This window comes from Streptococcus ilei, assembly GCF_000479335.1.
Classification (GTDB): Bacteria; Bacillota; Bacilli; order Lactobacillales; family Streptococcaceae; genus Streptococcus; species Streptococcus ilei.
This window is the reverse complement of sequence record NC_022584.1, coordinates 1,613,632-1,728,974: the sequence shown is the minus strand read 5'-3', so window position 1 is coordinate 1,728,974 and position 115,343 is coordinate 1,613,632. Positions and strand designations below refer to the sequence as shown.

117 protein-coding genes, 12 tRNA genes, 1 rRNA gene, 3 pseudogenes and 1 other annotated feature (1 of these 134 running past the window's edge) are annotated in these 115,343 nt (G+C 42.4%); of the genes and pseudogenes, 18 read left to right on the top strand and 115 right to left on the bottom strand.

Going from position 1 to position 115,343, the window contains the following annotated elements:
* The 4 genes from N596_RS08210 to N596_RS08195 all read right to left on the bottom strand — a co-directional run.
* Window positions 1-226: the 5' portion of a single-stranded DNA-binding protein gene (locus tag N596_RS08210; RefSeq protein WP_023027578.1), read on the bottom strand. It extends 170 nt beyond the left edge of the window; only the first 226 of its 396 coding nucleotides appear in the window; the start codon lies at window positions 224-226; the stop codon falls past the left edge of the window.
* 236 nt (window positions 227-462) lie between these two features.
* A complete protein-coding gene (gene ytpR / locus N596_RS08205) occupies window positions 463-1,089 on the bottom strand; it encodes a YtpR family tRNA-binding protein (protein ID WP_023027577.1) in 627 nt (208 codons plus the stop codon).
* A 14-nt stretch (window positions 1,090-1,103) separates the two neighbouring features.
* The gene (locus N596_RS08200) at window positions 1,104-1,421 is read right to left on the bottom strand and encodes a thioredoxin family protein (RefSeq protein WP_023027576.1); all 318 of its coding nucleotides are present in this window, start codon (window positions 1,419-1,421) and stop codon (window positions 1,104-1,106) included.
* Window positions 1,418-1,708 (bottom strand): DUF4651 domain-containing protein, encoded by a 291-nt coding sequence (locus N596_RS08195; protein WP_023027575.1) that lies wholly within the window; start codon window positions 1,706-1,708, stop codon window positions 1,418-1,420. Before N596_RS08195 ends, N596_RS08200 begins: the two co-directional genes overlap by 4 nt.
* Window positions 1,709-1,854: 146 nt before the next feature.
* On the opposite strand from N596_RS08195, the gene pepA reads away from it, so the two are divergent.
* Both pepA and N596_RS08185 read left to right on the top strand, forming a co-directional pair.
* Window positions 1,855-2,919 (top strand): glutamyl aminopeptidase, encoded by a 1,065-nt coding sequence (pepA, locus tag N596_RS08190; protein ID WP_023027574.1) that lies wholly within the window; start codon window positions 1,855-1,857, stop codon window positions 2,917-2,919.
* A 158-nt stretch (window positions 2,920-3,077) separates the two neighbouring features.
* Window positions 3,078-4,562: a DUF1846 domain-containing protein gene (locus N596_RS08185; RefSeq protein WP_023027573.1), complete on the top strand. Its 1,485-nt coding sequence runs from the start codon at window positions 3,078-3,080 to the stop codon at window positions 4,560-4,562.
* Window positions 4,563-4,671: 109 nt separating this feature from the next.
* Here N596_RS08185 and N596_RS10275 read toward each other — a convergent pair whose 3' ends face one another.
* The 23 genes from N596_RS10275 to pbp1b all read right to left on the bottom strand — a co-directional run bounded on the left by N596_RS10275 (window position 4,672) and on the right by pbp1b (window position 31,622).
* Entirely contained in the window at window positions 4,672-4,827 is a 156-nt protein-coding gene (locus tag N596_RS10275) for a hypothetical protein (protein ID WP_023027572.1), read from the bottom strand.
* Window positions 4,828-5,169: 342 nt separating this feature from the next.
* Complete coding sequence (gene folK, locus N596_RS08180; protein ID WP_023027571.1) at window positions 5,170-5,994, bottom strand: 2-amino-4-hydroxy-6-hydroxymethyldihydropteridine diphosphokinase; 825 nt, start codon at window positions 5,992-5,994, stop codon at window positions 5,170-5,172.
* Window positions 5,995-6,020: 26 nt separating this feature from the next.
* Window positions 6,021-6,575, bottom strand: coding sequence for a GTP cyclohydrolase I FolE (gene folE, locus N596_RS08175; RefSeq protein ID WP_023027570.1), 555 nt, complete (start codon window positions 6,573-6,575; stop codon window positions 6,021-6,023).
* A 1-nt stretch (window position 6,576) separates the two neighbouring features.
* Complete coding sequence (locus N596_RS08170) at window positions 6,577-7,881, bottom strand: bifunctional folylpolyglutamate synthase/dihydrofolate synthase (protein ID WP_023027569.1); 1,305 nt, start codon at window positions 7,879-7,881, stop codon at window positions 6,577-6,579.
* A 16-nt stretch (window positions 7,882-7,897) separates the two neighbouring features.
* A complete protein-coding gene (gene folP / locus N596_RS08165; RefSeq protein WP_023027568.1) occupies window positions 7,898-8,854 on the bottom strand; it encodes a dihydropteroate synthase in 957 nt (318 codons plus the stop codon).
* 158 nt (window positions 8,855-9,012) lie between these two features.
* Complete coding sequence (locus N596_RS08160; protein ID WP_258025867.1) at window positions 9,013-9,687, bottom strand: CPBP family intramembrane glutamic endopeptidase; 675 nt, start codon at window positions 9,685-9,687, stop codon at window positions 9,013-9,015.
* Between the two features lie 152 nt (window positions 9,688-9,839).
* Complete coding sequence (locus tag N596_RS08155; RefSeq protein WP_023027566.1) at window positions 9,840-11,036, bottom strand: acetate kinase; 1,197 nt, start codon at window positions 11,034-11,036, stop codon at window positions 9,840-9,842.
* A gap of 48 nt (window positions 11,037-11,084) precedes the next feature.
* Window positions 11,085-12,038: a class I SAM-dependent methyltransferase gene (locus tag N596_RS08150; protein WP_042361332.1), complete on the bottom strand. Its 954-nt coding sequence runs from the start codon at window positions 12,036-12,038 to the stop codon at window positions 11,085-11,087.
* A gap of 31 nt (window positions 12,039-12,069) precedes the next feature.
* Window positions 12,070-12,516: a competence type IV pilus minor pilin ComGG gene (comGG, locus tag N596_RS08145; RefSeq protein WP_006595132.1), complete on the bottom strand. Its 447-nt coding sequence runs from the start codon at window positions 12,514-12,516 to the stop codon at window positions 12,070-12,072.
* The gene (gene comGF / locus N596_RS08140) at window positions 12,482-12,934 is read right to left on the bottom strand and encodes a competence type IV pilus minor pilin ComGF (protein ID WP_042361447.1); all 453 of its coding nucleotides are present in this window, start codon (window positions 12,932-12,934) and stop codon (window positions 12,482-12,484) included. Before comGF ends, comGG begins: the two co-directional genes overlap by 35 nt.
* The gene (comGE, locus tag N596_RS08135) at window positions 12,918-13,211 is read right to left on the bottom strand and encodes a competence type IV pilus minor pilin ComGE (RefSeq protein WP_042361331.1); all 294 of its coding nucleotides are present in this window, start codon (window positions 13,209-13,211) and stop codon (window positions 12,918-12,920) included. The genes comGF and comGE overlap by 17 nt, the downstream gene beginning before the upstream one ends.
* On the bottom strand, window positions 13,177-13,581 hold the full coding sequence (comGD, locus tag N596_RS08130) for a competence type IV pilus minor pilin ComGD (RefSeq protein ID WP_243635769.1): 405 nt from the start codon (window positions 13,579-13,581) through the stop codon (window positions 13,177-13,179). The genes comGE and comGD overlap by 35 nt, the downstream gene beginning before the upstream one ends.
* A complete protein-coding gene (gene comGC / locus N596_RS08125) occupies window positions 13,571-13,888 on the bottom strand; it encodes a competence type IV pilus major pilin ComGC (RefSeq protein ID WP_023027561.1) in 318 nt (105 codons plus the stop codon). Before comGC ends, comGD begins: the two co-directional genes overlap by 11 nt.
* Window positions 13,885-14,907, bottom strand: a complete 1,023-nt coding sequence (gene comGB / locus N596_RS08120; protein WP_023027560.1) for a competence type IV pilus assembly protein ComGB — start codon at window positions 14,905-14,907, stop codon at window positions 13,885-13,887. Before comGB ends, comGC begins: the two co-directional genes overlap by 4 nt.
* Entirely contained in the window at window positions 14,831-15,790 is a 960-nt protein-coding gene (gene comGA, locus N596_RS08115) for a competence type IV pilus ATPase ComGA (protein WP_023027559.1), read from the bottom strand. The genes comGB and comGA overlap by 77 nt, the downstream gene beginning before the upstream one ends.
* A 106-nt stretch (window positions 15,791-15,896) precedes the next feature.
* The gene (locus tag N596_RS08110) at window positions 15,897-16,274 is read right to left on the bottom strand and encodes a DUF1033 family protein (RefSeq protein WP_023027558.1); all 378 of its coding nucleotides are present in this window, start codon (window positions 16,272-16,274) and stop codon (window positions 15,897-15,899) included.
* Between the two features lie 206 nt (window positions 16,275-16,480).
* On the bottom strand, window positions 16,481-17,584 hold the full coding sequence (locus N596_RS08105) for a family 8 glycosyl hydrolase (protein WP_006595140.1): 1,104 nt from the start codon (window positions 17,582-17,584) through the stop codon (window positions 16,481-16,483).
* A gap of 8 nt (window positions 17,585-17,592) precedes the next feature.
* A complete protein-coding gene (locus tag N596_RS08100) occupies window positions 17,593-18,903 on the bottom strand; it encodes a glycosyltransferase family 2 protein (protein WP_023027557.1) in 1,311 nt (436 codons plus the stop codon).
* A gap of 142 nt (window positions 18,904-19,045) precedes the next feature.
* The gene (locus tag N596_RS08095; protein WP_023027556.1) at window positions 19,046-19,834 is read right to left on the bottom strand and encodes a hypothetical protein; all 789 of its coding nucleotides are present in this window, start codon (window positions 19,832-19,834) and stop codon (window positions 19,046-19,048) included.
* 2 nt (window positions 19,835-19,836) lie between these two features.
* On the bottom strand, window positions 19,837-20,988 hold the full coding sequence (gene wecB / locus N596_RS08090; protein ID WP_023027555.1) for a non-hydrolyzing UDP-N-acetylglucosamine 2-epimerase: 1,152 nt from the start codon (window positions 20,986-20,988) through the stop codon (window positions 19,837-19,839).
* A gap of 388 nt (window positions 20,989-21,376) precedes the next feature.
* Entirely contained in the window at window positions 21,377-25,030 is a 3,654-nt protein-coding gene (gene rpoC / locus N596_RS08085; RefSeq protein ID WP_023027554.1) for a DNA-directed RNA polymerase subunit beta', read from the bottom strand.
* Between the two features lie 150 nt (window positions 25,031-25,180).
* A complete protein-coding gene (gene rpoB / locus N596_RS08080; protein ID WP_023027553.1) occupies window positions 25,181-28,750 on the bottom strand; it encodes a DNA-directed RNA polymerase subunit beta in 3,570 nt (1,189 codons plus the stop codon).
* Window positions 28,751-29,171: 421 nt separating this feature from the next.
* Window positions 29,172-31,622: a penicillin-binding protein PBP1B gene (gene pbp1b / locus N596_RS08075; RefSeq protein WP_258025877.1), complete on the bottom strand. Its 2,451-nt coding sequence runs from the start codon at window positions 31,620-31,622 to the stop codon at window positions 29,172-29,174.
* A gap of 208 nt (window positions 31,623-31,830) precedes the next feature.
* On the opposite strand from pbp1b, the gene tyrS reads away from it, so the two are divergent.
* Together tyrS and N596_RS08065 are read left to right on the top strand one after the other, a co-directional pair.
* On the top strand, window positions 31,831-33,087 hold the full coding sequence (tyrS, locus tag N596_RS08070) for a tyrosine--tRNA ligase (RefSeq protein WP_023027551.1): 1,257 nt from the start codon (window positions 31,831-31,833) through the stop codon (window positions 33,085-33,087).
* A gap of 56 nt (window positions 33,088-33,143) precedes the next feature.
* Window positions 33,144-33,986, top strand: coding sequence for a methyltransferase domain-containing protein (locus tag N596_RS08065; RefSeq protein ID WP_023027550.1), 843 nt, complete (start codon window positions 33,144-33,146; stop codon window positions 33,984-33,986).
* A gap of 52 nt (window positions 33,987-34,038) precedes the next feature.
* Here the strand turns inward: N596_RS08065 and N596_RS08060 are convergent, their stop codons facing one another.
* From N596_RS08060 to N596_RS08015, 10 genes are all read right to left on the bottom strand, one after another.
* A complete protein-coding gene (locus tag N596_RS08060; protein WP_023027549.1) occupies window positions 34,039-35,337 on the bottom strand; it encodes a response regulator transcription factor in 1,299 nt (432 codons plus the stop codon).
* Between the two features lie 12 nt (window positions 35,338-35,349).
* A complete protein-coding gene (locus tag N596_RS08055) occupies window positions 35,350-36,996 on the bottom strand; it encodes a sensor histidine kinase (RefSeq protein WP_023027548.1) in 1,647 nt (548 codons plus the stop codon).
* Window positions 36,997-36,998: 2 nt separating this feature from the next.
* The gene (locus tag N596_RS08050; RefSeq protein ID WP_023027547.1) at window positions 36,999-37,610 is read right to left on the bottom strand and encodes a YesL family protein; all 612 of its coding nucleotides are present in this window, start codon (window positions 37,608-37,610) and stop codon (window positions 36,999-37,001) included.
* Between the two features lie 197 nt (window positions 37,611-37,807).
* Window positions 37,808-39,289, bottom strand: coding sequence for an ABC transporter substrate-binding protein (locus N596_RS08045; RefSeq protein ID WP_023022065.1), 1,482 nt, complete (start codon window positions 39,287-39,289; stop codon window positions 37,808-37,810).
* Between the two features lie 63 nt (window positions 39,290-39,352).
* Window positions 39,353-40,285: a carbohydrate ABC transporter permease gene (locus N596_RS08040; RefSeq protein ID WP_006597196.1), complete on the bottom strand. Its 933-nt coding sequence runs from the start codon at window positions 40,283-40,285 to the stop codon at window positions 39,353-39,355.
* Between the two features lie 13 nt (window positions 40,286-40,298).
* Window positions 40,299-41,228 carry an ABC transporter permease gene (locus N596_RS08035; protein ID WP_023027545.1) on the bottom strand — a complete coding sequence of 310 codons (930 nt, stop codon included), beginning with the start codon at window positions 41,226-41,228 and terminating at the stop codon, window positions 40,299-40,301.
* Between the two features lie 215 nt (window positions 41,229-41,443).
* Window positions 41,444-43,324: a beta-N-acetylhexosaminidase gene (locus tag N596_RS08030; RefSeq protein ID WP_023027544.1), complete on the bottom strand. Its 1,881-nt coding sequence runs from the start codon at window positions 43,322-43,324 to the stop codon at window positions 41,444-41,446.
* Window positions 43,318-44,187, bottom strand: coding sequence for an ROK family protein (locus N596_RS08025; protein ID WP_023027543.1), 870 nt, complete (start codon window positions 44,185-44,187; stop codon window positions 43,318-43,320). The genes N596_RS08030 and N596_RS08025 overlap by 7 nt, the downstream gene beginning before the upstream one ends.
* A gap of 95 nt (window positions 44,188-44,282) precedes the next feature.
* Window positions 44,283-46,928 (bottom strand): alpha-mannosidase, encoded by a 2,646-nt coding sequence (locus N596_RS08020; protein ID WP_023027542.1) that lies wholly within the window; start codon window positions 46,926-46,928, stop codon window positions 44,283-44,285.
* Window positions 46,929-47,004: 76 nt separating this feature from the next.
* On the bottom strand, window positions 47,005-48,285 hold the full coding sequence (locus tag N596_RS08015) for a glycoside hydrolase family 125 protein (protein ID WP_023027541.1): 1,281 nt from the start codon (window positions 48,283-48,285) through the stop codon (window positions 47,005-47,007).
* 193 nt (window positions 48,286-48,478) lie between these two features.
* On the opposite strand from N596_RS08015, the gene N596_RS08010 reads away from it, so the two are divergent.
* Window positions 48,479-50,557 (top strand): GH92 family glycosyl hydrolase, encoded by a 2,079-nt coding sequence (locus N596_RS08010; protein WP_023027540.1) that lies wholly within the window; start codon window positions 48,479-48,481, stop codon window positions 50,555-50,557.
* Window positions 50,558-50,618: 61 nt separating this feature from the next.
* Here N596_RS08010 and N596_RS08005 read toward each other — a convergent pair whose 3' ends face one another.
* The 9 genes and pseudogenes from N596_RS08005 to N596_RS07970 all read right to left on the bottom strand — a co-directional run bounded on the left by N596_RS08005 (window position 50,619) and on the right by N596_RS07970 (window position 57,515).
* Window positions 50,619-51,164: a DUF6287 domain-containing protein gene (locus N596_RS08005; protein WP_023027539.1), complete on the bottom strand. Its 546-nt coding sequence runs from the start codon at window positions 51,162-51,164 to the stop codon at window positions 50,619-50,621.
* A gap of 272 nt (window positions 51,165-51,436) precedes the next feature.
* On the bottom strand, window positions 51,437-52,936 hold the full coding sequence (locus N596_RS08000) for a zinc ABC transporter substrate-binding protein AdcA (protein WP_023027538.1): 1,500 nt from the start codon (window positions 52,934-52,936) through the stop codon (window positions 51,437-51,439).
* An 8-nt stretch (window positions 52,937-52,944) separates the two neighbouring features.
* Window positions 52,945-53,748 (bottom strand): metal ABC transporter permease, encoded by an 804-nt coding sequence (locus N596_RS07995; protein WP_023022055.1) that lies wholly within the window; start codon window positions 53,746-53,748, stop codon window positions 52,945-52,947.
* Window positions 53,741-54,445, bottom strand: a complete 705-nt coding sequence (locus N596_RS07990) for a metal ABC transporter ATP-binding protein (RefSeq protein ID WP_023027537.1) — start codon at window positions 54,443-54,445, stop codon at window positions 53,741-53,743. Before N596_RS07990 ends, N596_RS07995 begins: the two co-directional genes overlap by 8 nt.
* Entirely contained in the window at window positions 54,445-54,882 is a 438-nt protein-coding gene (locus N596_RS07985) for a zinc-dependent MarR family transcriptional regulator (protein ID WP_023027536.1), read from the bottom strand. Before N596_RS07985 ends, N596_RS07990 begins: the two co-directional genes overlap by 1 nt.
* Window positions 54,883-55,302: 420 nt before the next feature.
* A pseudogene (locus N596_RS10270) lies at window positions 55,303-55,413 on the bottom strand (IS30 family transposase); the annotation flags it as partial.
* A gap of 320 nt (window positions 55,414-55,733) precedes the next feature.
* Window positions 55,734-56,429 (bottom strand): HAD family hydrolase, encoded by a 696-nt coding sequence (locus tag N596_RS07980; protein ID WP_258025866.1) that lies wholly within the window; start codon window positions 56,427-56,429, stop codon window positions 55,734-55,736.
* Window positions 56,430-56,446: 17 nt separating this feature from the next.
* Window positions 56,447-56,710 carry a transposase gene (locus N596_RS07975; protein WP_023027535.1) on the bottom strand — a complete coding sequence of 88 codons (264 nt, stop codon included), beginning with the start codon at window positions 56,708-56,710 and terminating at the stop codon, window positions 56,447-56,449.
* Between the two features lie 358 nt (window positions 56,711-57,068).
* On the bottom strand, window positions 57,069-57,515 hold the full coding sequence (locus N596_RS07970; protein WP_006147801.1) for a helix-turn-helix transcriptional regulator: 447 nt from the start codon (window positions 57,513-57,515) through the stop codon (window positions 57,069-57,071).
* Between the two features lie 320 nt (window positions 57,516-57,835).
* Here N596_RS07970 and N596_RS07965 point away from each other — a divergent pair, with 320 nt between their 5' ends.
* The 5 genes from N596_RS07965 (at window position 57,836) to N596_RS07945 (ending at window position 61,326) form a co-directional block, all read left to right on the top strand.
* A complete protein-coding gene (locus N596_RS07965; protein ID WP_023027534.1) occupies window positions 57,836-58,309 on the top strand; it encodes a hypothetical protein in 474 nt (157 codons plus the stop codon).
* 196 nt (window positions 58,310-58,505) lie between these two features.
* The gene (locus N596_RS07960) at window positions 58,506-59,546 is read left to right on the top strand and encodes a replication initiation factor domain-containing protein (protein ID WP_023027533.1); all 1,041 of its coding nucleotides are present in this window, start codon (window positions 58,506-58,508) and stop codon (window positions 59,544-59,546) included.
* Between the two features lie 2 nt (window positions 59,547-59,548).
* Entirely contained in the window at window positions 59,549-59,935 is a 387-nt protein-coding gene (locus N596_RS07955) for a hypothetical protein (RefSeq protein WP_023027532.1), read from the top strand.
* Window positions 59,936-59,994: 59 nt separating this feature from the next.
* Entirely contained in the window at window positions 59,995-60,189 is a 195-nt protein-coding gene (locus tag N596_RS07950; RefSeq protein WP_000598356.1) for a DUF3173 domain-containing protein, read from the top strand.
* A gap of 3 nt (window positions 60,190-60,192) precedes the next feature.
* Window positions 60,193-61,326, top strand: a complete 1,134-nt coding sequence (locus tag N596_RS07945) for a tyrosine-type recombinase/integrase (protein WP_023027531.1) — start codon at window positions 60,193-60,195, stop codon at window positions 61,324-61,326.
* A gap of 74 nt (window positions 61,327-61,400) precedes the next feature.
* Here N596_RS07945 and N596_RS07940 read toward each other — a convergent pair.
* The 13 genes from N596_RS07940 to rrf all read right to left on the bottom strand — a co-directional run bounded on the left by N596_RS07940 (window position 61,401) and on the right by rrf (window position 62,589).
* A tRNA-Leu gene (locus N596_RS07940) sits at window positions 61,401-61,484 on the bottom strand.
* A 9-nt stretch (window positions 61,485-61,493) separates the two neighbouring features.
* A tRNA-Gln gene (locus tag N596_RS07935) sits at window positions 61,494-61,565 on the bottom strand.
* A gap of 13 nt (window positions 61,566-61,578) precedes the next feature.
* A tRNA-His gene (locus tag N596_RS07930) sits at window positions 61,579-61,651 on the bottom strand.
* A 12-nt stretch (window positions 61,652-61,663) separates the two neighbouring features.
* A tRNA-Trp gene (locus tag N596_RS07925) sits at window positions 61,664-61,734 on the bottom strand.
* A 6-nt stretch (window positions 61,735-61,740) separates the two neighbouring features.
* Window positions 61,741-61,821: transfer RNA gene (locus tag N596_RS07920), tRNA-Tyr, on the bottom strand.
* 16 nt (window positions 61,822-61,837) lie between these two features.
* A tRNA-Phe gene (locus tag N596_RS07915) sits at window positions 61,838-61,910 on the bottom strand.
* A gap of 5 nt (window positions 61,911-61,915) precedes the next feature.
* A tRNA-Met gene (locus N596_RS07910) sits at window positions 61,916-61,989 on the bottom strand.
* 9 nt (window positions 61,990-61,998) lie between these two features.
* Window positions 61,999-62,088 (bottom strand) — tRNA-Ser (locus N596_RS07905).
* Window positions 62,089-62,097: 9 nt separating this feature from the next.
* A tRNA-Glu gene (locus N596_RS07900) sits at window positions 62,098-62,169 on the bottom strand.
* A 13-nt stretch (window positions 62,170-62,182) separates the two neighbouring features.
* Window positions 62,183-62,256 (bottom strand) — tRNA-Ile (locus tag N596_RS07895).
* 33 nt (window positions 62,257-62,289) lie between these two features.
* Window positions 62,290-62,360: transfer RNA gene (locus tag N596_RS07890), tRNA-Gly, on the bottom strand.
* Between the two features lie 8 nt (window positions 62,361-62,368).
* Window positions 62,369-62,441 (bottom strand) — tRNA-Val (locus N596_RS07885).
* Window positions 62,442-62,473: 32 nt separating this feature from the next.
* Window positions 62,474-62,589: ribosomal RNA gene (gene rrf / locus N596_RS07880) — 5S ribosomal RNA — on the bottom strand.
* Window positions 62,590-62,681: 92 nt separating this feature from the next.
* Window positions 62,682-63,446 (bottom strand) — a sequence feature (23S ribosomal RNA rRNA prediction is too short).
* Between rrf and N596_RS07870 the strand changes: the two genes are divergently transcribed.
* Window positions 63,446-64,729 (top strand): M20 family metallopeptidase, encoded by a 1,284-nt coding sequence (locus tag N596_RS07870; RefSeq protein ID WP_444547697.1) that lies wholly within the window; start codon window positions 63,446-63,448, stop codon window positions 64,727-64,729. It overlaps the preceding feature by 1 nt.
* A gap of 63 nt (window positions 64,730-64,792) precedes the next feature.
* Here N596_RS07870 and N596_RS07865 read toward each other — a convergent pair whose 3' ends face one another.
* On the bottom strand, window positions 64,793-65,335 hold the full coding sequence (locus N596_RS07865; protein ID WP_023027530.1) for a hypothetical protein: 543 nt from the start codon (window positions 65,333-65,335) through the stop codon (window positions 64,793-64,795).
* A 175-nt stretch (window positions 65,336-65,510) separates the two neighbouring features.
* Between N596_RS07865 and N596_RS07860 the strand changes: the two genes are divergently transcribed.
* Together N596_RS07860 and N596_RS07855 are read left to right on the top strand one after the other, a co-directional pair.
* Window positions 65,511-66,032 (top strand): DUF2975 domain-containing protein, encoded by a 522-nt coding sequence (locus tag N596_RS07860; protein WP_023022517.1) that lies wholly within the window; start codon window positions 65,511-65,513, stop codon window positions 66,030-66,032.
* A gap of 10 nt (window positions 66,033-66,042) precedes the next feature.
* Window positions 66,043-66,249, top strand: coding sequence for a helix-turn-helix domain-containing protein (locus N596_RS07855; RefSeq protein ID WP_003006064.1), 207 nt, complete (start codon window positions 66,043-66,045; stop codon window positions 66,247-66,249).
* 216 nt (window positions 66,250-66,465) lie between these two features.
* Here the strand turns inward: N596_RS07855 and metG are convergent.
* The 32 genes and pseudogenes from metG to tgt all read right to left on the bottom strand — a co-directional run.
* Window positions 66,466-66,984: pseudogene (gene metG / locus N596_RS07850) on the bottom strand (methionine--tRNA ligase subunit beta); the annotation flags it as partial.
* Window positions 66,985-67,104: 120 nt separating this feature from the next.
* A complete protein-coding gene (locus N596_RS07845) occupies window positions 67,105-68,412 on the bottom strand; it encodes a gamma-glutamylcysteine synthetase (RefSeq protein ID WP_023027528.1) in 1,308 nt (435 codons plus the stop codon).
* A gap of 196 nt (window positions 68,413-68,608) precedes the next feature.
* Window positions 68,609-68,995, bottom strand: coding sequence for a 50S ribosomal protein L17 (gene rplQ / locus N596_RS07840; RefSeq protein WP_006595176.1), 387 nt, complete (start codon window positions 68,993-68,995; stop codon window positions 68,609-68,611).
* 11 nt (window positions 68,996-69,006) lie between these two features.
* The gene (locus N596_RS07835) at window positions 69,007-69,945 is read right to left on the bottom strand and encodes a DNA-directed RNA polymerase subunit alpha (RefSeq protein ID WP_023027527.1); all 939 of its coding nucleotides are present in this window, start codon (window positions 69,943-69,945) and stop codon (window positions 69,007-69,009) included.
* Between the two features lie 45 nt (window positions 69,946-69,990).
* A complete protein-coding gene (gene rpsK, locus N596_RS07830) occupies window positions 69,991-70,374 on the bottom strand; it encodes a 30S ribosomal protein S11 (RefSeq protein WP_001118385.1) in 384 nt (127 codons plus the stop codon).
* 26 nt (window positions 70,375-70,400) lie between these two features.
* Complete coding sequence (gene rpsM / locus N596_RS07825) at window positions 70,401-70,766, bottom strand: 30S ribosomal protein S13 (RefSeq protein WP_003009631.1); 366 nt, start codon at window positions 70,764-70,766, stop codon at window positions 70,401-70,403.
* A 17-nt stretch (window positions 70,767-70,783) separates the two neighbouring features.
* Window positions 70,784-70,900, bottom strand: a complete 117-nt coding sequence (gene rpmJ / locus N596_RS09785; protein WP_001808836.1) for a 50S ribosomal protein L36 — start codon at window positions 70,898-70,900, stop codon at window positions 70,784-70,786.
* Window positions 70,901-70,923: 23 nt separating this feature from the next.
* A complete protein-coding gene (infA, locus tag N596_RS07820; RefSeq protein ID WP_001029883.1) occupies window positions 70,924-71,142 on the bottom strand; it encodes a translation initiation factor IF-1 in 219 nt (72 codons plus the stop codon).
* 116 nt (window positions 71,143-71,258) lie between these two features.
* A complete protein-coding gene (locus tag N596_RS07815) occupies window positions 71,259-71,897 on the bottom strand; it encodes an adenylate kinase (RefSeq protein ID WP_006597039.1) in 639 nt (212 codons plus the stop codon).
* A 96-nt stretch (window positions 71,898-71,993) separates the two neighbouring features.
* Window positions 71,994-73,301: a preprotein translocase subunit SecY gene (secY, locus tag N596_RS07810; RefSeq protein WP_023025007.1), complete on the bottom strand. Its 1,308-nt coding sequence runs from the start codon at window positions 73,299-73,301 to the stop codon at window positions 71,994-71,996.
* A 12-nt stretch (window positions 73,302-73,313) separates the two neighbouring features.
* Window positions 73,314-73,754, bottom strand: coding sequence for a 50S ribosomal protein L15 (gene rplO, locus N596_RS07805; protein WP_006595181.1), 441 nt, complete (start codon window positions 73,752-73,754; stop codon window positions 73,314-73,316).
* A gap of 145 nt (window positions 73,755-73,899) precedes the next feature.
* Entirely contained in the window at window positions 73,900-74,082 is a 183-nt protein-coding gene (gene rpmD / locus N596_RS07800; protein WP_002894509.1) for a 50S ribosomal protein L30, read from the bottom strand.
* Window positions 74,083-74,096: 14 nt separating this feature from the next.
* Window positions 74,097-74,591: a 30S ribosomal protein S5 gene (rpsE, locus tag N596_RS07795; protein ID WP_023025005.1), complete on the bottom strand. Its 495-nt coding sequence runs from the start codon at window positions 74,589-74,591 to the stop codon at window positions 74,097-74,099.
* A 17-nt stretch (window positions 74,592-74,608) separates the two neighbouring features.
* Entirely contained in the window at window positions 74,609-74,965 is a 357-nt protein-coding gene (gene rplR, locus N596_RS07790) for a 50S ribosomal protein L18 (protein WP_003010871.1), read from the bottom strand.
* A gap of 83 nt (window positions 74,966-75,048) precedes the next feature.
* Window positions 75,049-75,585, bottom strand: a complete 537-nt coding sequence (rplF, locus tag N596_RS07785; RefSeq protein WP_009732027.1) for a 50S ribosomal protein L6 — start codon at window positions 75,583-75,585, stop codon at window positions 75,049-75,051.
* Between the two features lie 187 nt (window positions 75,586-75,772).
* Window positions 75,773-76,171: a 30S ribosomal protein S8 gene (rpsH, locus tag N596_RS07780; RefSeq protein WP_006595183.1), complete on the bottom strand. Its 399-nt coding sequence runs from the start codon at window positions 76,169-76,171 to the stop codon at window positions 75,773-75,775.
* Between the two features lie 180 nt (window positions 76,172-76,351).
* Window positions 76,352-76,537, bottom strand: a complete 186-nt coding sequence (locus N596_RS07775; protein ID WP_001085699.1) for a type Z 30S ribosomal protein S14 — start codon at window positions 76,535-76,537, stop codon at window positions 76,352-76,354.
* Between the two features lie 17 nt (window positions 76,538-76,554).
* The gene (gene rplE / locus N596_RS07770; RefSeq protein ID WP_006595184.1) at window positions 76,555-77,097 is read right to left on the bottom strand and encodes a 50S ribosomal protein L5; all 543 of its coding nucleotides are present in this window, start codon (window positions 77,095-77,097) and stop codon (window positions 76,555-76,557) included.
* Window positions 77,098-77,120: 23 nt separating this feature from the next.
* Window positions 77,121-77,426, bottom strand: coding sequence for a 50S ribosomal protein L24 (gene rplX, locus N596_RS07765; protein ID WP_006595185.1), 306 nt, complete (start codon window positions 77,424-77,426; stop codon window positions 77,121-77,123).
* 76 nt (window positions 77,427-77,502) lie between these two features.
* On the bottom strand, window positions 77,503-77,871 hold the full coding sequence (gene rplN / locus N596_RS07760; RefSeq protein ID WP_023025002.1) for a 50S ribosomal protein L14: 369 nt from the start codon (window positions 77,869-77,871) through the stop codon (window positions 77,503-77,505).
* A gap of 25 nt (window positions 77,872-77,896) precedes the next feature.
* Window positions 77,897-78,157: a 30S ribosomal protein S17 gene (rpsQ, locus tag N596_RS07755; RefSeq protein WP_000440801.1), complete on the bottom strand. Its 261-nt coding sequence runs from the start codon at window positions 78,155-78,157 to the stop codon at window positions 77,897-77,899.
* Between the two features lie 23 nt (window positions 78,158-78,180).
* Window positions 78,181-78,387 carry a 50S ribosomal protein L29 gene (gene rpmC / locus N596_RS07750; RefSeq protein WP_003002350.1) on the bottom strand — a complete coding sequence of 69 codons (207 nt, stop codon included), beginning with the start codon at window positions 78,385-78,387 and terminating at the stop codon, window positions 78,181-78,183.
* Window positions 78,388-78,396: 9 nt separating this feature from the next.
* Window positions 78,397-78,810: a 50S ribosomal protein L16 gene (gene rplP / locus N596_RS07745; protein WP_023024998.1), complete on the bottom strand. Its 414-nt coding sequence runs from the start codon at window positions 78,808-78,810 to the stop codon at window positions 78,397-78,399.
* A gap of 3 nt (window positions 78,811-78,813) precedes the next feature.
* A complete protein-coding gene (gene rpsC / locus N596_RS07740; protein ID WP_006595187.1) occupies window positions 78,814-79,467 on the bottom strand; it encodes a 30S ribosomal protein S3 in 654 nt (217 codons plus the stop codon).
* 12 nt (window positions 79,468-79,479) lie between these two features.
* Complete coding sequence (gene rplV / locus N596_RS07735) at window positions 79,480-79,824, bottom strand: 50S ribosomal protein L22 (RefSeq protein WP_006595188.1); 345 nt, start codon at window positions 79,822-79,824, stop codon at window positions 79,480-79,482.
* 11 nt (window positions 79,825-79,835) lie between these two features.
* Window positions 79,836-80,117 carry a 30S ribosomal protein S19 gene (gene rpsS / locus N596_RS07730; protein WP_000533766.1) on the bottom strand — a complete coding sequence of 94 codons (282 nt, stop codon included), beginning with the start codon at window positions 80,115-80,117 and terminating at the stop codon, window positions 79,836-79,838.
* A 103-nt stretch (window positions 80,118-80,220) separates the two neighbouring features.
* Window positions 80,221-81,054: a 50S ribosomal protein L2 gene (rplB, locus tag N596_RS07725; protein WP_023027525.1), complete on the bottom strand. Its 834-nt coding sequence runs from the start codon at window positions 81,052-81,054 to the stop codon at window positions 80,221-80,223.
* Window positions 81,055-81,071: 17 nt separating this feature from the next.
* A complete protein-coding gene (locus tag N596_RS07720; protein ID WP_006595190.1) occupies window positions 81,072-81,368 on the bottom strand; it encodes a 50S ribosomal protein L23 in 297 nt (98 codons plus the stop codon).
* The gene (gene rplD, locus N596_RS07715) at window positions 81,368-81,991 is read right to left on the bottom strand and encodes a 50S ribosomal protein L4 (protein ID WP_003009591.1); all 624 of its coding nucleotides are present in this window, start codon (window positions 81,989-81,991) and stop codon (window positions 81,368-81,370) included. The genes N596_RS07720 and rplD overlap by 1 nt, the downstream gene beginning before the upstream one ends.
* Window positions 81,992-82,015: 24 nt before the next feature.
* Window positions 82,016-82,642 carry a 50S ribosomal protein L3 gene (gene rplC, locus N596_RS07710; protein ID WP_003010846.1) on the bottom strand — a complete coding sequence of 209 codons (627 nt, stop codon included), beginning with the start codon at window positions 82,640-82,642 and terminating at the stop codon, window positions 82,016-82,018.
* Window positions 82,643-82,725: 83 nt separating this feature from the next.
* Window positions 82,726-83,034, bottom strand: a complete 309-nt coding sequence (gene rpsJ, locus N596_RS07705; protein WP_003009585.1) for a 30S ribosomal protein S10 — start codon at window positions 83,032-83,034, stop codon at window positions 82,726-82,728.
* 441 nt (window positions 83,035-83,475) lie between these two features.
* Window positions 83,476-84,618, bottom strand: coding sequence for a tRNA guanosine(34) transglycosylase Tgt (gene tgt / locus N596_RS07700; protein WP_042361317.1), 1,143 nt, complete (start codon window positions 84,616-84,618; stop codon window positions 83,476-83,478).
* Between the two features lie 151 nt (window positions 84,619-84,769).
* On the opposite strand from tgt, the gene N596_RS07695 reads away from it, so the two are divergent.
* A complete protein-coding gene (locus N596_RS07695) occupies window positions 84,770-85,657 on the top strand; it encodes a DUF975 family protein (RefSeq protein WP_042361315.1) in 888 nt (295 codons plus the stop codon).
* Window positions 85,658-85,815: 158 nt separating this feature from the next.
* Here N596_RS07695 and N596_RS07690 read toward each other — a convergent pair whose 3' ends face one another.
* The 14 genes and pseudogenes from N596_RS07690 to asnA form a co-directional block, all read right to left on the bottom strand.
* On the bottom strand, window positions 85,816-86,256 hold the full coding sequence (locus tag N596_RS07690; protein WP_023027522.1) for a CoA-binding protein: 441 nt from the start codon (window positions 86,254-86,256) through the stop codon (window positions 85,816-85,818).
* A gap of 74 nt (window positions 86,257-86,330) precedes the next feature.
* Window positions 86,331-88,976, bottom strand: a complete 2,646-nt coding sequence (gene polA / locus N596_RS07685) for a DNA polymerase I (RefSeq protein WP_023027521.1) — start codon at window positions 88,974-88,976, stop codon at window positions 86,331-86,333.
* Window positions 88,977-89,361: 385 nt separating this feature from the next.
* Window positions 89,362-89,724: a DUF1304 domain-containing protein gene (locus N596_RS07680; RefSeq protein ID WP_042361313.1), complete on the bottom strand. Its 363-nt coding sequence runs from the start codon at window positions 89,722-89,724 to the stop codon at window positions 89,362-89,364.
* A gap of 12 nt (window positions 89,725-89,736) precedes the next feature.
* Window positions 89,737-90,162, bottom strand: a pseudogene (locus N596_RS07675) (MarR family winged helix-turn-helix transcriptional regulator).
* 348 nt (window positions 90,163-90,510) lie between these two features.
* Window positions 90,511-91,134 carry an HAD-IA family hydrolase gene (locus N596_RS07670; RefSeq protein ID WP_042361311.1) on the bottom strand — a complete coding sequence of 208 codons (624 nt, stop codon included), beginning with the start codon at window positions 91,132-91,134 and terminating at the stop codon, window positions 90,511-90,513.
* Window positions 91,135-91,139: 5 nt separating this feature from the next.
* Window positions 91,140-92,423, bottom strand: a complete 1,284-nt coding sequence (locus N596_RS07665) for an MATE family efflux transporter (protein ID WP_023027518.1) — start codon at window positions 92,421-92,423, stop codon at window positions 91,140-91,142.
* A gap of 60 nt (window positions 92,424-92,483) precedes the next feature.
* On the bottom strand, window positions 92,484-93,968 hold the full coding sequence (gene thrC / locus N596_RS07660) for a threonine synthase (RefSeq protein ID WP_023027517.1): 1,485 nt from the start codon (window positions 93,966-93,968) through the stop codon (window positions 92,484-92,486).
* 194 nt (window positions 93,969-94,162) lie between these two features.
* Window positions 94,163-94,759 carry an anaerobic ribonucleoside-triphosphate reductase activating protein gene (gene nrdG / locus N596_RS07655; RefSeq protein WP_023027516.1) on the bottom strand — a complete coding sequence of 199 codons (597 nt, stop codon included), beginning with the start codon at window positions 94,757-94,759 and terminating at the stop codon, window positions 94,163-94,165.
* Between the two features lie 4 nt (window positions 94,760-94,763).
* On the bottom strand, window positions 94,764-95,264 hold the full coding sequence (locus tag N596_RS07650) for a GNAT family N-acetyltransferase (RefSeq protein WP_023027515.1): 501 nt from the start codon (window positions 95,262-95,264) through the stop codon (window positions 94,764-94,766).
* Between the two features lie 43 nt (window positions 95,265-95,307).
* On the bottom strand, window positions 95,308-95,448 hold the full coding sequence (locus N596_RS10160) for a hypothetical protein (protein ID WP_006595204.1): 141 nt from the start codon (window positions 95,446-95,448) through the stop codon (window positions 95,308-95,310).
* Between the two features lie 12 nt (window positions 95,449-95,460).
* Window positions 95,461-97,671, bottom strand: coding sequence for an anaerobic ribonucleoside-triphosphate reductase (gene nrdD / locus N596_RS07645; RefSeq protein WP_023027514.1), 2,211 nt, complete (start codon window positions 97,669-97,671; stop codon window positions 95,461-95,463).
* 125 nt (window positions 97,672-97,796) lie between these two features.
* Window positions 97,797-99,578 (bottom strand): heme transporter CcmD, encoded by a 1,782-nt coding sequence (locus N596_RS07640; RefSeq protein WP_023024968.1) that lies wholly within the window; start codon window positions 99,576-99,578, stop codon window positions 97,797-97,799.
* A gap of 343 nt (window positions 99,579-99,921) precedes the next feature.
* The gene (hisS, locus tag N596_RS07635) at window positions 99,922-101,196 is read right to left on the bottom strand and encodes a histidine--tRNA ligase (RefSeq protein WP_023024966.1); all 1,275 of its coding nucleotides are present in this window, start codon (window positions 101,194-101,196) and stop codon (window positions 99,922-99,924) included.
* A gap of 190 nt (window positions 101,197-101,386) precedes the next feature.
* Entirely contained in the window at window positions 101,387-102,379 is a 993-nt protein-coding gene (gene asnA, locus N596_RS07630; RefSeq protein WP_023024964.1) for an aspartate--ammonia ligase, read from the bottom strand.
* Window positions 102,380-102,772: 393 nt separating this feature from the next.
* On the opposite strand from asnA, the gene N596_RS07625 reads away from it, so the two are divergent.
* Window positions 102,773-104,434 (top strand): LPXTG cell wall anchor domain-containing protein, encoded by a 1,662-nt coding sequence (locus N596_RS07625; protein WP_023024962.1) that lies wholly within the window; start codon window positions 102,773-102,775, stop codon window positions 104,432-104,434.
* 321 nt (window positions 104,435-104,755) lie between these two features.
* Here the strand turns inward: N596_RS07625 and N596_RS07620 are convergent, their stop codons facing one another.
* Window positions 104,756-104,986: a hypothetical protein gene (locus N596_RS07620; RefSeq protein ID WP_023027513.1), complete on the bottom strand. Its 231-nt coding sequence runs from the start codon at window positions 104,984-104,986 to the stop codon at window positions 104,756-104,758.
* Window positions 104,987-105,521: 535 nt separating this feature from the next.
* Between N596_RS07620 and N596_RS07615 the strand changes: the two genes are divergently transcribed.
* Window positions 105,522-106,370, top strand: coding sequence for a helix-turn-helix domain-containing protein (locus tag N596_RS07615; RefSeq protein WP_023027512.1), 849 nt, complete (start codon window positions 105,522-105,524; stop codon window positions 106,368-106,370).
* A gap of 205 nt (window positions 106,371-106,575) precedes the next feature.
* Here N596_RS07615 and N596_RS07610 read toward each other — a convergent pair whose 3' ends face one another.
* The 6 genes from N596_RS07610 to N596_RS07585 all read right to left on the bottom strand — a co-directional run bounded on the left by N596_RS07610 (window position 106,576) and on the right by N596_RS07585 (window position 109,385).
* Entirely contained in the window at window positions 106,576-107,187 is a 612-nt protein-coding gene (locus N596_RS07610; protein WP_013904661.1) for a Fic/DOC family protein, read from the bottom strand.
* Complete coding sequence (locus tag N596_RS07605; protein WP_000171299.1) at window positions 107,180-107,368, bottom strand: hypothetical protein; 189 nt, start codon at window positions 107,366-107,368, stop codon at window positions 107,180-107,182. Before N596_RS07605 ends, N596_RS07610 begins: the two co-directional genes overlap by 8 nt.
* Window positions 107,369-107,661: 293 nt before the next feature.
* Window positions 107,662-107,811 carry a 50S ribosomal protein L33 gene (gene rpmG / locus N596_RS07600; RefSeq protein WP_001265622.1) on the bottom strand — a complete coding sequence of 50 codons (150 nt, stop codon included), beginning with the start codon at window positions 107,809-107,811 and terminating at the stop codon, window positions 107,662-107,664.
* A gap of 15 nt (window positions 107,812-107,826) precedes the next feature.
* Entirely contained in the window at window positions 107,827-108,009 is a 183-nt protein-coding gene (gene rpmF / locus N596_RS07595; RefSeq protein ID WP_003009516.1) for a 50S ribosomal protein L32, read from the bottom strand.
* A gap of 150 nt (window positions 108,010-108,159) precedes the next feature.
* Complete coding sequence (locus tag N596_RS07590; protein WP_023027511.1) at window positions 108,160-108,360, bottom strand: type II toxin-antitoxin system antitoxin; 201 nt, start codon at window positions 108,358-108,360, stop codon at window positions 108,160-108,162.
* A gap of 2 nt (window positions 108,361-108,362) precedes the next feature.
* Entirely contained in the window at window positions 108,363-109,385 is a 1,023-nt protein-coding gene (locus tag N596_RS07585) for an SPFH domain-containing protein (protein WP_042361310.1), read from the bottom strand.
* 188 nt (window positions 109,386-109,573) lie between these two features.
* On the opposite strand from N596_RS07585, the gene ilvD reads away from it, so the two are divergent.
* Window positions 109,574-111,277: a dihydroxy-acid dehydratase gene (gene ilvD, locus N596_RS07580; protein WP_023027509.1), complete on the top strand. Its 1,704-nt coding sequence runs from the start codon at window positions 109,574-109,576 to the stop codon at window positions 111,275-111,277.
* 48 nt (window positions 111,278-111,325) lie between these two features.
* Here ilvD and N596_RS07575 read toward each other — a convergent pair whose 3' ends face one another.
* On the bottom strand, window positions 111,326-111,667 hold the full coding sequence (locus N596_RS07575; RefSeq protein ID WP_023027508.1) for a metal-sulfur cluster assembly factor: 342 nt from the start codon (window positions 111,665-111,667) through the stop codon (window positions 111,326-111,328).
* An 844-nt stretch (window positions 111,668-112,511) separates the two neighbouring features.
* Here N596_RS07575 and N596_RS07570 point away from each other — a divergent pair.
* Window positions 112,512-113,684, top strand: coding sequence for a CynX/NimT family MFS transporter (locus N596_RS07570; protein ID WP_023027507.1), 1,173 nt, complete (start codon window positions 112,512-112,514; stop codon window positions 113,682-113,684).
* A gap of 239 nt (window positions 113,685-113,923) precedes the next feature.
* On the opposite strand, the gene N596_RS07565 is transcribed toward N596_RS07570, so the two are convergent.
* Window positions 113,924-115,072 (bottom strand): LysM peptidoglycan-binding domain-containing protein, encoded by a 1,149-nt coding sequence (locus N596_RS07565; protein ID WP_023027506.1) that lies wholly within the window; start codon window positions 115,070-115,072, stop codon window positions 113,924-113,926.
* Window positions 115,073-115,343: the final 271 nt, after the last annotated feature.

The window sequence follows — 115,343 nt, the reverse complement described above, 5'->3', positions numbered from 1 at the left end:
CACCGTCCACAGAGATCAAGCTCCCTTTATTGGCATAGGAGACAAGGGTCTCTGCTAATTTCCCCCAGACCACTAGGGTGATAAAGTCCGCCTCCCGCTCGCCATTTTGATCCTTATAACGACGATTGACAGCCAGGGTCGCACGCGCAACGGACTTGTCCGTACTGGTCTTATGAAGCTCTGGGTCAGCCACAAGGCGCCCGATTAAAATTACTTTATTGTACATATTTCTTCCTCCTACTTATATAATTCGTAGTTTTTTAGCCATTTGAGGAAAAAATAAAAAAGAAACTGGGACAAAAGTCCTAGCCTCTCAATTGTCTTTGGATTATCGAGCGAGACGCAGTGGTTGAGTGGGCTCTACTACGCTGAATTCATCAGCTTTTACAGCCCTACTCAACTGTGCGGAGGTGGGACAACGAAATCGAATTCTAACGAATTATCGATTTCTGTCCCACTCTCTTATCCTTGCCAGTGACGGGCAGGGTCAAAGGGAGTTCCCACCTCTTCTGTATCTTGCAATTCGATAATCCCACGTTTTTGTGGAGCATTTGGCAAGTGCAATTCGCGTGGACTACACATCATGCCAAAGCTCTTTTCTCCACGAAGGGCTCCTGGGAAAATCAAGCTGCCATCTGGCATCATAGCACCTGGAAGAGCCACAATCGTCTTGAGACCTTCACGGGCATTTGGCGCACCTGCTACGATTTGAACTGTCTTGTCTGGTCCAACAGCCACTTGGCAGATGTTGAGGTGGTCACTATCTGGATGAGCCACCATTTCCACGATTTGCCCCACGACAAACTTAGGTTCCTTGTCATTGACCAAGACCTCTGCAAATCCTTCAGCCTGCAATTCTTGATTGAGGCGTGCAACCTGCTCATCACTCAAGAAAATTTGCCCCTTGCCTTCAAGGTCAAAGAAAGTCGAAGCCTCAAAAATATTCCAGGCTACGGTTTCTTGCTTGTCTTCACGGTAGACACGGGCTACTTTGCCTTTACGCTCTACTGCTAACTTGGCATCCCCACTGTTTTTCAAGGTAATCATTAAGACATCGCCGACTTGTTCTTTATTATAGGTTACAATCATTCTTTCTCTTTCTCCTACTTCAATCCTGCTAAAAATTCTGAAATCTGAGCCTTGGTTTTGCGATCACGATTGACGAAACGCCCCAGTTCCCGATCCCCGTCTAGTACCACTAAACTCGGAATGCCGTAGATATTCCAAAGTTTAGCCAGGTCTAGATACTGGTCTCGGTCGATCAAAATGAAGGTAAATTCAGGGTTTTCCGCTTCAATCTCTGGCAAAAAGGGCTGGATATACCGACAATCGCCACACCAATCCGCTGAAAAGAAGAAAACCTTCTTTCCTTCTTGCTCGACGTAGCTAGCTAACTCCTCTAAAGACTGCGGAATGATCATAGTTTTTCCTCTTCATAGTGAAGGAGACCCTCTTCATAGACAAAGCGATAGTGGCGCTCATCTTCAAAAATGAGCCCTCCTACCAGACGCTCTTCGCTTGATTCATAGAGTTCCACATAAAGGGTCGCAATCTTCCCCATATTCTCCATTTGCTCACGGACTTCTGCGACTAACTCTTCTTGCGTCCGTAGACGTTTTTGATCTTTGGCAATTTTATAGGCCCCAAGGGCAAGAGCACTTGCACTAGCTACTGCAAGGCTGGATAAAATGATTTTTTTAGCTTTCATACCTCATATTGTAACACAAAATACAAGCTGGGACAACGAAGGAAAATAGATCTCCCCATCATGACGATCTGCTTTCATTCCCGTCAACTGCCACTACCATCTCGACTAAAAAAGTGATAAAATAACAATCAGAAAGAAGGTAACTTATGACTGATTTATTTTCTAAAATCAAAGAAGTAACAGAACTTCCTGCCATCTCTGGCCACGAAGCGCCTGTTCGCGATTATCTACGCAAACAGATCACTCCACATGTGGATGAAGTGGTCACAGACGGCTTGGGAAGCATTTTTGGGGTACGCCACTCAGAAGCGGCTGATGCTCCTCGCATCATGGTCGCAGGCCATATGGATGAAGTTGGCTTTATGATCAGTGAGATCAAGGCAGACGGCACCTTCCGCGTGGTGGAAATCGGTGGTTGGAACCCTATGGTGGTTAGTAGCCAACGTTTCACCCTTTTGACCCGCGATGGCCATTCCTACCCTGTCATTTCTGGATCTGTTCCTCCGCATTTGACACGTGGCGCAAACGGTCCTGCCCTTCCAGCAATCGGGGATATTGTCTTTGATGGTGGCTTTGCCAACAAAGAAGAAGCCGAGAGCTTTGGAATCCGTCCAGGCGACACCTTGGTCCCTGAAAGCACTGCAATCTTAACAGCCAATCAGAAAAACATCATCTCCAAAGCTTGGGACAACCGTTATGGGGTCTTGATGGTCAGCGAATTGGCACAAGCCCTCTCTGGACAAGCCCTAGCAAACGAACTCTATGTCGGAGCGACTGTCCAAGAAGAAGTCGGACTGCGCGGTGCAGGGACTTCTGTGACCAAGTTTGATCCAGAAATCTTCCTGGCTGTTGACTGTTCTCCAGCAGCAGATGTCTACGGAGGCCAAGGAGCTATCGGAGAAGGAACCCTCCTTCGTTTCTTTGATCCAGGTCATCTCATGTTGCCAAATATGAAAGACTTCCTCCTCACCACCGCTGAAGAAGCCGGCATCAAGTACCAATACTACTGTGGAAAAGGCGGAACAGATGCTGGAGTAGCCCACTTACGAAGCGGTGGAGTGCCATCTACTACCATCGGAGTCTGCGCGCGCTACATCCACTCCCACCAGACTCTTTACGCTATGGATGACTTCCTTCAAGCCCAAGCCTTCCTTCAAGCCTTGGTCAAAAAATTGGATCGTTCAACCGTTGATTTAATTAAGAATTATTAATATTTTTCCAAAATAATTGTTTAAAATCCCCATCTTGGGGTTTTTTTGATATAATACAGATTGAATATTGCAACGGGTGTTCTTTTGCACTCCCCTTTCCTTATGTGAAAGGCGGAGCACCGCTAAAGATCACCCTCGCTTCTTTATTGGAGGTTTAAATGAAGAAACAAGCTTTTAGTTCCGAAAAGTATTTGAATTTGCAACGCGATCACATCCTCGAGCGCATCAACCAATTTGATGGCAAGCTCTACCTAGAGTTTGGGGGAAAAATGTTGGAAGATTTCCACGCTGCTCGTGTCCTTCCTGGTTATGAACCAGATAACAAAATTAAGCTTCTCCAAGAACTTCGTGACCAAGTGGAGATTGTGATTGCTATTAATGCCAATAACATTGAGCATTCAAAAGCCCGTGGCGACCTAGGAATCTCTTATGACCAAGAGGTCTTTCGCTTGATCGATAAATTCAACGAATTGGGCATCTATGTTGGCTCTGTCGTCATCACTCAGTATGCTGGTCAACCAGCCGCAGACCTTTTCCGTAAACAGTTGGAAAAAAATGGCATTGCTTCTTATCTTCACTACCCAATTAAGGGCTACCCAACGGATATGGACCACATCATTTCTCCTGAGGGAATGGGGAAAAACGACTACATTCAAACTAGCCGCAATCTCGTTGTCGTGACAGCTCCTGGTCCTGGTTCTGGTAAATTGGCTACTTGTATGTCCAACATGTACCATGACCAATTGAATGGCATCAAGTCTGGTTATGCTAAATTTGAAACCTTCCCAGTTTGGAACTTACCTTTGCATCACCCAGTCAATTTGGCCTATGAAGCTGCTACTGCAGACCTTGACGATGTCAATATGATTGACCCCTTCCACCTCCAAACCTATGGCGAAACAACGGTCAACTACAACCGAGATATCGAAATCTTCCCTGTCTTGAAGCGGATGTTGGAACGCATCTTAGGAAGATCTCCTTACGCTTCCCCAACGGATATGGGAGTGAACATGGTCGGCTTTGCCATCGTGGACAATGACGCAGCGATTGAAGCCTCTAAGCAAGAAATTATCCGCCGTTACTACCAAACCATTCTGGATGTGAAAGCGGAGCGTGTTGGCAGTGGGGCTATTAAGAAAATTGAACTCTTGATGAACGACTTAGGTATTTCACCAAAAGATCGCCAAGTCACCATCCTTGCCCGCCAAAAAGAAGAAGAGACTGGTGATCCTGCCTTGGCCCTCGAATTACCAAATGGAGAAATCGTGACAGGTAAGACCTCTGACTTATTTGGTCCAACGGCAGCTGTTCTCATCAACGCCATCAAGAAATTGGCCAATATTGATAAAGAAACTAAGTTGATTGAGCCAGAATATGTGAAACCAATCCAAGGCTTGAAGATCAACCACTTGGGCAGCCGCAACCCTCGCCTCCATTCAAATGAAATCCTCATCGCCCTAGCCATTACCGCCATGAACCATCCAGAGGCTAATCTTGCCATGCAAGAATTAGGTCGATTGAAAGGGAGCGAAGCTCATTCAACAGTGATGTTGACAGACGAAGATAAGAACGTTCTTCGCAAACTGGGTATCCATGTAACCATGGATCCAGTTTACCAATACGATCGCTTGTACCGCAAATAAAGAAAACCAAGGCTAGACCGTTGCTCTTAGCTCCATATACAAAAAATCCCTTGAGTACCCGAAACAGTTGGCACCCAAGGGATTTTTCGTATGTTAGTTGGATGGGGAATTACTTTTCCTTAAAAAGATAGAGCCCCACAACCAGCATCAGGACAAGGAGGATTGGATACACTTCTTTTGGAAGTAAGTCCGTTTCCAAACTCACCCAAAGAAAAAGAACAGCCAAGACAATCGCGATCAACCATCTTACAAGATAAGATTTCATCAGCCCCTCCACTCCTAGTCTAGTTAAGCTCAGTATAGTCCTGCTCAAACAACTTGTCAAGGTGAAAAAAGGTAGTTGACCCTTGGATCAGCTACCTCTGATTGAATACAAAGTAATATTAGAAACTTTCCTTAGGTGAGTACGGACGTCAGCGAACTTCGAAGAAGTTCCATGACTTAGTTTTGGATCTAAGGTTCCAAAACTCCCGAGTGCTAGAAACACTATTGTTTCTAGCACTTTTTTCACCGCTGAAAGTTCCTGTACATGTTTGAATAAACCTAATAATATGGAGCATTTGCTTCTTTTCAACATCACTTAGGTTGTTTTATATCAAGAAACAGTTTATGTATCTTTTGTTTCTTTCACAGTCTCCCACAGTTGTCGGATCTGTTTTCTTTGGACAGGATCCACAAAGTAAGGAGCAATTTCATTTAAGGATTCTAGGACAAATGCTCGTTCTGCCACATAAGGATGTGGGAGAATCAAATCTGTACTATAGAGTATCAGATCCTCCATATAAAGGAGATCTAAATCGATGACACGTGGTCCCCATTTCACCTCACGGACCCGGCCCATTTCTCGTTCGATTCCGAGTAGCGTATCGATGAGATCTTGGGGCGTAAACCAGCTTTCGACCTCTACGACTTGGTTAAGGAAGCTATCTTGCTCGACCCCTCCCCAAGGCGCTGTCTCAATCTGAGAAGAGGTTTGGAGAATAGTGAGCCCCTTTTCTTCTAATTTGGATACAGCTGTTGCCAACTGGTGTCCCTTATCGCCCATATTGGTTCCCAAACCAATAAAGGCCCGTCTTTTTTCTCGTTCAATCGTGACCGAACAAGTATCCAAAGGCAGAGGGACTGGAGCCCAAGGTTTTTTCAACTCGAGTCGAACCTTTCTGACAAATTCATAGGTCGCAAAAATTTTCTCCACTAGCTGAAAAGCCACTGTCTCAATCAAATCGATCTTCTCAGCTTGAAGCCAGTCTGTCAGTTGCTCAGCTAAGATTCCATAATGGATCGAAGCCGTCAAATCACCCGTCCGCGCCGATTTTGTCATCTCATAATCGACACAAACATCCAGGACAAAACGCTGCCCCAATTCCTTTTCAGCGGAAAAAACACCATGATAGGCATAAATTTCCAAATCTTTGATCCGTAATTGATCCACGATAGTCACCTCAGTTCATCTAGGGGTTAGTGTCCCATCAGTTTATAAGCTTCGTTTTTCAGGTCTTTATCTGTCTCTAACAAGCCACGCGCCGCTGTCGTCACAGTAGCCGTTCCTGGTTTCCGCACTCCACGCATGTTCATACACATATGCTCTGCCTCCACCCAAACAAGAGCTCCCTGTGCTCCCAGATACTCCATCAAGGCATCCGCGATTTCCACTGTCAAGCGCTCCTGGATTTGAGGTTTTTTGGCGTACACTTCCACCGTCCGAGCCAACTTAGATAGACCTGCTACGCGCCCATTGGGGATATAGGCAACGTGGACCTTACCATAGAAGGGCAAGAAATGGTGTTCACACATAGAGTGGAAGAAGATATCCTTTTCCACCACCATATTGTTGTCCACAATCTCAAAAGATTTTGATAGGTGGACTTCCGCAGTTTGGTTAAGCCCTGCAAAAATCTCTTGGTACATCTTGGCAATGCGTTCTGGGGTTTCTTGCAAGCCCTCACGGTTTCCGTCTTCACCGACTGCGTCAATAATCATCTTCACGGCTTCTTGAATTTTCTTTGTATTCATGTCATCTCCTACTGATTTCTTCGATTAGAAAGGCTCTCACTTGAGCCAAAAAGTACAAGGATCCCGTCACTAAGAGGAGATCAGTTTGTTGCGATTCTTTTTCTATATAATTCGTTAAAAATAGCTTCCACTCATGATAAGGCAGGCCTTTTTGATGGGCTATTTCCTGCATTTCTTTTGTGGAATAGGCCCGTGGGTCTTCAAAGGTCGTCAAGGTCAACGAACTCTTTTCTAGTCCACTCCATAGATCCAGCATCTCCTCGATCGCCTTGGTCTGGATACAGGTAAACAAGACTTGCTTGTCCAGTTGTCCATAACGTTCTTTCATGGTGGTTACAAGAGGGGCTACTGCATGCGGATTATGGGCGCCATCTAGAATGATGAGAGGCTGGCTAGAAATGACCTCTAAGCGTCCCGGCCACTGGACACCCTCCCAAGCTTGGAGGATTTCTTCTTGGTTCAAGAGGGAGAGCCCCTTTTCTTGACAGAAGGTATCGCAGAGAGCTAATGCCAGACCTGCATTGTCTACTTGATGAAGTCCCAATAACCCTGTCTTCAGTTGCAGTTCTTCCCGATACTGGCTCCGATAATGAAAAACTTCTCCATCAGCCAAAGATTCTTGGTAGCCAACTAAAAAGTCCTGTCCTAGCAACTCTACTGGTGCAGATAGGTGGCGGGCCTGCTGCACAATGACTTCTTGGGCTTCTAGTTCCATCCGGCCTAGCAAGACCGGAATCTTTTCCTTGATGATCCCTGCCTTCTCCCGTGCAATCGAGGCTAAATCAGGTCCTAAGAGTGCCACATGATCGAGACCAATCGTCGTGATGGCTGTCAAAATAGGCTGACAAACATTGGTACTATCGAGACGACCACCCATGCCCACTTCCAAAATGACCACATCCGGCTTTTCTGCTGCAAAATAATCAAAAGCCAGGACGGTCAGCAACTCGAACTCGGTCAAGCCACGTAAGGTCTGATCAGAACTGTTTTTTGCAAGTAAGTCCTGATAGAGGGACAGATAAGTTTCTAAATCCTGATCTGAGATGGGAAGCCCATTAATACTGATTTGCTCATTAAAGGAAACTAGATAGGGGGAAGTGAAAACACCAACCCGCAACTCTTTAGCTTCTAGTAAAGACCGCAAATGAGCTAGGGTTGATCCTTTCCCATTGGTCCCAGCTAGATGGATTACAGGACAGGCGAGGTGAGGATTCCCCCTCAAGGCTAGCAGGGCTTCCATTCGTTCCAAGCCGAAATGGGGCTCGGAAGAACGATACCTAGCTAACCAACTGAGATCTACTGTCATATCTCTTCTCTTTTCTTTAGCGATATTGTTTTAAATGAAGGTCCGGCGCTTGATCAGCTTGGTAGATGGCACTACCAATAGCTACTGCCATCTTATGAAGAGGTATATCATGCACGCGAACGATTTCTACCCCTTGGCTGGCAGCCATACTCGTTAAATGGCTTGAGGCCAAATCCCGATTGTAAAATCCTTCTTTCGTTTCAGGGTCGGTCTCAAATCCCTCTTCTTCTAGAATATTGACCACAAAGCGCTTACGAGAGACTCCTAAAAAGATCGGATAGCCCTTGGCATGAATGGTTTTTAGGTTCTGCAAGAGTTGGAGGTTTTCCCGCTTGGTCAAGCCAAAACCGATCCCAGGATCTAAGAAGAGTTGATCCTGACTCAATCCTGCTTCCTCTGCCCTCTCAAGACTCTTGTCAAAGAAGGCCCACATACAGTCTTGGATAGGAAGACCTTCAAACTGCGCTAGCTCCTCCGATGAAAAGGCCGGCTCAAAACCAAAGGACGGAAAAATCACAGAACTTGGATGATGAGGACGAGCCATGACTGGATTAAACATAAGAATGGCTCCAGCACGAGCTTCTGCAATCACCCTCGCCATTTGCGGATCCCCAAGCAGGCCTGTAATATCATTGACCAAGTCTGCTCCAGCTTCTAGAGCTACACGAGCAACCTCTGACTTCCAAGTATCAACCGATATCAAGATATCACTCTCTGCTCGAATCGCTTCAATCACTGGTACGACCCGCTGGATCTCTTCTTGGATCTCTACGAAGTGACTCCCTGGACGTGTGGACTCTCCACCAATATCCAGCATCCTTGCCCCTTCTGCAATTAGCTTGCGAGCCTGTTCCAGAGCTCTTTCTACCGTTTGGTAACGCCCCCCATCTGAAAAGGAATCGGGGGTGACATTGAGGATGCCACATAGAAGGGTCCGATCCTTGCCTAGTTGTCTCCATTCACTCTTTGACATATCTTCCTTCATCTTTCTAAGAAAAGCCAACCAAGCATAGAAAAGAGGTTAGAATGATTCCAACCTCTGAGTTTGTCTCTATCTGCGCCTAGATGCTTCTTTGGTAGCTGACCAAAGCTTCTGAATAAAACCCATTGGTCCTATCATTCTACCATATTTTAAGCAGGAAGAAAAGAAACCAGAACAGTTATCAGAAAGGCAAAAGCATTCAAGGTAAAGTGCAATAAAATAGAATATTCTACTCGTTTGTAGCGGTAGGCGACCCAAGTCAAGATGAGGGACATGCCACCATAGATGATCCAGGAACCAAGATTACTTGGTGTGTGTAAATAGGCAAATACAAGAGCCCCAACCAAATAACCAATTTTTTCGTGCCCCTTAAAGATCAAGCGGGGAATCACAGCTCGACAGATAATTTCTTCTCCTAAAGGCGCCACTACGACAATGAGCAACCCCATTGCCAGCTGAGGGGCCAAGGAAGCCACCCCTTGGATGGTCTCTTGATTAGCCGTCGTCGTCTCTCCCAACTGTCGGAGGAGGTTGACCCCAAGAGCATTATTGGCCATCAAAAGGAGAAAATAAAGGAAATTTCGCCCAATATCTCTGCCTTTGATTCGTGAAAAATCTAGTGGATCAAGTGGACTCCATTTCATAAACCACCAAAGCAAATAGACGAGAAGCATGGTAACCCCAAGGACCAGGCTATTGATCGTCCAATTTGACCAAGCATTTTCAATCCCCAAGATCAAAGCGACCATCGGTAGTTGAGTTGCAAACAATAGCGGTATTCCAATTAGTAACCATAGACCATTTGAAATCCATTTTTTCTCCATCCAATTTTCCATTATTTTACCTCGATTATCAAACTATTTTTCTAGTATAGCATAGATGAGCTACTGGGGCAAGCCCAAGCAGAAGTCACACAACAGAAAAAAGAGGCGTTTCGAATCAGCCTCTTCTTTCTTGTTTTTTTAGAATAAAAGTCTTATCTCTTGTTTTTAAAGCGTTCAACATCACGGGCAATGACTAATTCTTCGTCCGTTGGGATGACCAAGACTCTCACTTTAGCATCCGCTGTTGAAATATCTCCTTCTGCACCAAAGACATTCTTTTCTGGATCTACAGCACAGCCGAACCAAGTCATCCCGTTAATGACTTGTCCACGGATCGTTTTAGAGTTTTCTCCGATACCAGCTGTAAAGATGATGGCGTCTGCTCCATTCAAGACAGCAAAGTATTGCCCGATGTATTTCTTAATACGATCAACAAAAATATCGTTTGCCAAAAGCGCCTTATCATTCCCATTGCGCATGGCTTCGTGAATATCACGCATATCACTAGAAAGTTCAGACACTCCTAGAAGACCAGATTCACGGTTCAAGATACGACTGATATCTTCTGGATTTTTGAAATCTTCTGTGTTCTCCATTAAGTACGGAATAATGGCAGGGTCAATATCCCCTGTACGTGTTCCCATCATGATTCCACCAAGTGGTGTGAAGCCCATAGAAGTATCTACTGAAATTCCTTTGTCTACCGCTGTAATAGAAGCCCCATTCCCAATGTGACAGGTGATTAATTTCAACTCTTCGATTGGTTTCCCAAGAAGCTTAGCCGCTTCGTGTGCTACATACTCATGGCTAGTCCCGTGAGCTCCATACTTACGAACCTTGTTTTCAGTGTAATATTTAGTTGGAAGAGGATAACGATAAGCTTTTTCAGGCATTGTCGTATGGAAAGAGGTATCAAATACAACCACGCTAGTAATATCTGGCAACAACTCTTTAAAGGCGCGAATTCCAGCAGCGTTTGCAGGGTTGTGCAATGGGGCCAACAAAGAAAGTTCCTCAACCTTTTGAATGACTTCTTCATCTACAAGAGCAGACTCTTTGAAGTACTCACCACCTGCAACGACGCGGTGTCCTACTCCAGTGATTTCATCGTAGGAAGCAATAATATTAAAACGAATCAAATCATCTAGAAGGATTTTAACTGCTTGTGTGTGGTTCTCAATATCTAAAACCTGTTTTTCTGCTCGACCATCAAATTTTACTGTGGAAATGGAATCTTTGAGTCCAATTCTCTCGATGAGACCTTTTGCCAAAACTGTTTCTTCTGGCATTTGGTATAATTGCCATTTCAAACTTGAACTACCTGCATTAATTGCAATTGTTTTCGTCATTTTTTTACCTCTTTAAGCGTTTTCACCCCTATTATAGCAAAATTTTGTTTAAATTTCACTTTCTTTATTCCAGTTTTGAAAACTTTCACGGAATTTCATGACGTCTTCCTGATTTTGCAAATCGGTTAAGGGATAGACAAATGGTTGGACCACTGCTTCTTCTTGCTTGCGCAAAACAAAGATGGTTTTTGCTAGATTAGCTGATCGAAAGAGGTTCTCTGGCAAGGTAACCATGGCCAAGACCTGAGCATGATCCTTCATCCATTTTTTCAAGAGAGGGCTCTGCTCGCTCGTCAACAGATCATTCGGAGCTAGAAAAATAGCGATACCACCCGGCTTTAAGTATTTTAACGATTGTTCGATTAATAAATGATGGGCATAGGTGTGGCCCTGAGGGGAAGCGACCTGATAACGACTTGCAATGGCATCATCTGGATAATAACCGACAGGTAAATCACTGATAATCACATCACTCTCTTTCAAAACCTGTGGACGAATGGCATCACCTTGGGCAAAATTCACATCCGCCTTCATCACTTCTGCCATACTAGCCGCAAGGTCAATCAAGAGATCATCAATTTCCAAGCCCAAATAATCTAAGGAACGCTGACAGTTGTTCATCAAGGTTTGGGCCAAGTTCCCTGTTCCACTCCCCATTTCTAGCACATCTACTTGATCGGAACTCGCCAACTGATCCACTAGGAAGACCAGAAGAAATCCAATCCCATCTGGCGTAAATTGGTGATTGGCCTGTAGGGGCTCTGTTTGGGCAGCCTTCATCAAAAGATACTGGAAGGAACGACGCCACTCTTCCTTGTTTAAGTTCAAGTCCTTCAGGCGCTGGTTGTTTTCCTTCACTAGAGTCAACTCTGTTTGCCCATCCAGATAGATGGCATTCTGCTCAACTAGAGCATCATAAAAGTTGGTCTGCAAATCATTTTGGATAGTTTGGGTATTCTCTAATAGGTAGCCGTAGGCTTTCTCAATTTTTTCGAAATTCATGCTTTCCTCCATCTCTTAATCATATCAAATTTTAAGAGTTTTCGCTATGCTTTTCGAAGGCCTGAGGCTTCTCTTCCTCAGTCGTGGTCGGGTGGTCTGTGGCCGAATCTGGAGCCTGCTTCTCCTTTTCCTTCTTGTCGGTTTTTTTCTTTTCACGAGGAGGTAGAGCAAAGGTGAAATGATAGCTTCCCCCATCTTGTAAGTGACTCGTTACGTTGGCAAAGCCCGATTTTTCTTCCAAATCGACTCGACCAGTTGAGAAGGTTATGGTTTTTTCTTCCCGATCCCAAGTATCAATCGCCAATTGAGCTTGCGCATAAGCCTGGATCCGGTGCTGACTAGCAAGGAGGATCCGTCTCTCTGCCACTTGTCTGTTCAGGTAAAACTGAAGCAAGAGACTAAAAACCGCCGACATAAAAAGGGCATAAAGAAGGATCCCGGCCTCAATCTGCTTCTTTTTTATCCTTTTCCACCACACGGTAGACCACCTCCCTTTCTAATCCTTCTGCAAAGCGAAGTTGAATAGACACCAAATCCCCTCTTTTTTCAATCAAGGCGGATTCGACTCCGTCTATCATCGGTTGATAGCCACGGCCAGTCGCATCTGTCTTTCGGATATCTCCCCCTTTAGCCAATCCAATGGCTATGGGTTTCTGATCCTGAACAAGATAGAGTTTATTGTCTCTGACCTCTTCAAATTGGCTACGAGATAATTCAATGTCCAGTTGGTCCTGAAAGAGCAACCACTCTTCTTGCTTGATTTGACTTTGGTACTGGAGCTCTTGACGCAAGAGGCTTGTCAATCCTTGAAACACCAATAAACCACCGCTAATGACGAGCAGGGCAACCAAGGCTTCCAGTAAAGTAAAGGCTGGAACTTTATTTCTTTTCAACAGCAATCACAACCTTTCCTTCTTGGTAGACCTTTAAGGACTTAGCCGATTTCTCCACTTGAACACTGACCTGATTGATGGTTAATTGATCCTGCCTTGTCTGGATGGCCATTTTTGCGACTCGCAAGACTTCTGCTTGCCTCAATTCTTCTAAGCGTTGCTGTCGTGACTGGCCCAGCTCTCCCAGAACAAGGGTCGTTAGGACGCCGAACATCGCTAGGGCGATTAGCCCTTCTAACAAGAGACTAGCGGGGAGCTGTCGATTTCTTAATTTTTCCATTCCCAATTGCCAACTGATAGGTCACCACCTCTTTCTCTGTCTGAAATTGAATCTTGGTCAAGCTTGAATTGCCTCCTGCTGGATCAAACGTTAGTTGCTTCTCTTTAATCAGTTTCACCCCTTTTGGAAGTGGCAGTTCTTGATAGGGGCTGTGAACCCCCACATGGTCGATGGAAAGGAGGGTTCTTTCCTCTCTTGCAATGCTCATCTTTTGTGTCTCTTGATAGACCCGTTCAAATTCTGAGAAAAACAATGTTTCTTCCACCTGCCCAAAGCCCTGATGAACTGATCCAGCTAGCAGCCAGCATAAAAGGCTGACGATACCTAGAGTTAGTAAGCTCTCTAGAAGGGTAAAAGCCTTAATCTCCAACCGCACGGTGATCACCTGCATTCTTCACATAGTGAGCACGGTAGGCTTCTGCTTGTTTTTGAGTGATTTGTCCTTCTGCGACAAGCTTAGAAAGACTGGCTTTTTCATTCTGATGATTGAGTTCATAGAGCTCAGCCTGACTCTCCACAACTTTGACAACTGCTCGATTTCCTGTATCCGTTACCGAATCTTTCTGCTTGGTCAAGTTCGGAACAAAGAGCAAGAGAAGAACACTAATAATCAGCAAAACAACTAGCATTTCAATCAGCGTAAAAGCTTTTACTTTGAGTGTACGCAATGATTTCATAAAGGAACCTCCAAATTTTCATAAATAGGCAGCAACATGGCTGCATAGAGCAAAACAATCATAAGGGCGACAAAGACAAAGACCAGTGGTTGGACGACATTCATAGCCTTGTTCAAACGATGGAAAAAGCCTGCCCAGGTCTTGTCTGCGTAGATCTCCAGCTCACTACCGAGCTTGGACTTGGCCTCTCCATATTCAATCATGAGGGCCAACTCTCGCTTAAAGAAAGGATAGGTCTGAATATGGTCAGAAAAAGAAGTCCCCCGAGCCAAGGCTACTTCCAAATCCTGTCCAATCTCACGAAACAGACGGGAACGTTGCCCCTGCATCATAGGAAAGATTTGATTCAGCTCCAACCCTTGGGCAATCATACTCCCCCATTCTCGAGCATAAAAAGCCGTCAGATAATCCTGTAAGAAGGGGCGAAGAAAAGGAAGGGTAGCCAAAAACGAAACAAGGGCCAGACGCTTGGCTCGACGACCTAGGAAGAGGAGAATCAAAACTCCAATTGCTAGTAACACACTTCCTAACAAAACATACTGGGGAAAGACACTGATCAATCGTGTCGCACCATTTTGACTCTCCAACTGAGGCAAGAGATAGTTTTTCAGACCCAGCATAATGAACATCAAAAATCCCAACAATAGTACTGGATAGGTGGCCACCTCAACTAGTTTCTTTCGAACCTGGGTCAGATTTTCCAGGTAGCTACGGATTTTTTCTAAACTTAAGGTGACATTTCCATGCTGCTCTGCCAGTGCTAATTGAGTCGTTACCTGATCGGAAAAGCCTAGATCAGAAAGAATGGCTGACAAGGGCTTGCCGTTGGCAAGTCCAACTTGCATTCTTTCAACAAAATCTGCCTCTACCAAATGGCTCCGACGTAGGAAGTCGATGACCTCTGATAGATGAAAGCCACTACTGTAGAGATTGTGAAAGAGCTCAATGACATGCTCTTGCTTGGCAATCGATAATTTTTTCGGCCTGCGCCTGATCCAACTCAATATGTCCCGCTTCATAAAGTGTATCAATTTGCTGGTTCCACTTTTGACTGGAATGGTTTTGGTAATCTTGGATGACAAAGTCAGTGACACCTCCTCCCTTTATCAAACGCTGGTAACAGATCCCTTGAAGAACAACCCTTAACTCCTCCTCACTCACCCCCAACTCCAACAGGCGTTCGTACACCCCAGGAATGCTCTTGGCATGGATGGTGGAAAAAACTGTCACACCTGTCAGACTAGCCCGAATAACTGCACGAGCTGTCTCCGTGTCGCGTATTTCTCCGATAAGGAGAAGATCCGGACGATGGCGCAAAGAAAGTTTAATCAAGCTATCGTAGGTCATGCCAATCGCTTCATTGAGTTGCAATTGCAGCATTTCTTCTTGCTTAATTTCTACCGGATCTTCAATCGACATGACTTGTTGCCCCGAAAATTTTTTCTTGGCTAGGGCATGCATCAGTGTCGTCTTCCCCGATCCGACTGGACCCGCAAATAAGTAGAGCCCCCGCTTACTCACCTTCTCTTCTAGCTCTTGCAGTTGATCGAACCAGAAACGGAGCTCCCGGTCCTCATTGTGGAGCAGGCGAATGACCAAACTTTCATATCCCCTATAGTCCCCCACTGTGGACAAGCGTAAGGACAAGACCTTATCTCCTAGAGAATAGTCACAGGAGCCTAACTGACTCCTCCGCCTCTCCCCCACGTTCATCCCTGCCATAAATTTAAAATGGCTGATGACCGCTACCATTTGTTCTTGCGAATAAGTCTCAATAAACCGTCTCTCATCCCCAACCCTTAGAAAGAGCTGATAGTCTGACGCTCGAGGAACAAAATAAATATCCTGAGCTTCGGCACTCGAGGCCATTCGAATAATGGATTGTGCAATTTCTTGAACCATATTTCCTCCTTTCACTATATAATTCGCAAATAAATAGCCAACTAGCACTCGATTTGGAAAAAAAGTAAAAAAAAAAGAAACTCAACTACATATTGAATTTCTCTTACTATAACTGATTTGTCTCGTTGTCTAGCTTACAAGAGCGATGAGCCGTGTGAGCATTCTCCTTTTCGTAGCCTGGACGGCGCTTGCTTCTCGGAATCTGCTGGTCATTCTCTAATAGGGCAACCGAATGGTACTGCTGCACATATTCCGCACATTCTTCACACCAGCGGCGATCCTCAGGATCCCAAAAAATTGTCATTAAATCACTTCTACTTTTAAATAATGGAGATTGCTCTCTTAAAAGTAACCATTGGCGTTTGTAATATTTTAGGGCTTCATAATAGTCATCAAATCTTTGACTAGCGACAATGTCCTTCTCCCAATCTTCTAAAAACCACCAGGGTTCGAAATCCCCATACATTTCAATCACTTGATACATGTTTCTCTCCGTCCTTTGTATCCAATATTATATATAAAATCCTTTGATAACAAAAGAATTCTGCTTATGAAAGAAAGATAAAGTAAATTTTCCGAACATTTTCATGCTTTTCTTTCAAAATCTCCCCTTATGGAGGAGAGAAAGGCTATTTTTTGACAAGAAAAAACTGAGAACCTAAAGTTCTCAGTTTTTCAAATGATGATCCATTAGAACAATTGAAGGGCAATCATGGTTGTCATGGTTGCATCGTAATAATTTTCTGTTGATAGATCTTGCATAAAGATAAACTTGTTCTGCTGCACCAATTTGAGATAGCCATCTCCATTTTCAGCCGCATAAGATACCGGAGCAATGAAGCTAGCTGCTTGGTACTGATGAAGGGCATTGCCTTTCAGATCATAGCCTGCATAGATATTCCGTTGCTTCATGAAGAAATCCAGCATCTTCTTGCCCAATTTTTGACTGGTCTTGTCCTGGCTTTGAGCCAAGTTGTATGGCAGACGACAAGCATTGTAAGAATAAGCACCATCGTACTTGGATTCGATGGTATCTGGATCCGCTACACGCGCTCCTTGTTCATCTACCCACATAAAGTCTGGCAGAAGGCCTGTTTTAGTTTGTGAACTGATAGCGTCAAGCTGGGCCAACATCTTCTCTTTAATACTTAACCATTGTTCATTTCCAGTCAACTCATAGAAGGATTGGAAAAAGGATGGAAGGGTATCAGAGGTTCTCATCAAGTGATAGAATTCGGAATCTTGATTGGCCCAATTCCCAACGGTCAAGACACCCGTTGTCTCATTGTAGTTGTACTTGAGAATATCGTCCAAGATAGCCTTGGCTTGCTGTTGATAGCCTTTACCTTTTTCAGGCCACTGTTTTGCTGCCTCCATCAAGGCATAGGCTATATATAGATCACCATCCGTCGCATTTTGATGCTCAGATGAAAGCTCCCCTTTTTTGATGATTTGTTTCCAAGCCATTAATTGGGTATCGTCTAAGCGATTGTTTTGATAATACCGATACAGACGGTCAAAATCCTCTTGATTGGCTAGGTCTTTCTTGGCAGCCTCTACTGTGATTAGCATGCCATAACCTTGCGCTTCTGATAAGACAACCGTTTCTTGGTCACTGTTAGTCGTACGAACATAGGACTGTTTTCCATCCGTCACGAGGTAGTGTTCCGTCCATTGACGATAGAGGCGGTTCCGCATCTCCACCTTGCTTCTTGTCCGAGCCAAGAAGAGAGTCAAACAAAAGACTGCCAGGATGACCACAAACCATAAATATTTCATTTTTTTTGTTCTCATAAGTCCTCCTAACCAGCAAACCGTTTCGTTTTCACCCACTTGGTTCCTTCACGGTGAAGCAATTTATCCATGATGATGGATGAAATCGAATCAATCGAAACAATGATAAAGAGTTGGGAATAGCTAAAGTAGGCTGCTAGGGCCAACCAAATCTGTTTCACCGTCGCCTGACCAAACTGAGAAGCCATGGCAATGTTGATTTGCAACAAATACAAACCAATCATTAGCACCCAGTTAAAGAGCATCAATTGGGCAATGTAGATATTTTCGGAGTCAAAAGCAAAAGGAATCTGTACACCCGGAGCAAAGAGATGGATAAACATGGCAAGGACATTGGCAAAGAAAATCAAGTCTGACAAGACAATCGCTGCATTAAACCAGAAGAAAATACATGAATAGTTGAAGACCTCTAGTTTTACCCGCCAGTTCCCTTTTCCGAATAAGTGTTTAAAGTTGGAAAGTACAACCTCGTAGTTCCCTTTTGCCCAACGTTTCCGTTGCATGTAGTAGGTTTTTAGGGTCTCTGGCTCTTGTTGGAAGGCTTCCGAGTTGTAAGCCAAGGCGATCAGTTTTCCGCTTTGCATAATCTTGAAGGAAATATCCGTATCTTCCGTCAAGGCACCATTCTTCCAACCACCGATACTTTTGACAAATTCTGTTTGGATAATAAAGTTGGTCCCTGGAATCCGTCCGATTTTGAAGAGATTCCACATCCCGACGTGGTGAACCCGTTGGGTCACGACGATTTCTTGGTTGATACAGCGCGTCAAGAAGTTCTGGTTAGCATTTCTCGTCTTATTGCGTCCAAATGAAGCCACATGACGTTCTGGATCTTTAAGAACTTCCTTAACCAAGAAATAAAGAGCATTTTTCTCAGGCATAGCATCTGCATCATAGACACAGATATAATCTCCTGTCGCCATCTTCAAGGCATCATTTAATACTCCAGCTTTCCCACCTGTACCGGTACGGTCAATAATGGTCACGTCACGTCCAGCGTATTCCGGAAGGGCCTTGACAGCCAAACACTCCTCATAGGTACGATCCGAGCAGTTATCTGCAAAGAGAAGCAACTCCACACGATCATGAGGGTAATTCATATCCAAAATCGCCTTAGCAGTTTGAGCAATGACCACATCTTCATTGTGGGCAGGTACCACAATGGTTACTTTAGGATAATAGAGAAGCGGGCTCGTATCCACTCGAAAATCACTGTGTTTCAACCAGAATTGAACCGCTGAAATCAAGATTACCAAGCCCCAGGCTAGAGATAACCAGATAGAAATCAAGGTGAAAATCATTAAAATTTGACTGATCATGGTCCACCGCCTTAAAGTTTTTGTTTACCCGATGGTAGATGACCAAGTAGGCAATGAATAATGCACAGAAGCACACCGCAAAGAATAGACTAATCCCTAAGGCTAGCCCAAAAAATAGATTTGTAAGAGTCATCGGTTCCTCCTAATATTCCACAATAATATCCGTTTCAAGTTGACATTTCAAGTTACTAATAGCTTCCTGGTAGCTATGGAATTTCGTCCGATTGGTCGAATCCACCACCAAGTATCCTTTTTGAAATTGAATCGCTTGATTACCGTCTTCTCCCTTAAAGACCAAAGATTCCAATTGATTTTTTAAATACAACTGATAATATTCTTGCAAATTTCGTTGCTGACTATTCGTAAGTACTAGAAAATTGCCATCTGAAACATAATAAAGTCTCTCATCTTGTATCAAATGGTGGCCAATCAGATAATGAATTTGGTTCAGCGTCCGATTGTACTCACGAGGATGAATTTGATAGAAGAGTTCCTCATGAGACCAATGGATCAAGAGGGCTTGTAATTTCTGTTCCTGTTGAACACCCATGTGTTCCAGCAAGCCACGGTAGGCAACTTCAGCGTCTTCTTCTTGGTTTTGAACCTTTGCAACTTCTTTAAATAAATAGTAGCGAATTTTTGATAGTATTCCAATCAGAATAGGGAAAGAGAAAAGCAATAACAGTGCCTGGTTTGCAGGGATATACACGACTCCTGCTACCAGAAAGACAATTCCTAAACCGACTGAAATTAAAATCGTCCAGGTCAGCAGCAAATTGGATAAGACAAGAGAGGCAAACAAGGCTAACACAAGAAAGAGAGCTTCCTCAATAATAATTTCCCGTGCAAAGAATAGACAGTATATCAGGACGGCCAATACAAAGCCGACTAAAATAAGCATCCAGTCTCCTAAATGATTCCTTTTTTTCATTCCTAAATCTCTCCCTCCATAAATTCAGATACCGAGTCAACGAGGCCATAATAGTGCTGAATAGCTTGAACAATCCGCTCAGATGCCTTCCCATCTCCATATGGATTTCGAGCTGAAGCCATTTTTTGATACAGATCTGGGTCCGTCAACAGAGCCGTCATTTCTTCCTTGACGCGCTCAGGATCCGTTCCGACCAATTTTAAAGTTCCAGCTTTGACACCTTCTGGACGTTCGGTCGTATCCCGAAGGACTAAGACAGGCTTGCCTAAGGAAGGGGCCTCCTCCTGAACTCCTCCCGAATCAGACATAATAAAGTAACTTCTCGATGCTAGGTTATGAAAATCAAAGACGTCCAAAGGAGCAATCAAATGAATACGGTCGTGATCTCCTAAGATGTCCTTAGCCGCCTCTTGAACAGCCGGACTGAGGTGGACTGGATAAACAACCTCCAACTCCGGATGAGCATCTACCATTTCTCTCAAGGCAGCAAAGACAGCTCGCATCGGTTGGCCTTGGTTTTCCCGACGGTGCATGGTCACTAGGACCAGTTTCTTCTGTGGATCTAACTGATCAAGCACCTGGTGGTGATAATTCTCTTGCACGGTTAATCGCAGGGCATCAATCGCCGTATTCCCCGTAATGAAAATGGACGACTCTGGATGATGTTCCATGAGAAGATTGGCCTTGCTTTCACTGGTTGGGGCAAAATAGAGATCTGCTAGGTTATCCGTCATTTGACGGTTCATTTCCTCAGGGAAAGGCGAATACTTATCGAAAGTTCTGAGCCCCGCCTCTACATGACCTATACGGACTTGATTATAAAAAGCAACAAGACTGGCTGCAAAAGTCGTCGTTGTGTCCCCATGGACCAAAATCATATCCGGTTGCATTTCTTTCACGACTGGGTCAAATTTTTCAAGGATTTTAGCCGTAATATCTAGAAGAGATTGGTTTTTCCCCATAATATCTAGATCGTAATCCGGTTGAATACGGAAGGTCTCTAGCACTTGATCTAACATTTGACGATGCTGAGCAGTCACTACTGTAATCGTTTCAAAGGTCTCACTTTGCTTTTGAAGCTCTAAAACCAGGGGAGCCATTTTAATCGCTTCTGGGCGCGTTCCAAAAACAACCATCACTTTAATCTTTTTCATCATCTCACCTTTTTAATCTTGTGAATTTTTTAACAAAATCGACAACGCTTTTCCCATCCATTCTACCTTCAATAGCTTCAAAAGTCAAACTATCTCAATGCTTTCGTAATACATTTAATCGAATTTTAATAATCCGTAATTTATATGTAACATTCGAATCTTTCGAACCCTTAGAACCCTTGAAATAGCTGGTTTTTATACTATTTTTTTTAAACATTCAAACGTTTATGAAGTTTCATTTTCATTACTAAAGTATTCATTATTTTAAATATATATTTATTTTTGCGCATATTTTTAAACTGATATTATAGGAAAAAGCGGTGCCTATATGGTTATTTTTAGGCATAAAAAGAAGCCTTACTGAAGATCAGTAAAGCTTCTTTTAGGGTTAATTTTCTTCCACTACAATTGGTTCAACAGTTTCAGTTGCTTCTTCTGTAACAGGAACTTCTTCGATAATTTCGACTTCATTGACTGCTTGTGGTTCCAAGTTACGGTAACGAGCCATACCTGTACCAGCAGGAATAATCTTACCAATGATAACATTTTCCTTGAGTCCAAGGAGATGGTCTTTCTTACCGCGAATCGCTGCGTCAGTGAGGACACGAGTTGTTTCCTGGAAGGAAGCCGCTGACAAGAAACTATTGGTTTCAAGAGAGGCCTTGGTGATCCCCATAAGGACTGGACGAGCCGTTGCAGGAACCCCACCAGAAATGACCACATCACGGTTAGCATCTGTAAAGTCTGTAATATCCATGAGGGTACCCATGAGAAGGTCTGTATCTCCTGGATCCATAACACGAACCTTACGGATCATTTGACGCACCATTACCTCGATGTGTTTGTCACCGATTTCTACCCCTTGGCTACGGTATACTTTTTGTACTTCCGCAAGGAGGTAAGTTTCAACTGATAAGACATCACGTACAGCAAGGAGACGTTTTGGTTGGATTGAACCTTCTGTCAATGCTGCACCACGAGAGATTTGATCGCCAACCTCTACACGCATACGGGCTGTAAATGGTACCACGTATTCGCCTTCGCCAGTTTCACCTTTAACGAAGACTTTCTTAGTACGAGTTGAAGCATCTTCTTCGATTGCTGTAACTTGTCCTTTGACTTCTGTGATGACCGCTTCCCCTTTAGGATTGCGGGCTTCAAAGATTTCTTGGACACGAGGAAGACCCTGAGTGATATCGGTATTTGAGGCAACCCCACCCGTGTGGAAGGTACGCATTGTAAGCTGTGTACCAGGTTCCCCGATAGATTGGGCAGCGATGGTTCCGACTGCTTCACCAACTTCAACCGCATCACCAGTCGCCAAGTTGATACCATAACAGTGACGGCAGACCCCATGACGAGTGTTACATGTAAATACGGAGCGGATAGTTACTTCTTCGACACCAGCATTGACAATTTCACGTGCTAGGTCTTCTGAAATCAAAGTATCTGGACCAACAATGACTGCACCTGTTTCAGGATGTTTGACAGATTTCTTCGTATAACGACCTGTTAAACGCTCTTCCAATGGTTCAATCATTTCTTTGCCATCGGTAATCGCACGGATCACGAGTCCACGGTCAGTTCCACAGTCATCCTCACGGATAATGACGTCTTGGGCAACATCAACCAAACGACGTGTCAAGTAACCTGAGTCGGCTGTCTTGAGGGCCGTATCGGTCATCCCTTTACGAGCACCGTGAGTAGAGAAGAACATTTCGAGTACTGACAAACCTTCGCGGAAGTTTGAAAGGATCGGCAATTCCATAATCCGTCCGTTTGGAGCAGCCATCAAACCACGCATACCGGCAAGCTGTGAGAAGTTTGAGATGTTACCACGAGCTCCAGAGTCCATCATCATAACGATTGGATTCTTCGGATCTTGGTTATCTACCAAGCGTTTTTCCAATTTCTCACGTGCTGCACGCCATTCAGCTGTAACGGCATTGTAACGCTCATCATCTGTAATCATCCCTTTACGGAACTGTTTGGTGATTTGTTCTACACGTTTGTGAGATTCTTCAATGATTTCAGCCTTATCTTCAACAACTGGAATATCGGCAATCCCCACTGTCAAACCAGCAAGGGTTGAGTGGTGGTAACCTAAGTCTTTCAAACGGTCCAAGAAAGCAGATGTTTCTGTTGTACGGAAGCGTTTGAAGATTTCCGCGATGATATTTCCAAGATTTTTCTTCTTGAATGGAACGTTTAATTCCAATTGTTCAATCGCCACTTTGACATCTTGACCAGGCTCCAAGAAGTACTTAGCTGGAACACCTTCTGTCAAGTTGGCATTATTTGGCTCTTGGAGGTATGGAAGTTCTGCAGGCATGATATCGTTAAAGAGAATCTTACCAACTGTTGTCAAGAGAATCTTGTGTTGTTGAGCTTCTGTCCATGGTTTGTTCAAGCTATCCGTCGCAATTCCGACACGTGTATGCAAGTGAACATAACCATTGCGAAGGGCCATGACCGCTTCATCGCGGTCTTTGAAGACCATTCCTTCGCCTTCACGACCAGCTTCTTCCATAGTAAGGTAGTAGTTCCCCAAGACCATATCCTGAGATGGGGTAACAACTGGTTTACCATCTTTCGGGTTCAAGATGTGCTCAGCAGCCAGCATCAAGATACGGGCTTCTGCTTGGGCTTCTTCTGAAAGCGGTACGTGGATGGCCATTTGGTCACCGTCAAAGTCGGCGTTGTAGGCTTCACAGACAAGTGGGTGCAAGCGAAGAGCTTTCCCGTCAATCAAGACTGGCTCGAAGGCTTGGATCCCCAGGCGGTGGAGGGTCGGTGCGCGGTTCAAGAGAACTGGGTGTTCTTTGATGACTTCTTCTAGGATATCCCAGATACGCTCATCGCCACGTTCCACCAAGCGTTTAGCGGCTTTGACGTTTTGCACGATATCACGCGCAACGATTTCACGCATGACAAATGGTTTGAAAAGCTCGATGGCCATTTCACGTGGCACACCACATTGGTACATCTTAAGGGTTGGACCAACGGCGATAACGGAACGTCCTGAGAAGTCTACCCGTTTCCCGAGCAAGTTTTGACGGAAGCGTCCTTGTTTCCCTTTGAGCATGTGGCTCAATGATTTAAGTGGACGGCTACCTGGTCCTGTGATCGGACGACCTCGACGGCCATTGTCAATCAAAGCGTCAACCGCTTCTTGAAGCATCCGTTTTTCGTTTTGCACAATGATACCAGGAGCATTCAACTCAAGCAAACGAGCCAAACGGTTGTTCCGGTTGATCACACGACGGTAAAGGTCGTTCAAGTCAGAGGCAGCAAAACGGCCACCATCCAATTGGACCATCGGACGAAGATCTGGTGGAATAACAGGAAGGATGTTGAGAACCATCCATTCTGGTTTGTTTCCAGATTTGTAGAAGGCATCTAAGACATCCAAACGGCGAACAGCCTTCACACGTTTTTGACCAGTTGCAGTCTTCAATTCTTCTTTCAAGACAGCAATTTCAGCTTCCAAATCCACTTGTTTCAAGAGGTCTTGGATCGCTTCTGCCCCCATCTTGGCAACAAAGGAACCTGGTCCGTATTCACGCAAGCGTTCACGGTATTCGCGTTCTGTCATGATGGATTTGTGCTCAAGCGGTGTATCTTTTGGATCGATAACCACGTAAGCTGCGAAGTAGATGACTTCTTCAAGGGCACGAGGACTCATGTCCAAGGTCAATCCCATACGAGAAGGGATTCCTTTGAAGTACCAGATGTGTGATACAGGAGCTTTCAACTCGATATGCCCCATTCGTTCACGACGAACCTTGGCACGTGTTACTTCCACACCACAGCGGTCACAAACAATCCCTTTGTAACGGATTCGTTTGTATTTTCCACACGCACATTCCCAGTCTTTTGTAGGACCAAAGATGACTTCATCAAAGAGACCTTCACGTTCTGGTTTCAATGTACGGTAGTTGATTGTTTCAGGTTTCTTGACCTCTCCATAAGACCATGAACGGACCTTGCTTGGAGAAGCTAGGGTGATTTGCATACTTTTAAAACGATTTACATCAACCACTATTTCTTACCTTTCTTTATGTTCATTATCGATTGTATGTTCTTTTGCTTTTTGTGAAGGTGAGAAGGACTTTCCTTCACACCTTCAAGCCTAAAGCTTCGAGATAGACAACCTTCTCAGGCTTTCTACTCTCTTGAACTACATATTTTATTAATCTTCTTTCCCTTCAGCTTCGAAAGCTGCGCGAGCTTCCTTAGCTGCTTTTTCACGTGCTTTTTCTAGATCATCTACGTGGATAACATCGTCGTCTTCCCCTTCGTCAAGGTCGCGAAGTTCAACTTCTTTGTCATCTTCATCTAGGACACGCATATCCAATCCAAGTGATTGCAATTCTTTCACAAGTACTCGGAAGGACTCTGGCACACCTGGTTTTGGAATTGGTTTTCCTTTGGTAATCGCTTCATAAGCTTTCAAACGTCCGTTGACATCGTCTGACTTGTAGGTCAAGATTTCTTGAAGGACATTAGACGCACCATAAGCCTCAAGGGCCCAAACTTCCATTTCCCCGAAACGTTGTCCACCAAACTGAGCTTTACCTCCGAGTGGTTGTTGGGTAACCATTGAGTATGGTCCGACAGAACGAGCGTGGAGTTTATCATCAACCATGTGGTGAAGCTTGATCATGTACATGACACCGACAGAAACACGGTTGTCAAATGGCTCACCTGTACGGCCATCGTAAAGAATGGTCTTAGCATCGCTATCCATACCAGCTTCACGAACGGTATCCCAGAGGTCTTCTGAGCTTGCTCCGTCAAAGACTGGTGTTGCGATGTGGATACCCAAGTTACGAGCCGCCATACCAAGGTGAAGTTCCATAACCTGACCGATATTCATACGTGATGGCACCCCAAGTGGGTTCAACATGATATCAACCGGTGTACCATCTGGAAGGTAAGGCATGTCTTCCACAGGAACAATACGGGATACAACCCCTTTGTTTCCGTGACGACCGGCCATCTTATCTCCGACGCGGATCTTGCGTTTTTGTGCGATGTAAACACGAACCAACATGTTGACACCCGATTGCAATTCATCTCCGTTTGCACGCGTAAAGATCTTGACATCGCGAACAACACCATCTCCACCGTGAGGTACACGAAGAGAAGTATCACGCACTTCACGAGATTTATCTCCAAAGATAGCGTGGAGGAGACGTTCTTCAGCAGAAAGATCTTTTTCACCCTTCGGTGTTACCTTACCAACTAAGATATCGCCTTCTTTTACTTCCGCACCGATACGGATAATACCCATTTCGTCAAGGTTTCTGAGAGCATCTTCCCCAACGTTTGGAATTTCACGAGTGATTTCTTCAGGGCCTAACTTAGTGTCGCGCGTTTCTGATTCGAATTCTTCCAAGTGAACAGATGTATAGACATCTTCTTTCACCAAGCGTTCGCTCATGATAACGGCATCCTCGAAGTTGTAACCTTCCCATGTCATGTAGGCAACAATTGGGTTTTGACCAAGGGCCATTTCCCCTTTTTCCATCGATGGACCGTCTGCGATAAAGTCGCCTTTTTCAACGACATCGCCAACTTTTACAAGGGTACGTTGGTTGTAAGCCGTACCTGAGTTTGAACGACGGAATTTTTGGATATGGTAAACATCAAGAGATCCATCTTCCCGACGAACTTCTACCTTGTCAGCATCGGCATAAGTAACCTTCCCATCATGTTGCGCAATGACTGCAGCTCCTGAGTCATGGGCTGCTTGGTATTCCATACCAGTACCCACGTAAGGCGCTTTTGGATCGATCAATGGCACAGCCTGACGTTGCATGTTGGCACCCATGAGGGCACGGTTGGAGTCATCGTTTTCCAAGAAAGGAATACATGCTGTCGCAACGGCAACTACCTGTTTTGGAGATACGTCCATGTAGTCGACTTGATCAGATGGGAACTCTTGGTTGTTACCACGGTGACGTCCCATAACGATCGGCTCAGCAAAACCACCTTTTTCGTTCAACTTAGAGTTGGACTGGGCTACGATGTACTCATCTTCTTCATCAGCTGTCAACCAAACGATTTCGTTGGTGACCACACCTTTTTCACGGTCTACTTTACGGTATGGCGTTTGGATGAAACCATACTTGTTCAAGTGTCCATAGGATGACAAGTTGTTGATCAAACCGATGTTTGGTCCTTCAGGTGTTTCGATTGGACACATACGACCATAGTGAGTGTAGTGCACGTCACGGACTTCATATCCAGCGCGGTCACGTGTCAAACCACCAGGCCCTAAGGCAGACAAACGACGTTTGTGGGACAACTCAGAAAGTGGGTTGTGTTGGTCCATGAACTGGGACAATTGGGAAGAACCAAAGAATTCTTTGATTGCTGCAGTTACTGGACGGATGTTAATGATTTGTTGAGGTGTTAATACTTCGTTATCTTGAACAGACATCCGTTCACGAACGTTACGTTCCATCCGTGAAAGTCCAAGACGCACTTGGTTGGCAAGCAATTCACCAACGGCACGAATACGACGGTTTCCAAGGTGGTCGATATCATCCACGCGGCCAATACCTTCAGCCAAGTTAAGGAAGTAGCTCATCTCAGCAAGGATATCAGCTGGAGTGATGGTACGAACCTTATCATCTGGATTAGCATTGCCGATGATAGTGACAACGCGGTCTGGATCCGTTGGTGCCACAATCTTGAATTTTTGAAGAACGACTGGTTCTGTCAATACTGCTGAATCATTTGGAGTGTAGACAATCTTGTTCAAATCACCGTCCAAATGTTCTGAGATGCTGTCGATGACATCGCGTGTCATCACGGTACCAGCTTCTACAAGGATTTCTCCTGTTTCAGCATCTACCAATGGTTCTGCAATCGTTTGGTTCAACAAACGGTTCTTGATATTGAGTTTCTTATTGATCTTGTAGCGACCAACTGGAGCCAAGTCATAACGACGTGGGTCAAAGAAACGGGCTACCAACAAGCTACGAGAGCTTTCCGCTGTTTTTGGCTCACCTGGACGAAGACGCTCATAAATTTCTTTAAGGGCTTCATCTGTGCGAGAATCCATTGGGTTTTTGTGGATATCTTTTTCAACTGTGTTGCGAACCAATTCGCTATCCCCAAAGATATCAAAAATCTCGTCATCCCCAGAGAAACCAAGGGCACGAACCAAGGTCGTAAATGGAATCTTACGCGTACGGTCGATACGAGTATAAGCAATATCTTTTGAGTCTGTTTCAAGTTCTAGCCAAGCTCCACGGTTCGGAATAACCGTTGATCCATAGCCAACCTTACCGTTCTTGTCCACCTTATCATTGAAGTAGACACCTGGTGAACGCACGAGCTGAGATACGATGATCCGCTCTCCACCATTGATGATAAAGGTTCCCATCTCGGTCATGATTGGGAAATCACCAAAGAAGACTTCTTGCGTTTTGATTTCGCCTGTTTCCTTGTTGACCAAGCGGAAGGTTACAAAGATTGGGGCAGAATAGCTCGCATCATGGATACGTGCTTCTTCCAAGGTATACTTTGGTTCTCTGATTTCATAGCCGACGAATTCCAACTCCATTGTGTCTGTGAAGTTCGAAATTGGCAATACATCTTCGAAAACTTCTTTCAAACCATGATCCAGAAAATCTTTAAATGAATCCGTTTGGATTTCAATCAAATTTGGTAAATCAAGAACTTCTTTGATTCTTGAAAAACTACGACGGGTCCGATGTTTCCCGTATTGAACGTCATGTCCTGCCAAAGTTTTAACTCCTTTTCTATACTAGGATACCAGCTAGGGGAAAACCCTCTCTGAAAATCCGGTTTCTAGATCGCTTCTGACCATATCAGAATGGTTCTGATCCAGTCGAAACGATGTTATGAAGGGGGTGTGATCTACATCACGTGAGAAGAAATCTCCTCCGTATCATTCATCCTTTTTGGAATTTTTAGAAAGATTAAGTTTGTGTGACAAGCTCCGTTTTTTCTAAAAATAGGCACAAAAAGAGCAGCTAAATCGACTTTTATAAAGTTTGATTTAACTGCTGTAAGCTTCTATTTGGACAATATTTCAAATAAAGCGCACGACAAATTACTTGTCCTTATTATATCGTATTTTCATAAAAAACACAAGGTTTTCTCTAGACATGAAAACGATTTTATGGTATTGCAACTCGTTATTTTTATCTATTTTGTCCACTAGATGATGAACTAGCTGTCGTGTTCGAACTACTTGGCGTGTTCGAATTGCTTGTCCGGTTGCTATTGCGATTTCCATTGGAAGTATTAGCTGAACCGCCTAGAATTCCAGCCCAGGCACTAGCATAATCACTATCCGATCCACCAATTGCGAAGCGGTAGGTCGTTTGTGGAGCGCCATTTTTAGCCCAATAGCTGGTAACCGTCGCACCCGACACATCGATATCACGACCATTGACATTGACACGACCAGGTCGTTGTCCTGTCGATTTGAGAACAGTCGATGAAATAACACTGCTATCTAAGGTAAAGCGATCTTGCACGCCCCAAGCAGCTGGATCCGCCTGGTAGATGGCATTCGCTAAATAGGCCATGTAACTTGCGTTATTATTGTAGCCTGTCAACGGAGCCATGGAAGCATTGTTGTCATGTCCAATCCAGCCACCTAAGGTAAGATTTGGAGTAGACAGCATGAGCCACATATCTCCATTCTCATTGGTGGTTCCAGTTTTCCCGATCCAATCGGCATTTGCAAGAGTTGGATTGACCTGGCTGATTCGGCTCTTAAAGGTCGTTGTTGCACCAGAGCTGATGACACCTCTTAACAGGTCCTGCATGATAGTCGCAGTTGCTGCTGAGTAGACGCGGGTCGCCTTGCTCTCATGTTGGTAGACCACTTCCCCATTGCGATCCATGATTTTTTCAATCATGTAGCGCTTTTGGTAATTCCCATTATTGGCAAGGGTTTGATAACCATTTGTATGTTGAGCAACGCTTACTTCGATTCCGCCTCCCATTGGCAGACTTTCAATCCCATACTCAGCGATGTCGTAGCCCATTTTTTCCATATAGCCTGGGACATCGACACCCTTTTCACGAAGAGTACGATAGGTCCAATAAGCTGGGATATTCCATGAGGTGTTGAGGGCCTCTCGGAGGTCCATCATCCCAGTCCCTCGGTTATCCACGTGCATAATTGGCTCTCCACTAGAGAAGTTGGTTGGGTAATTGGAGAGGATACTATTGCTTCCCATCAAGCCTTGGTCAATGGCAATTCCATAGGCCAGCAAGGGTTTAATGGTAGACCCTGGAGAACGCTCCGTGTCAAAAGCATGGTTATTTTGATTCCCGTCAAAATTCCGTCCCCCAACAAAGCCAAGAATAGCCCCTGTTCGGTTGTCCATAAGGACATTCCCTACCTCTACCGTACCCGTTCCATCGTCCAAGATACCTCCATAATTGGCAACTGCTTCTTGCATGGCATTGTAGATAGCTTTGTTAATAGTGGTTTGGACCGTATAGCCACCCTCTCTCAATTCTTTCTTCGCCAACTCTTGATAAGATTTAACGGTCGAATTGTTTTTTAGGTCGTGGCTAGAGACGTTGTCTCTCTTGATTAAATACTCATACATGGCTTCTTCCGCTTCACTGACGGCTTGGAAATACAAGTAGTCGTGTGGCGTCTTCTCGATGCCATTTGACGGAAGGAAATCCTTACTTAAATCATATTGACTATATTGGTCGTACTCTTCCTTAGTGATAGCCCCTGTCCGATACATATTGTACAAGACATCCTTTGCCCGATCCAAGCCTAAAGCTTGATTTTCTGGAGTTTTGAGACTTCCATCAGAAGCATAAGGTGAGTAGACAATTGGGCTCTGTGGCAAACCAGCAATAAAGGCCGCCTGTGGAATGGTCAAGTCTTTGGCAGAAACTCCAAAGATCCCTTGAGCTGCCGCTTCTACTCCAGCAATATTTTGTCCACGGTTGTTTCGACCAAATGGAGATACATTGAGGTAGGTCGTTAAAATTTCGTCCTTATCCATTACCCGCTCAAGAGCAAGGGCATCGATAATCTCCGCAGCTTTCCGTGAGAAGGTCGGTGCATCTCCCACAACTTGTTGTTTGATCAACTGTTGGGTCAAAGTTGAACCCCCACTTGAGGAACCTACTCCGGCAACTGAACCTAAAGTCGCCCGGATTACTGCTTTTGGAACAACCCCGTTATGGCTATTGAAATTTTCATCCTCTGTGGCAATGACGGCCTTTTTAACATTATCCGAAATCGCATCCTTTTGAACAGGAATCCGAATGAGGTCACTATCAATATCAGAAATGACACTCCCGTCTGAGTAGGAAATCTTTGAAACACTGGAAATATTTCGTACTTGTTGAACCAGCTGTGTTGGATCCGGTGTTTCTGTCGCATTAAATAGACTGGCCGCATAGCCAATCGCAATCCCTGCTCCAAACAAGAGGCCACCTAAAGCAAACACCAATAACACATCCCAAAGGAGCTTCATGGTTCGGAGAACTGTCGCTACGAAATCTCCTAGTGACCAGCCCTCCTTGTCTTCTTTCTCATTGACTTCAACAGTCATTTTGGCAAAGAAGCCTTTTATTTTCTTCCCGCACTTTGTAAAAAATTCTCTCATTTGACTCACTCTATTTCTCCTTGTCCTTCCTATTATACCAAATGGACTACTTTCTTTTCAATTCCTAAAGTTGAGAACACTGTTTCCAATTGGATTTTTTTCGTCCATTCATTGCTATTTCAAGTCATTATGGTAAAATAGAGAGAAACCATACAGATACTGGACTGTTTTCATCGATCCGGCCAGTAGCTTAGAAAAGGAGAGAACGATGCACATTTTTGATGAGCTAAAAGAACGTGGTTTGATTTTCCAAACGACTGACGAAGATGCTTTGCGTAAAGCCCTAGAAGAAGGACAAGTATCGTATTATACTGGCTACGATCCAACTGCTGATAGTTTACACCTTGGGCACCTTGTTGCCATCTTGACCAGTCGTCGCTTACAATTGGCAGGCCACAAACCTTATGCGCTTGTCGGTGGTGCGACCGGACTCATTGGAGACCCTTCTTTCAAAGATGCCGAGCGCAGTTTACAAACTAAGGAGACTGTAGACGGTTGGGTCACTTCTATCCAAGGGCAATTGTCTCGTTTCTTAGATTTTGAAAATGGGGAAAATAAGGCTGTCATGGTCAATAACTACGACTGGTTTGGCAGCATTAGCTTCATTGACTTCCTTCGCGACATCGGAAAATACTTTACTGTCAACTACATGATGAGCAAGGAATCTGTGAAGAAACGGATTGAAACAGGGATTTCTTACACTGAATTTGCCTACCAAATCATGCAAGGCTACGACTTCTTTGTCTTGAACCAAGAGCACAATGTCACTCTGCAAATCGGTGGTTCTGACCAATGGGGAAATATGACTGCTGGTACCGAATTGTTGCGTCGGAAGGCTGACAAGACTGGTCACGTGATTACTGTACCCCTCATTACAGACGCAACTGGTAAGAAATTTGGTAAATCTGAAGGGAATGCGGTTTGGCTCAACCCTGAAAAGACTTCTCCATACGAAATGTACCAATTTTGGATGAATGTCATGGACGCTGACGCTGTTCGCTTCTTGAAAATCTTTACCTTCTTGTCTCTTGATGAGATTGAAGAGATCCGCAAACAGTTTGAAGCTGCGCCACACGAACGCTTGGCTCAAAAAGTCTTGGCGCGTGAAGTGGTTACCCTTGTCCACGGTGAAGAAGCTTACAAAGAAGCCCTCAACATCACGGAGCAACTCTTTGCTGGAAACATCAAAAACCTTTCTGTTAAAGAGCTTAAGCAAGGACTTCGTGGCGTGCCAAACTACCAAGTACAAGCAGACGAAAACCACAACATCGTCGAATTGCTCGTGTCATCTGGCGTGGTTAACTCAAAACGCCAAGCCCGTGAAGATGTACAAAACGGAGCTATCTACGTCAACGGTGACCGCATCCAAGATCTTGACTATGTCTTAAGTGATGCAGATAAGTTAGAGAACGAACTCACTGTTATCCGCCGTGGGAAGAAAAAATACTTTGTCTTGACTTATTAAAAAGAAGACCTCTGAAACTATGACTTTCAGAGGTTTTTTGGTACACTAGAAGTATCATGACGATCAAACCAAAATTACAACGATTTCAGACCGCAACAGCTTTTGCCTGTCCCATCTGTCAGGAAGCCCTTGACCTGGTCCAACAAAGCTTGACTTGTCCCAACCGCCACTCCTTTGATCTTGCTAAGTTTGGCTATGTGAACTTGGCTCCACAAGTGAAGCCCTCTAAGGACTATGACAAGGAGAGTTTCCAAAACCGGCAACTAGTTTTAGAGAACGGCTTCTACGACCATATCCTTACTACCCTATCAGAATGCTTGTCTCCACTGGACCATCCATCTAACATTTTAGATATTGGTTGCGGGGAAGGGTACTATTCTCGCATCTTACAAGAACGGTATCCAGACCATTCCTTTTACGCCTTTGATTTGTCTAAGGAATCGATCCAGCTGGCTGCTAAGAGCGACCATGAATGGAAGGTCAAGTGGTTTGTCGGGGACCTAGCTCGCCTCCCTCTTTTAGACCAGAGTATGGACCTTCTTCTAGACATCTTTTCGCCAGCGAACTATCAGGAATTTAAACGGATCCTGGCCCCAGACGGTCGCCTTATTAAGGTTATCCCAACACCAAGCCATCTGCAAGAAATTCGTCAGAAGGTTAAGGAGCACCTCGATCAGGCCGATTATTCCAATGAGCAAATTATTCGACATTTCTCTGATCATTTTACGGTTGAACAAAGCCTCCATTGCCAGGAAACTTTCGAACTCACACCAGCATTGCGGGAGGCTCTTCTGAGCATGACGCCTCTCCTCTTTCATGTCGATGCATCTCAAATCGACTGGAGTGATTTGACTCACATCACGATTTCTGCCACTATTTTGGTTGGAAGAAACAACTAACAAACACCCTCCATTGATTGACAAATGGAGGGTCTTTTTTTATGTTTATAGATTAGTCACTTTCCTCTACGCCGATTTGTTGACGGTAGGCTTTGGGCGACTTGCCACACAACTTGCGGAAAACCTTGTAAAAGTAACCGACATTACTGTAGCCGACTTCATAGCAAATATCTTCAATACTTTCAGTTGTGGATAAAAGTAACTGTTGGGCCGCTTTGATCCGTTGTTTATTCAAGAGCTCAGCAAAGGTAGAATTGGTCTCACGTTTAATCAATTGTCCTAAATAAACGGGATTGATATAGAGATCTTTGCTGATATCCTTGAGCGACAGTTCCTTCCGATAGTCACGTCCGATAACTTCCAAGACAGTCGCCACATTATTGTTCATTCGATATTGAGAGAAGAAATTCTCCAATTGGTTCCGAACGCAGGTAACAAGATCCTCGAAAGTCGTTGTCTCATGAACAGTTTTCACAACTTCTGTCAGGTCATCTCCATGCAAGTGTTCAAATAAATGAAAGACATCCATAATGAACTGAATAAAGAGTTGCTTGGCTATCGCCACTTTTGGAGTATGGCTTTTCACGGTTTCTTCCAACCAGTTCAACTCCTCTAAAATCTGTTGGATATTCCCCTGGATGATGACACGGTAGATGGGTTCGTAGTAATTAAAGACGCCATCTTCTTCTTCCAAAGGGAGATCCCCATAAAATAGACTTCGTTCAACAAGCTCTTTAAATTGTTGAAAATGTTCCTTATAAGGTGCTTGGAAACGACGCTGTAGGAAAGCCCCCTCATCCTCATCTGAAAGATAGAGTTGAAGATTTTGTCCCAAGACCTGATAAGACGAACTGGCAAAGCCTTTCCTTTCCTTATCCACTCCAATCCAGAGTTGCTTTCTTCCTCGGATGGCCTGCTCAAACTCTTCTTCTGACCAATCTTCATGAAGGAGCCGATTGGCCGTCTCTTGATCTGGTTTTTTCAGAGTTTGAGATAATTTTTCTAGGATATTCCCCAACTCCACCTTATTGACAGGCTTTAACAGATAGTCTGCTACCCGGAGGTTTAAGGCTTTTTTTACATAAGCAAAATCTTGGTAACCCGACATAATGATATAAGCTGCATGGGGAAGAATAGACTGCATTTGATCAATCATTTCCAGACCAGTTTTTCCTGGCATATTGACATCCGTAATCACAATATCTACTGGATAATCCGCAACATAAGCCAAGGCCTGATCCGCATCCTCTGCTGTGTACACAACCTCCATGTCCCATTTTTCAAAGGGAATCAGTTTTTTCAACCCCTCAGTAATCATATATTCATCGTCAACCAATAAGACTTTATACACGATTTCTTCCTCTTAAGTGTCCTCGATGGTAATCGTATAGAGAACACCTTTTCCTTTTTCTGATGTAATTTGAATGTGGTAACGATCCCCAAAGTAGAGAAGGAAACGCTCGTGGACATTGACAATCCCAATTGATTGTCGTTCCTTACTCTCTTCTACTTCTTCTCGAGGATCCCTATGACTCAATATTTGTTGGATCCGTTGCAACTGGTTCGGTTCCATTCCTCTCCCGTTGTCTTGAACACGAATCTCCACAGCTTCTCCAACACGACGGACTTTGATACTAATGACATTGTCCTTGCGTTTGTGATCAACTCCATGAACAAAATAATTTTCCACTAGCGGCTGAAGAGTAAACTTCGGAATAACCATCTCTTCCAGACCGGGTTCAATTTTAAAGCCATAGGCAATTGATTTTGGATAGCGCACCATACAGAGATAGCTGTATTTTCTACAAAATTCCAACTCATTTTCGATGGTCGTCTCTTTCTCCTCTGAAATATTGTTTCGAAGGAGACTGCTAAATTCGTAAATAATATCGGCTAATTCTTCTTGATCCTGCATGACTGCATACATGCGAATAAACTCCATGGTATTATACATGAAATGCGGATTAATCTGCGCTTGTAAGGCCTTCATATTGGCATCTTTTTGGCTCAGTTGTAGCTGATAGATATCCCGAATAGACTTGTCCATATTGTCCAACATGGTATTGGTCATTTCTGCAACTAGGAGGAGTTCCTGCTCTTTGGTATCCACATTGATCCGTCGCTCAGAGTCCCCCTGGCTGATGGCTTCCATGGTATCTACCAAATCCAACACTTGTCTTTGGTAATTACGGAAAATTCGTTGAAGCAAGAGATACAAGACTAAGACCAGGATTAAGGCGACCGAAATCATCCAGGTAAAACTAAATAAGGCTGTTCGAACCGTGTAAGAGGTCGGAATCCCAACCCAGATTTGATAACCGTAAGCAGTATCCCGCACAATCCACTGACTATGATCTTCTGGATTGATGTCTCCCCTGTGGTAAAAAACCTTCCCCAAGGGATTATAAATCTGGACGGCAACTGGAATCGTGTCTTGAATATTGTCGACAACAGAATCCAAAAGCGCTGGATTGATTTTAATATAAGCCAGTCCAATATCTTCGCCAGTCGTAACATCCGTCAAGGAAACCGGAATCGCTTGTGAACTAGCCACGTATTGATCCGCTGGAACTTGTTGCCCTCCTTTTTTACTTTTACTGGAGACAAAGACCGTTGTGTAGTCATTTAACACCAAATCAATTTCATCCAGGGCGTCGTGTTCCAAGTAAAGAGTCTCAACATTGCGGTGTAGGGAGACTTGAATATAGTTGGAAAAATAATTGTCCAGGCGCCAACTTTCATATTCAGAAGGTGTCATTGAAAAATACTTGTAAACACCTTCAAGTTTGGCTGGATTTTCAACCAGACTCTTCCCCCATTGAGAAGATCTCTTATAAATATCCTCCACCTCAGCAGTCAAGCGAGAGGAAATCAACTGAGCGATTCGATCTGTCTCTGCTCGTTGATTATGCCAATAGACCAACGATACCGTCACACCTAAAGTCGTGATGATCCCCACCATGATATAGGCATAGAACTTCAAAAGTGTTGCTAACCATATTTTTTTCATAATTAAGAAACCACTTTAGAGCGAATTGTTTCATAGACGGGTTGAAAAATATCATTGACAAAGAAATGCCACAAGCCCAGTAAAACAAAGAAAAATAAAGCCGGAACGAAATGGGTAACAACTCCTAGAAGAAAGGTACCCAAGAGAAACTTTGTCACTGCACGGATATCAAGAAAAGCACCAATAAAGCTCAGCTTCAAGCTGTTGAGATAGGACAACTCAAAATGGACTTGAAGCTTGAGGTAGACTGCAAAAGTCAAGGGAGCCACCAATAAAAAAATCAAATTAACCAATAAGATAAAAATCTGAAATAGGGACAAGTGGGGCAATTGAATCATCAGATACATGCCATAAACAAGAATAGCTTCGATTAAAAAAAATGTATAGAAAACCTGGTTGGCAGGACGGAAGTTTTCTTTATAGAGCGACCAAGCTTCAGACCAAGCATATTGCTTGTAATCAGATCCATGTTCGGCATATAGACTCATAATCGTTGCGCTAGCTGGCCCAAATCCAAATAAGATTCCTCCACAAAGAGTTAGCGCCCAAAAAATTCCTGTTGCCAGCATGGCTAAGTAGACTCTTGTAAAAATAAATTCAATCATTCTTCCCATAATTTGTCTCCATATTCATTTGCTGTAGAGGGGAACTTCAATCAAGTTAGTATAGTTTCCCTAGTACAACTGATGATTATACCCTATATTATAGCACATTTCCTCTGATGGTTTCGATTTCGAAATCATCAACAGAAAAGACTTTGAAGTGCGAAGACCTCAAAGTCTTTTAATAGACTTAAGCAAGTAATGCTAGCTTATTTCTTAGCAGCAAGGTACTCATCGTATTGTTTTTGGATTTCATCCAATACTTTTTGGTAGGCACCTTCTGATTTCAATTTTTCAAGCATCTTAGGAATTTCAACTTCAGGATCTACTGTACCTGTATTGATGGCACTTGTGAATTGGTTCAAAGTGTTTGTAAGGGCAGTGATTTCTGATTTCACGTTTTCAGTGTTGAAGATGAATCCAAGTGCTGGAGATTCTTTTGCAGTTTCCAAGTCTTTCTTAGATTGTGCAATTTGCTCATCCGTTACGTTTTCGTTGATGTAAAGGATCCAGTTGTTACCAGTGTTCCATCCAGACATGTGAGTGTTTCCGTTGTAGCCATCCAAGACTTTCACACGGTTTTCTTTACCTTCAACTTTTTCCCAGTTCTTGCCTTCTGGTCCGTAAACAAGACCGTTCAAGAGTTCTGGGTTTGTATTCAAGAGGTTCAATACTTCCATTGCTTTTTCTTTGTTCTTAGAGTTGTTTGAGATAACAAAGTTTGCAACTTGAGTAGTGTTATTTTTCTTGTAAAGTTGAGTGAATGGTTTGATTTCAATCTTACGGTTTGCTACACGAGTAAGCAAGCTGTTACCGTAGTCAGCAGGTCCTACTGTTTCTTCACGTACCAACCAAGTATCTTGAGAAAGGTCATATCCAGTGTCACTTGTAGCTACGTCTTTTGGAATGTAACCAGCTTCATAGTATTTATGAAGAGTCTTCAAGTTTTCAACATAACGTGGAATAGTGTAACGGTCAACAATCTTAGTTGTGTCACCTTGCAAATCGACAACGAATGGAAGACCATCTACTGCAATGTAATCGAAGTCATCAGAAGGTCCACCGTAGCTCTTGTTCATTGCGAATGGAACAACGTTTGGATCTTTTTCTTTGATGGCTTTCAAGACTGGTTCAAGTGAAGCGTAGTCTTTCACATCTGAAATATCGATACCATATTTTTCAAGAAGTGGTCCGTTGAAGGCAAAGTTTTGTGAAGATGCAACGTTAGCTGCAACTGGAACAGCATAAATCTTGCCGTTTACAGTATTCCCTTTGATATAAGCTGGGTCAAGTGCTTCATAAAGCTCTTTTCCTTCTTTCTTATACAAGTCTGTCAAGTCAGCATAAGCACCTTTTTGAGCGTTGATGACATAGTTGTTTGCAAAGGCAATATCGTAGTTTTCACCAGATGAAATGATAACGTTCATCTTCTTGTCATAGTCACCCCAACCAAGGTATTGGATGTCTAATTTAACACCAGCTTTTTCTTCGATGATCTTGTTAGCATTTTCTAACAAAGTATCCAAGTTATCAGGTTTGTCACCGATTTGGTACATTTTGATAACTGTTTTACCATCTTCACTCTTAGATGATTTTTGGTTATCACCTGTCAAGTTGCCACAAGCAGCAAGAGTTGCTCCAAGTGCGAGAACGCTAGCAGAAGCTAAAGCATATTTTTTCCAATTTTTCATGAGAAAAACTCCTTTTTTATTTTTCTTTATTAACATTATGAAGAGTGGATGAACAAGAGTTGCTTACTCTTTAACACCACCGATGGTCAATCCTTTTACAAAGTAACGTTGGAAGAATGGATAGAGGATAGCGATTGGAACTGTTGCTACCACCACCATGGCCATCCGTCCAGTTTCCTTAGGAAGGGATTGGACCGCACCAGCGATTTGGCTAGATGCACCGACTGATTTAGAAATGTAATCCATGTTATTTTGGATTTGCATCAGCAAGTATTGAAGAGGATAGAGGTTTTCACTCTTGATATAGAGAAGGGCGTTGAACCAGTCATTCCAGAAGCCAAGGGCTGTGAAGAGACTGATTGTCGCAATCCCTGGTAGAGAAAGTGGCAAACAGATCTGGAAGAAGATCCTCGTCTCACTTGCTCCATCTATCCGAGCAGACTCAAGAATTGCTTCTGGGATCGTCCGTTTGAAGAAGGTCCGCATCAAAATAATATTGAAGGGACTCAATAACATTGGAATGATGAGGGCTCCAACGGTATCTCCTAAATGAAGCAACTGAGTAGTAACGATATATCCTGGTACCATCCCTGCACTAAAGAGCATGCTCAAGAGGGCAAAGACAGTAAAGAAGTTTCTGTACTTAAAGGTTCTACGAGAGATTGCGTAGGCGTAGGTCGTTGTAATGAAGACATTACATGCTGTCCCTACAATCGTCACAAACAAGGTAATAAAGAGGGCTTGAAGAATCTTATCCTTAAATTGAACAAGGAAAAGATAGCCATCTGCACCAAACTTAGCAGGCCAAAATTGGAAGCCGTGAATCGCCAAACTTTGTTCGTCGGTCAAGGAAATCATGACAACAAAGATGAAGGGCAAGATACAGGATAGAGCAACCAAGCCAACAATGCTACTAAAGAAGAGGTCTGCTTTCTTACTAAAGGAGTGGATCCCAACATTATCAACTTTTTCTTTTTTAATTTTTGATTTTGCCATGGTATCCTCCTTTCTAGAAGAGCGCTGCATTCTTATCAATCCGACGTGCTACAATATTAGAAAGTAAAACGAGAATCAATCCGACAACTGATTGGTAAAGACCAGCCGCTGCGGCCATCGCAATATCTCCTGATTTAGCAAGTCCATTGTAGACATAGACATCAATTACGTTTGTCACACTATAAAGGGCACCTGAGTTATGTGGAATTTGGTAGAACAATCCAAAGTCAGCACGGAAGATATTTCCGATTGCAAGGATGGTCAAAACCGTAATTAAGGAAGACAACTGAGGAATGGTGATGTGGCGAATCCGTTGCCACTTGGATGCCCCGTCCACTGTTGCTGCTTCGTAAAAGGTTGGATCTATTCCCATGATGGTTGCGTAGTACATGACACTACTATAACCAAAGCCCTTCCAGATTCCTAAGAAAAGGAGAAGAGCCGGCCAAATGGCAACCTCTGTATAGAAGTTAATTCCTTTCATCCCAAGAGATGTCAAGACATGGTTAATCAAGCCTTTATCGACGTTTAAGAAGGCATCTGTAAAGAAGCTAATGATAACCCATGACAAGAAATAAGGGAACAGCATTGATGTTTGAAATACTTTGACCAATCGTTTAGACCGCATCTCACTAAAGATAATGGCAATCCCAACAGAAACAATCAAGCCCAAGAAAATAAAGGCTAAGTTGTATAGAACAGTATTTCTCGTAATGATATAAGCATCGTTGGAGCTAAAGAGGAATTTGAAGTTATCAAACCCAACCCACTTACTTTTCATTACGCTATCAATAAATCCCTCTCCAGTGATATGATAGTCTTTAAATGCAACAACGTTTCCCAAAACAGGTATGTAGAAGAATAAAATCAACCACACTGCACCTGGTAAAACCATCAAGAAGAAAATAAGATTTTCTCTCAAGGTCTTCAAAAACTTTTTCATCTGACTCCCCCCTTTGTCGTTTTCTCCCTTTGGTAACGTTTACATTATCAATTATAAAACTCTATGAAAACTTTTTCAAACTCCTAATTATAGAAAAAATTCTACAAATTTATGACATAGCCTTAAAAATGGAGAAAAAAGGAGAAGAAATGTCTCCACTCATCGGACATTCTTCTTCTCCTTCAACATCATCTTTTTAAAGACACCTTTTTAGATTAGGTTGTATAAATGGTCGAAGCTGTTGCAATCGTATGCCATTGGTTGGCTGTCGTGGCTGCAAAGTCCTTGTCTGCGTAGAAATCATTAAATGGCAAGATCTCTACTTCCAACTCATCAATACGTGAGATAGAACCAGTTAGATAGTCTTCAATACGACTTTCTGCTCGCTTAATCCGTTGCAAGAGTCCACCCATACGAATATCGACCGTATCCAAACCAAAGACCTTGTTTTCTTTCAGCCATTGCTGGCTAAAGAGAGCATGGAAGTTTTCAATCTCACTTCTAAGTTTTGGTAATTCTTCTCTGGCAATTTGTTTCAAGCCGTCTTTATCATCTGCTTGATAGGCTTGGCGAATGCGTCGTCCTACATCCACTTTGTTACTTAAAATAGCATTCAACTGAGCCTGAGTTTCGAAAAGATAAGCATAGATGCCTGCTTTTTCTTTAATAGCAGACAGAATCTCAGCTGCCTGAGCAAAGTGAGGCTTATCCTGCTCTGGTGTCATGTGCTGATCAAGAATTGGGCAAAGAACATCTTGATAAAAGATATAGCGGTTAGGATTAATCCCACTCAGATTTCCTGGTAGGTCTGGCAAAAGATTGGCCAGGTCAAGCTGCATAAAGTCCTCGACGGATAGGCCTGTATTGGTCTTGAAGTGAGCTGACAAACGTTCTAAGTCATTTCTGTAGCTTAGCTCTGCCCAGATTTGCAAGCTCGGTAAAATAGAGAACTGGGCTGTTTCACCACCATTATCTCCCCAACCAGTCACAATGACTTCTTTGATTTGATTGGCACGGCAGGCTTTATTAGCTTCGACTGCGATGAGACGACTGAAATGGTTATGAGGCGTGAAACCAATCCACTTCCAAGCACCACCTGCAAAGGCGATATCCTTGCTAATCTTGTGATGGTTACGGAAGTTGCGGTTGTATTTTTCCTCGCTATCTTGGTAATAATCCCAGTAAACCAAAGTCACACGGTCTTTTAGACGGTCGAGATAAATGCGAGTTTCTTCTGGAATTTCTACATCACGGTCATACTGGCCATCTGCTGACATGAGCTTGAAGAACATATCGCTCCACATCTGGCAGTGGAAACCATACTTGTCTGCGATATCCAGCACGCGCTCCAAGTGTTGGCACATAAGGAGACTACGATCCACAACGCCGTTTAGGATGAGGTAGCGTCCCAAACCAACCAGGTGGGCTTCGTCCATTCCGATATTGACCTTGCGAGTTTGCAGTTTAGACAAGGTCGCAAACATGCCGTCAATCAGGTCATAAACCTTTTCTTCGCCAATGAGGAGAATGTCCTCAACATCACGAAGTTGCTGGACTTCTTTGACACCCCATTTGACAAAGGCTGACAAGTGGGCCAAGGTCTGAATACAAGGAACAAAAGTCATATCAAACTGCTGAGCGTAAGCTTCGATTTCCTGTAACTCTTCAGCTGAATAAGCTCCACGGAAATAGCCAAAGTAAGGTTGTTCCTCGATTTGATAGGTATCTTCCATGTAGAGTTCAAAGGTTGAGTAGCCCATGAGAGCCAAGACCTCAACCATTTGTTTGGCAGAGGCGACATTCATTACAGCATTACGGGAACAATCCGCCATATAGGCCAAGTCTTCATAAGCTGCCTGCTCTTCAATCTCCACCTTGTCACCTTCTGCTAAAGCTGTTTCTAGAACGGATAAGGCGCGGTAGAGTTGGTGTGGTTTACGATAGGTCAGTTGATAGTGACCACCCTCACCCTTGATAGAGATAGAGGCTTGATCAGACTGAGCAACTGCCACTTCTACGTCTGGTAGGGAAATGTGATTTTTTAATACTTCAATAGCTTGCGCTTGTTTGGGACTAAGTCCTGTAAAACTTACCATTGGTTTTCCTCCTGTAACCAGTTGACAAGGGCACCGTAGAGATTGGCATCTGCCTGATAGGTGCAGGCTTGGATGACTGGTGCAATTGTATACTCTTCATATCTTTCGACAAAAGCATCTACTGCTTTTTGGACCCCTTTGATAAAATCTGGGTTCTGACTGATAGAACCACCTAGGCTAATGACATCTGGGTCGATCAGATACTGAATATTGAGTAGTCCTTGAGCAAGATTACGATTCATACGCTCAATGGCTTCTTGACAAAGGACATTGCCTGCTGCAGCCTCTTGGTAAATCTTACGACCGTCCCAATCGGATTGACCAGATTTTTCATTCACATAGCGAACCATACTTCCAGTTGACGCAAGTTGCGACCAGTTATTGAGTTTCTCAGTTGGTGCAAGAGTCGTCATGTAACCAAACTCTCCACCCAAGCCATGGCGACCACGGTGTAGTTTCCCATTGATCATCATAGCCCCACCGATTCCTGTACCAATCACGACGCAGGCTGCATTTTCAGTCTCAGGATGAGCCAGCAGTTCACTAAGTCCAACACAGTTGGCATCATTTTCTAGATGGACAGGTAGCTGGTGATGAGCAAGGACCTGGTACCATGAAAAACCATGGATATATGGAATGGCACTAATCCCCTCAATCACTCCTGTTTTTTGATTGACCGCACCTGGCACACTCATCGCAATCCCACGATAGTCCTGTTCTGACAAGCGTTGGTCCAACCAAGCCAACAAATCTTCTAGAGTGTCTGGAGTTGGGGTGCTGGTCTTATCTAAAATCTTTCCATCAGGAGTCAGACTAGCAAACTTAATGCCAGTCCCTCCGATATCAATCGTTGCAATGGTCATTACTTTCACCTGCAAAAAGGAGCGAGTCAGCAGTTGGTTCTTACTTCTTCGCTCCTCCTTTCTTTTTCTGTTTACTATTTGAAATTAAATTGAAATTAAATTTCTTCTTTTTGAATGAATTCTGTACGAATTTCCTGTGGTGCCAATAGTCCTGAATGAACTGGGTATGGGCGTTCCAGCAAATCAAGAATGGTTTGTTGTTTTTCAGAAACGCGAACATTTTCTTGACTCATATTGTAGTAACGAAGGACATAACCTTCTTCATTCTCAGCCACCTTAAATGCCGTTGGGCAGACTTGTGGTAAGTTCAGTGCCGCATGGTTAAAGAGGCTACCCGTTGCGGCAACACTACCCTCTTGTTTTGCAACTTGAAGAGCTGTAAATGGCACCTGGAAGGCTTTGGCACGACGGAAAGCTGAGAAGCGTTCGCCTGCTTGGTGGCATTCTACTGCAAACTCAACTTCGATATCACGTAAGCACTGAGCTTCCGGCGTTGGGAAATAGCCCCAGTCACCGAGTTCCCCTGAAGCACGAAGAAGAGTTACAGCCATGGTGTCGTCTCCGAGGATTTCATACTCGTGCAATCCTTTATTGGATACGGTCACTCCTTTGACATCATCATACAAGCTGACAAAGGCTTGTTGGTGTTGTGGATTTTCAGGATTTTCCCAAGAAGCCGCTGGTTTATTTGGTCTTGTCACAACTTCATAAATGCTTTCAGAATCATTGCTTGGACGAGTGTTATGAGTTTTGACCAAAAGACGGATGCGGTGATCCTTGGCAGTATTGGTAAAACGAGTCTTAAAGCGAATCTGTGGGTTATCCACAAAGATGGTCATCTCCGTTTCAAGAGGAATGGTTGTCAACTCTTCTGAACGACCAGCATCTCGTTTCATAAACTCGATAATGCCTCTTTGTTCAGCATCCAATTTTTCATCTGCACTGACTGGAATCGTCAAGTCATGTTTGAGCAATACCTTAGCATAACGAGCGTTGTTTGCTAAGACATCGTATCCTTTCAATTGAGCATAGATTGGTTCGGTTCCTTTTGGTTGGAAGTAAATATATTCGTTACCAATATCTCCACGATCCTCAAAGCGGATAAAGTCTTGGTAAGCTTCGTTTGTAGTCTTGTCATAGACGGTGATGCCTTCATCTACACTCACAGTTATAAACGGTGTATCAATCACTCCATTTTGATAAATACCATCTCGGTATTCTACTTGCCCTTCAATCAATTGGAAGCTTGCCCAAGAAAGTGGAGCCAGATGAACTGGGATTGTCACGCGCACTTGACGAGCAATATAAGGTTGGCGGAACTTATCCTTGGGTAAAGTGTAGCCAAAACTTGCTCCCAAGTCTTCAATCTTGGCTTCAATGACATGACCATCCAAATCTTCAACATGGTACTCTGGCAAGGACATGGCTGCCATCTTCTTGTAGCCTTCAGTTGGATGTAACTCTTTGAAATCACAAGTAGCAACATCCACCACAACACTCACAGTATCTACCTTGTCATGTAAAGCTGTGTTAACAACGGTGAAGAGGTGTTCGCTTTGTGCATTTTGGGTAGCCAGTTTGCCCTTCCATTCATTAAGAAGGTTGCTCTTAACAAAATTTCCGACTTGATTGACCTTGGCAAAACGAGTTTCCATTTCACGGTGGACCTCGTCTATACTACAGCCACAGATACTATCGTGTGGCGCATTTTGCAAAAGCACTTTCCAAGCATAGGTCAATTGATCCTTATGATTATGACCTCCTGTGAGAATGGTCAATGGTTCCACGACCTGCTCGAGCAAGTTACTATTTTCTTGGAAGGCTTGCTTGAGGTAAATACGAGATGAAGAGGTGTTAGCAAGAGTATACCAACCATCCGTTTCCTGACTGGTCAACTCACCTGTGACGGTTGATAATTGTTCAGGAAGGGCACTTTCTACTGCTTGCACGTAGTCATCAAAGGAACTGTGAATAAAGGTCACGTCAGGGAAGAGTTCATTGGCGACGCGAATGGCTTCACTCAAGTTTCGTTGAACGGGTTGGTGGTCACAGCCGTTCATCATCAACCATTGGTTGGTCGATGCATAGTCACGGACATCCGCCAATTTTTGTTTCCAGAAAGTCAAGGCTTCGTCTTTATCCACTGGAATTTCATTCCCGTTACTGTACCAGTTAGCAAAAAGAATGCCGAGTACACGGCTACCATCAGCCCCTTGCCAGTACATCTCAGAAAATTGAGAGGTAAACTGTTCATCTTCAAGGACTTGATTGTCAAATCCGATTGGTTTGACACCGCGACCAAAGGCTGCTACGTGAATGCCTGATTTTTGAAGGATTTGAGGAGCTTGTCCCATATTCCCAAAGGTATCTGGGAAGTAACCGATCTGCGTAGATTTGCCCCATTTAGCACATTCCGCTTGTCCAATCAAGGTATTGCGGACGTTCGCTTCACTGGAAATCAAGTAATCATCCTGCAAGATATAGAAGGGTCCAATCTTGAGTTTGCCTTCGTCGATATAACGCTGCACCTTGTCACGGTTTTCAGGGCGAATTTCTAAATAGTCATCAAGGACAATCGTTTGGCCATCTAAGTGGAAGCTCTTGAATTCAGGATCATTTTCAAAAAGATCAAAAAGATTGTCAAAAAGTTCCACCAATTGCATCCGGTGACTTTCAAAAGGTAGATACCACTCACGATCCCAGTGGCTGTGAGAGATGATATGTACAACAACATTTTCCATGAGTAAAACCTCATTCTAACTTAAATTTAAAAATAGATTGGTGATTCTTTAGAAGAATCTGTTGAGCGACAGCTCATTAATGAATATCCAAGTAATCCAAGACTAATTCGCAGAACATCATGTTGGCCCAAGAGAACCATTCGCGCGAGTAGAGAGTCGGATCATCTACGTGGAAGCTTTCGTGCATCACTCCTGTTCCACCATCGCAAGCAACCAACTGATCAAGCAAGAATTTCTTCTCAGCTTTATCTGTAGCTGTCAAGCCTTGGATAGATAGGGCAATCGGCCAGATATAACGATAGAAGGTATGAGAACTTCCGAGACCGCTAGCGTATTCTCCTTGGTAGAAGTATGGATTTTCTGGGCTGAGAATGGTGCGACGAGTTGCTTGATACACTTCGTCATTGACATCACAGTAACCAAGATATGGAGCAGCTAACAAACTTGGTACGTTAGGATCGTCCATAATGCTAGCATTTCCCAAACCGTCCACTTCAAAGGCGTAAATCTTTTCACCCTTGCTGTTGGTGGTGTAGGCGTAGTTTTCGATTCCTTCTTGAATCTCAGCTTGGAGACGTTTGGCATCAGCAATCATGCTCTCACTATCAGCTAGATTCAATTCTGCAAAGATTTCCTGGACATATCCCAAGACAACAACTGCAAACATATTGGACGGGATTAAGTAGCTATACTGACAGCAGTCATCACTCGGACGAAAGGCCGACCAGGTCATTCCTGTCACGGCAAAGTCAGGACCAAAACCATCATTTACCAAAGTGTCTTCCTTACGATCGGTATCCCGAACAAAGCGATAAGGGGAGTTGTTGTGGTCTTGTTCCACCGTCCAGAGATGAAGGATATCCTTGGTCGCTGAGACAAACGTTTCATCAAACTGGCTAGTCTCACCAGTTTCTTTCCAAAGGAGATAAGCCAATTGCAAGGGGTAGCAAAGCGAATCTACTTCATATTTGCGTTCCCAGATCCATCCATTGAGGTCTGTATGGTCTGTTTCGTGGTGCCCCTTCCAGTTTTCCTCAATATTAAAAGAGTTCGCATAGGGATCCTTGAGGATCAAGGTCATCTGACGTTTGACCAAACCGGCAATGGTCTGGCGCAAGAGCGGGTCTCTTTTTGCCACATGAAGGTAGGGTCTCAGCTGGGCTGTCGAGTCACGAAGCCACATAGCTGGGATATCTCCAGTCAGGACAAAAGTCGAGCCATCTTCCAAAATTTCAACTGTATTGTCTAAAGTATCTGTGTAGCAACGCTCAAAGACATCCACCCACTCAGGGTAATCCTTGACACGTTCTGCTACTTGGTCCAACCATTCTCTTACGATTTCTTTTGAATAGGTCATTTGTTTTCCTCACACGTATCGATTCTTTCCTATTCAGTATAAAAGATTTCAAAGGGGAAATACATACGCAAATTATAGCCCTTTTTCTACAAACTTTTCTAGTTTTAAAAATTGCTTTCAGATTCTAGTAGCTTCTGCTAAAATAAAGAAAGAAAAGGGCTTAGAAGCTCTACTTTAATACAGGAGGTCCTTTATGAAGACCGATTTGACTTGCATTGATACCCGCTTAGGAACAGACAATCACCCAGCTTATTCCAACGGCAACACCCTCCCTTACACAGGAGTTCCTTTTGGGATGAATTATTTTCTCCCACAGACGACACATGAACAGGGTGCTTGGTTTTTCAACCCCAACCTTCCAATCTTTCAAGGCATTCGCTTGACCCATCAGCCGAGCCCTTGGATTGGGGATTTTTCTTGGTGTCTCCTCACCCCACTAACAGACATACCAACTCAAGAAGACCTCTATTTTAGACAGAGCAGTTACCGGATCCAAGAAGCTATCTTTCAGCCCCATTATTTAGCCCTCACCTCAGAGCGCTATCAAATCCACACAGAGGTGACGCCCAGCCTCTATGGAGCCTTCCTTCGCTTTAGGGGGCCATCTGAACTAGCACTTGCCTTGCACTGTCCCAATGGACTAACTGAGCTAGAATTCGGAGAAACAAATCTTCACTTCCACATCCTAGATCAAAATCATACAGACCAACATGACTTTCCGTTCTATCTTCATTTCGAATTTGACCAAGCTATCACTCGAACTCACTGGCTAGGGCAGGATTTGATCCTAGAGTTTGACAGCCCCATACTAGAAGCTCGATTAGGCACTTCCTTTATTAGCCCTGACTTGGCCAAATCTCACCTCCCTAAAGCTAGCTTTGAAGATATGAAAGAAAAAGCCGGTCGCAAGTGGCAAGAGCTAATGGACCGATTTGAAATTTTAGATACGGGCGGAGAGGATCGAACCTTTTTCGATCACTGTCTCTATCGTAGTCTGCTCTTTCCTCAGACTTGTTATGAAGTGACCCCTGAAGGGAAAGCAGTTCATCGTGACTTCGCCCACAACCGCATTCAAGAAGGAAAATACTTCACTAGTCTGGGCTTCTGGGACCTCTTTCGGACCACCTTTCCTCTTTATAGCCTGGTCTATCCTGAGCTCTATCAGGGATTTCTCGAAGGCTTCCTTAACCATTACCGGGATACAGGCTTCCTCCCTAAATGGCTAGCGCCAGACGAAAGAGGCATGATGCCTGGGACACTCGTTGATGGGGTCATTGCAGATGCCATTCAGAAAGGCCTGGCTCCCGACCTTCACACGGAACTTTTTGAAGCCATGCTGGATACAGCTAGGAAGGAAGATCCAAATGGTCATTACGGTCGACGAGGAGCGAAAGAGTACAAAAAATTAGGTTATCTATCCACCGACTATCACGAAAGCGTGAGTCATACCATCGACTTCTCCTATAGCGACTTTTGTATCGCCCAAACTGCTCAGATACTTGGCAAGGAAGATCTTGCCAAAGAATATGCCCAATCTAGCCTTTCCTACCGAACCCTCTTTGATCCAGAAACAGGTTATATCCGAGCCAAAGATAAGAAGGGTCATTTCAGACCAGACTTCTCTCCGATCAGTTGGGGACGCGACTATGCAGAGTGCTCTGCCATTCAGGCAACCTTAGGCGCCCTTCACGACATAGAGGGACTCAAGCAACTCTTTGGAGGAGAAGAAGGCTTTACCCACTACTTAACCCGACTGGCAACCCAAGCACCACATTATGAAGTGACGGGCTATGGCTACGAAATTCACGAAATGAGTGAGATGGCCCAAGCTCCTTTTGGGCAAATTGCCATTTCGAACCAACCGAGTTTCCACATCCCCTATCTCTTTCGCTATAGCCAACACCCAGAATACACTAGCTTACTGATTCAAGCCATTCGCAAAGAAGCCTTCCAGTCAAGCTTCCAGGCCTATCCAGGAGATGAGGATAATGGCAGTCTATCTTCTTGGTATATCTGGTCAGTTTTGGGACTCTATCCGACTTGCCCCGGAAAACCAGTTTATGACCTGGGGATTCCTCTCTTCAAACACCTACGCCTCTATCTCCCTCAAGAGAAAAAATGGATCCATATCCATCGTACAGCCCACACAGCTCAGGCACACTTCCTTCAAGATGTTTCACTTGATGGGAAAAGAATCGACAGAGTGAGTCACCAAGACCTCTTGAAAGCAGAGAAGCTGGATTTCCACCTCTCTTGGCTCCCTAAGATCTAGAAAACGAAAAAGAATGAAGAGTTGGACACTCTTCATTCTTTTTCTATGGCACTAATATTCCCTAATCCCCAACCTTATAGAGGAAAGACCCTTGTTCTGTAAAACTGTACATCCCAGTTCCAGTCCAGAGACGGTCTTTACTTGCATCAGAGTCATCATGGAAGACGACTTCTCCATTTTCGTCCGTTTGATCATCAATCGTAAGCCCGGCAGGGATGAATTCCATTAAAAATCCACCTGTGATTCCTCCGTAAACTCCTCCCGAAACAGTCCCATAATCCGTCAAGGAGAGACCGTAAGATTCATATTCGTTAGAGACCAAACCATTTTGATCAAAGACCAATTTATTTCCCTTATCATCTTGCCAGACACCAGCTACGCTACTATAATCCCCTTGAGCGATTGCTTCAATATCCATCTTTGTTTTCTCTTTCTTCTCGCTCGAACTTTCAGCTTTCTTTGTTTCACTAGTAGCTGAGCTATCCTTCGATTGACGAACCGTACTTTCTTTACTTTCAGCCCCTGTCTCCTGCTTTTTCTCACCGCAGGCTCCAAGGAAAAACAGTAGAGCAGAAAGCAACAATAACAAACGATACTTTTTCATCATGAATCTCCCTAATTCAAACTATTCTATAAACCTAATTTTATCCTTTTTCTAGCAAATTGACAAGTTTCTTTTACTATCAAAAAATGAGGCTGGGACAAAAGTCCTAGCCTCTCAATTGTCTTTGGATTGTTGAGCAAGACGCAGTGGTTGAGTGGGCTCTACTACGCTGATTTCATCAGCTTTTACAGCCCTACTCAACTGTGCGGAGGTGGGACGACGAAATCGAATTCTAACGAATGACTGATTTCTGTCCCACTCTCTTCTCTATTTGATTAATGGGCTAACATTTCCTGTGCAATTTCAAATCCTGTCAAGTCACTTGGGTAGTAAGTAGGCCAATTTTCTAATTCCTTATAAAGAGCCTCTTGACTTTCCCCACCGAAGAAAATGTGGAAGTGAGCTGCCTTATTAGGAGCAATTTGGTGGTCACTGAATTGAACATACTTGAATTCACCCGCATTTGGATCAGTTGCTTCAAAGAGATAACGCACTCCACGATTCCCTTTTGTATAGGTTAGTGTATGCTTCCCAGCATAGCGGTATTCGAACTTCTTCTCTTCCCCATTCTTATAGAAGGTCATGGTTTTGTCTGTAATGACAATCCGGTCGACATCTGTTTTATAACCTGTGGTGTAGTAGTCTTTATACTCTTCAGCTGTTTTGGACTTGGTTAATTTAGCTTTGTAGTCAAAGACTTGATCCAAGGTTCCATCTTTTAGATAAGGATACACAGACTGCCAGTCTCCCGCATAGTCTGAAAGAGTTCGGTCCTTAATAGCACTGTCTTCAAAGTAGCCATTGGCTACTGTTTTGGTGTCTTCTTCCTCTTCTGGAGCGATTTCTTTTCCGGCTTGAGTCGTTGTTAACTCTAAAGACTTGAGGTTGGCTCCCATGATAGAGATGTAGTCTTCACCATCTTTCATCTGCTCATCTGTCAAGCTCTCTAGTGGATTCAAAACAGCTAGATCTACACCGGTTTCAGCAGACAAGGTTTTCGATAAGGATTTAGAAGCATTTTCTTCAAAGTAGATAACCTTGATATCGTTCTTCTTGATGTACTCTGTCAATTCACTCAAACGACTCGCAGACGGCTCACTATCCGGTGATAAACCTGAAATAGAGACTTGATTCAAGCCATAGTCCAAGGCCAAATAACGGAAAGCCGCGTGCTGCGTTACAAAGTTTTTCTGTTTCGCTGCAGATAGGCTCTTCGTATAGCTGTCATCCAATTTTTTCAACTTAGCAATATAAGCGTCCGCATTAGCTGTAAAGCTATCTTTTTTATCTGGGTACTGTTTCACCAGTTGATCACGAATCGTTTCCACCATTTTAATGGCTCTCTGTGGAGACAGCCAGACATGGGGATCGTAGTCATGATGGTGTTCTTCCCCTCCCTCATGGTCATGCTCTTCTTCACCACCTGGTAAAAGAAGCATATTTTCAGTCGCTTTGACAACCTTGGTTTTCTTGCCATCCATTGATTTCAACAACTGAGGCACCCAAGTTTCCATGTTCTCGTTCTCATAGACAAAGACATCTGACTCTTGAATTTTTGCGCGACCTTTGGCAGACAATTCAAAATCATGGGGTTCCGAACCAGACCCAATCAAGAGCTCCACATCTCCCTCGTCTCCGATGACTTGCTTAGTAAATTCATAGACAGGATAGAAAGTAGTCATGACTTTCAATTTCCCTGACTGATTTTGACCGCCACTACAAGCTACTAAAAGAAGACTACAGAAGGCTAACACGAGCCATGCAAGTTTTTTCATAAGATCACCTATTTTCTAAATTTAACAAAAAGATTTGAGAGCAAAAAGAAGGATACAAATAAGAGAGTGATGGTCGCACTAACCGGTGTATCCGGGTAATAAGAAAGAATGAGACCACTGACCATCCCCACAAAACCAATGACTACTGCCAACAGCATGACTGAACGGAAAGTTTTTCCTAGCTTTAAAGCAATACTAGCTGGCAAGACCATAATAGTAGATACCAACAAGGAGCCTGCAGCCGGGATCATCAAGGCGATAGCCACTCCTGTCACAATATTAAATAGGATAGACATGAGACGTACGGGTAAACCATCTACATAAGCTGTATCCTCGTCAAACGTAAGGATATACATAGGACGAATAAAGAGAACCGTCAAACATAAAACAATCGCCGCAATGACAAACAAAGCTAGCACTTGCTCATCAGTAATAGTCAAGGTGGAACCAAATAGGTACTGGTCCAAACTCATGGAACTTTTACCACCACCCTTCATGATCACTAGGGCTAAGGCCAAGCCAGTCGACATGAGAATCGCTGTCCCGATTTCCATAAAATCTTTATAGACTGTTCGTAAATACTCTAGAAATACAGCCGCTATGATTACCACAATGACTGTCGAAATAGTTGGAGAGAAACCAAGGAAGAGGCCAAAAGCGACCCCCGATAGAGAAACGTGACTCAGTGTATCACTCATCAAGCTCTGACGACGCAAAATCAAAAATACACCTAAGATAGGGGAGAAGAGACTCATGGCAACCATCGCCAACAAAGCCCGTTGCATAAAGTCATATTGAAATAAACTAAGCATGCTCCTCACCTCCATCTTTCTCATGGACATTAAAGCAACGCCATGGAGAATTTTGTTTTCTCACCAGGTGAATATTGCGATCCGCGTAATGGCTCACCTCTTCGGGATCATGCGTAATCATTAAAACAGCCTTCCCATGGTGGTGGGCACTGTGATGCATCAATTCGTAAAACTCATCCTTACTACCAGCATCCATCCCAGTAGTCGGTTCATCCAACACAAAAATATCTGGATCAGACGCAAACATTCGTGCAATAACAGCCCGTTGCTTCTGACCACCGGATAGAGCCCCTAACGGTTTATCACGATGCTCTAACATCCCAACAGAAGATAAACTAGCTAAAATGTGCTCCTCATCATGATGATTTAACCGACGAAACCAGCCCTTACGAGGATAACGTCCCGATTTCACAAACTCATAAACAGAACTTGGAAAGCCAGCATTGAAACTTGCAATTTGTTGCGGAAGATAAGCGATTCGTAATTTTTTACCCGCTACATTTTCCTTAGCGATTTCAACAGTTCCTACTTTGGGTTTTAAAATTCCAAGACTTGCCTTAATCAAAGTAGATTTAGCAGCACCATTCTCACCCGTCAGGGTCACAAACTCCCCACTATCCAAGTAATAATTCACACCTTCTAGAACAGGCTCTCTATCATAATAAAATGAAAGATCTTTAACAGTAATATAACGCATTAACGAAGATCCTCCAATAAGCGCGATAAAAATTTAGAAATAACCATCTGTTCTTCTTGAGAAAATTCACTCAAAACTTGATTATACACAGCCAAAGTATGATCATGATGATGAGAATGTTCTTCAGCAACCGGACGCCCTAAATCTGTTAACCGATACAAAACAATACGAGCATCTTTCTCGTCTTTCAAAGCTTCCAACATGCCAAAAGAAAGTAATTGCTTAACTGCTTTGGTCACAGCAGCTTGACTGACATTTAGCAATTTAGCAAGCTCAGAATTTGAATAATTATCTTTTGAAAGTAACATTAGAATATGCTCTTGCGTGTTGGTTAAAGAAAAACCACTCGTACAGGAACCAATCAAAACTTCATGCTGATTCTCAGAAATAAGTAAAATAGAATTTAAAAAATGTTCAATCTGATTAGCAACTTTCATATGTATTTCCTTTCTGTTAACCGGTAAATACTTTACCGGTTAATTATAACACAGTAAAGGAAAGTAGTCAAAGTATTTTCAGAAAACAATGAGAATAAATTTAAGGAATTTATTAGTAACTCACCAGTAAAAATTCAACGAATAAAAGAAAAAGACAAGGTCCGAAAACCTTGTCTTTAATACTATACCGGCGGCCGGGGTCGAACCGGCACGTCCTTGCGGACACTGGATTTTGAGTTCTATGAATACATTTTTTAAATCTTATAACCTTGATTTAGTAGGTTTTTTAGACTTTTAAATCTTGCAAAATAGACTCTTTTTTCAAATTTTGGTAACTTTTTTGTAACTCATCTTTCTCTCTTAAATAACTACTTCCATAAATAGTGAGTCGATAATCTTATTTCTTAGTTATCTCATTTGTCAAATTAAGCTAGACAATTTCACCTGACTCAGAAAAACTTGATACGGAGTTTGGTAGTTCAAGGACTTCCTTGGGATTCGATTTCGCTTATCAAGTACAGAAAAAACAAATTAAACTATAGTCCGTTAAAAATTAGAGGTATCGTAGTTAGTTTACATATCTATCAAGTGTCTATAGTAATAAACTTCATTATTAAAATAAAATGTATTAGTATCAAAGCAACTATCTCAACTTGATTGGTTACTATAATACATCCCTACTAATATCAAAAAGCCACTGTTTCCAGTGACTTCATAATACCTTTCACTCAAAAATATTTACGTTTTTACCAACAAAGCTACACACTCAGCGGTTCGCTGTTACCTTAAATTTCGTTATGAAACAAGTTTATTTCTTTCTAACGTCCTCAAGAACCTCATCGCCTTTCAACTCAAAGACTCTGTGATTCTATTATTTGTAAAACTTCTTTCATATTTTCAACTTTCCATTGCGCTTTGTCATTAAAAAATGGTAATCGGCTATCATAATAACCAATAGTTGCAATTCCGGCGCTAGTTGAAGATTCAATTCCAGAGTATGAATCTTCAATTGCAATACATTGTTCTGCTTGCAATTCTAACTTATGTAGCGTTGTTAAATAGATAGACGGATTTGGCTTACTTTCTACAAAATTCTCTCCGCTAACGATGACATCAAAATATTTTTTTATGTCACACCTTTCTAAAACTTCATTAATATGCTCATATTTTGATGATGATGCTACAGCTAATTTGATTCCGTTTTTCAATGCATAGTCAATAATTTTTAGAATTTCTTTTCTAAAAAGTAAAGAATAATCAATTTTTTCATATCTCTCATCACTAAAAGAAGCATATTCTTTTTCTATAGTTTTTATATCATATTGTTTCCCAATAAATTGCTGTAAAAGCCTATAAAGATTAAAATATGATTTACCAACTAATACCAATAGCTCAGAATCTTCGTAACTAGATTTTGGATTAAGGTGTTTGATAAAATCTTTCTGTATTAGAAAATCTTGGTACTCTGTATCAACTATAACTCCATCCATATCGAAGATTATACCTTTCAAATTCATAAATCCTTCTTTAAAATCAAAATCTATCATATATAATACCCGTGTTGCTAGTTGATAAAAAATCCTAAATTATAGACCAAAATAGCCCGTTCGATCTCTAATTGCAAACCTGCTAAAGAGCGAGCAAGCGGATGTTCAATGTTAAACAATGCATTTAGGACAGAGATCCGAGTTTCGATGGTCCTTCGGATTGCCAGGATAGCAGGATTGTTGTGCTCAGCTGCTCCTTTCATATTTTTACGAATCAGCGTCAAAAAGTCTATTCCCTTGGCTTCCAATCGTTTTTTCAGTTCCTTACCCAAGTAGCCCAAATAACTACTATTTGGGCAAAATGTTACTTAGTTTCTTTTTAAATGAGCAATGAGTAACTTAATAAGATAAGCTAGAACTACAAGTGATAATAGAAAGAAAATAGAATAAATAAAATAGATTTGCATATTGGACACCTCCTAAATAAAAGAGATAAGCCATCCTGCCCTCAATATTATTGTACTCCCACTTAAAAGCGGTGTCAAGCATTATGATAAATAATACTAGCACCTATGGTGAATTTAAAATCTAAAAAACAAACCATCAATCTGCATTAAAATAATCATAAACCTCTTTATATGGAATTCCGTTAATATTTTAGACACATTTTGGGAGGAAATTTTGAAGACTAGCGTCCTTCTATTTTTCCCAATAAGTTTTAACTTCTTCAAAAATCTTATTCAAAAGTTCTGCATCTTTTTCTGACAACTGATTTTTTTCTATAACTCTATCTTTTAGTTCTGTTGCCTTTATTTTATTTCTTGCCACCGAAACTGCTATTGAATGTTTCAAAATATCAAACTCATCCTTTGAAAAGTTTGCAATATTGGTAAGATCTAATTGTTCTAGAGGTAAACTACTGATAATTGAATAAGGTTTTTGTCCCAGCAAATAATCTGTAGTAGTACCAAAGATATTTGCTAATTTCACAACGAATTCTAATCCTGGTTCTAACGTTCCATTCTCCCACCGAGAATATGTCCCTTGTTGAACTCCAATTAATTCCGATATTTGTACTTGAGTTAACTTTTTTGATTTTCTGAGAGTTTTTAACCTCTCTGAAAATTTATAATCCTCTGTATACATAATTCTCCTATAGATATTCTTATTCGTATATTTTTTCTTGACAAAATATTCTAAACGGTATAAAATAGAATTATTCCATAAGGAATATTTATTTTGAGATTAAATATTCCATTGAGAATATTATAGCATAAAAGGGGGTAAAAGCGTATGTAATTAGTAGTCGATTTTAAAAATTTTAATAAAGGAGGTAAGATTCGACAAAATAAAAAAATCTTGAAACAAATGTGCCGTTCGTTCCAAGATCAAAACATATTATGTAACAATTATACCACAGAAAACTCCTCAGTTGCACAAAAAAATTTCGGAGGTTTCACAAAAAGATGACCAATAAAGAGTTAGTCAATCAAATTTCTGGCCTAAACTCTACCTCTACTCTTAAAAATTGGATCCAACTGATTAAAGAGATAAGTGGCAAGGAATTTAAGAAAATTAAAATTCCTATCAGTAGAAATCCAAGAACTCATCAATTAAGTTATACAGTTGCCTATGACTTTACAGACGAAGACCTTAGACAATTTCAAAAGTTAGCTAACCTAAAACTTGAAATAGGTCTAAAAGAGGCTATACAAGCCGTATTTGGGAGTCTAGCAGACAATGAACAAGAACTCCTAAACCAAGTAATAGATGAGCTCTATGATGAACTGAGCGCCTTAAAACAGGAATTTAAGCGAGAAATACGACTGATAAAAAATGAGAATGCCAATCTAAAAAAGAAAATCCAAGATATTGAAGAGTCGATGCAAACCGGCTTACTAGGGTTTGTTCAGAAGAGGTCAAAAAATAGGTTCGGCTAATAGCGAATTTTCGGCTGAGCCATGAGGCAGAAAGCCGAAAACGAGCGTAGATGCGGACGGACCATTTTTGACCGAAAGGGTGTGTAGTAACACCACCCTCTGCAAGTTAGGTGTACCATCGAAAGAATTCAGTATTCCCAAGGGTTTCGGAGATTTTAAGAGTGGCAAAATTAGGCAAAAAGTTGAATCAAAATCTATGGCAAAAAATGAACATTTACGTTCTGTATTTGACTGGATTCAAATTCAGTTTGATAAGACTGAATTTTCGCCAAGAGAAATAATCGAAGACATTCTATTTCTTGATTATGACCTATTTATTGAGAATAAAGGGAGCCTTAAATACTATAACTATGATAGCCAGCTTCATCATGGGAATATCCGTATCTACTATGGAGCGAAAGAGTCGTCCCACATGCTTGTCATGTCAGGACAGGCACTCGAGTTCTTTAGAGATATGGTATTAGATCCAAATAGTCTGTCCGAAAGACAGTTTCTGAACAACCTCTACTACAATTACAATCAGTTTTCAGTAAGACGAATTGATATTGCAATAGATGATTTTAATGAAACACCCTATTTCACTCCTAATCAGCTTCTAAAGATTTGTCAGAAAAAACGCTTTATATATGGAAAAAGCACTTACTACAATACCTACGGAGATGAAACAATCGGCCAAACCTTATATTTGAGAAAACCCAATGATGATGAAAGACTTAGAATTTACGATAAACGCTTAGAACGAGCTGAGAAGCTCGGTATCAGCAAGCGTTATATAGAAAATTGGATAAGAACGGAGTTAGAACTTAGGAAAGAAAAAGCTCACTACTTCATTCAAGAATGGTTGCATTCAGAAATAGATCTTCTCAACTTTACCAAGGGATATCTCAAAGAAAAAGTGAGGTTCTATAGTGATAGTCACTTCTCAAAACCTTTGAGAACTTGGGAAAAGTTTTTAGGTCACTCAAAACCTGTCTCTATCATTATTTCAAAACCAAAAACAGAACTAGAACAAAAATTAGAATGGTTTACCTATAAAGGTTCTGGAGCTATTCTAAAAGCGTATAAATTTCTATACGACAATAACTTACTGCATGAGTATGAGAAATCTAACTATCTCGCACTCAACAATATGGAATATCCACCAGATTTAGCAAGTGGATTAATAGAAAGGGCAATTCTCTTTAAAAGAGAAGATTTAATCCCTACAATCAAAGAAAATATCAAAAGGAGAAATTAATTATGGCAAAAATGCTTTCACAAAATGACTGGAATTTTAATAACATTGGAACAAAATTTGAATTGGATGAAGTTATTCCAAAATTTGAAACGGAAGTCCGAGCAGATGCAAACGGAGAAATTATCAAAAACCGAGATGGTAGCGAAAGACGTTTTAATACCAATAAAATCATTGGTTGGAAATACAATGTAACAATCAAGGATGGACAATTCAAAAAGAAATCAACCCAAGTCTCAGTAGACAATCCAGAAGCTTTAGTCGATAATGACTATATCCAAGCGATGGATGAAGTACCAGTTACATTTGACAATTTACAAGCCACTATGATTAGTTCAACGATGTATTACAAGGCGGATGCTATCCATTTAGTAGATGTAAAACAAAAATAAGTATTAGACAAGGGGAGTTAATCCTCCCCTTACTTAATCTAATTAGAAAAGGAGATCACATGATTAAAACAGTAACAAAAGATGACCTTATCGAACTTGGATTTGCTCCAGGAACTGCAAGAAAGATTATCCATACTGGCAAATTACTATTAGTGAATCGTGGTTTTAATATCTACGATAACAAACGGATTGGTACAATTCCAGCCAGTGTCGCTGAAGAACTACTAGGAATTGAACTCCAGAAAGAAGCATAATGAATGACTATTCGTAAAACTAAAAATGGTAAATGGACTGTTGATGTTTCTAATGGTTTCCACCCAGTCACACAAAAAAGAATACGTATCATTCGAAAAGGATTAAAATCTAAAAAGGAAGCACTAGAACTAGAACAACATATTCGAGTTGTAGAATTAAAAGAAAAACAATTTGACTTTGTAGTAACAACAGATATGTTATTCCAGTTGCTTGAAGAAGACGATTTGAAAAATGGCAGAAAAATAAGCTATACAAGCACACAAAGAAACAATTATGAGCGTCATATTAAACCATATTTTAAAAATACAAATTTAAATAAATTAACGTATGACCATATATTCGAATTTCGTGAATACCTAAAAACAAAACCTAAAAAACAAAATGAAAATGAAACTTTAAGTTATAATACAATTAATAAAGTTCTAATTCTACTTAAAAAAATTTTTGACACTGGTATAAGAAAATCCCTTATTGATAAAAATCCTGTTGAGAATCTGAGAAAATTACCAATTAGGAAGCCTAATATCAAATTTTGGAGTATAGAAGAATTCACGAGATTTAGAGAACTTATTCAAGATGATGAAACAAGCTATGACCTGTTTTTCGTAATTGCTTTCTTTACTGGGATGAGAATGGGAGAAATACTCGCATTGAACTGGAATGATATAAATCTTTTAACAAATACAATTTTCGTTACCAAAACGGTATACTTTGTAAATAATACAAGCTACATTAATACAACAAAAACACGATCAGGAACTAGAAATATTACAATCAATCAGAAATTAACGGAAATGCTAAAAGATTGGAAAGAAAAACAAAAAGAAAAACTTAAGGAATTTACCAAAAATATTGACGGACTACAAATAATACAGAGTACACCAATAACTATTACAAAAAATATGATTGATAAGAAGTTTAAGCAAATACTAGAAAGGGATAAAGATTTAAAGAGAATAAGAATTCATGATTTAAGACACTCTCATGCATCATTACTTATAAATCAAGGGGAAGATTATCTTGTTGTTAAAGAAAGATTAGGACACGCATCTATTACGACAACAATTGATACTTATTCCCATTTGTACCCTAGCAAACAGAAAACATTGGCTAATAAACTTGATGATTTATTTTAAAATGGAAAAAATTGGTAACTCGACAAACAACAAAGAAAAAAAGACAAGGTCCGAAAACCTTGTCTTTTAAACTATACCGGCGGCCGGGGTCGAACCGGCACGTCCTTGCGGACACTGGATTTTGAGTCCAGCGCGTCTGCCAATTCCGCCACGCCGGCAAAGTATAACTGGGGTAGCTGGATTCGAACCAACGCATGAGGGAGTCAAAGTCCCTTGCCTTACCGCTTGGCTATACCCCAATAATATAAAATAGGCGAGTGATGGGGATCGAACCCACGCATGCCAGAGCCACAATCTGGTGTGTTAACCACTTCACCACACCCGCCATATTCTTATACACGGGCAGTAGGAATTGAACCCACACTGAAGGTTTTGGAGACCTTAGTTCTACCTTTAAACTATGCCCGTAAAGGATGGAAGGGGAGGGATTCGAACCCCCGAACCCGAAGGAGCGGATTTACAGTCCGCCGCGTTTAGCCTCTTCGCTACCCTTCCAAAAAATATTAAGTTATGGCGCGAGACGGAATCGAACCGCCGACACATGGAGCTTCAATCCATTGCTCTACCAACTGAGCTACCGAGCCAAATATTGCGGGAGCAGGATTTGAACCTACGACCTTCGGGTTATGAGCCCGACGAGCTACCGAGCTGCTCCATCCCGCGTTAATATTAAGGAGGATGTGGGATTCGAACCCACGCACGCTTTTACACGCCTGACGGTTTTCAAGACCGTTCCCTTCAGCCGGACTTGGGTAATCCTCCAATATAATATAGTCCGTACGGGATTCGAACCCGTGTTACCGCCGTGAAAAGGCGGTGTCTTAACCCCTTGACCAACGGACCATAATATTAAAAATGGGCACGAGTGGACTCGAACCACCGACCTCACGCTTATCAGGCGTGCGCTCTAACCACCTGAGCTACGCGCCCAAGTAAAAAACTTGGTATTGAACGAATGTTCAAAGCGGGTGACGAGAATCGAACTCGCGACAACAGCTTGGAAGGCTGTAGTTTTACCACTAAACTACACCCGCTTGAAAAATGGGAGTTAACGGGATCGAACCGCTGACCCTCTGCTTGTAAGGCAGATGCTCTCCCAGCTGAGCTAAACTCCCAAATGAGCCTAGATCTCTCTAGACTCAATCTTGCTAAGCGACTACCATATCTCACAGGGGGCAACCCCCAACTACTTCCGGCGTTCTAGGGCTTAACTTCTGTGTTCGGCATGGGTACAGGTGTATCTCCTAGGCTATCGTCACTTAACTCTGAATGATGAACATTCAAAATTGAATACCTATATTCTAACAAAAATCTAAACGGCTGTAAATATCCTCAGTTACTTTTTGGATAAGTCCTCGAGCTATTAGTATTAGTCCGCTCCATTGCTCACACAACTTCCACTCCTAACCTATCTACCTGATCTTCTCTCAGGGCTCTTACTAACATATAGTTATGGGAAATCTCATCTTGAGGTGGGTTTCACACTTAGATGCTTTCAGCGTTTATCCCTTCCCTACATAGCTACCCAGCGATGCCTCTGGCGAGACAACTGGTACACCAGCGGTAAGTCCACTCTGGTCCTCTCGTACTAGGAGCAGATCCTCTCAAATTTCCTACGCCCGCGACGGATAGGGACCGAACTGTCTCACGACGTTCTGAACCCAGCTCGCGTGCCGCTTTAATGGGCGAACAGCCCAACCCTTGGGACCGACTACAGCCCCAGGATGCGACGAGCCGACATCGAGGTGCCAAACCTCCCCGTCGATGTGAACTCTTGGGGGAGATAAGCCTGTTATCCCCAGGGTAGCTTTTATCCGTTGAGCGATGGCCCTTCCATACGGAACCACCGGATCACTAAGCCCGACTTTCGTCCCTGCTCGAGTTGTAGCTCTCGCAGTCAAGCTCCCTTATACCTTTACACTCTGCGAATGATTTCCAACCATTCTGAGGGAACCTTTGGGCGCCTCCGTTACCTTTTAGGAGGCGACCGCCCCAGTCAAACTGCCCTTCTTCTACTAGGAACTGTGGTTCCATTCTTACAATAGAATAAAGTAGGTGTTTCATGAAAAATAGAATAAAGGACGATGTAAAAGAGCAGTTTTTAACCTCTCTTCAAACCATCATTTCTTATCCTTCGGTTTTAAACGAAGGCGAAAATGGAACACCGTTTGGACAAGCTATCCAAGATGTCCTTGAGAAAACGTTAGAAATTGCTCAAGAAATGGGCTTTCAAACCTATCTAGATCCTGAAGGATACTATGGATATGCAGAGATCGGTCAGGGGGAAGAACTCCTGGCCGTTCTTTGTCACTTGGATGTTGTTCCAGCCGGTGATTTAGAAGATTGGCAGACGCCACCTTTTGAGGCGACTCTGAAAGATGGATGGTTGATCGGACGTGGAGTACAAGATGACAAGGGGCCATCCCTTGCGGCCCTTTACGCAGTTAAGAGTCTGCTTGACCAAGGACTTGTATTTACCAAACGGATTCGCTTTATATTTGGTACGGACGAGGAAACTCTCTGGCGCTGTATGAACCGCTACAATCAGCTAGAAGAAAAAGCAGATCTTGGCTTTGCTCCAGATTCGTCCTTCCCATTAACCTATGCTGAAAAAGGCTTGCTTCAAGTGAAGCTCCATGGACCAGGCTGGGAGGATCGTCCTTTACAAGCTGGTCGTGCCCTTAACGTGGTACCAGATAAGGCAACTTATAAAGGGGAACGCTTAGAGGAACTTTTACCAGTGATCGAGCAAAGTGGTGTGAACTATACAGAAGAAACTGGAGCAGTAACCGTTCTTGGACTGTCTAAACACTCCAAGGATGCGGCTGAGGGTGTCAATGCTATTGTCGGCTTAGCGGAAAGTCTTTCCTTGATCCAGCCTCATCCAGCCCTTCTCTTTATAGCAGATGCTGTTGGGGAAGATGCGATAGGAGCAGCTCTCTTTGGTGAAATCAAAGATGAACCAAGTGGTGCTCTTTCCTTCAATATTGCGACCCTCTCTATTGATGAAGAGCAATCTGAAATCGGGATTGATATTCGGATCCCTGTCCTAGCAGATAAGGATGCTTTAGTAGAGCGATTAACTGAAGTGGCAGCTAGCTATCAACTTCAGTATGAAGAGTTTGATTATGTAGCTCCCCTGTACGTTCCATTAGATAGTCCGTTGGTGAGTACTCTGATGGCGGTCTACCAAGAAGAAACGGGGGATCAGACTCCAGCTATGTCCTCAGGAGGAGCTACTTTTGCTCGAACCATGGAAAATTGTGTGGCTTATGGGGCCCTCTTCCCTGATGCTCTCCAAACAGAGCACCAGGCGAATGAACGAGCCAAACTGGATGATTTGTATCGTGCAATGGAAATTTATGCCGAGACCATTCGACGGTTAGCAGGCAAAGAAGTCTAATATAGATTTGAAAAAAGCTTAGATGGTCAGTGAACTGCACCCCAAAAGTTAGACAGAAAAAATCTAACTTCCTGAGAAGGTTGTCAAATCCCCATCCAATACCGCATCATCTGGATTCGTCGACTTGAAGAAATCCTTCCGATTGGCAAAGACCATCTCATGATCGGGGTCTTTATCTGACATAGTTACCGTAATGAGGGGATCCTTATCTGATTGGTATTTAAAGATACGCACAGTGACGGTGAAATCAGTATTTCCATCAGACTTTTTCATCTGACTAGTAGAAACTTTATTGGCACCTTCTACTTTGAAATCCGTTGAGAACGTTGCTGAAACAGCACCATCATCTGTTTGATAATCAATTTTCCAAGATTTCCCATCTTTCTGTATCTTGGCCTTATCACGCGCGCTAGAGACATATTCACCAGACAAATCGATGGCTTTTTCCTTAGATGAGGACGAGGTCTTCGAGGTCTGGTTGAACTCTTTTTGATGATCCGGTTGGATATTGGAGCTAGAGTAGAGATAGACTCCTCCAATTAGAACCACTGCACTCACAAAAGCGATGATCATCCAAAGATATTTCTTATCTAACTTTTTGATCATTTCAATACCTCCTTGAAATGGTAGTTACCTATTAGTATACCTTAAATTCTATTTAAAGCAAACTTTGACCGAATTTCATAAATTTTTTATCGTTTTTCGATACTTTTTTATTGACTTATTTTTTATAAAGAGTATACTATAAGTAAATAATAAATAAACTTTAAGGAGGCTTGCGATGAAAAACTCAAAAACCTTAAAAAATGTTATTGAAGTCTTAACGGCTTTCATTTACTTCTGTGGCTTTATGACTGTGGCAGCACTGGTCATCCACCTGCTTTCACGGATGGGTGTGTTTAAGGATCTCGTTCAATCTGGGCGCTTGTCCTTTGAGGTGAATGGCATCCAGCTTTTCCCAAAACATCTGCAACCCCTATGGCAGTTGCTCTTCCCACTAGCCTCAAGTGCTATTTATATTCTTCTTCTCATCACCATTCGTAGCTTCCTCCAAAATCTCTACCAAGAAAAGATCTTTTCTCACTCCAACATTGATCTTTGCAACCGAGCTTGGAAGATCTTATTGGTCTTGTCCTTTATGTCTGGTACACTTGAAACCAGTGGCGACGTTTATCTCCTTCCCTTTACCTTCCAATTGACCTTTAATACGGGACTCCTCCTCGCTGTCCCAATTGTCTGGGTCCTTGGCAAGATTTTAGAGAGAGGAATTGCGATCGCTGAAGAAAATGAGCTGACCATTTAAGGAGGGGACCATGATTATCGTCAATCTAGATGTCATGCTGGCCAAGCGAAAGATGAAATCCAATGAGCTAGCTGACAAAATCGGCATCACTACCGCCAACCTCTCCATCCTTAAGACAGGCAAGGCCAAAGCTATCCGCTTCACCACCCTTGAAGCTATCTGCAAAGAACTGGACTGCCAGCCCGGAGATATCCTGGAATACCGGCCAGATGAATAGGAAATATCTTAAGAAAAGTAATTGGAGACTTTCCTTAGGTGAGGACGGACGGTAGCGAATCCCTCTGGGATTCCATACCTAAAATTTGAGCCTACTGTCTCAAATCTTCCGAGAGTCTGAAACGAAACTGTTTCAGACTCTTTTCTCACTGATGAAAACTATAGCGATACAACAAAAGCACTCCCGCGGGAGTGCTTTTAGTATACAATCATCAGTTTAGCCAATGATGCTGCCATTTAGCACAGATGGATCAACGGTTAAGACTGTTAATTGATCCCCGTGTTCTGCAGAAAGAATCATGCCTTGGCTGACATATTTCTTCATCATCTTACGTGGTTTGAGGTTGGCCACGATTTGGAGTTTCTTGCCGACCAATTCTTGTTCATTTGGATAGAATTTTGCGATACCAGAGAGGATTTGACGGTCTTCGCCATCTCCTGCATCTAGGCGGAAGCGAAGCAATTTGTCAGATCCTTCGACGCGTTCAACTTCTTTGACCTCTGCCACACGGATTTCGACCTTGTCAAAGTCTTCAAATTTAATCTCATCTTTTTCAGACTTGAGTTCCACTTCTTCTGGAATCCATTCTTTTTCTTCTGTTTTACCAGCAGTCATTTGAGATTGGATGTAGGCAATTTCTTCATCCATATCCAGGCGAGGGAAGATTGGAGTTCCTTTGGCAACTACTGTGACATTTTCAGGGAAGCCTGCTAGGGTCAAGTTCTCAAGATCGAAGTCCAAGCCCCTCGCGCGACAACTATATTAGTATATCACGACCAATAAATCTTGTCAATATCTTTTTTCTATTTTTTTATTTTTTTTGTTATTTTTTTTGATTTTAAAAAGGAAATGCTGTTAAATTAGCACTTCCCTAACCTCATTCATTATTTCTTCGAGATAAAGTTCTTCTTGCTTTCCACGGTCAATCAATCCTCTTTTAGAGATTGTTAGTAGATCCAATGAATAGTGTTTAATTTTCTCCAATTCATTTTTAGTTAAATGTTTTTTAGAGTATTGTCTTCTTAATTCTTTTGGATTTTCTTTGCTAAAATCAAAATAATTATTTTGAGCTAAATACTCTTCCAATTCTTTGATATTATAATGCAATCCTACATGAAAGGCAATTGGTGCAAATGTTTTATGTAAGGGTTGAGTACAAACACTTCTGTATTCGATGGTTCCTCTTGTTGTTAAATCTTGAAAATGGTAGCTTCTATGATTCTTTAGGTCTTCTTCTTGTGGTTTTATATTTTGTCTCGTTCCATTTAATCGATAAGCTACTATTTTTTCTCTCGCTAGGTAATCCTCTACTCTAATAGGTTCGAAATATAGTATTTCTTCCTCACGATAAACATAAAACATGGCTGTCTTCGCTAAATAATCCAGAAAGTCCTGTTCATTTATAAACGCTTTAGGGTTCACACCAACATTTTCCTGGTAATAACCATGCATAGACTCTTCCCAGAAAATATCTCTTGATATCGTCGTATCCCAGTTTTCTCCATCGAAAATGGAATTAGCAAACAGATATGCTTTTGCAGGTTCCACCTTATTCATCGCGTTAATCACTTTTAAATAATTATTTCTTGAAACATCCAGTTGCACTTGATTTCCACAAATAAAGGTTCCATAGTCTGGATAGTTATGAAATTGACGGTTGGTAGCTTGTTCAGCTAGTTGTAAGAATTGGATCAGCATTTTATAACGATCAATTTTTACAGGTTGATTATCGTTTATTCTCCAATAAGGATGAAGGCCACGTCCTTCAATTTGATGCTGTTTCTCTCTTAAAAATGGTTGAATAATGCTTAAATAGTGATTAAAACGTCTTTCAACTTCTTGAATTGTTTTAGCTTTTTCAAACGCAAATTCAATGGTATTGTAGGATAACTCGAATACAATTTGATCTTTATTTATTTCATGTTGCAACTGGACTGGATTGCCGTCTTCATCTAGTTTAATCGCTATAAATTCTTCAACCTCTTGCAGATACTTAAAAAGAGCCTTTGCAACCAATACATCCGTTTTATTTCCCAAGGTATTTACGATCGGAAATTCTAGTTCAACTCCAATGTACTGATCTGGATTTTCTTTCAGGGAAGCCAGGTAACGCTTCGCCAATAGTTGCTGGGCCAGTGTTTGTGATTTTTCTTTTACTGTCATAACTCTTCCATTATATCAAAAAACGCCTGCTTACGAAATTGTTTTAAATTAAAGCAATTTCGTAAACAAGCGTCTACCATTTACCTCAATATGATGAGTGTTACCGCTAGGATAAATCCTAGCGGCAGACCAGAGCTAGACTAAGAAGAACTGTATAGTTCTCCCAACATCATAACACTCAACAAAATTGATGATTTTATACTAATTCGATAATTGCCATTGGCGCAGCATCCCCACGGCGTGGTTCAGTTTTAAGGATACGAGTATATCCACCATTGCGCTCAGCATAACGTGGTGCAAGTTCAGAGAACAATTTTTGAAGTGCTGTTGTTTCTGAATATTTACCAGTTTCTTCATCAAAGTTTTGTGATGCAACTTCATTACGTACATAAGCAGCTGCTTGACGACGTGCATGCAAGTCACCACGTTTACCTAAGGTAATCATTTTTTCAACTGATTTACGGATTTCTTTTGCACGTGCTTCAGTTGTTACGATTGCTTCATTGATGATAAGATCTGTTGTCAAATCACGAAGCATTGCTTTACGTTGTGAGCTAGTGCGTCCTAGTTTACGGTAAGCCATGTATTCCTCCTCTATTTATCGTTTTTTAGCCCAAGGCCTAAATCGGCAAGCTTAACTTTAACTTCTTCGAGACTCTTACGTCCAAGGTTACGAACCTTCATCATTTCTGGTTCAGATTTTTCTGTTAAATCATACACAGTGTTGATACCGGCACGTTTCAAACAGTTATATGAACGGACAGAAAGATCCAATTCTTCGATGGTACGTTCTAATACTCGATCATCTGATGCTGTATCTACTTCCTTCATTACATCTGTCGCAATTGCGATTTCTGTTAAGTTAGTAAAGAGGTTAAGGTGTTCTGTCAAAATACGAGCAGATAAACCTAAGGCATCTTCTGGAATAATTGTTCCATTTGTTAAAATTTCAAGGGTTAGTTTGTCAAAACCATCGTTGCTACCAACGCGAGCTGGTTCAACTTGGTAATTAACTTTTATCACTGGCGTATAGATTGAATCTACTGCAAGTGTACCAACTGGTGCATCATCTTTTTTATTCTGATCAGCTGGAACATAACCACGACCGCTATTCACAGTCAAAGTAGCTTTAAAGCTTGATCCTTCACCGATTGTAAAAAGATAATGATCAGGGTTTACAATTTCAATGTCACTATCCGTAAGAATATCTCCAGCAGTTACTTCTGCAGGACCTTCTACATCAAGTTCAATAATCTTTTCGTCTTGGACGTAAGATTTTACAGCGATCCCTTTAACGTTAAGAATGATTTGCATAACGTCTTCGCGGACACCTGGAACTGTATCAAATTCGTGCAATACACCTTCAATATTAATTGAAGTAACAGCAGCACCTGGAAGTGAGGCCAATAATACGCGACGAAGAGAGTTCCCCAGTGTTGTACCATAACCACGTTCAAGTGGTTCTACTACAAATACACCGTAATCTTTATTTTCATCAATTTTTGTTATATTTGGTTTTTCAAACTCAATCATTTGTTATACTCCCTCTGAAACGAAAAGCTGTGTAATTGTTGATGATTATACACGGCGACGTTTTGGAGGACGAGCACCATTGTGTGGCACAGGAGTCACATCGCGGATTGCAGTAACTTCAAGACCAGCAGCAGCAAGAGCACGAATAGCAGACTCACGACCAGAACCAGGACCTTTAACAGTAACTTCTACTGATTTAAGACCATGTTCTTGAGCTGATTTTGCAGCAGCTTCTGAAGCCATTTGTGCAGCAAATGGTGTAGATTTACGAGAACCTTTGAAACCAAGAGCACCTGCAGATGACCATGCAATTGCGTTACCATGCACATCAGTAATCATAACAATTGTGTTATTAAATGTTGCGTGAATATGAGCAATACCTGATTCGATATTCTTTTTCACACGACGTTTACGTGTTGGTTTAGCCAAGATTTTTACCTCCTTATTTTATTTTCTTATTTTTTCTTACCAGCAATCGCAACAGCTTTACCTTTACGAGTGCGAGCATTGTTTTTAGTGTTTTGTCCACGAACAGGAAGTCCACGACGGTGACGGATACCACGGTATGAACCGATTTCCATCAAACGTTTAATGTTCAAGTTCACTTCACGACGAAGGTCACCTTCTACTTTAATTGCGTCAACTTCACGACGGATAGCATCTTCTTGATCTGGTGTAAGGTCACGAACACGAATATCTTCAGAAACTCCTGCAGCAGCAAGAATTTTCTTAGATGTTGGAAGTCCAATACCGTATACATAAGTCAATGAAATTACTACACGTTTGTCATTTGGAATGTCAACTCCAGCAATACGAGCCATGTTTTCTCCTTTCTATCTTATCCTTGACGTTGTTTGTGTTTTGGATTTGCTGGGCAAATTACCATAACACGACCATTACGACGAATTACTTTACAGTATTCGCAAATTGGTTTGACCGATGGTCTTACTTTCATTTTTATCCCTCCAAGTTTTTCGATTATTTAAAGCGGTATGTGATACGTCCACGTGTCAAATCGTACGGACTCATCTCCACTGTAACACGATCTCCCGCTAAAATACGAATATAGTTTTTACGAATTTTACCAGAAACTGTTGCTAAAATCTGATGTCCATTTTCAAGTTCAACCGTAAACATAGCATTCGGCATTGTATCAACTACCTTGCCTTCTACTTCAATCACATCGTCTTTTGCCACGCAAAAGTACCTCCATAAATTTCGATTCATTCCTCTGAGCACAGAGGTAACAATTATAAGTCAGACTAATTCATTGTATCACTTGTTGTCAATTATTGCAAGCAACTAAAACGTTTTTATTTCAAATTCTCTAAGACTTTTTGGATATCCTTAAAGACGTCGTTAATATCTTGGTTTCCTTCGATATCATGGACTAAACCTTTTGCACGATAATGAGCAAGAATCGGCTCACCTTGAGCGATATTCACATCCAAGCGGCGTTTAACCGTTTCTGGTTTATCGTCCTCACGTTGGTAATAGTCTTCTTCCTTGTAATCAGCTGGTGGGTTGAATACTTTATGGTAGGTTTCACCTGTTTCACGGTGAATAATACGACCGCTCAAGCGTTCAAGAAGGCAAGATGGATCCACTTCGATGTTGATTACACCCTCAAGTTCAAGGCCAAGATCTACCAAAATTTGATCCAAAGCATGTGCTTGTTCAATCGTGCGAGGAAAACCGTCTAAAAGGAATCCTTTTTCCTTAATATCGTCTTGAGCCAAACGTTCTTTTACAATCCCGTTGGTTACATCATCCGGCACCAATTCACCTTTATCGATGAATGATTTTGCCAACACACCCATTTCGGTTTGATTGGCCATTGCAGCACGGAACATATCCCCTGTTGAGATATGTGCAACTTGAAATTGTTCTACAATTTTAGCTGCTTGCGTCCCCTTACCTGCTCCAGGCAATCCCATGATTAATAAATTCATAATCATTTGCTCCTTATTTTGTTTTTAAATAAGCCTGTTACAATTTAACAAACTTATTCAAAAACAAAATAGAAGGTTGACAATGTCAACCTAATTCTATTCTGTTGTATCCATGAAACCAATGTATTTGCGTTTCAATAAGTAACCTTCTAATTGTTTCATTCCTTCAATACCAGTCGAGATGATGATCAAGAGACTAGTTCCTCCGAGAGCAACTGTATCTGTCAGACCAAAGATATCCCGAGCAAGGATTGGAATAATGGTGATAAATCCAAGGAATAGAGAACCAACCGTAGCCAAACGTCTAAGAAGACGTGACATGTAGTCTTCTGTTCCCTTACCAGGACGCACACCTGGAATGTAAGCACCACTCTTTTGTAGATTTTCCGCAGTTTTTTCTGGGTTAATCTGTACAAATGTGTAGAAGAAAGTAAACAAAATGATTAGCAAAGCATACATTGCTACACCAGTAGGTGTATTGGTTGCTAACATAGATTGTGCTGTTCGAACCCATCCAGCATTGTAACCCATGGCACTAATGACCTGGAAAATTGCTGCCGGTGCAGCCGTGATCGAACTAGCAAAGATGACAGGAATAACTCCAGCTGGGTTTACCTTCAATGGAAGATATGAGCTAGATGGTGCTCCTTGTGCAATCTTAGTGTATTGGATTGGAATTTTATACTGAGCTTGTTCCACAAAGGTTGTGAAGTAAATGATCACTAATACCGCTAAGATTAACAGACCTACGAAAATTAGTGAATTAGTCAATTGTCCAGAACGAACGTTAACAAATGAATCTTCATAAACACCTTTGATCATCTCTGGAATTGAAGAAACAATCCCCGCAAAGATAATCATAGAAACACCGTTTCCGTATCCTTTGTCTGAAATCTGTTCTCCTAACCAGGTCACAATCATCGAACCTGTCGTTAAAATTGCACCAATTAAGATGTAGGTTTCAACGTTTGGTGTCGACACTAATTTAGCCTGTGACAAGGTGTGGAAAGTAGCTGTAATTCCAATGGATTGAACGAAAGCTAGAACCAAAGCGATATAACGTGTTGCCTGATTCAACTTTCTCCGTCCAACTTCTCCTTGTTTCCCCCACTCAACAAACTTTGGAAGCAAGTCCATTTGAAGGAGCTGAACAACGATGGAAGCCGTGATGTAAGGACTCACCCCTAGGGCAAAGACAGAGAAGTTTCTCATGGCATTCCCTGACACCAAGCTCATCATATTCAAGAAGGAAACATCTTGTAAGTTGTTAAGGATTTTCGCATTCACACCAGGAACCGTAATCGTGGTTCCGATTCGAAAAACAAGTATGATAAAAATGGTAAATAAAATTTTTGATCTTACTTGTTTTACCTTAAATGCATCTTTTAATAATTTAAAGAACATAGGTCACCCCTCTTAGATGACTTCTACTGAACCACCTTTAGCAGTGATAGCTTCTTCAGCTGATTTAGAGAATTTAGCTGCCTTAACAGACAATTTCTTAGTCAATTCCCCGTTACCAAGAATTTTAATCCCTGATTTTTCAGCTTTTACAATACCTGCTTCAACAAGTACAACTGGTGTTACTTCAGCACCATCTTCGAAGACGTTCAACTGATCAAGGTTTACAATAGCATATTCTTTAGCGTTGATGTTTGTAAATCCACGTTTTGGAAGACGACGGAACAATGGAGTTTGTCCACCTTCAAAACCAAGACGTACACCGCCACCGCTACGAGCTTTTTGACCTTTTTGACCACGGCCAGAAGTTTTACCATTACCAGATGAAGTACCACGACCAACACGGTTGCGGACTTTACGTGAACCTGCAGCAGGTTGTAATTCATGAAGTTTCATTATTTAATTTCTCCTCTTTTGTAAATTGCTAACGCATGCAATCAGGAAAAGGTGTCCCGACTACAAACTCGCCTATACTTATATTTAGTTTTAGGGGATGAGAAATTTCCCATACCCCTGAAAACCTTGTTCTATTATAAATAGATTATTTTACTTCTTCAACTGTTACCAAGTGAGATACTGCAGTGATCATTCCACGTACTGCTGGGTTATCTTCTTTAATAACAGAGCTGTTCAATTTGCCAAGTCCAAGTGCTACAACAGTTTTACGTTGTGACGGGATGCGTCCGATTGGAGACTTAGTCAAAGTAATTTTAATTTGAGCCATTTGAATCTCCTTTCTTAAGCCAAGTCAGAAACTGAAATACCACGAAGGGCAGCAACTTCTTCAGCGCGTTTCAATTGTTTCAAACCTTCAACAGTTGCACGAACAATGTTGATTGGAGTGTTTGATCCAAGTGATTTAGATGTTACATCTGCAATACCTGCCAATTCGACAACGGCACGAACTGCACCACCTGCAGCAACCCCAGCCCCTTCGACAGCTGGTTTCAACAATACACGAGCTCCACCAAATACTGATGTTACTTCGTGTGGAATTGTTGTTCCAACCATAGGAACTTCAATCAAGTTTTTCTTAGCATCTTCTACTGCTTTACGGATTGCTTCTGGTACTTCTTGAGCTTTACCTGTACCAAAACCAACACGTCCGTTACGGTCACCAACAACTACAAGAGCTGCAAAGCGAAGACGACGTCCACCTTTAACAACTTTTGTAACACGGTTGATGGCAACTACACGTTCTTCAAGTTCAACTGCATTGTCTTTAAATGCCATTTTCTAGTGTCCTCCTATTAGAATTTCAATCCGTTTTCACGAGCTGCATCAGCCAAAGCTTTAACACGTCCGTGATATAGATATCCACCGCGGTCGAACACCACTTCAGAAATACCTTTAGCAACTGCACGTTCAGCAACAAGTTTGCCGACAACAACGGCTTGTTCAGTTTTAGTTCCTTTTGAAACTTCTTTGTCAAGAGTTGAAGCGCTTGCGAGCGTTACACCCGCTACGTCATCAATTACTTGAGCGTAGATGCCTGTATTAGAACGGAATACGTTCAAACGTGGGCGATCAGCAGTTCCAGAGAGTTTTCCGCGAACGCGACGGTGGCGTTTTTGACGGATTTTATTTTTATCTGGTTTCGAAATCACAATTTTCACCTCTTAATTTTAAAATCATGTGCTAAGCACTGAGTTGGAAAATAGGTGGGTGGTTGATAGACAACCACTCAACATTATTTACCTGTTTTACCTTCTTTACGGCGAACGAATTCACCAACGTAACGGATCCCTTTACCTTTGTAAGGTTCTGGTGAACGAAGGCTACGTACGTAAGCAGCTGTTTGACCAACTACTTCTTTTGAAATTCCGCTGATAACGATAGTCGTTGGGTTTGGAAGTTCAAAAGTAATTCCTTCTGGAGCTTCAACTTCGTCTGGGTGAGATTTACCAACAGCCAAGACAAGTTTGTTTCCTTGAAGTTGTGCACGGTAACCAACCCCGCGCATTTCAAGTTCTTTCTTGAATCCTTCTGATACACCAACAACCATGTTGTTCAAAAGGGCACGAGTAGTTCCATGGATGGTTTTCATTTCTTTTGAATCGTTTGGACGGTGAAGAGTTACTTCAGTACCTTCCACACGGATTTCAATATCTTTTGAGAACTCACGAGTAAGTTCCCCTTTAGGTCCTTTTACAGTTACTACGTTGTCATTGTTAGTGAGTTCAACACCAGCAGGCAACACGATAACTTTATTACCAATACGTGACATGTTTTTATTCTCCTGTTAAATTGTCAGGCCATGACGGCCAGTTTTCACGGGGTTTAAATCTTTTTGATTTAAAAATTAATGTTTAGGTCTCAATTTCTAAGTGAATCGAGGCATCGTCTCGCAGGCATAACTTTGAGTTAGGCAAGAGACGATAACGAAGAGTCACAACGAAATTGGGAGCTAAATATTACCAAACGTAAGCGATAACTTCCCCACCAACGTTCTTTTGGCGTGCTTCTTTATCAGTAAGCAAACCTTCAGAAGTTGAAAGGATAGCAATTCCAAGTCCGTTAAGAACTTTTGGAAGATCTTCACGTTTTTTGTAAACACGCAAACCTGGTTTAGAAACACGTTTCAAGTTTGTGATAACTTTTTCACCGTTTGCTCCGTATTTCAAGAACACGCGGATGATTCCCTGTTTGTCATCTTCGATTACTTCAACGTTTTTTACAAAACCTTCGCGTTTAAGGATTTCAGCAATCCCTTTTTTGATGTTTGATGCAGGTACTTCAAGTACTTCGTGTTTTGCTTGGTTAGCGTTACGAATACGAGTTAGGAAGTCTGCGATTGGGTCAGTCATAACCATTTTATATTTCTCCTCTTACTAGTAGTTTGAAATTTTCACTTGCTAGTTAATGATTGAGCTAGGCTCAGAATATGTTTCTAGGTTTCAATTCCTAAGTGAGTCTAGGCATCTGCTTGCAGGCATAACTTGAGTTAGGCAAATGCAGATAACGACGATTCACGACGGGATTGGAAGCTAGAATTACCAAGATGCTTTAGTGACACCAGGAATTTGTCCTTTGTATGCCAATTCACGGAAGCAAACACGGCAAAGTTTAAACTTGCGGTAAACTGAGTGTGGACGTCCACAACGTTCACAGCGAGTGTATGCTTGAGTAGAGAACTTAGCTGGGCGTTTGTTCTTAGCAATCATAGATTTTTTAGCCATTAGTTTTACCTCCTATATTATTTTGCAAACGGCATACCAAGGCCAGTAAGCAATGCACGTGATTCTTCGTCTGTGTTCGCAGTAGTTACGATTACGATATCCAAACCACGAGTTTTATCAACATCATCAAAGTTGATTTCTGGGAAGATCAATTGTTCTTTCACACCAAGTGTGTAGTTTCCGCGTCCGTCAAATGATTTTGTTGGAACACCATGGAAGTCACGAACACGTGGAAGTGAAACTGAAACCAATTTGTCCAAGAATTCGTACATACGTTCGCCACGAAGAGTTACTTTCGCACCGATCGCTACACCTTCACGAAGACGGAAGCCGGCGATTGATTTTTTAGCTTTTGTGATAAGTGGTTTTTGACCTGAGATCAATGCCAATTCTTCAGCAGCTTTCTCAAGGTTTTTAGCGTTAGAAACAGCATCTCCAACACCCATGTTCAAAACGATCTTATCAACTTTTGGCACTGCCATAACTGATGAGTAGTTAAATTGTTCAGTCAAAGCTGGAACTACTTCATTAAGGTATTTTTCTTTTAAACGATTAGCCATTATACTTCTCCTTTCCTTCGTGATTAGTCAAGCACTTCGCCTGATTTTTTGTTATAACGAACTTTTTTGCCGTCTACGAATTTGTAGCCAACACGTCCAGCAACACCGTTCTTGTCCAAGACTTGAACGTTTGATACATGGATTGGAGCTTCTTTTTCGATGATAGCACCTTGAGGGTTTTCGTTATTTGGACGTTGGTGTTTCTTAACAAGGTTTACACCTTCAACAACAACTTTATTTACTTTTGGAAGAGCAGCAACGACTTTAGCTTCAACACCTTTGTCTTTACCAGCAATTACACGAACTTTGTCGCCAGTTTTTACAAACATTTTATTCTCCTTTTATTCTTACGCCCGTTGGGCACCCTGGCCAATGAGCCAGGGGACTGTGTTTGTGATTTTTATATTAAAGTACTTCTGGAGCAAGTGATACGATCTTCATGAAACCACCGTCACGCAATTCACGAGCGACTGGGCCAAAGATACGAGTTCCGCGAGGAGTTTTGTCTTCACGGATAATCACTGCAGCATTTTCGTCGAACTTGATGTATGAACCATCTTTACGACGAGCACCTGATTTAGTACGAACGATAACAGCTTTTACAACGTCACCTTTTTTAACCGCACCACCAGGAGTAGCTTGTTTTACAGATGCTACGATAACATCACCGATACCTGCGAATTTACGTCCTGAACCACCAAGAACTTTGATGGTCAAGATTTCGCGTGCACCACTGTTGTCAGCAACTTTCAAACGAGTTTCTGTTTGAATCATTTAAGTTTTCTCCTTTCAGGTCAGATTAGATGATGACCGCTTCTTCAACAACTTCTACAAGACGGAAGCGTTTTGTAGCTGAAAGCGGACGAGTTTCCATGATACGAACGATATCGCCTTCTTTGGCAACGTTGTTTTCATCATGTGCTTTGTATTTTTTAGAATAGTTGATACGTTTACCATAGACTGGGTGGTTACGTTTAGTTTCAACTACAACTGTGATTGTTTTGTCCATTTTGTCAGACACAACGCGTCCAACAAGAACTTTACGATTATTGCGTTCCATTGAAATTCTCCTTCCCTAGTCTATTATTTAGCTTCTGATTGAACAGTTTTGATACGAGCGATTTGTTTTTTCACTTCTTTCAAACGTCCAGTTTGTTCCAATTGACCAGCAGCTGCTTGGAAACGAAGTTCAAACAATTCTTTCTTCAATTCATTTTCACGCTTCGCGAGTTCTTCTTGAGAAAGACCACGAAGTTCTTTAACAAATTCTTTTACTTCTGTAAGTTTCATGACCTCTCCTTATTTTGCTTCACGTTTTACGAATTTACATTTAACTGGCAATTTGTGGCTTGCAAGACGAAGCGCTTCGCGAGCGATCTCTTCAGATACACCAGCAACTTCAAACATTACTTTACCACGTTTAACTGGTGCTACCCAACCTTCAGGTGCCCCTTTACCAGATCCCATACGTACCCCGATAGCTTTAGCGGTGTATGATTTGTGTGGGAAGATCTTGATCCAAACCTTACCACCACGTTTCATGTAACGAGTCATGGCAATACGAGCAGCTTCGATTTGGCGGTTAGTGATCCAGTGGCTAGTTGTAGCCTGAAGACCGTATTCACCGAATGATACTTCTTTTCCACCTTTGGCTTCACCGCGCATTTTACCACGGAATTCGCGACGGTGTTTTACACGTTTAGGTACTAACATTGGTTATTTACCTCCTTTAGCGTCTTTACGAGCTGGAAGAACTTCACCACGGTAGATCCATACTTTAACACCAAGTTTACCGTAAGTTGTATCTGCTTCTTCCCAAGCGTAATCGATGTCTGCGCGAAGTGTGTGGAGTGGAACTGTACCTTCAGAATATCCTTCAGCACGGGCGATATCTGCACCGTTCAAACGACCTGATACTTGAGTTTTAATTCCTTTAGCTCCAGCGCGCATAGTACGTTGGATCGCTTGTTTTTGAGCACGACGGAAAGCCACACGTTGCTCCAATTGACGAGCAATTCCTTCACCAACAAGGTGAGCATCCAAGTCAGGACGTTTGATCTCGATGATGTTGATGTGAACTTGTTTACCTGTCAATTTGTTAAGAGCTGCACGAAGTGCATCGACGTTTGCTCCACCTTTACCGATAACCATACCTGGTTTAGCAGTGTGAAGTGAAACGTTAACTTTGTTTACTGCGCGTTCGATTTCAATAGTAGAAACCGCTGCGTCAGCTAATTCTTTTTGAATAAATTTGCGGATTGCAAGATCTTCATGAAGGTAATCCGCGTATTCTTTTTCAGCATACCATTTGGCATCCCAATCACGGATGATGCCGACACGCATTCCAATTGGATGTACTTTTTGACCCACGATGTTACCTCCTTATTTTTCTGTCACAACCACTGTGATGTGGCTTGTGCGTTTGTTGATTGGTGAAGCTGAACCTTTCGCACGTGGACGGAAACGTTTCATAGTTGGTCCTTCATTTGCGAATGCTTCAGATACTACCAAGTTTGCTTTTTCCAAACCAAAGTTGTTTTCAGCGTTTGCTACTGCTGAGTTCAATACTTTTAAGATGATTTCAGCTGCTTTGTTTGGAGTGAATTTCAAGATTGCTACTGCATCGGCTACGCTTTTACCACGGATGTTGTCAAGAACAAGACGTGATTTACGAGGTGAAACACGCACTGTACGAGCCATTGCTTTAGCTGAAGTAATTTCTGCCATTTATGTTCTCCTTATTTTCTACGTGTCTTCTTGTCATCTGCAGCGTGACCTTTGTAAGTACGAGTTGGTGCAAATTCACCAAGCTTGTGACCTACCATGTCTTCTTGGATGTAAACCGGTACGTGTTTACGTCCATCATAAACTGCGATAGTGTAACCAATGAAACTTGGGAAGATCGTTGAACGACGTGACCAAGTTTTGATAACTTTTTTCTTTTCGTCATTAGCTTGAGCTTCAACTTTTTTCATCAAATGCTCATCGACGAAAGGTCCTTTTTTAAGACTGCGTCCCATTTTATTATTTTCTCCTTTAAATATAGTACCACAGCGGCTTGCGCTCCCAAGGAGCGCTACCGAGCTGGCGGATTCTCTAGCCACTTAAGCGACTAGTTTAAAATTATTTCTCGTTGCGACGACGAACGATAAGTTTGTCAGATTTCGCTTTCTTGTTACGAGTTTTAAGACCAAGAGCAGGTTTGCCCCATGGAGTTGATGGTGCTTTACGACCAACTGGTGCTTTACCTTCACCACCACCGTGTGGGTGATCATTAGGGTTCATTACAGAACCACGAACTGTTGGGCGGATACCTTTCCAACGGCTACGTCCTGCTTTACCAAGGTTAACAAGTCCATGTTGTTCATTTCCGACAACACCAACTGTAGCACGGCAAGTACCAAGGATCATACGAACTTCACCTGATTGAAGACGAACAAGAACATATTTACCTTCAGAACCTAACACTTGAGCAGAAGCTCCAGCAGCACGTACCAATTCTCCACCACGACCTGGTTTCAACTCGACGTTGTGGATCAAAGTACCAACTGGGATGTTAGCAAGTGGAAGAGCGTTTCCGACTTTGATATCTGCTTCTGGACCTGAAACGATACGTTGACCAACTTCAAGACCTTTTGGAGCGATGATATACGCTTTCACACCGTCAGTGTAGTGTACCAAAGCGATGTTTGCAGAACGGTTTGGATCGTACTCAATTGTTTTTACAACTGCTTCAACGTTGTCTTTGTTACGTTTGAAGTCGATCAAACGGTAATGACGTTTGTGTCCACCACCTTGGTGACGAACTGTGATACGTCCGTTGTTGTTACGACCTGCTTTGCTCTTCAATGAAACAAGCAAAGATTTCTCTGGTGTGCTTGTTGTGATTTCAGCGAAATCCAAAGAAGTCATATTACGGCGACCGTTTGTTGTTGGTTTATAAACACGAATTCCCACGATATTTCCTCCTTAGATTATTCAGCTTCAGTAGCGAACAACTCGATTGCTTTTGAATCAGCTGTAAGCGTGATGATAGCTTTTTTAGTTTTTGAAGTAAAACCAGTGTAACGTCCAACACGTTTTGCTTTTGGTTTTACATTTACAGTGTTCACATTCGCAACTTTCACACCTTCAAAGGCAGCTTCAACAGCTTGTTTGATCAAAAGTTTGTGAGCGCGAGTGTCAACTTCGAATACATATTTGCCTGCTTCAAGTTGAGCCATTGACTTTTCAGTGATAACAGGTTTTTTGATAACATCATACAAATTCATTATGCAAGAACCTCCTCGATTTTAGAGATAGCTGCTTGAGTAACAAGAAGTTTGTCACTATTTGCGATGTCAAGAACACTTGCAGTTGTAGCAGTCGCAACTTTCACGTTTGGAAGGTTACGAGCTGAAAGAGCTGCGAATTCGTTTCCTTCTTCAAGAATAACAAGGACTTTAGAATCGATGCTCAAAGCTGCAAGAACTTTTGCAAATTCAGCAGTTTTTGGAGCTGTAAATTCAAGAGAATCAACGGCTACAAATTTGTTTTCAGCAACTTTTTCTGAGTAAACAGATTTAAGCGCAAGGCGACGAACTTTTTGAGGAAGTTTGTACGCATAGCTACGTGGAGTTGGTCCGAAGACGATTCCACCACCACGCCATTGTGGAGAGCGGATAGAACCTTGACGAGCACGTCCAGTTCCTTTTTGACGCCATGGTTTGCGTCCACCACCTGAAACGGCAGAGCGGTTTTTAACTGCGTGAGTTCCTTGACGAAGGCTAGCACGTTGGCTGATGATTACATCAAATACAACTGCTTGGTTTGGTTCGATACCAAAGATCGCATCGTTAAGAACAACTTCGCCCGCTTGTTTACCAGTTTGGTCGAATAATGTTACATTTGCCATTTTGACTGTATTCCCCTTTCCTTATTATTTACCAGCTTTAACTGCTGACTTGATAGTGATAAGAGATTTCTTAGCACCTGGTACGTTACCTTTGATAAGGATAACGTTCTTTTCTGGAACAACTTGTACAACTTCAAGGTTTTGAATGGTTACACGATCGCCACCCATACGTCCTGCAAGGTTTTTACCTTTGAATACGCGGTTAGGTGCAACAGGTCCCATAGAACCTGGACGACGGTGGTAACGAGAACCGTGAGCCATAGGTCCACGTGATTGTCCGTGGCGTTTGATAACACCTTGGAAACCTTTACCTTTAGAAGTACCAGTTACATCAACAATGTCTCCAGCTTCGAAAGTATCAACTGTGATTTCAGCACCAACTTCTAAGCCTTCAACGTTTTTGAATTCACGAATGAAGCGCTTAGGAGCCGTGTTAGCTTTTGCTACATGTCCTTTAGCAGGTTTGTTACTCAATACTTCGCGTTTGTCATCGAAACCAACTTGGATAGCGTTGTAACCATCTGTTTCAACAGTTTTAACTTGAAGAACAACGTTTGGAGTTGCTTCGATAACTGTTACAGGGATCAATTCGCCAGCTTCAGTGAAGATTTGAGTCATTCCCACTTTTTTCCCTAAGATTCCTTTTGTCATGAGAAAATAGTTCCTTTTCTATAATTTTTTATTCAAAAAGTTTTTAACGAGCGTTTTTCATGCTCAATGTATCAAGCTTTAGATTAAAGTTTGATTTCTACGTTTACACCACTTGGAAGATCCAATTTCATCAAAGCGTCAACTGTTTTTTGAGTTGGGTTGATGATGTCGATCAAACGCTTGTGTGTACGCATTTCGAATTGTTCGCGAGAATCTTTGTATTTGTGAGTCGCACGAATGATTGTGTAGAGGCTACGCTCAGTTGGAAGTGGGATTGGACCCGCAACTTGTGCACCTGTACGAGTAGCTGATTCTACGATTTTTGCAGCCGCTGTGTCAAGTGTACGGTGTTCGTACGCTTTCAAACGGATGCGGATTTTTTTGTTTGCCATCTTTTTCTCCTTTTCGTCTATTTAAGATAATAGGCTAGCTCCACAAGAAAACCGACATGCGTTGCGTGGCAATGCAACCGAGCGTGTCGCAACCTCTTGCATCAAAGCTAATAGCTGTTTTTCACAGCACCATAGTAGTTTAACACAATGAAAGGCTCAATGCAAGGGATTTGAACAGATTTTTTTCGTTTTTTTAATGAAAGTGTTTTCGAAAGAAATAGAGTACTAAAAAAGTTGCTATTATATAGAAAAAAGGAGCACGATGGAACAAATTTATATCCAAATTTGTTCTGTCTCGCTCCCTCACAGTTGATTGGGTTATCTTCGGAGCTTCATAAGCTCCAAGGATAGCAATCAACCACTGCGTCTAGCAGTGGTTTCTATTATTCTCAGATGGCTGTAGTCTTTTCTCCAGCCTTTGTTCTTTATATGTAGCTCTTCCTAGAAATTCCGACCTGATTTGTTATAGCCATATTTTTCGACGAAATGCTCACGGAATTCTAAGAGATTGTCATCCATGATCGCTTGACGGACCTGCTTCATGAGGTTGATCAAGAAATAGAGATTGTGGTAGCTAGTCAAGCGGATCCCAAAGGTCTCATCCGCCTTGAGGAGGTGGCGGAGATAGGCCCGGGTGTAATTCTTACAAGTGTAGCAATCACATTCGTGATCTAGCGGCGTAAAGTCTTCAGCAAATTGCGCATTTTTCACCACCAGGCGTCCTTGACTGGTCATGCAGGTACCATTTCGCGCAATCCGCGTTGGCAAGACACAGTCAAACATATCCACTCCACGAATTACCCCATCGATTAGACTGTCTGGAGCTCCCACTCCCATCAGGTAGCGAGGCTTGTTCTCCGGCAAGAGGGGAGTTGTAAAATCAAGCACCGCATTCATTTCTTCATGGCTTTCTCCAACAGCTAACCCACCGATAGAATATCCTGGGAAGTCCATGCTGACCAGATCACGGGCAGACTGACGGCGCAAATCTTCAAAGCCAGCCCCTTGTACAATCCCGAAAAGTCCTTGATCGTGAGGGCGACGGTGAGCCTTAAGACCACGCTCTGCCCAACGGCTGGTCCGTTCGATTGATTTTTTCACATAATCATAGGGTTGATAGAACTGAGGACATTCATCAAAGGACATCATGATGTCGCTTCCTAGATTATTTTGGATGGAGATGGCCTTTTCTGGAGAGAGGAACATTTTCGAGCCGTTGAGGTGGTTTTTAAAGGTTACCCCTTCTTCAGTAATATTGCGGGTATCCGCTAGTGAATAAACCTGGAAACCTCCACTGTCTGTCAAAATTGGCTGGTCCCAGTTCATGAATTGATGCAGCCCTCCTGATTTTGCGACCAAGTCATCCCCTGGACGAAGCCAGAGATGGTAGGTGTTGGCCAAGATAATTCCTGAACCCATTTCCTTGAGCTCTTCTGGCGATTGGGTCTTAACGGTTGCCTGAGTCCCTACAGGCATAAACATTGGGGTTGGAAAGGTTCCGTGAGGGGTAATAATTTCTCCCAAGCGGGCACCTGTATGCTTTTCTTTTTTGATCAAGCGATATTGAATCGGTGAATCTGTCATGGTTACCTCCGTACTGGGAAAGACAGTCCCAGCCTTCTTATTCCTGTCACAGGTTCTCCTGTGAGCACCTGTACGATTGTACCAAATTTTACCAGCTCTGTCACGGACTTGTGTTATAATAAAGGGTACCACTACCATGAAAGAGGACATTATGAATATCAAATTGGTTCGCGCTCAAGCCCGGCAACTGCAATTGCAACACCCTATGGTCTTCTCCTACTTCGCCTTGCCAACTTTCCTGACAATTCTTGCAAGTTACATTTTGACAGGGACAGACATCACTGAAACACTTGCTCACATGGAACTCAGAGAAGGGATGCTCTTTCTTCTAAGCCGACAGATTTTCCCTGCCATCATTGGATTTATCCTTTCTTTCCTCTATTTAGGAGCAACCTTTCGCTTTTTAATGTCTGCCTCTAACAAGGGAGAAAAGAACTTTACTATCTTCACCATCTTTCAGAGCCAATATTTTACACCAGCATTTTTGACGCTATTCATTAAGCAAGTTATTCTATCTTTGTGGGGGAGTCTCCTCTATGGGAGTCAGCTCCTCTTAACGGTAGTCAGCTATCAAGTTCTCACTATCAATGAATCCTTCTCCTCTACCTCTCCCCTTAGAGCGGATACTCCAGAAGTTCAAGCGATTCTCAAGTTAGCGCCAACAATGACGACTGGACTCTTAATGGCTCTGGTTGGCCTCCTGCTCTTCCTCCCTTTTTATTATCAGTATAGTTTGGTCGAGTTGATCCTGTATAGTCGACTGATGACAGGAACCTATGACGGTCCCATGTCTATCCTCCGTCAAAGTAAGGAAGAGATGAAAGGTTTTAAGAGCCACCGCTTTGTTCTTGATTTGAGTCTGATCGGTTGGCAACTTCTATCATTTTTCACTTTAGGAATTGCTAATTTCTATGTCAAACCTTATGCAACCAGTTGCCAAATCGTCTTTTACCATACCCTCCTTCAAAAACGGATGCAGGCGGGCAGTCGCTTTCAGCAAAAGGCGCCGGATCTACCTAAGTCTAACCCACTCGATTAACAAAGAAAACAAGAGAACCCACCTTCGATTGGAGCTATTCTCCAAAGCACTAGGTGGGTTCTTTATTCTCTATAAGGAAATCACTCCTCATTTATTTTACCCCTTGTATCATCTTCATCACTGGATGAAATAGACGAGGTTCTGAGATGGATCAAAGACTATTCTTCTCCCAAGACCAAACGAGTATGCTCACGTTTGATACAGCGGTTCATGACAATATCTTCTCGTCCAGCTCCACGAAGGATTTCTTCTGCTTCTTGATTTTCCAGCTCCAATTGAGCCCAGAAGATCTTCGCATCCGTCTCAATAAAATCACGCGCTACATCTGGCAAAAACTCACTGCGACGGTATACATCCACGATATCTACTGGGAAAGGAATTTCCTGCAAGCTGGCATACACCGTCTCCCCAAGGATCTGGCCTCCAGCTGCACGAGGATTGACGGGAATAATCCGATAGCCCCGCTCTTGCATCTCCTTACTAACACGATGGCTGGTCGTCTCTTCACGGTCAGATAGTCCGACTACAGCGATAATCTTGCTGGTTTCTAGATAATGTTTGACAATGCCATCACTAGGATTGCGAAATGAATAAGCCATTTGAATCTCCTTTTTATCTATTTCTTGCTATAACAATTTGGATAGCACTAGACGTGCTTTTCCGACCCTCAATCTTATTTAGCTTCATACCAGGTTTGCCCTTCGTTCTCATCAGCTTCCAGTGGAACCGCTAGCTCAATAGCAGATTCCATGGTCTCTTTGACCAACTGCTTGATCTTGGCCAACTCTTCTTTTGGTACCTGCAGAACGATTTCATCGTGGACCTGAAGAAGCATCTTGGCCTTGTATGCCCCTGCTTCTAGCGCTTGGTCTAGTTGGATCATGGCAATCTTTAAGATGTCTGCTGCCGATCCTTGGATTGGTGAGTTGATGGCTGTCCTTTCCGCAAATCCTCGAATATTGAAGTTGCGAGAGTTGATATCTGGAATTTCCCGACGACGCTTGAAGAGGGTTTCTACATAGCCCTTGTCACGTGCTTCCCGCACCACTCTCTCCATATAATCCTTGATGCCCGGGTAGCGTTCAAAGTAGGTCTCAATGTAGGCTTTAGCTTCTTTTCGACTGATCCCTAGGTTGTTAGACAGTCCAAAATCGGAAATTCCATAAACCACGCCGAAGTTTACTGCCTTGGCATTGCGACGGTCATTTGGTGTCACATCTTCTGGCTTTTCAATATTGAAGACCCGCATAGCAGTCGATGTATGGATATCTGCCCCATGCTTGAAGGCATCAATCAAATGCTCATCGCCCGAAATATGGGCCAAGACGCGCAATTCGATTTGTGAGTAGTCCGAGCTGAGCAAGACACTGTTTTCCTCTTCTGGAACAAAAGCCTTACGAATGAGACGACCTTGTTCCAAACGGACAGGGATGTTTTGCAGGTTGGGATCCACACTAGACAAACGGCCTGTCTGCGTCAAGTCTTGCACATAGCGGGTATGGATTTTCCCATCTTCCAAAATCCAGTCTTGAAGCCCGATGACATAGGTCGACTGAATCTTAGCAATCTGGCGGTATTCGAGAATCTTAGACACAATCGGTGCAATTGGAGCCAGGCGTTCCAAAACATCAACAGCAGTCGAATAACCAGTTTTGGTCTTTTTGGTATATTCAAGAGGGAGTTCCAATTTTTCAAAGAGGATGACCCCCAATTGTTTTGGAGAATTGATATTGAACTCTTCTCCTGCTAACTCGTAGATTTCTTGGGTCAGGCGCTCCAAGACTGCTTCGTTTTCCACCTGCATGTCTTGGAGGGTCTGGCGTTCTACCTTAATCCCCGCGATTTCCATCTTGGCCAAAACAGCTGCTAGTGGTTGCTCCATATCATAGAGCAAATCTAGTTGGTCATGGGCTTGCAACTGCTCCATCATGGGCTCTTCCGTATCTAGTAGAACAGCGACTTTTTGTGCCAAATGCTCTAATAAGACCGCCTTTTCTGGAATGGCTTTTTTGGCCCCCTTGCCATAAACCACTTCGTCGAGCGGTAGCGCAATCTGGCTATAGAGGCTCGCAATAGTTGAAATTTCATTGTCCTCTACGGTCGATAAGAGATACTTGGCCAACCGACTATCAAAAGCCGGCTTTTGCAAGGTAATGCCCAAGTGGCTGAGCAAGACCTTGGCCCGCTTGAAATCATAAACCTTGAGGGGCGTTTTTTCAAGAAATTCTTTAAAAATCGGTGTTTGTAAAAGACCAGTATCTGTACTCGCGTAGAGCTGACCTTTTGTTCCCCATGCAAAACCGATAATCGGTTCTGTATGGTAATTGTCTCCAAAGATCTCAAAATGGAAGAAACTATCTTCTGTGAGCATATCCGAGGTGACCTGCTCTACCTCCGTGTAGCTAATGGTTACGGGAGCAGCTTCTTCTCCTCCTAGATCCAAGGCCTGACGGAGTTGCTTGAAGCCCATCTCCTCATAAAACTTAGCCAGATTTTCAAGATGGGGACCTGTATAGGTGATATCGTCCAGGCCAATCTCAATAGGTGCATTGGTATCGATGGTCGCAAGGGTCTTGGACAAGTAAGCCTGCTCCTTGTCGTTGATGAGATTTTCCTTCATTTTAGAAGGCTTCATCTCGTCAATATGCTCGTAAATGCCATCAAGAGACCCGTACTCTAGGAGTAGTTTGATCCCGGTCTTTTCTCCAATCTTGGTAACACCTGGGATATTATCCGACTTATCTCCCATCAAGGCCTTGAGGTCGATAAATTGCTCCGGTGTCAGCCCCATCTTTTCTTTCAGATAGGCTGGAGTGAATTCTTCAAACTCTGCCACTCCTTTTTTAGAGATTTCAACCACCGTATTGTCATCCGTTAGCTGGATCAAGTCCTTGTCCCCAGAGACAATAGTGACTTCAAAGGGCACCGAGGTGGCTTCTGCCATCTTATCTAGCGTTCCAATAATGTCATCCGCTTCATACTGGGCCAGCTCATAATGGCGAATTCCCAGATGGTCTAATTGCTCGCGAATGAAAGGGAACTGCTCGCGGAATTCATCTGGTGTCTTTGCCCGCCCCCCTTTGTAGTCGGCATACATCTCCGTCCGGAAGGTGGTCTTTCCTGCATCAAAGGCGACGAGAACATGGGTTGGTTGGATGCGCTCCAAGAGATGGCTTAACATGAGATTAAAGCCATAGACCGCATTGGTATGCAACCCATTTGCATTTTTAAAGCGATCGATTTGATTATAAAGTGCGAAAAAGGCACGAAAAGCGACGGAAGAGCCGTCGATGAGTAGTAATTTATTCTTTTTTTCCATAGGCCTATTATACCACGAATCACAAGGTCTCTGGTACATAAAAACTCTACCCTTGCGGGTAGAGTCTTCTTTAGGAGTTTCTTATGAAAAATTGAAGAGAAGTGTTTACTCGCCGTAACAAGAACCTTGTTGTGGCATTTTCTTAAAACGTTTTGGATAATTTACTGAGATTTTCATTTTCTGTACCTCATTTCTTATTGGATGAGTACAGTATACAAGAGAAACCTAAACGATTTCTTATAGAAAGCTTCAAGAAAACTAAAAGTTGAGTGCGGAAGGCGTGGTTGGTGTTTCCTGCAGACCGGTAGCTGAAGATGAAGTCTTTATCATCGTAGACCCAAGAGAAGGAATGAAAAAACTCTCCCACTTCCGAAAGAGTTGACAGTTAACCAAGCAGAAGAAAGCTGGCTAAGGCGACTATCGCTGGCCCACCCTGAGTCAAGATAATTTTTTTATTAGAAGTCACAGCACCATAAGCTGCTACACCAATAATAAAGAACAGAAAGATCACGACAATTTCACTATTTTTAGCTATAAAGAGGCCATAGAGGAGAAAGACACCAATCAGAGCATTATAAATGCCTTGGTTTTTGAAGAGGACCGTCACAGATGGACGAGTCAATTCTTCCTGATCCATATTAAAGACACGGCTAGTCGAGGCCGAGTGGGTTGCCACACTCTCTAGATAAAAAATATAAAAATGTTCGAAAGCAGCAAAGCTTGCAAAAACAATAGTTAGGACGGAAATATCATTCTCCTTTTAAAATGTCATTTGTTCGAGACCATATACCAACTTTTCGAGTAAGTCATTCAACTGATTCCGCTCTTTTTTAGAGAGAATCTGATCCATCTAGGCTTTTACCTGTAGATGATGCGCTGGAGGATGGACCAACAACCGATCTCTGGCAAGCTCCGTCAGTTCCACCACAACCTCCCTTTGATTTTCTGGATTGCGACTACGAGTAACATAGCCCCCAGCCTCTAAGACCTTGAAGTGGCGGGTTAAGGCTGCAGGGTCAATCGCTAGTTTCTCCTGAAGGGCCGCTTGGCTACACGGCGCTTCTGTCAATAACAACTGAAGCATCTGATAACGGGTCAGACTAATACCCAATTGTTTTTCAAATAATTGGGTCGAAGACTGATCAGCTAGCTTCAACCGATAAAGCAAGTCATGCATTTCTGCCATTCCCTCTCTCCGATCCGTTTGTTGATTCATCAATAATTGACTTGTCAAGTATGTCATTTAAAAAAAGTCGAGGCAAGAAATTTGCTCCCCTCAAACGAAATTATCTCCTCCTCAGAAAAGCAAAGTAAAAGACCACCGGATTTGGTGGCCTTTTAGGGAGATTATTATGAAAAAGAAAAGTTTTAGGATTTCATAAACAAAGTTAGGAGGTCTTTGTTTATGGTTTTATTATATCGGATTTACCTTAAAGATTTCTTAAGGAATTGTTTCATTTTCAAAACAAATTGTTTACGGATTCTTTTCATAGCGCTATTTCAGCAACAAAGAAGTCTTGCTTTGTTAAATAAGTTAACTTTTTTCTTGTTTAAAATAGAGACGAATCTCATCCAAACGATGAATCGTATGATTCACATCCGGTTTGTAATCCAAAAAATTAATACTCCCGATTCCTGCATTGTCTGCCAAATCAACATCCAAGGTTCGATCACCAATATAATACGTTTCACTCCGATCCAGCTGGTACTTGTCCACTAGGTAATTGACTCCTTCTGGATCTGGCTTTCTCCTAAAGCCATTGTCTGTTGTAACGACCTCTTGGAAATAGGATAGAATCCCTAAATCTTCCAGAATTGGGTAGGCGTTCTTCCCCTTGTGGGTATAGACGAATTGAACAATCCCTTCCTCTTTCGCCCAAGCTAAAATGTCTCTAGCTCCTGGCATTAGATGGACCTGGGCATTTTTCTCACGCAGACTAGAAGCGCGATAGCGATTCATCTCTTCTGCATCCAAGTCATTTTCTCTAGCCACTTCTTCAAGAAGAGCTTGGACAGACTGATTGAGAATAAAGGCATAGACCGCTTCCCGGTCAAAGTCTATAGAGTAATGGGCATAAGTTTCAGCAATTCCATCCAAAATAGCTTCATAAGAGTCTAAAAGCGTCCCATCCAAATCCCAAATAAAAGCTCGTGTCATAGGTCTTATTCCTTCCATTTTCGATGATAGAGTGTTTTTAAGAAAAACCAGCGAAATCCATTGTCCAAGAGGGTACCTGCCCAAATACCTGGTAAGCCCCATCCAAGGACAACCCCCATCAGATAACCAGAGCCAATCCGTATCACCCACATACCGATCGTGGTTGCATAAAAAGGAAGGCGGGCATTCCCCAGACCTTGCCAAACTGCCGTATAGATGACGGTCCCAGCTGTCAAAGGTGTCCCGAGTAAGGAAAACAAAATGACAGACAAGGAGGCGGCAAGGGCCCCTGGATCCATGGTGTAAAGGGCTGTTAAAGGACTTCCAAATAAGAAGATAGTCAGGGCGAGAGGAAACATGGAGAGAAAGGAGAGCCAGAAACTACGATTGGTGATTTGCTTGATACCTTGCCAATCATTCTGCCCCAAACTTTTGGCGACCAACATGACTGTCGCGGTCGCAATCCCAAAAGCCGGCATATAGTTGAACTGGGTCAAGACTTCCCCAATGGCATTCCCAGCTACCGCTCTGGTCCCAAAAACAGCCACCATAGCAATGATGACAATATCCCCCGCTCGCATCATGAGGCGTTCACCAGCAGCAGGCAAGGCTAGGGAGAGCAAGTCTCGATCCAAGCCCCAACAAAAAGGAGCGAAGGGTAGTTGAACTTGACGCCAGAGCAAGTAGGTCCCTAAGAGGCGAGAAAGAACCGTTCCTAAGGCAGCCCCAGCTATGCCCAATCCAAAAACAAATATCAGGATACTCGATAACAGAGCATTCAACACATTGGTCAACAAGCTGACATACATGGGTGTCCGCGGATTGTGGACCACACGAACTAGGGCTCCAAAAGTCGTCATCAGCCCCAAAAGCAAAATACTTCCTCCGACAAGCGATAAGTAAATCCCTCCTGCTTCTGCAACGGCTGCTTCGACCCCCAAGAAGGCAATCAATTCCTTGCCAAAACAGAGGGATAAAGTCCCTAAAACAAGACTTAATAAAACCGTTACTTTGATAGACTCAGTAGCTTGACGAGCAATGGCCTTCTGATCTTTTTGCCCCATACTTTTGGACAAAAGACTCACGACCGCTGCTCCAAGAGCGATAAAAATAGCTTGGTAAATCGTAATGATATTGCCTGCAACGGATACACCCGAGACAGCAACCAAACCCAACTGAGCGACCAAGTAGCTATCTACCATCCCCATGAGCATTTGGAGAAAATTTTCTCCGATGGCTGGAAGGGCAATCCTTAAAATTTGTCGATCTACTTGTTGTTGACGAGACACACTTTCCTCCTGATGAAAAGAAACTCAGTTAGTTTCCCAACCGAGTTTACTTCCTCTCTTTTAAAGTCCTAGATAAGTTTCTACTGCAGACTGCATCTCTGCTGCTGCAACAGTTGTCTTGTGACGAACTGGAGCTGTTTCAAGACCATCCACTGCTGGTGGCAAGGCAACGCCTGAAATCTCATGCAACTGTGCCAAGGCTTCAAAGTCGCTAAGTCCTGATTTTCCAGTTACAGCTTCTACTGCAACTACTGGGAACTTGTATGGACTAGCAGTTGATGCAATCACGGTCTTGGTCGCATCACCTGTCGCTGCTTGGTATTTTTTATATACGGCTGAGGCAACTGCTGTATGAGGATCCTCAATATAAGAATCTGATTCGTAAACACGTTTGATTTCTGCAGCTGTTTCTGCTTCAGTCGCATATTCAGCCGCAAAAAGGTCAAGAATCTCCGCATCAAAATCAATCAACTCATACTGACCTTGGCTATTCAAAGCATTCATAAGTTCAGCTGTCTTAACCGCATCATTTCCCAAAAGATGGAAAATCAAGCGCTCCAAGTTTGAAGAGACCAAAATATCCATAGATGGACTAGTGGTTACCTTAAACTCACGCTTCTTGTCATAGACACGAGTTTTAAAGAAGTCTGTCAAGACATTGTTATCATTTGAAGCACAGATCAACTTGCCAACTGGTAGGCCGATTTGTTTAGCATAAAAGGCAGCCAAGATATTACCGAAGTTTCCTGTCGGTACGGTGAAGTTAACCTTGTCACCAGCCTTAATCTCACCAGTTTTAACAAGCTGAGCGTAGGCATAAACATAATAGACAATCTGTGGGACCAAACGACCGATATTCATAGAGTTAGCTGATGAAAATTGCATCTTGTTGGCTGCCAATTTTTCACGTAGTTCAACATCATTGAACATCTGTTTCACATTAGTCTGAGCATCATCAAAGTTTCCATCAATAGCGATGACATGCGTGTTGTCCCCAGTTTGCGTGGTCATCTGCAATTCTTGTACCTTGCTGACACCGTCTTTTGGATAAAAGACGATAATTTCAGTCCCTGGTACATCCGCAAATCCTGCCATAGCAGCTTTTCCAGTATCTCCAGATGTCGCTGTCAAGATGACAATCTTGTTTTCCAAACCGTGTTTCTTGGCAGCAGTTGTCATAAAGTATGGCAAGATAGACAAGGCCATATCTTTAAAGGCAATGGTTGAACCGTGGAACAATTCCAAGTTGTATTGGCCATCCAGCTTAACAAGAGGGGCAATGGCCGGAGTGTCAAATTTGCTGTCATAGGCATTGGTGATACAGTAGTCTAACTCTTCTGCTGTAAAGTCATCCAAAAAGGCTGACAAGACCAGTTTCGCAACTTCTTGGTAAGAAGCGTCTTTTAATATGCCAAAGTCCAAGTCCACCTTTGGATAGCTCACTGGAGTGAACAAGCCACCATCAGTAGCCAAACCTTGCAAAATCGCCTGGCTGGCTGTAACAGTATTTTTCGCATCACGCGTTGATTGATAAACTAATGTCATGTAAATTTCCTCATTCTGTTCCTTCACTGTACGGGCTAGACTGTTCTAGCTTTTGTACAATCTATTCCATTATACCATGAATTCTTCTGAATTTTATCAGTGAGAATGAAATTGTCTGAAAAAGAGCTCCCTTCTTGCAAACTGAAAAACAACGAAAACCTCTCTTCATCGATTTATCTGCCTCCCGACTCTCGCTACTCTCTTTTCACTTGTTCATAGGATTCCTTGCCATCATTGAGCTTGTCCCAGATGACGACTTTTCCTTCTTTGAGGGACTGTTGGACATCGATGATCCGCTGGTTGGAAGAGCCACGAAACTGCAACATCAGGTTGCGTTTGCTCTTATCATAGCGACCATCCACCAAGATATCAATCAATGATAACAGTTCCAGTTTGTCGGGTGTCTCCAGCATCATTTCTTCCCAGGTGTAGCCGGTCCAAGACCAGATATCTTTGTCAGGGAGTTCTCTTTTCACCCGCTTGACCAAGGGTAGCAGGATGCCAGTGTTGAGAAAAGGTTCACCCCCAAGCAGGGTCAAGCCCTGAACATAGGGTTGGGCCAAATCCTCCATGATCTGCTCTTCCAACTCTTTGGTGTAGGGAATTCCTGCATTGAAAGACCAGGTGGCTACATTGTAACAGCCCTCGCAGTGAAACATGCATCCTGCCACATAAAGGGAGTTGCGCACGCCTTCGCCATCGACAAAATTAAAAGCCTTGTAGTCGATGATGCGCCCTTGACTCAGTTCCTCGCTTTTCCATTCGCCTGGTTTTGGTGTATTCCATGTCATCCTTCTACTCCACCTCTATCCAATAACGCTCCGTTCCATTTCGAACATCCTCCAACTGGCCACCGTTAGCTAAGATAACAGCTCGACTAGCCGGATTGTCCATACTGCAGGTCACCAGAGCACGATGGATGTTCTTCTCCTTAGCTACTTGAAGACCTTGACGGAGAGCTTCCTTGGCATAGCCCTTGCCCTGTTCAGAGGGACGAATGGAATAGCCAATATGGCCAGCATAATTCAGCAACCCCTCATTCAGTCTCAGCCGTAGATTCAAAAAACCTAAAGCATGGCCTGATTTATCAAACAATACGAACTGAATTGATGGAACACGATTTTCAGGCAAATTTATTCCCATTTCTTTTTGCATATTTGTCTCCAACCAGTCTTCATAAACAAAAGCTTCAGCATTCCAAAATCCACCGTCGTGGGCAGATTGAGTCGCTTCAAATTCTGCCATCATGTCTAATACAGTTTCCTTATCTGCTAGAGTTGGTCTGCGTAATTCCATCTTTACCTCCCCATACGAGAAAAGCGAGAGCGAACTCTCACTTTTATTTTTTCTTAGCTTTCTTTAAAAATTGCTCTCTCAGGCTGGCTACCCGGTCTTTTTTATTGATTCCGCCTGTCGAATGTTTTTCGTGGAATCGTTGTACCTGAGCCTTGCCCTTATCGTCTAATTGGTATTTTCCCATAATCTTCCTTTTCTAATCTTTCACTTGGTGTCCAGCTGATTTGATAGTAGACCCGTTCATGTGTTTAACCCGCGCAGCGATTTCCTTATGGCGGCCATTGACCATGGGGCGAGCTTGAGGATTTCCTAGATAGCCACAGGTCCGTTTGACGACATCCACTGTCTTGGGGTCACTATTGCCACAGTTTGGGCAAGTAAAACCACGTTCGGTTGGCGCGAAGTCCCCTTCGAAATCACACTTGTAGCAACGGTCGATTGGCGTATTGGTTCCGAGATAACCGACCCTGTCATAGGCATAATCCCAAACCGCTTCAAGGGCTTTTGGATTTTGTTGGAGAACTGGGTACTCACAATAGTGGATAAAGCCACCCGTCGCTCCAGCTTCTGGATAGACTTTTTCAAAGTCCAATTTCTCAAACGGGGTTGGGTTCTTGCGGACATCGTAGTGGAAACTATTGGTGTAATATTCCTTGTCTGTGATATCCGGAACCTTACCAAATTTCTCCGTGTCCAAGCGACAGAAGCGGTCTGTCAAGCTTTCTGACGGTGTCGAATAGATGGAGAAGTGGTAGTCATACTGATCGGACCATTCTTCGACCCGTTTCTTCATATCCTTAATAATCTCGATTGTAAATTGTTTGGCTTCTGGATTTTCTTCCCAATTAGGCCCATAAAAGACCGTCGCCACTTCATACAATCCAATATAGCCGAGTGAAATCGTCGCTCTACGGTTGCGGAAAAGTTGGTCTACCTGGTCGTATTTGCCCAAGCGTTTCCCAAAAGCGCCATATTGATAAAGAATCGGTGCATTAGCTGGGGTTGCTTCCTTGGTCCGCTCTACCCGATAGACCAAAGCATCTTCCGCGATGTTCATCCGCTCATTAAAGATTTCCCAGAACTTTTCCTTGTCTCCGCCAGATTCCAAGGCAATCCGGGGCAAATTAACCGTCACAACTCCCAGATTCATCCGACCAGAATTGACTTCGACACCATTTTCATCCTTCCACCCTTGGAGGAAAGAACGACAGCCCATGGGTACCTTGAAGGAGCCCGTCAATTCGACAATCTTGTCGTAAGACAAAACATCCGGATACATGCGCTTAGTGGCACATTCCAAGGCCAACTGTTTGATGTCATAATTGGGACTCCCCGGCTCTAAGTTGAGGCCTCTCTTCAAGGTGAAAATCAACTTCGGAAAAATAGCGGTCCGGTGTTCTGAACCGAGTCCCTTAATTCGTATTTCCAGAATGGCCTTTTGAATTTCCCGTTCGAAACGATTGGTTCCGAGACCGAAGCCTAGCGAGGTGAAGGGAGTTTGCCCATTGGAGGTAAAGAGGGTATTGATCTCGTATTCCAGCGATTGCATGGCATCATAGATATCTTTTTTCGTTTTTTGCCAAGCATAGTCCTCGCGTTTTTCAGGGAGAACCCACTCCTCAGCATCCTTCAAGTGCTTCTTATAATTCTTTTCTGCATAAGGGGCCAAAACTTCATCGATCCGGTCTGCCGAGCAACCCCCATACTGACTAGAGGCCACATTGGCAATAATTTGCGAGATTTGAGCTGTTGCAGTTTGGATGGATTTAGGACTTTCTACTTCTGCATTCCCAATCTTAAAGCCGTTTCTCAGCATACCTTCAAAATCGATCAAGCAACAGTTAGTCATTGGAGTATAAGGGCTATAATCCAAATCATGGTAGTGGATATCCCCTTTTTGGTGGGCATTGGCCACGTGCTTGGGTAACATTTTGAGACCAATAGATTTTCCGACAATCCCCGCAGTCAGATCACGCTGGGTGTTGAAAACATCGCTGTCCTTATTGGCGTTTTCATTCACCACTGCTTGGTCCTTGTTGAGGAGTTTGCCGATGGTAAAATTGATATCCGTCGCTTTTGAGCGCTCAAAATCCCGCTGGGTCCGATAAGTAATATAGCTCTCAGCAATCGCATACTCATTGGCTTGTAATAACTCGTGCTCGACGACATTTTGAATCTCGTAAATTTTCACGCCACGAGGGAAGCGTTCCAAAACTTCAGCCACGATCCGGTCTGTTACGGTTTCTAATTTCGCTTCCAGGGCCGGAGTGAGGCCTGTCACTTCTTCTGTCGCCTTGACCAAAGCACGGTAAATTTTATCGACATCAAACTTGACCTTCCGCCCATCTCTCTTTTCCACAAAGAGTTGGGGGAGACTTTGGATATGCTCTTCTCGTAACGTTATCATACTCTCGCCCACTTTCTTTTTAATACAAATAGAATTCACCCCATATTATATCACTCAAAAATAAAAAATCAATATCTTGTGGCAAAAAATGTTATTTCATTTCAAAACCACAAGATATTGATAGTCTATTTATATCGGTACAAGGTGTACTGCGAACCCTTCTGGTTCACTTTTTCGTAATTTTTGGTTAGAACTTTTTGCAGAGCAGACGTTACATCTAGGTCTTTATTGACCACAATAAACTTCGGCTTAGCTTGCTTAATCTGATTGATTAGATTGGTTCGATTTTCCTTCGGCCCCATATAGGCAGTTGGGGTTAGGAGGGCTGAAGCTGCTAAACGGCCACTTTCTTGATAGAGATGAGCCGTCTGATCCCAAGCATAGATCGTATCTTTAGAATCGCTATGACTCTTGATATACTGAGCGATTGCACTTCGGTCACTAGCTAGATTGCTTTGGAGAACCAATTGATTCACAACTGGATAGCCCACTAAATAAGCCATTGCCAAAATCGGTAGGAAGGCTTGACTGGAGAAATAAAGGTCCCAGATAGAATTATTCTTCATCTTCCGGCGCTGGTAAGTAGACTCATCCCCGGCAAACCAAAGGGCTAACAAGGGGAGACCAAAAGGTAACAGGCTAAGGAACTGATAGGCCCCTTGCTCTGGTGTCCCAACCACAACTGCAACAACTAGCAGAAGACCGAACCAACTCATAAACCGAATCACACGTTGACCACTTGTCGACACTTTTCGGAAGGACATGACGAAAGCTGAAGCGAAACCAAGCGTCAACAGCAATAAACAGTAATAAACTAGGTTGGCAAATAGATGCCCGGCATCAAACTGGAGGGAGCGGAGACTATACAAGGTCTGATGGATCGCATACCCAAATGAGCCGTTCCACACAGTAATGTAGCCCAAGGGATAGAAAACAAGAGAGAATCCCAAGAGGGCAGCAAGGAATTGATAGAAGCCGTGGGCTAATTTCTTTTGCTTCACATGATAGGCTGTCAATCCGAGAAAAGCAAGCAGATAAAAAATCACACTCAGCCATGGCACAATCATAAAGGCCAAACAGGCTCCTGCACCATAGGCGACAAAGGATTCGTCCGTTTTCTCACCTTCTAGATAAGCAAGGATGAAATTCATAGAGCCAAACAAGAAGGGAAGGGCATAAAAGACAGCATAGTTCCCACCAAAGCCAAGCACTCCAGCAAGAAGGTAGAAGAGTAGCTGAACTTGTCCTGCAATTTTTTCACTTGCAACCAAGCTTCTGACCATCCGATACAGGCTCGTCCCAGCAAAAAAGTAGGCTAAAATCTGGAAGGCCACCAAGAGAACTTGACCTCCTACCAAACTTCCTAAACCACTGAGCCCATAGTAGAGCAAACCATTGACCCCAAAGAAATGACCATAAGGAACTTGACCTTGAGAAATCGCCCAACCGGCATATAAGTCCTGGGTTTGTTGGTTAGTCGCAACTAAGTTGATAAAAGGAAGAGCTACATGGACCATCCCAAGTAGGACACTTAAAGCAATTGGTAGTGACAAGGGAACTGGTCGCTTAATGGCATAGCGCCCCAAGGGCTTTTCATCTTCTTGGTTTTCTAACGACTCTTCTACATCCTCTTGGTCTCTTGACCTCGCTTCAAGCTTCTCTTTACGACTATGACCAGATCGTGATAAACGACTTAGAGTTTCGGTCGAAGCTTCTGTTTCGACCCCTTCTCCATTAACCTGGCTCTCTTCCTGGTTCTGATCTGATTCCACCGGTTGACTAGCAGTCAAAACTTCTTCTTCCCGGCTAATCGATTGCTCCAATACCTTTCGTAGCTCTTGAGTATCTTGAAAATTGGACCCGACACTTAAGCCAAGTTTATGCGATTCTTTTTCTTTTTCACTCATACCTTGTTTTTTCCTTTACTAGAATTGCAAGTGCTAAAGGGCACATGCATGCCCTACTAGTATATCAAAAATGGACCCGGCTGTCAGCTTTCTCCACAAAGAGAAAATAGATGACACACAAAAAGACAGACTATTTTTCACTTAAAATAGCTAGATAATTGTTCAAAAAAATGACTCCTATTACTTTGAGTCATCTAAGAATCTCTGAAACTTTCCGCCGTGAGAAAAATGCTTGAAACAGTGGCGTTTCAAGCATTCAGGAGTTTTGAATCTAAGGAAAGATTCTAGGAATTCTTTTTCTTCAATCTGAGACCGATACCTTCTCGGCATCCGTCTTTTCTTTTTAAAGTTGATTCAAGATAGTCTGAAAATCGTTTTTTACTTCTTCGATGGAAGTGGTCACTTCCTGACGAGTCTGGTTATTTTTGACGGTGATTTGGCCACTTTCAACCTCGCTACCACCTAAGGCAATGATAGTTTTTGCCCCAAAGACGTCAGCTGACTTGAACTGAGCCTTCAACTTACGTCCTAGGTAATCACGTTCTGCGATAAAGCCTTGACGACGAAGAGCCTGAACCAATTCCAAGCTGGCCACTTCTGCTTCTGAACCCAGGACAGCTACATAGACATCTAACGATGCCTCTACAGGAAGTTCAACTCCTTGTTTATCAAGAATCAACAACAGACGTTCAAGTCCCATCCCGAAACCAAATCCTGGAGTTGCAGGTCCACCAAAATATTCTACTAAGCCATCGTAACGACCTCCCGCACAAACGGTCAATTCATTTCCATCTACTTCTGTCACGAATTCGAAAATGGTGTGGTTGTAGTAGTCTAGGCCACGAACCATATTGGTATCGATGACATAGGCAATTCCTAAACCGTCTAGCATAGCCCGCACGGCATCAAAGTGTGCCTGGCTTTCTTCGTCCAAGTAGTCTAGGATAGATGGAGCATTCTCAACCGCTTGTTTATCTTCTTTTTCTTTCGAATCCAAAACGCGGAGCGGATTTTCCTCTAAACGGCGTTGGCTATCCTTTGAAAGTTGGTCCTTCATCGGAAGGAGGTAGTCGATCAAAGCTTGACGATAAGCCGTCCGACTGGCTGTGCTACCAAGGGTATTCAAGTGGAGGACGACATTTTCAATGCCAATCTCTTTAAAGAATTGGTCAGCCATGGCAATCGTCTCGACATCCGTTGCAGGATTGCTAGATCCAAAACACTCTACTCCAATCTGGTGGAATTGACGCAAACGGCCAGCTTGAGGGCGCTCATAGCGGAACATGGGACCGATATAATAGACCTTGCTTGGCTTTTGAACCTCTGGTGCAAATAGTTTATTTTCAACATAGGAGCGGACCACCGGTGCTGTCCCTTCTGGACGCAAAGTAATGTGACGATCTCCCTTATCATAGAAGTCGTACATCTCCTTGGTCACGATATCCGTTGTATCCCCAACAGAACGACTAATTACCTCGTAATGCTCAAATATCGGTGTGCGGATCTCAGCATAATTGTATTTTTTAAAGGTTTCGCGAGCAAATCCTTCTACATATTGCCACTTAGCGGACTCCTGTGGCAGGATATCTTGGGTTCCTTTTGGTTTTTGTAATTTCATAGACACCACTCCTTTGCTTGCTTTGTACTATTTATTCTATCATAATTTCTAGTTCGTGACAGTGCTCAAGCGATAAAATCATCCCACAAGCCCATTAGGAACAGAAAAAGCTAGCTTCTCCAGGCCCCAAAAAAAGAGCCCGCATCAAATGCAAGGCTCTATTTCTTTCGTTGCTTTACTTGCAACTATCTTATAAGATATTTTCATATTGTTCGCGAACTTCCTGTGGCCAGACACTGGTTTGGACTTCTCCGATATGTTTCTTACGAAGCAAGAACATAGCCATCCGCGATTGACCGATCCCGCCTCCGATAGTTAGTGGAAACAGGCCATTCAAAAGCGCACGATGCCATTCCAGTTCCAAACGATCTTGATCTCCTGTAATAGCAACCTGGCGTTTGAGGGTGTCCTCATCAACCCGGATCCCCATAGAAGACAATTCGAAAGCCGCACCAAGGTTATCATTCCAAACAAGGATATCCCCATTTAAGCCCTTGTAGCCATTTTCGGTCTCCGTTGTCCAGTCGTCATAGTCCGGCGCCCGTCCATCGTGTGGTTTGCCATCTGACAAGACGCCACCAATCCCAATCAAAAAGACTGCTCCATATTCTTTTGTGATGGCATTTTCCCGTTCTTTTGGTGTCAGTTCAGGGTAACGCTCTACCAACTCTTCTGTATGGATAAAGGTGATTTGTTTAGGTAAGATAGACTCAATATCATAGCGAGCTTCAACAGCCAACTCCGTCAAACGAATGGCCTTGTAGATCTTTTCAACTGTTTCTTTCAAGTAAGCGAGGTTGCGGTTGCCATTTGGAATAACCTTCTCCCAGTCCCATTGGTCGACATAAACTGAGTGGGTCGCATCCAAGGAATCTTCATCCGGACGAAGGGCCTTCATATGGACAAAGAGACCTTCCCCTTCCCCGAAGCCAAACCGCGCCAAGGTATGGCGTTTCCATTTCGCAAGGGAATGAACCACTTCATAGGTCTCGTTGGGAATTTGCAAGACCTTTACAGAGACAGGGTTTTCCACTCCAGATAGGTTATCCTGCATTCCATCTCCTACCTTACTCAAGATAGGTCCTTGAACTTCGACGACTTCTAGCTTGTCTTTCAAATACTGGGTAAACGTAGTTTTTACGAATGAAATTTCTTCTTGCTGGTGAATAAAACTCTTCTTCATAGAGACTCCCTTTAAATAGTTTGATTTTGATTATACCCTTTTTTAGAGAAAAATCAATAGTTACCGCTTCGAAAAGAGCTGTTTGAAAGATTGTCTCCTTTCAGCTAATTAACCCATCTATTTTATACTCATTTTTATTTTAACAATCAAAGTTATACTGTTGAAATAAGGTGCTTTTTGTGCTACAATTTACCTAAGAAGATAATCTTGTGATTTTTTTAACAAAGGGAGGGCTTTATTCTTAACAACTTCGTAACGAACAACCTAGTAACCTGTCGCAACACCGTGTAGTTTAATATCGACTCCATCTTTTGGAAACCTACTGATAGTCTTATTTGAACTAAGAGTAGGATTGTTTATTAAACACCCATTTTATGAAAAAGGAAGAAAATTATGGATAAAAAGAAATTTTGGATTTTTCCATTCGTTCTTTGTCTACTAGCCACCCTATTCACTTTAGGTTTGAATAAATCATCTGCTGAAACACCAACCGTCTCGATAACAGGAAAATTTGCGGACACGATTACCAGTGTCAACGTCACCAATAACGAGGGCGGAGATCTCAATTGGGAGTTAGAACAATGGGCAACTTTCCGAATTAATGCCACCTACGATTTGGCCGGAAAAAATGTCAAGGCAGGGGATACTACGGTCGTGACGGTTCCAGATGCTTTAATGATTACTTCGGATAGCTTTGAGATTCGAGATGTTAATACCAACGAAATCATCGCACATGCAACCGTAGATGCTGCAAAAAAATCGATTTCCCTCACCTACACAGACTATGTTGAAAAACACTCTGACACAAACGGCTCCTTCTTCTTCTATGCACGGATTGATTTCAAGAAGCACCCTGAAAAAGGAGAAATCCCGATTAAAATCACCATTAACAACGAACTAAAAATCGGCGGAAAGGTGACCTTCAAAGGAGTTGGAGATGGGAATCCCAAAATCTTGACAAAGACAAGCTGGGTCAATTCCGAAGATCACAAAACAGTATCTTATACCATTTCTGTCAACCGAACCAAAGAAAATATTAATAGCGTTACCATCGAAGACCATATGAAATTTACTAACGCTTCTTATGTACCAGGTAGCATCAAGGTGCTGAAAGGGACCTTTGCCTTTGTTGAAGGTGAATGGCAATTTAGCAACCGAACAGATGTCACTGACCAACACAAGGTGACTATTAGCGAAGACGGTCAATCCTTTGTAGTTGACTTAGGCGACATCACTGAAAACGACCAATACCGTATTGCTTATGATGTTAAGCTCAACTACGAGCCCGTAGATGGCGAACTCCTAAAAAACGATGCAATCCTAAAAGGTAAAAATACAGAGGTGAAACAAGTAACCAATGCTGCAGCTGTGCAAATCGCTGGTGGCTCTGGCGTCGGCTATGTATTTACCATCAATATCCACAAAGTAGACGATGCCAACCAACCCCTCCAAGGAGCAAAATTTAAGGTCGTACGCCAAGCAAACAACCAAGTTATCGGTGAGTATGTAACCGACGAAAACGGGAACATTACAGTCAACGCCTTGTTAAAAGATAAATATATCTTAACTGAAACAGAAGCACCTGCAGGGTACAGCATCAAATCTGCAGATACAGAAGTCAATGCTGAAGATTTCGGAGCTGACCACTCAGTAACTAAAACAATCGTAAATCCGAAGGAAGAAACAACCACTACAACAACAACGACAACCACTACAACAACTTCGGCTACCACAACAACCGAAGAGCCGACTACAACTTCAACTACGACTACAACTGAAGAACCGACTACAACTTCAACTACGACCACAACCAAAGAAGCTACAACCACTACAACAACGACAAGCGAAGAACCGACTACAACTTCAACGACTACTCCTACTCCAACACCAACTCCGTCATCTTCAACAACTGAAGGTACCGGCGATGGCAAAGGTAAAGGTCGTAAGAAAGTTCTCCCAAGTACAGGTGACGTCGCAGCTACTGGATTCATTGTCCTAGGAGCAGTTGTTCTATCAGGTGCTATCTTATTGAAACGTAAACTTTCAAATCAATAAACCTGACTAAATCGCAACCTCTAGCTAATGGCTAGAGGTTTTTTTGTCTAGCTTAATTTGACAAATGAGGAAATCTTAAATTGAAGTTATCATACACATCTTTTTACATTCCTCAACTTTCCGGAAAATGACTCTTTTTCGGAAAGTCATAGTTTTTAAATTCTTTCTATAAGCTAGTATATTCATTGAAATTTATCCAAAAAAGGTAGAGTTTGGATTGAAATACAGTGCAATATATCGCATTTGGCAAAAAGAAAAAACGCTTGAAATCAGCGTTTTTCTTATGTATTGATTCGTATTGAACCCCTACTTAACTTCTTACTAGGGATGATGATCTTTTTCAGGATTGCTCATAATATGTGTAAATATTTCTTTATATTTATATTTCAGATATTTTTCGTGTAGAATGAATAAAGCTACGTAAACAATCATAAAAACAATAGATAAATACAGCGTATCAAATGTGCTATGTCCAAAATAAGTTGCTGATTCATAAGATCCAATAGCTCCTAAGATCAACCAAGGAATATACTTGTAATACTTAGTTACCATAACACAGTCCCTCCTTTAATTAAACTAATGAGAATATCTAAAACTAAAAGTCATACCTGTACGTGTAGGATTATAAGGATCTAAGGTCATCAAAGTGCTAAATTCTCAAACCAACTTCTACCGCCAATAAACGTGGAAGTTAATTTGTCAAAACAATGCTATTAAAAAATAAAAGGGAAAACTTTTTTGTTAAATAAGGTTATCGTTACTATTAACCAAATATAGTTTTTAGCCAATCAACTATAAGTGGTCTAAGTAATGGGATTAAGAATAGACCTACAATGATACCTAAAATAAATATTAGAAACATTTTTTTGAAGCTTCTTTTGTTCATCTATGGACACATCCCTTCAATTAATGGCATCCCCACCATCTCCAACTATCTAACAAATTTAAGAGTGGGAGCGATTATACAAAGAATTAATAGTGATTTTTTCACGTTTTCTACGTCTTTCTTTAATATATATGATATACTAAACACATATCGAAATGTAAAAATGTCACATATATACACATAATTAGAGGTGGAGCTGTTATGCGTTGGGATTATGGTACGATCTATAAAAAAATACGGAAATCAAAACATATTAGTCAAGAGGAAGTTTGCCAGGATTACACTTCAAGAGCGCACTTGTCTCGTATTGAATCGAACCAAGTGGTGCCTAGTTTTGAGTTGATGGAGCATCTTCTAAAGCAGGTTGGCCTAGATTTCGAAGAATTTCGATATATATGCCATTCTTACCACCACTCCGATAGAGAAGAAATTATCTTATTAGCAGAAGATAACAATGCCTACCAATCAAATGATAAATTATTTGAACTGAAGAATAAGAGTGTAGCTTATTTAAAAAAACATCTTAATGATATTCCTGTGTTAAATATACTAAAGAGAGTAGAGGTCATTCTTTGTTTAAGAGAATCTGGTCCAGATGAGAAGGTAAGAACGATGGCCACGGAAGCATGGAACGAAATTAAAAATCAGGATGTCTGGTATCATAGTGACCTCAAATTAATTGTCGTTATTTTATTCACACTTCCACTAGAAACAGTGATTTCTATCTGTGATGAAGTTATAGATAGGCTGAATGATTACTCTGATTATACAGAGATTCTTCCCACCAAGTATAAATTACTCTCTAATTTAGCTAGTATTTTTCTGTGGAATGGTTTGATGGAGAAGTGTACCAGTATCAGTTATCTATTGTTAGATACGGCCAAAAAAAGTAAGCGATATGATTTTCTAGGAAATGCTAAAGTGACACTTGGAATTTGTTTAACTGATAAAAAGTTGGTCGATGAAGGCTTGCAGCTACTCGAATTAACGGATGAACAAACACTATTGGAAGCATGTCAATCAGATGTGAATCGCTTTTTCAAGAAATGAGTTTCTAATTAAGAATCGTAGAAAAAGGCAAAGTTTCTTCGATGGATAACGATGAATGTTTTGCCATCTTAAAAAGCTAGAGTTTGAATTGAAATACAGTACAATAGTTCGCATTTGACAAAAAGCTAAAAGCCTTTGAAATCAACGTTTCAATGGCTTTTAGCTTAATAAATTTTTTTCTTCTGTAATTATCAAGTATTACAACCTATATTTCTTTTAATATTTTATCAAATAATTTTTCTAATTTCCATAATTCTCCATAGACAGTTCCGTCCATATAAAGGTTGTAAATTTCATCATCTTGTTCCACTCGTATTTGTGCAGAATACCCTTTTGATAGTGCTAAGGAACGAATAACTTCCCGTTGAGTTCGTCCATTACCTTCTCGAAAGGGATGGAAATAATTAAGATTATCAAGAATTTTTGCTAAATGTTTAATGATTTCATCTCTTGAGTTGGCAGTTTGATGATAGGAATGAATGAGATGATTTATATAAGTTTCCGCAGCATTAAACGACTGTATCGACATAAAAGGATTACCACTTTTAGAGATATTCACCTTGCGATATTGTCCTGACCAAGCATAAACATCTTGAAACAAATAGTTATGAATGGCTAAAATATTACTCATGGAATAGACTTTAATGGCTTTCAAGCGCAAATCTGCAAGTCTTTTAGTAACGAATAAGTGTTCATTTCGGTAGGCTTCTTCAATATTTGTAACATTTTGTTTATTGATTAAGACTGTGGAATTTGGATAGGTATATTGGTGATTGGGGTCAATGTACTCATAGCCTTCGTATTGATTTTTAACCAATATTCAATTCCTTTCGTTTGTTGATAACATAAGTTTTTAAATCAATCACATCTTGAACAGTAGGTTCATAATTTTCAATCATTGATGACCCAATAGCATACCAGACGGTATCGAAATCTGAAAAGTTATCAAAGGGAATCCCTAAAATTGTTAATTCTTCTTTATTTACATCAAGAGTCATGGCACACCTCCTTGTATAGAGTTGTCCTTATTATACCATAAAATCGGTATTTTCACCTAAAGGATAGAGACCAAAAGATATATGTAAGCGTATAGATTAATACTTACAGAACTAAAAATATTCCTCTGTTTTTAGTCCAACTGAAACCCACACTTTCCAAACCAGGTCTTAAGAAAAAAGGTAGAGAAAAAGGTAGAGTTTGAATTGAAATACAGTGCAATATATCGCATTTGGCAAAAAGAAAAAACGCTTGAAATCAGCGTTTTTCTTATGTATTGATTCGTATTGAACCCCTACTTCACTTCTGTAAACACAACGTGTTTGCGAAGTTTTGGTGAGTATTTCTTCAATTGAAGACGGTCTGGAGTGTTACGTTTGTTTTTAGAAGTAAGGTACAAGCGTTCACCAGATTCTTTGTGTTCAAGTGTAATATTTACGCGCATGGTATCTCCCTTCTATTATTCAGCTGATGCAGCTTTAGCGATCTTACGTCCTTTGTAGTATCCTTTAAGTGATACACGGTGTGAACGTGAGTAATCTCCAGTTGCTTCGTCAAAGTTTACAGATGGAGCTGTTACTTTGTAGTGCGTACGACGTTTGTTTTTCTTCGCTTTTGATGTGCGACGTGCAGGTACTGCCATTTCGTTTTTCTCCTTTTAAGATATAAATTCAATTAGGTTTGATTTTCATCAACTTTAACAGTATAACAAAACTTTTTTGTAAAGTAAAGTTACTTGACAAAAAATTATTAAAAAAATCTCCTGCCTCATCAAATGGGACAGGAGTTCTCCTTAAAGGTCTATTTCAAATGGCTCATCAATCGTTTCCGAAACGTATTTGCCATCCTTTTTTCGTTGCTTGACACATTCTGTCAGCAGGTACTCGATCTGACCATTGACCGATCGAAAGTCATCTTCTGCCCATGATGCGAGAGCAGCATATAACTTGGCTGACAGTCTAAGTGGAATTTGCTTTTTCTTTTGATCAGCCATTCTTAATAGAGACTTCCTGTGTTGACAATTGGTTGTGCATCATGATTGCCACAGAGAACGACTAGAAGGTTCGATACCATGGCAGCCTTCCGTTCTTCGTCTAGCTCTACAATCTCTCCTTCGCTCAAGCGTTCAAGGGCCATTTCAACCATCCCAACTGCTCCATCGACAATCATCTTCCGCGCATCGATAATGGCAGACGCTTGTTGGCGTTGAAGCATCACAGCTGCGATTTCTGGAGCATAGGCCAAGTAAGTAATGCGAGCCTCTAGAATTTCAAGCCCAGCATCTTTAACACGCTCCTGAATCTCTTCTCGAATGCGGCTGGCCACGATTTCACTGGAGCCTCGGAGACTACCCTCATCTGCCTGGCCATCTCCTGTCGTATCGACATTAGGAGCTACATCATAAGGATAGATGCGGACAATATTACGAAGGGCACTATCACACTGCAATGAGAGATATTCTTTGTAGTTATCCACATTGAAGACTGCTTTAGCCGTATCCACAACGCGCCAAGTAACTGCAATACCAATTTCTACAGGATTCCCTAAGCAGTCATTGATCTTCTGGCGAGAGTTGTTCAAGGTCATCACTTTTAAGGAAATATTCTTTTTACCTGTCTCTATGGAAATATTTTTGCCTTCTGCTGTTTTACTGACAGACATGGGGGACTTGGTGGTGACATCACCACTTTGGCCCAAGCGGGTGTTATTGGCAGGATTGACAGCGACACAGAAGGGATTGACAAAGTAAATACCCGCTTCGCGAATGGTTCCAATATAGTCCCCAAACAAGGTCAAGACCAAGGCCTCTTGCGGTTTAATAATTTTGATCCCCGCATAGCACACCAGACTAGCAATAAAGAGAAAAATACAGGTAATAACTCCAATTGCAAGCGGGAAACCTTCTGGTAAACTAGCAATCGCACTAATAAAGGCAAAAACTAAAATAAGATCTCCAACTAGCAAGCCTACAAGGACAGCTAAGCCGTTTTTCTTTTGGGTTAAAATTTTTTCTTCCATGGGACGAACCCTTCTTTCTTTGTGATATCTAAATGATATCACTTTGCTTGCAAAAGTCAAGATATAACTGTAAATTATTTTAGCAAGAAACCGAGCAAGCTGAATTGTCTGAAAATTCAAGAATTTTCTTCTATCGTTGGACTGTAAATTGTGCTATAATAATAAAAAAATACGTGAGAGGGAATCAGATGACAGAATTAGATACACGCCATCGCAGTAGCGTCTACGACAGCATGGTCAAATCCCCTAACCGGGCTATGCTTCGGGCAACTGGGATGACCGATGAAAACTTTGAAAAACCAATTGTAGGGGTCATCTCTACTTGGGCTGAAAACACGCCTTGTAACATGCACCTGCATGATTTTGGGAAATTGGCCAAAGAAGGTGTGAAAGATGCGGGAGCTTGGCCGGTCCAATTCGGAACTATTACTGTTGCGGATGGGATCGCTATGGGAACGCCTGGGATGCGCTTCTCCTTGACTTCTCGTGATATCATCGCGGACTCTATCGAAGCGGCTATGGGTGGTCACAACGTTGATGCCTTTGTAGCTATCGGTGGCTGTGACAAGAACATGCCTGGTTCTATGATTGCTATTGCCAATATGGATATTCCAGCAATCTTTGCCTACGGTGGTACCATTGCACCAGGTAATCTAAACGGTAAGGATATCGACTTGGTTTCTGTTTTCGAAGGAATCGGAAAATGGAACCATGGTGACATGACGGCTGAAGAAGTGAAGCAACTGGAATGTAATGCCTGCCCTGGCCCTGGTGGTTGTGGTGGAATGTACACTGCCAATACCATGGCGACAGCGATCGAGGTCCTTGGGATGAGCTTACCAGGTTCATCTTCTCACCCTGCTGAATCAGCAGATAAAAAAGCTGACATCGAAGAAGCTGGTCGTGCAGTTGTCAAGATGCTTGAAATGGGACTGAAACCATCTGACATCTTGACCCGTGAAGCCTTTGAAGATGCCATTACGGTGACTATGGCCCTGGGTGGATCAACCAATGCGACCCTTCACTTGCTTGCCATCGCTCACGCAGCCAATGTTGACTTGACCCTTGAAGACTTCAACGATTTCCAAGAGCGCGTCCCTCACTTGGCAGACTTGAAACCTTCTGGTCAATACGTCTTCCAAGACCTTTACAATGTTGGTGGTGTGCCAGCTGTCATGAAATACCTTCTGAAAAATGGTTTCCTTCATGGTGATCGGATCACATGTACCGGTAAAACTGTTGCCGAAAACTTGGAAGCCTTCGCTGATTTGACACCAGGTCAAAAAGTCATCATGCCACTTGAAAATCCAAAACGTGCGGATGGTCCATTGATCATCCTGAAAGGGAACTTGGCTCCAGAAGGGGCGGTTGCCAAAGTATCAGGTGTGAAGGTCCGCAACATCACCGGTCCTGCTAAGGTCTTTGACTCCGAAGAAGCTGCCATTGAAGCGGTTCTTTCAGATGAAATCGTGGATGGCGATGTTGTTGTCGTTCGTTTCGTTGGTCCGAAAGGTGGTCCTGGTATGCCGGAAATGCTGTCCTTGTCATCTATGATCGTTGGGAAAGGCCAAGGAGACAAGGTTGCCCTCTTGACAGACGGACGCTTCTCTGGTGGTACTTATGGTCTCGTTGTCGGTCACATTGCGCCTGAAGCTCAGGTCGGTGGCCCAATCGCCTACCTCCACACAGGGGACATGGTAACAGTCGACCAAGATACTAAAGAAATCACCATGCACGTCTCAGACGAAGAATTGGCGAAACGGAAGGCTGAAACAACCTTGCCACCACTCTATAGCCGTGGGGTTCTCGGTAAGTATGCCCACACGGTATCCTCTGCTTCACGCGGTGCCGTGACAGACTTCTGGAATATGGAACAGTCTGGTAAACAATAAGATATGAAAAAACTCACTTTACGAATTCGTAAAGTGAGTTTTACTTGTTTAACGTGGAGGCAATCCGAGGGCAATACGTCCATAGCGACTGATCCGAGTAATCTTCCAAGCGGGAGACCAGGTCACTTCTACCTTAACATCCTCAATCCCATCGATTTCTTTTAGGCGAGCGACGATTTCAATAGGAAGACTCTCGGCACAGCTACAGGCAGTATCGGTAAAGGTCATGACAACCTTACAGATTCCTTCTTCATCTAGATCCAATTCGTAAATCAAACCGAGGTTGTAGACATCCAATTCAACATCTGTATCAAACACAAGCTCTAACTTTTCAATCAATTGCTTCTCCAGTGCTAAAGCACGGTCGTTAATCTTGATATCCTCTCTCATCTCGCTATCCTTTCCCTCCTTTGATGAAACCTATTTTCTCACAATTCTGACAATAATGCAAGTTAACCTAGAATGAGATCGAATGACAGCTACAAATCAAACCATCCGTCTTAAGACTGATTTTAAATTACAGGAAGGTATCTTAAGTTTTCTTTAAGTTTTCCGATTTATACTAATATCATCAAATGAAGACCTCCTAACTTTGTTTGATAGAAAATCCTAAACTTTTTCATAATAATCTCCCTATAAGAGCCACCAAATCCGGTGGCTTTTTCTATGGGAGTGAGACAGAACAATTTTTTAAAATTGTTCGTTGTCTCACCCCCGCACAGTTGATTAGGTATTCTTTGGAGCTATAAGAGCGACAAAGATACCAATCAACCACTGCGTTATGTAATTATTACTAAACCTATTTCCTTAAACCAATCCTAACAAGGACGTAGATGAGCTTAGGTACATTGATGCAGTTTGAGCGGAGCGAAAACTACGTTCCTTATTACCTTTACGAGCATCCGAGAGTTTAGGTACGTTGACGCAGTTCGAACGATAGTGAGAACTCCGTGCCTTAGAAAACGGAATGAAGTGAACTCAGTGGGTTCAACCGAATTTAGAGATATGGATGCAGTTTGAGCGAAGCGAAAACTATGTGGCTATAAAAATATGTTCGAAAAAATTTTAAAACCTTCAAAAATTTTTTTCAGCTCTATCTTTCTATTGTTTACTATATTTATAGACAAAACAGCTATTTTACGGGCTTTATTTCCCGATAATTCCTTTTGCCTCCTCCAAGTTCTTGTGCTATAATGATACGGATGCTGTTCATTTTCGAACAAGGAGGTACATTATGAAACAAAACCATTCCCGTTTTCTCATTCCAGGGATCCTTTTACTAGGAGTGGTCTTGCGGGCCCCATTTACGACCCTCTCCACTGTCTTATCAGATATTGCTGCTAGCTTTGGTGTTGAGGTGAGTTCTCTCGGCCTCTTGACAAGTTTACCCCTCCTAACATTCGCTATTTTCTCTCCTTTTGCTACCAGCTGGGCGAGACGCTTTGGAATTGAGAGACTCTTTCTTGGAGTTTTGATCCTGATGACGATTGGATCGGCCCTACGTACCATCAATCTCCCTCTCCTCTATGTGGGAACTCTTTTGATCGGTGCTGCCATTGCCTTTATCAATGTCCTTCTACCAAGCTTGATCCAAGCCAATGAACCAAAACGTCTTGGCTTCTTGACTACCCTCTATATCACTGCAATGGGCTTGTCTACTGCAGTCGCTTCTTCTGTCGCTGTTCCTATTACTCAAGCTACCTCTTGGCAAGGCTTGGTCTGGGTGCTGACAGTTGTCTGTGCGGTCGCTCTTGTGATCTGGCTCCCTAATGCTCGCCACAATCATTATTTGAAAAAAAGCTCCTCTTCTAATGAAAATAAGACTAGCTGGTATAAAAATGGTAAGGTCTGGGCTATTATGCTCTTCTGTGGTCTACAGTCTCTCTTGTACTATACGACGATGACCTGGTTGCCTACCATGGCAACCCAAGCTGGTATCGATCAAGCCAATGCAGGAATTTTAGCATCTGTATTCACCCTGATGAGTCTTCCTTTCTCTATGACCATTCCAAGTCTCACCACCAGCCTTTCTGAACGAAACCGTCGCATCATGCTGATAACGACTGTCTTAGCTGGTTTTACTGGAATTGCCATGCTGTTACTAAAGACAGACAACTTCATTTACTGGTTGATTCTGAATATCTTGATTGGAAGTTTTACGAGTATCTTATTTCCTTACCTCATGGTCACCTTCTCCATGAAGTCTAGCTCTCCTGAGAAAACTGCTCAGCTCTCTGGACTAGCTCAAACAGGAGGATACGTCTTTGCTGCACTTGGACCTATCTTATTTGGTTCAAGCCAACAAATCTTCCACTCTTGGACACCCGGGATTCTAATTCTTCTTGTCGTTGCTTTATTTATGAGTATTGCTCTCTATCAAGTAGAACAATCTGATGTTATCCTTTAATCCAATAAACCCCATTGATCAAATGGGGTTTATTTTTTATACAAAAAAAGAGAGTGGGACAGAAATCGGTAATTCGTTAGAATTCGATTTCGTCGTCCCACCTCCGTACAGTTGAGTAGGGCTATAAAAGCTGATGAAATCAGCGTAGTAGAGCCCACTCAACCACTGCGTCTTGCTCGACAATCCAAAGACAATTAAGAGGCTGGGACTTTTGTCCCAACCTCTTTGCTATGACTTGATTATGGGTTGAATGACACGTGTACGTGGTCGTAGTGATTTTCTGTAACGCTACCACGATCTGGCATTTCATTCCAAGTGTTTGCTGGTCCATAAATGTTATTTACTGGAGCATAGAAACGTTGTTTCCAGATGATGTAAGAAATTCCATTTTCTTGCATGTGATCGATTGCATATTGAGCTACTTGATCACCAATCGCTGAACTTTCTGGAACCATAACGTCGATCGCAAGACCTTTACCGTGATCTTCTGGGTCACCAGGACGGTAACCACCGATATCAGTCAAGCCAAGTTCATTTATTACTTGTTCTTTGAAGCGAATCGCTTGAGGTTGAAGACCTTCATTTGAAGTAGGTGTCGCAGTTGAAGGAGTTGAAGCTGTCGTGTCAACAACTGGTGCTGGTGCACCATATTGTGGTGTTGAAGCAACCGCAGCAACTTCTGGTTCTGCTGGAACTTCTACGACTGGAGCTGCTGGTGCTTCCTCAACAACTGGGGCTTCTACAGGAGCCGCTACTTCAGCTGGAGCTGCAGCAGGTTGCGCAGGTGCTTCTTCAACAACTGGCGCTTCCTCTACTACTGGAGCTGCTGGTGCAGGTGTTTCAGCTGGCGCTTCTGGAGTTGGCAAGCTTTCTGATACTTGGTCTGCCACTGCTGCTACAACTGCAGGTGCTTGAGGGAGTTCTACAGCTTGGTTGCTTTCATCTGCTACTGGTTTTGTCAAATCACCCACTGCAACAGTTTGGTTGTCTACTTTGATTTGGTTGTTTGTCAAATCAGCAGAGGTTGTCACAGTTGCATCAGCATTACCTGCTGTAGGAGTTTGGATTTCTACACCTGTTACTTGATTTTGATCATTAACAGTTGTTGTCAAGACAGTTCCTGGGAAAATCAAATCAATGTTGCTGATTTGGTTCAAGTTTGCCAAAACAGTTACGTCAACATTCAAAGCTTCCGCAATCGTGCTTAGGGTATCCCCATACTTGATAGTGTAGGTTTGTTTGTTTTCTGAAGTTGAAATATCTGCTCGAATTTCATCTACAGAACGGGCAACCCAGTCCCCATTTGATTCTGCTTTACCAGTTGTAAATGGCAAGACCGCCATAGCAACAGTCGAAGCAATTAGAGCTTTTTTGTTTACTTTCTTCATACGTTATTTCCTCGTTTTCTTATTATCGGAGATTTATCTCCAGACAGATACATTTAATATTCTACCACATTTTTTGTCCGGGAAATGCCTCTTCTTTTCTTTTAATCTAACTGACCCTAATTTGTAACATTAACCCTTTCTTGTTACATTCTCTTAATATTTACTGACAGTTAGTACTATTTGGATAATCAAATAAATTTGTTGTATCAGAAGCCTTCAAACGCCCTGAACAAAGAGATTTTAGAGAATTTTTCAGCGAAAATAGAAGCTA

Coding starts and splice junctions, on each gene's coding strand:
- ytpR (WP_023027577.1), bottom strand. CDS start 1,089: ATGATTGTAACCTATAATAAAGAACAAGTCGGCGATGTCTTAATGATT.
- N596_RS08200 (WP_023027576.1), bottom strand. CDS start 1,421: ATGATCATTCCGCAGTCTTTAGAGGAGTTAGCTAGCTACGTCGAGCAA.
- N596_RS08195 (WP_023027575.1), bottom strand. CDS start 1,708: ATGAAAGCTAAAAAAATCATTTTATCCAGCCTTGCAGTAGCTAGTGCA.
- pepA (WP_023027574.1), top strand. CDS start 1,855: ATGACTGATTTATTTTCTAAAATCAAAGAAGTAACAGAACTTCCTGCC.
- N596_RS08185 (WP_023027573.1), top strand. CDS start 3,078: ATGAAGAAACAAGCTTTTAGTTCCGAAAAGTATTTGAATTTGCAACGC.
- N596_RS10275 (WP_023027572.1), bottom strand. CDS start 4,827: ATGAAATCTTATCTTGTAAGATGGTTGATCGCGATTGTCTTGGCTGTT.
- folE (WP_023027570.1), bottom strand. CDS start 6,575: ATGAATACAAAGAAAATTCAAGAAGCCGTGAAGATGATTATTGACGCA.
- N596_RS08170 (WP_023027569.1), bottom strand. CDS start 7,881: ATGACAGTAGATCTCAGTTGGTTAGCTAGGTATCGTTCTTCCGAGCCC.
- folP (WP_023027568.1), bottom strand. CDS start 8,854: ATGTCAAAGAGTGAATGGAGACAACTAGGCAAGGATCGGACCCTTCTA.
- N596_RS08160 (WP_258025867.1), bottom strand. CDS start 9,687: ATGGAGAAAAAATGGATTTCAAATGGTCTATGGTTACTAATTGGAATA.
- N596_RS08155 (WP_023027566.1), bottom strand. CDS start 11,036: ATGACGAAAACAATTGCAATTAATGCAGGTAGTTCAAGTTTGAAATGG.
- N596_RS08150 (WP_042361332.1), bottom strand. CDS start 12,038: ATGAATTTCGAAAAAATTGAGAAAGCCTACGGCTACCTATTAGAGAAT.
- comGE (WP_042361331.1), bottom strand. CDS start 13,211: ATGGAAAAATTAAGAAATCGACAGCTCCCCGCTAGTCTCTTGTTAGAA.
- comGC (WP_023027561.1), bottom strand. CDS start 13,888: ATGAAATCATTGCGTACACTCAAAGTAAAAGCTTTTACGCTGATTGAA.
- comGB (WP_023027560.1), bottom strand. CDS start 14,907: ATGAAGCGGGACATATTGAGTTGGATCAGGCGCAGGCCGAAAAAATTA.
- comGA (WP_023027559.1), bottom strand. CDS start 15,790: ATGGTTCAAGAAATTGCACAATCCATTATTCGAATGGCCTCGAGTGCC.
- N596_RS08110 (WP_023027558.1), bottom strand. CDS start 16,274: ATGTATCAAGTGATTGAAATGTATGGGGATTTCGAACCCTGGTGGTTT.
- N596_RS08105 (WP_006595140.1), bottom strand. CDS start 17,584: ATGAGAACAAAAAAAATGAAATATTTATGGTTTGTGGTCATCCTGGCA.
- N596_RS08100 (WP_023027557.1), bottom strand. CDS start 18,903: ATGATCAGTCAAATTTTAATGATTTTCACCTTGATTTCTATCTGGTTA.
- N596_RS08095 (WP_023027556.1), bottom strand. CDS start 19,834: ATGAAAAAAAGGAATCATTTAGGAGACTGGATGCTTATTTTAGTCGGC.
- wecB (WP_023027555.1), bottom strand. CDS start 20,988: ATGAAAAAGATTAAAGTGATGGTTGTTTTTGGAACGCGCCCAGAAGCG.
- pbp1b (WP_258025877.1), bottom strand. CDS start 31,622: ATGAGAGAATTTTTTACAAAGTGCGGGAAGAAAATAAAAGGCTTCTTT.
- tyrS (WP_023027551.1), top strand. CDS start 31,831: ATGCACATTTTTGATGAGCTAAAAGAACGTGGTTTGATTTTCCAAACG.
- N596_RS08065 (WP_023027550.1), top strand. CDS start 33,144: ATGACGATCAAACCAAAATTACAACGATTTCAGACCGCAACAGCTTTT.
- N596_RS08055 (WP_023027548.1), bottom strand. CDS start 36,996: ATGAAAAAAATATGGTTAGCAACACTTTTGAAGTTCTATGCCTATATC.
- N596_RS08050 (WP_023027547.1), bottom strand. CDS start 37,610: ATGGGAAGAATGATTGAATTTATTTTTACAAGAGTCTACTTAGCCATG.
- N596_RS08045 (WP_023022065.1), bottom strand. CDS start 39,289: ATGAAAAATTGGAAAAAATATGCTTTAGCTTCTGCTAGCGTTCTCGCA.
- N596_RS08040 (WP_006597196.1), bottom strand. CDS start 40,285: ATGGCAAAATCAAAAATTAAAAAAGAAAAAGTTGATAATGTTGGGATC.
- N596_RS08035 (WP_023027545.1), bottom strand. CDS start 41,228: ATGAAAAAGTTTTTGAAGACCTTGAGAGAAAATCTTATTTTCTTCTTG.
- N596_RS08030 (WP_023027544.1), bottom strand. CDS start 43,324: ATGGTAAGTTTTACAGGACTTAGTCCCAAACAAGCGCAAGCTATTGAA.
- N596_RS08025 (WP_023027543.1), bottom strand. CDS start 44,187: ATGACCATTGCAACGATTGATATCGGAGGGACTGGCATTAAGTTTGCT.
- N596_RS08020 (WP_023027542.1), bottom strand. CDS start 46,928: ATGGAAAATGTTGTTGTACATATCATCTCTCACAGCCACTGGGATCGT.
- N596_RS08015 (WP_023027541.1), bottom strand. CDS start 48,285: ATGACCTATTCAAAAGAAATCGTAAGAGAATGGTTGGACCAAGTAGCA.
- N596_RS08010 (WP_023027540.1), top strand. CDS start 48,479: ATGAAGACCGATTTGACTTGCATTGATACCCGCTTAGGAACAGACAAT.
- N596_RS08005 (WP_023027539.1), bottom strand. CDS start 51,164: ATGATGAAAAAGTATCGTTTGTTATTGTTGCTTTCTGCTCTACTGTTT.
- N596_RS08000 (WP_023027538.1), bottom strand. CDS start 52,936: ATGAAAAAACTTGCATGGCTCGTGTTAGCCTTCTGTAGTCTTCTTTTA.
- N596_RS07995 (WP_023022055.1), bottom strand. CDS start 53,748: ATGCTTAGTTTATTTCAATATGACTTTATGCAACGGGCTTTGTTGGCG.
- N596_RS07990 (WP_023027537.1), bottom strand. CDS start 54,445: ATGCGTTATATTACTGTTAAAGATCTTTCATTTTATTATGATAGAGAG.
- N596_RS07985 (WP_023027536.1), bottom strand. CDS start 54,882: ATGAAAGTTGCTAATCAGATTGAACATTTTTTAAATTCTATTTTACTT.
- N596_RS07980 (WP_258025866.1), bottom strand. CDS start 56,429: ATGATAGATTTTGATTTTAAAGAAGGATTTATGAATTTGAAAGGTATA.
- N596_RS07970 (WP_006147801.1), bottom strand. CDS start 57,515: ATGTATACAGAGGATTATAAATTTTCAGAGAGGTTAAAAACTCTCAGA.
- N596_RS07965 (WP_023027534.1), top strand. CDS start 57,836: ATGACCAATAAAGAGTTAGTCAATCAAATTTCTGGCCTAAACTCTACC.
- N596_RS07960 (WP_023027533.1), top strand. CDS start 58,506: ATGGCAAAAAATGAACATTTACGTTCTGTATTTGACTGGATTCAAATT.
- N596_RS07955 (WP_023027532.1), top strand. CDS start 59,549: ATGGCAAAAATGCTTTCACAAAATGACTGGAATTTTAATAACATTGGA.
- N596_RS07950 (WP_000598356.1), top strand. CDS start 59,995: ATGATTAAAACAGTAACAAAAGATGACCTTATCGAACTTGGATTTGCT.
- N596_RS07945 (WP_023027531.1), top strand. CDS start 60,193: ATGACTATTCGTAAAACTAAAAATGGTAAATGGACTGTTGATGTTTCT.
- N596_RS07865 (WP_023027530.1), bottom strand. CDS start 65,335: ATGATCAAAAAGTTAGATAAGAAATATCTTTGGATGATCATCGCTTTT.
- N596_RS07860 (WP_023022517.1), top strand. CDS start 65,511: ATGAAAAACTCAAAAACCTTAAAAAATGTTATTGAAGTCTTAACGGCT.
- N596_RS07855 (WP_003006064.1), top strand. CDS start 66,043: ATGATTATCGTCAATCTAGATGTCATGCTGGCCAAGCGAAAGATGAAA.
- N596_RS07845 (WP_023027528.1), bottom strand. CDS start 68,412: ATGACAGTAAAAGAAAAATCACAAACACTGGCCCAGCAACTATTGGCG.
- rplQ (WP_006595176.1), bottom strand. CDS start 68,995: ATGGCTTACCGTAAACTAGGACGCACTAGCTCACAACGTAAAGCAATG.
- N596_RS07835 (WP_023027527.1), bottom strand. CDS start 69,945: ATGATTGAGTTTGAAAAACCAAATATAACAAAAATTGATGAAAATAAA.
- rpsM (WP_003009631.1), bottom strand. CDS start 70,766: ATGGCTCGTATTGCTGGAGTTGACATTCCAAATGACAAACGTGTAGTA.
- rpmJ (WP_001808836.1), bottom strand. CDS start 70,900: ATGAAAGTAAGACCATCGGTCAAACCAATTTGCGAATACTGTAAAGTA.
- N596_RS07815 (WP_006597039.1), bottom strand. CDS start 71,897: ATGAATTTATTAATCATGGGATTGCCTGGAGCAGGTAAGGGGACGCAA.
- secY (WP_023025007.1), bottom strand. CDS start 73,301: ATGTTCTTTAAATTATTAAAAGATGCATTTAAGGTAAAACAAGTAAGA.
- rplO (WP_006595181.1), bottom strand. CDS start 73,754: ATGAAACTTCATGAATTACAACCTGCTGCAGGTTCACGTAAAGTCCGC.
- rpmD (WP_002894509.1), bottom strand. CDS start 74,082: ATGGCTCAAATTAAAATTACTTTGACTAAGTCTCCAATCGGACGCATC.
- rpsE (WP_023025005.1), bottom strand. CDS start 74,591: ATGGCATTTAAAGACAATGCAGTTGAACTTGAAGAACGTGTAGTTGCC.
- rplF (WP_009732027.1), bottom strand. CDS start 75,585: ATGTCACGTATTGGTAATAAAGTTATCGTGTTGCCTGCTGGTGTTGAA.
- rpsH (WP_006595183.1), bottom strand. CDS start 76,171: ATGGTTATGACTGACCCAATCGCAGACTTCCTAACTCGTATTCGTAAC.
- N596_RS07775 (WP_001085699.1), bottom strand. CDS start 76,537: ATGGCTAAAAAATCTATGATTGCTAAGAACAAACGCCCAGCTAAGTTC.
- rplE (WP_006595184.1), bottom strand. CDS start 77,097: ATGGCTAATCGTTTAAAAGAAAAATACCTTAATGAAGTAGTTCCAGCT.
- rplX (WP_006595185.1), bottom strand. CDS start 77,426: ATGTTTGTAAAAACTGGCGACAAAGTTCGTGTAATTGCTGGTAAAGAC.
- rplN (WP_023025002.1), bottom strand. CDS start 77,871: ATGATTCAAACAGAAACTCGTTTGAAAGTTGCTGACAACAGTGGTGCA.
- rpsQ (WP_000440801.1), bottom strand. CDS start 78,157: ATGGAACGCAATAATCGTAAAGTTCTTGTTGGACGCGTTGTGTCTGAC.
- rpmC (WP_003002350.1), bottom strand. CDS start 78,387: ATGAAACTTACAGAAGTAAAAGAATTTGTTAAAGAACTTCGTGGTCTT.
- rplP (WP_023024998.1), bottom strand. CDS start 78,810: ATGTTAGTACCTAAACGTGTAAAACACCGTCGCGAATTCCGTGGTAAA.
- rplV (WP_006595188.1), bottom strand. CDS start 79,824: ATGGCAGAAATTACTTCAGCTAAAGCAATGGCTCGTACAGTGCGTGTT.
- rpsS (WP_000533766.1), bottom strand. CDS start 80,117: ATGGGACGCAGTCTTAAAAAAGGACCTTTCGTCGATGAGCATTTGATG.
- N596_RS07720 (WP_006595190.1), bottom strand. CDS start 81,368: ATGAATTTGTATGATGTTATCAAAAAACCTGTTATCACTGAAAAGTCA.
- rplD (WP_003009591.1), bottom strand. CDS start 81,991: ATGGCAAATGTAACATTATTCGACCAAACTGGTAAACAAGCGGGCGAA.
- rplC (WP_003010846.1), bottom strand. CDS start 82,642: ATGACAAAAGGAATCTTAGGGAAAAAAGTGGGAATGACTCAAATCTTC.
- rpsJ (WP_003009585.1), bottom strand. CDS start 83,034: ATGGCAAACAAAAAAATCCGCATCCGTTTGAAAGCGTACGAACACCGT.
- tgt (WP_042361317.1), bottom strand. CDS start 84,618: ATGACAGATTCACCGATTCAATATCGCTTGATCAAAAAAGAAAAGCAT.
- N596_RS07695 (WP_042361315.1), top strand. CDS start 84,770: ATGAATATCAAATTGGTTCGCGCTCAAGCCCGGCAACTGCAATTGCAA.
- N596_RS07690 (WP_023027522.1), bottom strand. CDS start 86,256: ATGGCTTATTCATTTCGCAATCCTAGTGATGGCATTGTCAAACATTAT.
- polA (WP_023027521.1), bottom strand. CDS start 88,976: ATGGAAAAAAAGAATAAATTACTACTCATCGACGGCTCTTCCGTCGCT.
- N596_RS07670 (WP_042361311.1), bottom strand. CDS start 91,134: ATGACACGAGCTTTTATTTGGGATTTGGATGGGACGCTTTTAGACTCT.
- thrC (WP_023027517.1), bottom strand. CDS start 93,968: ATGACATTAGTTTATCAATCAACGCGTGATGCGAAAAATACTGTTACA.
- nrdG (WP_023027516.1), bottom strand. CDS start 94,759: ATGACATGGAATACACCAAAACCAGGCGAATGGAAAAGCGAGGAACTG.
- N596_RS07650 (WP_023027515.1), bottom strand. CDS start 95,264: ATGGAATTACGCAGACCAACTCTAGCAGATAAGGAAACTGTATTAGAC.
- N596_RS10160 (WP_006595204.1), bottom strand. CDS start 95,448: ATGGGAAAATACCAATTAGACGATAAGGGCAAGGCTCAGGTACAACGA.
- nrdD (WP_023027514.1), bottom strand. CDS start 97,671: ATGATAACGTTACGAGAAGAGCATATCCAAAGTCTCCCCCAACTCTTT.
- N596_RS07640 (WP_023024968.1), bottom strand. CDS start 99,578: ATGAGTGAAAAAGAAAAAGAATCGCATAAACTTGGCTTAAGTGTCGGG.
- hisS (WP_023024966.1), bottom strand. CDS start 101,196: ATGAAATTACAAAAACCAAAAGGAACCCAAGATATCCTGCCACAGGAG.
- asnA (WP_023024964.1), bottom strand. CDS start 102,379: ATGAAGAAGAGTTTTATTCACCAGCAAGAAGAAATTTCATTCGTAAAA.
- N596_RS07625 (WP_023024962.1), top strand. CDS start 102,773: ATGGATAAAAAGAAATTTTGGATTTTTCCATTCGTTCTTTGTCTACTA.
- N596_RS07620 (WP_023027513.1), bottom strand. CDS start 104,986: ATGGTAACTAAGTATTACAAGTATATTCCTTGGTTGATCTTAGGAGCT.
- N596_RS07615 (WP_023027512.1), top strand. CDS start 105,522: ATGCGTTGGGATTATGGTACGATCTATAAAAAAATACGGAAATCAAAA.
- N596_RS07605 (WP_000171299.1), bottom strand. CDS start 107,368: ATGACTCTTGATGTAAATAAAGAAGAATTAACAATTTTAGGGATTCCC.
- rpmG (WP_001265622.1), bottom strand. CDS start 107,811: ATGCGCGTAAATATTACACTTGAACACAAAGAATCTGGTGAACGCTTG.
- rpmF (WP_003009516.1), bottom strand. CDS start 108,009: ATGGCAGTACCTGCACGTCGCACATCAAAAGCGAAGAAAAACAAACGT.
- N596_RS07590 (WP_023027511.1), bottom strand. CDS start 108,360: ATGGCTGATCAAAAGAAAAAGCAAATTCCACTTAGACTGTCAGCCAAG.
- N596_RS07585 (WP_042361310.1), bottom strand. CDS start 109,385: ATGGAAGAAAAAATTTTAACCCAAAAGAAAAACGGCTTAGCTGTCCTT.
- ilvD (WP_023027509.1), top strand. CDS start 109,574: ATGACAGAATTAGATACACGCCATCGCAGTAGCGTCTACGACAGCATG.
- N596_RS07575 (WP_023027508.1), bottom strand. CDS start 111,667: ATGAGAGAGGATATCAAGATTAACGACCGTGCTTTAGCACTGGAGAAG.
- N596_RS07570 (WP_023027507.1), top strand. CDS start 112,512: ATGAAACAAAACCATTCCCGTTTTCTCATTCCAGGGATCCTTTTACTA.
- N596_RS07565 (WP_023027506.1), bottom strand. CDS start 115,072: ATGAAGAAAGTAAACAAAAAAGCTCTAATTGCTTCGACTGTTGCTATG.